The organism is Flagellimonas sp. 2504JD4-2, assembly GCF_053642935.1.
On sequence record NZ_JBSIOV010000002.1, the window covers coordinates 634,385 to 749,727 of the forward strand.

The window sequence follows — 115,343 nt, forward strand, 5'->3', positions numbered from 1 at the left end:
AAAACAAAAGACGCACAAAGTCAGTCGACCATTGATCCCCATAACAAATCCCAAGTAGTCATTGAAAAAGATGGTGTGCTGTTCAGGGACTTAAACAAAAATGAAAAAATGGATGTTTACGAAGATGTCCAACAACCCATTGATGCTCGAATTGAAGATCTTCTTGATCAAATGACCTTGGAGGAAAAAGCTGGGATGATGTTCATTAATGGTGTACCTGTCAGTACTGATGCATTACCAGATGGGAAACAAGGCCTAAAGGGTTTTGTAGCCACACAACCCCCCATAACTGAAAACATGAGTGCCAAGAAAATGACCCATTTTAACACATGGGATATTCCCGAAGACCTCAGCATTTTGGCCAAGTGGTACAACAATGTCCAGCAGCTTGCCGAGAATAGTCGATTGGGTATTCCAATAACCATGGCTTCAGATCCAAGACATCATTTTGACAAACAAAATAGTGGGCCCGGTTTCACCCAGTTTTGTGAAATGCCCGGTTTTGCAGCCATTGGTGATGAAAATTTGGTAAAACAGTTTGCGAATATCGTTCGAAAGGAATTTATGGCGGTTGGATTCCGGGAGTCCTTAAGTCCACAAATTGATTTGGCCACCGAACCGCGTTGGGCACGTATCAATGGCGGGTTTAGTGAAGATGCTTCATTAACGTCCCGTTTAGCAAAGCCCTATATTGAGGGATTGCAAGGTGAAAAGTTAACTGATGGTGTGGCATGCATGACCAAGCACTTTCCTGGAGGTGGTCCCCAAAATGAGGGCCTAGATCCAGATTTTATATTCCATAAGGGGCAAATTTATCCGGGTGACAATTTTGATTATCACTTAATTCCCTTCGAAGCAGCTTTTAAGAGCAATACAGCGGGCGTTATGCCTTATTACGGAGTTCCCGTAGACCAGACCGAAGAAAATGTGGCCATGGGCTATAACAAAACAATTGTTACAACATTGTTGCGAGAAAAATATAATTATGAAGGGGTTGTTTGCACAAATTGGGGATTGATCACTGATATTCCCATGGGACCCGACGTAACTTGGGAAGCTCGGGCTTGGGGCGTAGAACATTTAAACGCAGCGGAACGGGTTCAGAGAGTCATTGACGTAGGGTGTGACCAATTTGGGGGAGAAAGTAGACCAGAATTGGTGGTACAATTGGTGTCCGAAGGGAAATTAACAGAAGAAAGAATAGACCAATCCGTGCGACGCTTATTGAAGCAAAAATTCGAGTTAGGTCTATTTGACAACCCCTTTGTGGATGAAACAAAGGTTACCGAAATCGTCGGCTCCGAAACTTCAAAAGCATTGGGAGAAAAGACACAACAGATGTCTATGACCCTATTAAAAAACACAAACGCAACCTTACCCCTAGCCCAGGAAAAACATAAAGTCTTCATTAAAAACATAGATAGTGCTACGGTGGCCAAATATGCAGAAATTGTTGCCTCTCCAGTGGAAGCTGATTTCGCAATCATAAGGTTAAACACTCCTTGGTACCCTGTTGAAACCAAAAATTTTATCGCTGCCTCCTTTCACCATGGGGATTTAGACTTTAAAGGAAAGGAGAAAAAGGAAATCCTGAACTTACTGAGAAGCGTTCCGACCATAGTGAATATCTATTTGGACAGACCTGCCGTCATTCCAGAGATTACACAATCTGCGGCCGCTGTTATTGCGGATTTCGGCGCTAGCGATGAATCTGTTTGCAAAGTTCTTTTTGGAAAATCGGAACCGCAGGGGAAATTACCTTTTGAACTCCCATCTTCAATGGACGCCGTAAGAGGTCAAAAAACCGATGTTCCATATGACAGTAAAAATCCTTTGTTCGAATTTGGATTTGGACTCAAATACCAATAAATCACAGCGCAACCGAGATTTTGGTGAAACAAAAACCCTTTAACCAAGTAATGCCACTTCTGATAAGGCGACTTAAGCCTTAATGAGCCGGTTAAAGTATTCATCCCTGATTTATTGTATTGTTACGGTGATTATACATGGTTGTAAGATTGCCGATCTCCGTACTGCTGAAATAGACTCAACATCTCCCAATCGTGAAGAGAGAGCTGTAGCTCTTTTAGACAATGTAATTTCCAAATACAATCTGGATAAGTTGGTAAAAGCAGAGAACTACTCCCTTACCGCAACTGATAATTGGAGAGGACTGTACGCACTGGTTAACCCATTCCCAAAGGATAATGAGCTCATGGAGTTACGATTTAGGCCAAAATCGTTTGATGGGCAGTTCAATTATCTGGAAACCAACAATGCCAACATTTATGGGGTACAATCCTTCAATTGTTATAATATCAAAAGGGATGGCGAGATAAAATTCAAAAATAAGAAGCGTATCGCGTTCACTTTGCCCGCTATCCAATACTTCTTTGAACTTCCGTTGCGCCTTAGGGATGCACCAATTTTAAAATATGCCGGCAGCCAGGAGTTTGAGAACAAAACCTATGATCTGGTATTTGCCACTTGGGACAGATTGGAACCCCACAAAGAACACGATCAATATCTTCTGTATTTTGACAAGGAAACGGGCGACCTCTGCTTTGCAAGTTATACGGTACGAGGAATCTATCTACCAGCACCCAAAAACACCTTTGGCTCCATTCGGTTTTCTGGATTACGCAAAAATCAGGATGGTATTTTATATCCCAATAAACTCTTTATTCAGTTGAATAAGCTCAAAAAGGAACGCCGAACCTTGCACACCATTACGATAAATGATCTACGGCTAAACAGTTTCGAATTGTTGCGGTTGTACCCCGATAGTACAATAGCATTTAAAGGCGATGCAAAGTTTTGATCTAGCTGTGAATCAAAACCGGCTACATTGCTAAGTTATATCTTTAAGTGCGTCTTGGTGTTGCTATTGTAGCTTTTCAACAATTACCTTTTTTCTATCGAAAAAGTATACGACACCGGCAATCTCATCCAGCAAATAGTCCTTGTAATCATAGCTGATTTTCTTGACCAATTGAGTTTTCCCGGTTGCTATGTTCATACTAAAAATATTTGTCATTCCATCTTTCTTGGCTTCAACAATCAACCTGGTCTCATCGCTGTTTTCAGATGTTTTGGCCCTGCCAAAAACATTCAAAAGACTACCATCAACGTCCAACGCATTCATACTCGTTAAATCATCCACGGTGTTTTTGTATGAACTATAGGTTCCATAAATCGAAGACGCCGATCTGCTTATGATTCCTAGATCTGTAGAGACCAAAACACTCTTAAAGGTCTGATTCACTTGGTTTGGTATAAATCCAACTATGGCCTTAAAGGTTCCAAATCCACTTCGAGCTATACCTGTGGTTGTATGAAACAAGGTTCTTTGGCTATCAAAACTGAAAATGTTCTTATAGATTAATTTTCCTGTTTTGTCAAAAAAATAAAACTTGTTTTCCAAGGACACCAAATAGCCCGTTTCCCTAACATCTATTCTGGGAATTTTGTTCTTGAACTCAAAAGTGTAGACAACAGTAGGTTTTTCCTTTTTGTTTTGATCAATAATATAAAAATCGTCCTCGTTGTAGATTAAGATTTTCGCCGTTGCCTGGTCTTCCCATAGCTGATAATAATGATGTTTAAGTTTTAGATTTCTTCTTATGTAATCCGTTTTATTTAGCTCCAAATCTTTCTCCCACATTTTTCCTCCTCTTTCCTTGTCCACAATATTTGCGTAAGAAGGTGTTATGAACAAAAGTGTCCCTTCGGATGGTTCATATAGATGAATGGGTCGTTCTTCACTCGATTTTGTAATTTTTATTTTCTGATTCCAAAGTTCTTTTCCATTCGCGTCTATAGCCAATAAAAAATTGTCCTGAACCACAAAATAGCCATCGTCATATGGGATTATTTTTTTAATAAGTGGCAAGGATTCAGGTTTTTCCCATTTTAAATCTCCTGTGTCCGTATTGATGATGGAAAAACCTCTGGAACTAATTATAATCAGTTCTTTTTTATCGATATATGTTTCTATGATGTCTCCAAATATCTTTAAGGAGTGGTTCCACAGCTCATCCCCAGTTTCAGTGTTATAAGCTGTGAGTGTGGTGGCATCCTTTATCGAAGGATTTTTTGCTAAGATATAGGCGGTTTTATTCCTTTTATCCAGATGATAAAAATTGATTTTCCCATTGGAATAGACTATCTCCCCAGTATTTCCATTTATCTGTATTAGCGTCTGATTTTTAAGCCACCATATATTCTTTTGAGTATCTAAGCCGATTTTTTCCCGGTCCCGTAAAGCTCCTTTTACATCTGCAAACAACTTTCTTTCAACGGTATCAACTTCCCAAACTATGTTCTTGTCTTTAAAGTTGTATAGTGAAATCACATAATTACCATCTTTTATACCGTCAATTAAAAAAGCCTCTTTTTCTGGAATCAATAAAGTATTGTTGACGGCATTAAAGCCCAATGACTCTGAGTCAAGAATAACACTACCGTCCAAAACGTTCACGAGTATTTTGGAAACACCTTTGGTACCAAGAGCATTTGAAATCAATTTTGAATTTATTTTTGGTTTTTCTTCAAAAACCAATATGGATGTCAAAGGGATTTCATAATAACTGCTGAAGTCAACTTTTTTTAAGTTGGGGTTTTTCCATAGCAAGGTATCTACTTTTGCATCAACTCCATAAAGTCCATTGGAGTCCTTGATAATTAAAGTACCCGTATTATTGGTAATGAATTTGTCCTTTATCTGATTGCTTACCGAATAAAATTTCTGGGAATTTGCATGATGCGCAATTGTAATGCAGGCAATACATAATATGTGTTTGAAATTGGCCATAAAATTGCTTTTACATACGTCAATTCCCCAAAAATTACATAACTATTTTAGATTATCCAACCAATCTGCAAGTCGATCTGTCCATGTTTGCAGATACCCTTGACCAACAGCCAATCCATATCCATGTCCCCCTTCTGGATAAATATGCATTTCGGAATACACCTTGTTTTTCTTTAAAGACTGATAAAACAACAGACTATTTTCAACGGGAACGGCCTCATCATCCGTGGAATGGACCAAAAATGTTGGCGGGGTGTTCTCATCAATGTGCAGTTCATTTGAATATTCTGCAACCAGCTCCTCTTTTGCATTTTTCCCTATCAAATTTTCCCGAGATCCCATGTGAGTGTATTTGCCATCCATAGTGATTACGGGATATACCAATATCATAAAATCCGGTCGTGCACTTAATTGATCAATTTCATCTGGTTTAAATGCATTTTTTGTGTCATAATGGGTGCCAAGCGTCGAAGCCAGGTGCCCTCCGGCAGAGAATCCCATTATTCCAATTTGATTTTCATCAATATTCCATTTTTTCGCATGATGACGTACCAGTCTTATTGCTCGCTGTGCATCTTGCAACGGAGCTTTATTTTTTTCAATCAAAGATTTTGAACCCGGTAAGCGATACTTCAGTGCAAATGCAGCTATTCCAATGGAATTTAACCATTTGGCCACATCTGCTCCCTCCCAGTCATAGGCCAAGCCTTGGTATCCTCCACCCGGACAGATTATCATGGCCTTTCCGGTTGCATTTCTTTTGGCTGGCAGGTAAATCTCCAAGGTGGGTTCTTGGACATTTTCAATCCAAAGTATATCATCTATATTTTGGGTCTCTTTTTCATTGGTCTCCCGTTGGTTCGGAATTCCATTTGGCCACAGGGGCATGATTTCTCCCTGACCATAACTCAATGCAATGCCCATGAGCGTAAAAAAAACTGATATTGAATATTTTCCCATCCTTTCAAAATTTCAAAGATTTGATTATTTAAGTTCCAATTGTTCTATTTCGTCAAATTTTGTACCCCGAATCTCTTCAAAGATGGCAATCATCTCCTTCAATTTTTCAGGATTACTTTCTGCCAAATTATGTTCTTGGCCCAAATCGTCTTTAAGGTTATACAACTGAAATCCATCGCCGTTTCCCAATTCAATGTTGACAAATTTGCTTATCGCAGGTCCTTTATAGGGTGGAATCATGGCCCAATCTCCTTTTCGAAGCGCCGTTCTTGTTGAAGCTTCTAAAATCAGCTCCTCTCTTCCATCATCACTTTTCCCTAACAACACATCCAACAATTCTTTGCTGTCGTGTGTCTGAACGTCACTGTCTACCAATTTGGAAAGTGAGGCCAATAAATCGACCTGACTTACCAAAGCGTTTGAGGTTCCAGGCGTAATCTTTCCTTTCCAATAGGTAACAAAAGGAACCCTTGTTCCCGCTTCGAAAAGACTGTATTTACCTCCACGCAGCGGGCCTGCAGGTTTATGTTCCCCCAATTTTTCAACCGAATCATCATAATATCCGTCGTTGACCACAGGACCATTGTCACTTGAAAATACAATCAAAGTGTTTTCCAACACACCTTCCTTTTCCAAGGTCTTTATGAACTCGCCCACACACCAATCTGCTTCAACGATAACATCTCCTCTCGGCCCCATTCCACTTGACCCAACAAATCTTTGATGCGGTGTCCTTGGAACATGGGGTTGTTGTAAAGCGTAATACAGAAAGAATGGTTTATTCTTATGCTCCTTTACATAGCGCTGAGCCTCCGCCAAAAAAGTATCGGCCATATCCTCATCTATCCATTTGGCCGCCTCTCCGCCTTTCATAAAACCAATACGGGATATTCCATTGATAATACTATTGTAATGCCCATGATGCCATTTCATTTTCAACATTTCAGGATTATCCATTCCCGTTGGCTCGCCCGGAAAATTCTTTTCATAATCTATCTCAATCGGGTCATTCGGGTCCAAATTGACCACGTCACCATTTTCGATGTAAACAGTAGGCACCCTATCTTGGGTAGCGGCCATAATATAGCTATAGTCGAAACCGACTTCATTAGGACCTGGGCCAACCTTTTGATTCCAATTTACATTTCCGGTGCCGAGGCCAAGATGCCATTTACCAACAATTCCGGTCTGGTATCCCTTTTGTTTTAGCATTTTAGGAATAGTCATTTGAGCCGTATCAATTATTAAGGGAGCGGTTCCCGGAAGTATTTTTGCACGTTTATTTCGCCAAGGATATACTCCTGTTAAAAGGGCATATCGACTTGGTGTGCAGGTTGCTGAGGAGGCATATCCATTGGTAAATTTCATCCCTCCATTGGCCAATTTGTCAAAATTGGGTGTTTTGAGCTCGGTAGCTCCGTAGGCCCCTAGCTCGCCATAACCCAAGTCATCTGCATAAATGACCACAATATTTGGTATTGAAACGGTTTCTTCCTCAGACGGGGCTAGCTCTTTTTTTTCAGTTTTACAGGCAAATACCGCCATCAATGCGGCTAATAAAATGTTCTTGTTCATGTTGGTTATTATATATGGTGTTTAATGGTTATTTATTATTTATTTGGTTTGAACAACGATTGATGTCGGAAAAATAACTTTTCATTCGACTTTAATGATTTCTGAAAGCGACACAGGTTTTCCATCTCTGGTGTAGCCTTGGACGACAATCCTAAAATCTCCCACATTATCACTTGTGTAAAAGCCTACTTCTGTTTTCTTCTCTTTTATCTCCAACTGTGGCTGCCAAAATAATTGATATCTGAAATCTGGATATTTTCGTTGGGCATCCGTAATATCATCCCCATAGCCCTGAAAGAAATACTTTTTTTTACCCAAAGATGGCAACAATCTTTCCTCATAAATGCCATCCTCCTCAAAAGACGCAAAGTTTTGATCTCTTGTTGAGATCGATAAGACACCATGAAACACTTGTGCTCCTACATAATACTTGTCCTGCGAAACAGTAATACTTTCAATCTGCTTGATATCATATTCCAGTAAATTATTGATGTCTTTTACAACGAACCCATCCACAAGTACCAAGGGAACTTCGTTTGAATCTACAAAAAAGGATTCCGTTCCCCTTATTTGGATTTTGTAATCATCCTTTTCTTTCTTAATCCACACATTATCCAAAATCTCCACAATGGTTTCTCTTAGGTTGGAAAATCGCTGATAATCATCCAAAAGATATACATCTGATAGATCTTTGAGAAGTTTATGCTCAGTGTTTTCAATTATCGTACTGTCATTCCTTTTGTGGAAATACGCGCTTTCAATCTGATTATGCACATTGCGTTCCAATATAATTTTTACCATGTCAGGTGAGATCTTAAGCTGTTCAAAGGTGAACTTCTCATGGTCTATCTGATTTGGTTTGTCAAGTACAATGCGTGTACCATCCGCATTATCCCCTAAAACCAATAATTGCATTTCACCTTTTCTATCCTCCTCATTTATATTTACAAAAAATCTTCCTTTCTCATCAGTAATAGCGGTTTTTATCACAGGATAGGTCTTGGAAAGCGAAATGGCAACCTTTTGATCGGATAACTGTCCACTTCCCGACACCAACGTTCCCGTTATCAGTTCGCCCCGTAGTTCAGGTAAAAAAATGGAACCTCCAAGCTTTACTTGATTTAAACCACTTTGTATAAGGAGCATCTCATTTATAGGATTTGGCAATGAAGGCCTGGGTAGGGAATCAATTTTTCTCACCGAAATTGAAAAAACACCTTTAACCAAGGGTGCTGTATTGTTGCTAATCTCAATGCCTACAAATTCTCGTTTGCCGAACGCTTTTTTGGGAAGGACTATCTCAAAATCATTGTATTCAGCTTGTACGGTAAAATCCATGGTTGGAAGCTCTATTTTGGCTATAGAATCCCTAGAGTGCCTATCCTGATCAGACCATAAAGAATCTGGAACCCCATTGAGCAAGGTGTTTATCAGTTCTTCTTTACTGTACTTTCCTTTAGGTATGGTGATTTGGTAGAATTCTTCTTCTTTCGGTAAGATAGTATCCGCTGTAGCAGTTTGTATGGGAAGGATTGAGTCCGTAGGTTCTTGCTCCTTTGTAAATCGCATGGAAACATCCAGCTCTTTATATGGGTTTACTATGGTGATATCGGTATTGAAAAAAGCCTCCTGTCCCATGTTAAGCATCCAACGGGTGTATCCAATCAGCTTGTAACTCCCAGAAGGTGTTGATGGGGGGACAAAAAATTCACCTTGACCCTGTCCTCCGTTAAGTTTGATTTTATGTTTGAAGATTACCTCGCCATCGCTTCCTACCAATTCAATATAAGCAATTTTGCTAATAGCACTTGGTGCTCTGGACGAAGCTTCTAAACAATACAATTTATAATAGAGGTATTCGCCCGACAGCAAAAAAGTGTCATTGATGTGCATGTAAACATGTTCTTGGGGAATAGACCGATAACCTTCCAATTCATTGGAGTCTTTTATTTGATGTTGTGCACATACGGAATTTGCGATTCCAATGCATATCAAAAAAAATAAGGCTATCGTTCTTATCATTTTGTTTGATTTATTCTTCCCAAAAATCAGGAACTATATTAGTACCCAAGGCCGTACAGTCACCACAAACCCTGGGTTGTACAATGTATGTCACCCCTCCATTTCCATTATCCTGAAAACCAGCAAGGCTTATTTGCTGCTCATTTATGAGTCTGACCAATTCCCCGTTATCGGGAACAACAGTAGTTCGACACTCATCAATAAAAGTTGGTAACTCGTCATCCGGAAAGAAATCTGTATAATTAAAAAAGGTTCTTCTTTCTGATACTGATGACACCTCAAAAATTCCAACTACCCTTTCATTCGAACCATCTTCAGGAACAATATTGCCATTGATGAATCCTGGTTGGGTTTGGGAAAATATACTCTCCGACCCTGAAAATTCACTTAGTTGCTCATAAAACTCATAGGCTTCCCTGCCCAGTACAAATTGCTTTACCAAAATGCTATACCGATGGGAGATGATATAATTGTCTTTCCCCAAAAAATTGACCGTAAAACCGGTAACCCTATCTTCACTAGCATTTGTCGTATTCGTTAGGATTATGCTGTTCGAGCTTTCTGAAGCGAAACACACTCTTTTCTCTTCAGTATGCGGTAAATCCGTTACGCTCGGAGGATTCTCGCTTAGTATTACCAACTCATTGGGACCCCACTCAGGCGCTATTACTTTATAGGTTTCCTCAAATTCATATTTGTAATACACAGAATTTCCGGTTGGATCAAAACTATCCACATTGATATTTACACCATCCAAACCGCTATCTGTTTGTGTGAGTTCTGCATAGACATTGTCAATTTGGATGGTCTGGGGCAATCGGACCGCTGTTGAGCGATAACTTCTACCTTCAAAAGTTGAGATTTGTAGTTCGTATGTACTATTGGCTTGAGCGGCAAAAGCTATATCTGTTCTGTACCTTCCTGGTCCAATCTCGAAAAAGGGAATTGTCTGTTGATCGTCAATCACAACACTTACGTTGGCAAAACGCTCAGGAACCGGTCCATCAGTATCGGATTGGGAAGACCTGCTCAATAAAATCTCATGATTTTTGAGTTCGTTGGTAATTGTTGCATCGACCACAAGCACACTGTCCGAACCGCTCACATCAATAGAAATAGGTTCCGTGCATCCAAATAAAAGAACCAAAGCAAAAGATAGCATCCATGCGGCAAAATTTCCTCTATGTGGATTGGAACTGGTCATGCGTTAGAACTTAAAATTATAGGTTATGGTCGGGATCGGTATGGAAAATATTGAGCTTTGATACGCTTGCAGCCTTCCATTTTCAGTGACAAAAAACACGGAATATGGATTGTTCCTTCCCAAAACATTATAAACGGATATATTCCAAAAGCTATGGGCAAACTTTTTGATCTTATGATTTCCCTCTATGTTGAAACTTAAGTCCAAACGATAGAAATCCGGAATCCGAAATTTATTTCTGTCGCTGAAAAGTGGAAATTCTGCTCCATCTAAAAAATATGTGCCAATAGGAAAGGTAACCGGCCGACCTGTCTGGTAAACAAAATTGGCGGAAAGGCTGAACCTTTTGGTGAACTTGTAATTGGTCACTAAACTTAGATCATGGGGCTTGTCAAAATTGGAAGGGAAATATTCCCCGTTGTTCACCTGTTCTTCAATAAACGGGCTATCCAACTTTGTAAATGACCTCGAATAGGTGTATCCTAGCCAACCATTAAGTTTTCCTTCATTCTTTTTTATCAAAAATTCAACTCCATATGCTTTTCCATCACCTTGCAATACTTCCCTTTCGATGGACTCATTCAATAGCAATTGTGCGCCCACTTTATAATCTAATAGGTTTTTGGACTTTTTGTAGTACCCCTCAAGACTTAACTCAAAAGTGTTATCATTAAAGTTCTTAAATAGTCCAACTGAAAATTGTTCGGCCCGCTGGGGCTCGACGTTTAAATCAGAAAGTTTCCAGGTATCGGTTGGAGATACGGTAGTATTGTTCGAAAGTGTATGTATATACTGATAGGTGTTATTGTAACCGGCCTTCACCGAGAAATCAGGTGTGAGAAAATATCTTGCCGACAACCTTCCTTCCAAACCTCCATAAGTTTCTATTATTTCATTGGAACCAAATTCCCGGACTTCTATCAACGTACCTTCACTTTTTGGAGCATCGTCGGCATAAATAGGTTGTGAAGATTCCCCCAGCGCGGCAAACAAGGAATATCGCAATCCAATATCCAGGGAGAGGTTCTCATCCACCTTCAGGTTGTCCGAAACAAAAATTGCGGACTCCAATCCCTTTTCTTTTTGAATCTCCAAGGGTTCCACTATCGAGTTAGCGCCGATAGGATCAATATATCCCGGATCTACATTGTAGAGCTTGCTAGAAATACCATAATTGATGTTATGCGAATCATTAAAAAGATGAAGCACTTTTGCCTTTAATTCCGTTTCATTGATTCTATAGCCTAAATCAAAATTTCTATCTGCATCCCCATCAAACTCGATATTGAAGTCATATTGACTGTTGGAAAGGGATATGCCCAAGGTATTTTTTTCATTAAGTTGATGGTTCCACTTGAGGGAAAAAAGCCTGTTTCTATAGCTGAATATGGAGTCAGAGGTAATGCTGAAGGCATCACGACTCAAATAGGCCGTCGCCTCTAGTGTACTGTTTTCGTTTAGCTTGTCGTTGTATTTTGCAATAACGTCAAAAAAAGACGCCTCACTATTTTTTAGTTCTTCATCATCCAACGCACGCAAAATCCAATTGGAATAGGTAGTTCTCCCCCCGAATAAAATTCCCGATTTGTTCTTAACTATAGGGGTTTCTATGGTAAGATTACTAGTCACAGGACCTATAGCCGCTTCTCCAGTGAATTTTTCAATGTTCGCCTCCTTGGTTTCAATATCGAAAACCGATGATAACCTACCACCAAATTCCGCAGGAATATTGCCTTTGTAAATGGTCACATTACCTGTAACAAACGGATTTAGAGCGGAGAAAATGCCAAAAAAGTGACTTGGATTATAAACGACCGCCTTATCCAATAAAAACAGGTTTTGGTCCGTACGCCCGCCCCTAACATTATATCCTGAGGCACCTTCCCCCGCATTTGTGATTCCAGGTAAGGTAATCGCGGTCTTTAGAATGTCCCTTTCACCCAAGACCAACGGTATCGTTTTTATCTCCGCGACATCAAGTTCAACAACCCCTGCAATCACATTTTCCACGTTCTGGATTCTATTGCTCTCAACAACAACCTCATCCAACTGCTCTGCGCTGTCCGTCAAACCGAAATCCAAACGGCCATCATTATAGATTATGACCCTCTTTTGCATGGTTTGGATCCCAATAGCCTGAGCCCTAACAATATTGACTCCAGCTGGAATTTCAATTTCATAATATCCTTGTGCATTGGTAACAGTTCCCAAGGACAACTCCTGAACCACAATTGCCAAGTTGGGAATGGGCTCTCCTGTGTTTGAATTGGTCACCGTCCCACTTAATTTGTATTTGGCCTTTTTTATACCCCGTTGTTGCCGACCTATTCGCACAGTCTCAAGGGCTTCATCCTGCTGTTCTTTCTCTTCCAAAAAAAGGGTTGGTTCGTCAATGGTGATGGGTGAAATTGATAAAGTATCCAGATTTTCTTCAACACCATCTTCCAGAAATTGAAAGCTCTCAGGCAATTCATCTTGAATCACCACATTAGGGGTCAATATGATGGTGTCCGTATTCAATACATAAAAATTGATCAAGGTATTCTTAAGTACTTCCTGCAATATCTCGGTTACCGGTGCATTGTCAAAGTTGCCAGAGATTATGTCAGCTCCCAACCATTCCTCGTCGTAGTAGAAATTGTAGCCCGACAGCTCTTCAATCTGCAAAAGGACTTCTTTTCTGGTCTTATCTTCGAAGGCAATTGAAATGTCTTGTTTGGTTGATTGTGCCCAAGAATATTGGCATACCATTAGGGCAAAAGTAAGTACTCCCCAAAAATACCTGCCTTTACTCATCATCATGCGTTTCACTTAATTTTCCTTGGAGAAAGTCAATCAATACATCTATAGAGGAATCATCAACCAATTTTGCACCTCTTCCCAGTTGCTCGACAACAATTTTTAAATCATAATCCGGGAATATGTTGGACACCTCCTTTATTCTCTTAAGAACAAAGAATTCATTCTTATATTCTAGGATAAATGTGGGGTCCAAATCTTCAAATTCATCATAGGACACGGTGTTTCCCAGACTATTGACAAGTCTTTTTCCATGCTTTTTCAGAATATTGAAAAAAGGAGTTGTTCGATAGATTTCATAAAATCCAGCCGAAATTCCGGTTTCAGAATCCTGTTGAGCAACATTCTTGAATCTATGCTGCTCTATGGCAAAGCTGTCTACATGTTCATTGCGTAAAAGCAACGGAATCCCTCCTAGCTCGTTTTTAACTTGAAGGATAAGGTTATCACCATGAACATCATATTTTAGATTGAGGTTAAAGTACGGTTGGTTGTTAAAATACACCTCTCCCGGACGAAACTCCGGGGAAACAAAAAATTTAGTCTTCGTGCTTTTTAGTCGATGTTTTTCTGTATATACCTGTCCATAATGTATGTCGGAACTTTCAATGCCGGTGATATTATCAAACCAATTGTGAACGAACACATTCTTCTGCAAATCTTGTCCCAAAGCTGATTCAAACACAAAGAAAATAAGACAAAGGAATATCCCTAAAAACCTAGAGTTTTTATTTCGGTGAGCTATAGAAGACGTTTTTGACCAACTCTTCATAATCAAGGTGATAAAAGCACAACTCGCTTTGAAACCAAATAAGAAAGGTAGATATAAATGTAGTTTTTATACCAAACACGAACAAATTTAACACGCTCGCATCACCAAAATCAGGACTTTTAAAAACAAATGAAACAATTAGGCACCCTTTCTGCATGGTTCCTATTGCCCTCGAGGTTTCTCAAATCACAATGTGGTGGTTTCCTTCACGCTTGAATCAACCAGTTTGGAAGTTGAACTTTTAAAGTGAAGCAGGGAACCTTCCAAATTAGGGTACTTTTCCCTTAAAGGTTCATATTCTGGGTTTACACAATGCGCTCCCCAAATACCTAGCATCAATTTCAGACCTTCCTCATTCTCGGCATACTGGCCCTTATCATCAGTATCCAAAATCCATTGGTTAAGAATGGAGGAATATCTTTCCTGTACACCCTTATAGGTTGGGTCATTTGCAAGATTGTTCAACTCGAAGGGGTCATTCCTTAAGTCGTACAATTCTTCAGCAGGTCTTATATCGGACATAAAATGTTCTTGGTCTTCATTTAGTAATTTATCGGCATACAATTGCCGCATCACCTTTACAAACTCAACATTATTCACATCCATGTAGGTCGGTTGGGTATAAGGTCTGTCCGTCATAAAATTTCTGATGTATTTAAATTCCTTTGATCGAACTGATCTAATACGGTCTATGGTAAAATCGCAGCGATCTCTAATCGAGATGACATATTCCCGTTCTTCTTCAGTATTGCTAAAAATATTTTTTCCTTCCATGTATTCCGGAATGGAAATATCAGCTAAGGCCAGGGAACTTGTTCCCAAGTCAAGTCCACTAACTAGCTTGTTACTAATGCTTCCAGTTCCTATTTTTTCTTGTTTTTTGGTGAAGTCGGCAATAATCAGGGGAACATGCAATCCTCCGTCGTACAAGAACTGCTTATTCCGGGTAATGCGCATGCCGTGGTCCGAGAAAAAGAAAACAATCGTATTCTCCAAAACCCCGCTTTCTCTTAGTTTCTTTATGATGTCACCAACTTTGTCATCTGTAACTTGAATGGCATCCAGATGGTTCGCGTATTCCTCAACAATGGTAGGGTGATCCGGAAGGTAAGATGGCAGCTCCACTTTAGATCGGTCTACTGGATTTTTAACGTCATCCTTAAATTTTGAATTGAATATTTCCTTTCCCCCATATAACTGCACTTGTCCAAAGAAAGGTTGTTTGCCACTCAATGTGCTTAAATCCAGTCGCACCCCACTTTTTCCATATAAGGGATGTAACCTGTAATCTTGACTGTACAAATCCCTTCTATCGTACATGAAATTGTAGTCATCCTTGCCATTATTAAAGGTGAAGTAACCGGCTTCCTTAAAAATTTCTGGAATGGTCTTGAAGTTTTCAGGCAAATAAATTGCTGACTCCTTTGTTCTGGAACTATGGTGGTTATGGGCGCCAAATGTGGTTGCCATCACCCCAGTTATTATACTCGACCGACTTGCAGAGCATACTGGTGCCGGCATATAGACATTGCTATACAGCGTTCCAGTAGCAGCCAAACTGTCAATATTTGGGGTTGCCACAATGGAAGTGCCATAACTTCCCATCAACGGTGCTGTGTCTTCAAGATAAATCCACAAAATGTTGGGTCGTTCCTTGGTTGCTTCTGGTTCTTTTTTATCGATACAAGAGGTATTGATAAGACATAAAAATGCAGTTATAAGACCAAACACTTCTTTAGTCTTTATAGTCGGTATATTATAAACTGTTCTTGAAAAAATCATTTTAACTTGTTTTAGTAGGTATTGGTAAATGAAATCAATCCCGAAGGGGGTACGTTTATTAGATGAGGTTCTTTTTTCATTTCCATTACCCCCTTCTCCACTTCAGAACCCATACAATCCTTTACTACGTATTCATAATTTTTTGATGGCCCTTCTGTAATCACTATTATTTGAGCGGAACGTTTGGCGTTCAAAATATCCACTTGGTCAAACTTTTCAGTTTGAATGTTTACAACTTGGTCATTATAAACCGCTGTTATCTTCTTGCCATCTTTACTCCCTTCCAAAACAGGATAGTTTGTCAACGGACCAGTTGGATGGAACTCCCCATCCAATAGGACATCTCGGTTTTTAAGCCAGTAATTGGTATAAAACTTGATCATTTTAAAATGATCTTCAGGAATATCCTCCAACCTCACTGAAATCTGTGGAACGGAATACATCACATTGAGCATCTGAAGCGCAGCTACCTCAACAGGTTCGTCATAATGCCACATTAACATATCAGAATGCACTGCAGTATTGCCACTCAACATTCTTAAATCGGAAGTTCGTATTCTATTCACCGAAGAGAGATTGGGACAATCTGTAGCCCTGAACATATTGCCGTATTTTCGCATGGCTGGACCAATGTAGGGCTGTCGAAACTCGATCATGATATCAGGTTTGATTTCCTGAAGGGCTTTCATCAAATCCGTCATTAAAACATCCGTAGCCTCGTTTACAGAGGCATAATCACGACCATCCTCAGTTGTAAGTTCGGTCTTGTCATCAGATACAAAGCGCCCTATGAAATCTAATTTGAAACCATCTAAATCCCATTCTTGGGTGGCATCGACATAGGTTTTGATAATAAACTCCCTAACTTCTGGATATCTTGGGTCCAAAACATAGGTTCCCTGTCCATTCCAGTACCTCAAAAACTTGCCCTTCATTTTGGTGTATGCTGCTGATTTTTCGCCAGCAAACGGAACGGCGTACCACAAAATGAATTTCATTCCCAAATCATGCACTGCTTGTACAAATTCCTTCATTTCAGGAATTCGCTCCGGTTCCCAATCCCCAGTATAAGCGTAACCTCTGTTACTATCCAAGGTTTGCCATCCATCGTCCACAATAATTGATTCAAATCCCATTTTCTTGGCCAACTTGCACTCTTCCAACAAATCTTTCATCGAAACATTTTGATGATAACTGTACCAACTTGAATAAACAGGCATTCTTGCTACTTCCGGAACCGATGCTGGTTTATATAAATCAAATGAAGCCCACCAATCGGCTACCTCGTTCAATGCTTTGGAATATAATTGTGGTCTGCTATCAAATCGGATTTTAACCTCATAGTTTTTGACAGGGCGGTGTTTTTCAGAGAAAAACCTAATCTCGTTGTATACCATTCCATCTTCCTCTTTGATTCCTGTGCTTAATACAACCGTATTCAGAGCTTCTGACACAGAAAAATTAAGTCGGTTGATATCATCATGACCAAACAGCGCAATTACAGGAGCTTGTTTGGCCAACATAGAATATGTTTTTGAGGGACCCCAACTTGGACCGATGGTTTTATCATTAAAACTACCTGTTCCCCAATGGCCAGCAATGTCGCTCGAAGGTAAGTTCCATTTCAAGGCGAATTGTGGTGGAACACTTCCCTGTTCAGTGGATAGGGAAATAGTTGCTATTCCCAATCCTTCCGAAACTTGCTCCAGCTCTATTTTGGCATCGAATTCCGAAAAGTCCCCATGCAACTCCACCTGCTGACCAGCAAGTTCAAATTCCTTGTATGCATTTTGGGCCACACTCCTCAAACAGAAAAGTGCCAGCAGCAATCCGCAGGTAATATGTTTAAAGTAAAATGATATTTTCATAGATTTTGTCTGTTGTTTATTCTTTGGAGGTTAATTCTTAAAGTTTATTCTTCGGTATCCCATTGTCCATCTTCATAGATTGCAATCAAGTGCGTCCGTACAAAAAAGGAGGTCTCCACACTATCTTGACCCACCTGAGCCGTCATTATTTTTGAAGGAAAACTTGGCATGTGACATGATATGCAGTTGTTTTCCCTACGTGTCATCTTATGGGATTCAACAGTGCATATTGCCGTGTTTGTATTATGGCACTCCATGCACTTTTGGTTAAAAAGGATGGTGTTTCCCCGTTCATTTTTATGTGGGTCATGGCATGTACTGCAATCCATTGTGCTTGCCTGCTTAAAACATTCACTTTTCGTCAGCAAACCATACTGATTCCCATGAACATCAAGGCTGCCATTCGAATTATTGCCCTCTACGTTCTTCGCATACTCATCTAAATGCTCTCCCGTTAAAAAAGAAAAAGGACCGCCTTTCAACGTGACTTCGCGGAGTCCAGAATGGCATTGCGCACAGATATCCAAACGCTGCTGCCTAGTCAAAATGCTCAATTTCAGCATGTGTTTGGGTTCTGTCACCTCTGGATTTTTTCTATGGAAAGCAACGTGTTTTGCCGACGGTCGATGGCATCTTTCGCAATCCACCCCGTAAATCATTTTTTCCTTATCATAGCTGTTTCCGTTATTGGTATTGAGATTTGTGGCAAAGGTCAAATGACATTTTAAGCAGGCATCATTTATGGGTCTTTTAAAGTTGTACGTTGGATAGCCCGGGCTATTGATCCAACTATCGGATGGTGTATGATAGGAAGGTTGCAGCTGAAACAACGCATTGTCTTCCCAAGTCAGATACGTTTGACCGCGAACCCCCGAGCCAATGGCAATCTCAAAATTTGATGGAGGAAATTCAACATCCCTATTTTTAATGTGGGAATATTGAAAAAATGAATCCTTTTCCCGCTTCATGGTAAACTCAACATCCTTTAAATCCAGCTTATTTGAGCTCTCTTCGAAGCTACCCTTGATAGTTTCAGCAGTTACCAGAGCGGAAGTTTTAAAATGAGCTGTTTCCAAATGAGTGAGATAAATATCACCATGGCATTCCATACATGCCTGTGAACCGATAAATTGCTCGCCATTAAAATGGGTTGCAACAACTTCAGGGTCGTGGTAATCCGATTCAATTTTTGGATTTTTGCAATAGTAGAACAGCGCTACAAAGAGCACGATCAACAAAATGGCAATGCTATTTGATAAGCGCTTTTTGCTCATTTCAACCAATTATCTGTAATAACTGCCTTAGACAGCAGTACAATTCCTCTAGAACTAATTCACCTTTATCAATTGCACTGGGGCATTGTTTTTTGCAACAAGTATATGGTCCGTTCCATTTTTGGAAAGTAATTCCATATCACGTACATCCCCGACAATTTTTAAACCAGATTCCATCATGGTTTTGGCCTTGAAATTCCCAGTTCCATCCCCTTGAAGAAAAAGTCCGAAACTGGCATCGTTTCGTGGTGTTTCCACTTCAGAATTGTATAGGTTTCCAGCTAAAACTGCATCCAAATTACCATCCTTATCGAAATCCTTCACCACAAATTTGTTGATACTTGATAGTTGTGCCAATTGAGGCAGAGTCTTGGCTACATACCTGCCATCCTTGTTTTCAAGATAAATACTTGCGAACGAAGTAATTTCATAGCTCAAAGATTCTTCGAGCATTTGCGTTGTATAGATTTGGTTCAAAGAAGCACTGGCAAAGGAATTATAATCCTTGAATTTATGTTTGATTGCGGGCATTTGCTGCGAAGAACATTGACGACCACGCACAGGGAATTCAGTATCCCCTTTTTGATAGCTCAATACAATATCTGCTTGGTCATTACTGTCAAAATCATTAAGGTAAATTTTGAAAGGGTAGTCGACACTTGCTTGATATTTGTAATTTTTCCCCAGGTTCCCCACAATAAGATCTTGATCGCCATCATTGTCGAAATCTCCTTTTTGAATATCAAACCACCAACCAGCGAGCTTATCGTTCAACAATTGGTCGGAAACATCGGTAAAAGTTCCTTCAACATTTTTATAGAATTTAATGGGCATCCATTCCCCTACAATTACGAGGTCTTCCCAACCATCATTATCAAAATCTACCCAACTTGATGCCGTTACAAGCCCTATCTCTTTAAGATCTGGAAGGACTTTATCCGTCGCAGGGACAAATTTTGGTCCGGAACCATCGCTTACATTTTCGAGTATGTAGGAATCTGCTGGATAAGGGTATTTTTTAGGAATCAATCGTCCGCCGACAAATAGGTCCAAATCACCATCGTGGTCAAAGTCTGAGGCACTTACGTCCAGCCCACTATTCTTTGTGTCTGGAATAGCATTTTTGTTTCTCCGGAAGTTATTATTTCCAAGATTTTCATAGAAACGATCTTCGTACCCCAATGAACCAGCGCTAAATTCGTTTCCTCCCGAAGCGATATAAAAGTCATTATCACCATCATTATCAGCATCGAAAATCAATATTCCGAGATCTTCATAATATTTATCTGCTGCCAAATCTGGAATGGAAAGTACTGAGAAATCACCTTTTTCATCCTGAAGCAAAACAGAAGCCGAGGTGCCAATGGAACTTCCGACGATATAATCTTCCCTGCCATCTTTATTCAAATCGCCAGTGGCCAAAGCGGGACCCAGTGTAGAGTTTTTGTGCGGGAGTAAAATCTCAATGTCAAAATCATCAAACGGATTTTCTTTATGCACGGTGGGGTTGGGGAAATCAATCGTATGAAAGTTCTTAGGTTTTTCCATGGATTGTGCCAAATCCTGGGCCTCAAGGTCAGCATCTTTATAAACAACGGTCAGCCTTTGGTTGGCTTTAACATTGTCAATCTTTGTTATACGCCCATTAGGCCAATTAACCAAAACGCTGTCCACTTGCCGTGACTGACCCAGACCAAAATGAAGCAAGGGAGTTACGGAAGACAAATAGCCACGTACCACGTTATGTTCTTGAACCTGTACCCCTTCAGTGGTATGTATGGACACTGAACTTCCATTGGGCAAAACCTTCCCGTTCCCATCCAAACTAACGGTCAACTGGTTAGTTTTGGCACTGTTGTTTCGGTATACGCTCGCAATATCCTCCAAATTGTTAATGACCAAGTCCAAATCTCCATCATTGTCCAAATCTGAATAAGCTACGCCATTGGAAAAGGTTTTTTCTTCAAATCCCCATTCCTCAGATTTTCTGGAAAAGGTAAGGTCCTTGTTGTTATGGAACATATAATTGCTCAATTTCTCCGAGGGTAGTTCGGCCAAAATGTTTAAGAGACCTGCTTCTTCTTCTTTGGTTTCATAATCAGGAGAGTTTTCCAACTCATCAAAGAAGGATCTATATTTTGCATAAAAATCCTTATTGTTCACATCACGTCTAATTCCATTGGTGATAAAGAGGTCTTTCCATCCATCATTATCAAAATCCGCCAATAAACCTCCCCAGCTCCAATCAGTCGAAGAAACACCTGCCAGACGAGACACATTGCTAAATAATGGTAATTCGTTTGTAGTATTGCCATTGTTAAGTTGTAGGGAGTTCTGCATATATTGGTGGTGCAGCCCCATATTTACGGATTGATAGAAGGCATCGGGGTCCATAGAAGACATATTTGCCTTGGACCGGAAATTGTCTTCTGAAGACATATCCAATTGAAAAATATCCATGTAGCCATCATTGTTGAAATCGGCGATATCGGCACCCATTCCGAAAAAGGATGTTTGCTGTAGGCTTGTATCGATTTGGTTGGTGAAGGTTCCATCTTGGTTATTGATGAACAAAAAATCGGGCGCATTAAAATCATTGGAAATAAAAATATCGGAAAACCCATCGTTGTTCACATCCGAGACTACCACACCTAAGCTTAGCCCGAAGTTGCTTAAACCAGCCTCAACGGTTACATCGGTAAAGTGCCCATTATCATTTCGATAAAGACGATCAGAATCTTTTAGTTCATGGTTTTCTAACATATAGGCATAATAAGGAACTGGAGCGATAAAACTGGTCGGAGGGTAATTGATAACATAGAGATCCAAGTCACCATCTTTATCATAATCAAAGAAGACAGATTGCATGCTATGTCCATCGCAATCTATGCCATATTCTGCGGCCTTTTCCGTAAATGTGTTATCCTGATTGTTAATGTACAGTGCATTATTGTGTGGAGCATTTTTTCCATTGACGGAGCAATAGATATCCAAATACCCATCTTGATTGATATCCACAAAAGTAGTTCCCGAATACCAGCGATCATCTCCTTGAATGCCCGCAATTTCAGAGATATCCTCAAATTGCATATCGCCCTTGTTCAAATACAGTTTATTGGGAACCATATTCCCAGTGAAAAATATGTCCTCTAGACCATCATTGTTGATATCTCCTATTGATACACCTCCACCCAAATACATATAGGGATAGGTAAAGTAATTGTACTTATGGGTTTCAGTAAGCTGATTTTTAAAATCGATACCTGTTTCATTCGAGGCCAATTTTGTGAACTGTATAACCGATTGTTTTTGACAAGATGTTATCAAAACCATCAAAAGAATAAGGGATAGTACATTTTTCATTTGAGATCAGATAGTTTAAGGAACATTAAAAATAAGAATAGCTCCGTACATAAGGATACGGAGCCATTCAACTTATTTGAGCATAATAAGAATTAGTTGACTAGTACCCTGGATTCTGAATCAAAGAAGGGTCTTTGTCAATTTCTGTTTGATCAATGGGCAAGAAATAGACTTTGTCCAACCATTGCCTATTTTCAAAGACGATATCGGTGGGCTGATAGGTATAATCCCATTTTGTGGGGTCATATCTGTAATTATCTACCACTTCCCCTGCCTTCTGCGTAGCTTGAATCAAGACCGTTTGCACCTGTTTATCCAGGGAATACGGTCCTTCCAGCCATCGCTTCATATCAAAGAGTCGGGCATCTTCGTTTACCAGCTCTTTGTCACGTTCCCTGCGGTACAATTGTCTTAATGCATCACCAGTTTCGGTAACAGCGGGTAAGCCGTTTCTAAACCTTAACCTGTTCAACCAAGCAATAGCTTCGGCCTCATCACCCAATTCGATATTGGCCTCAACAAAATTCAAAAGAATTTCAGATTGTCTTATGTAGGGCGCATCTATCTTCTGCAAGTTATTTGGCCAAGAGGCTGGTTGGTTTGGATCCGAGAACTTTCTGAAATAGTATCCAGTTCTAGATCCGTTCCAATCCTCTATTGGACCTTGACGTGTATCCACCCCATTTTTAATAGGCGATCCGTTAAAATCCGTGCCATCTGTAAAGGTATAGAACCCGGTTTGGATTTCGTTGAAATTATCATGTACCACAACATCATCCGTCCGTGGCTTCCAAGGAGCTCCATCATATAGGATTGTGGAGTAGAAACGAGGCTCCCGATTAACATACGGATTGGCTGCATGGACAGGGTTGCCCCAATCGAATGCCGTTCCATCGTCCATTGAATATTTGGAAACCAATGCCTCCGTTGGTGTTGTTCCGGCCCATTCATGGTAACCGTTGGGTCCCTGGTTCAAAGCGAACATTCCTGGTCCTTGTGACCATCCATCTCCACCTTCATAGGTTCTTGAGTTAAAACCAAACTCCTCTACCAAACGTCCCCAAATAAAGTCTACGTTATCCGCACCTTGCAGCCACATATCATCATAGTTCTGCTTGGCCTCATCAAAAGAAGCTGGTGCGTTATAATCCAACTTATAGCCCGCATGCTCATCCAGTAAAGCCTTAGAGGCTGCTTCCGCCGCTTGCCATCTTGCTGCTTGGGTACCACTGGTATATTGAACCAGCTCTTTATTGGCATAGCCGGAAATGGTTGATATTGAGGCTGTCTTGGCTGCATCATACAGATCACTGGCTGCATGGGTCAATACTCTTGATTTTAATGCCAATGCGGTGAGTCTATGTGCTCTTGCAGGACTTACCGGGGCATCATCCAAAAGTGATATGGCTTGATCAAGATCAGAAACAATCAAGTTAATCGTTTCCTCGAATGAAGATCTCGGGTTATTGGCCTCACTATCAAGATCAAAGGCATCTGTTGTCAATACCAATCCTCCATACTGTCGCATTAAATTGGTATAAAAATGCGCTCTCATAAAATAAGCCTCACCCAACAACTGATCCACAACGTCTTGATTAAACCCAGCTTCATTAGCCGTTAAATTAGTAATGGCCAAATTAGCTCCGCGGATGAATTTATATAGTTCACTCCAGTTATCCAACCAGTCTCGTGTCATGTAATTTCCTCCAGCTGTCATTTTCCCTTCAGTATAGCCATCCACACCACGGCCAGGGTGGGTAAAGACTGCATTATCGGTAAAAGCATCTGAAGTTTCTTCTTCTGTAAGAGTACCCGCCCATGTACCTTGGTATAAATCAAGTACTGCAGCTTGAGCTAGGTTTAAATCACTCCATACGGCATCTTCCGCAATTTCATTTAGCGGGGTTGTGTCCAAAAAGTCTTCATTGCACCCAACTGCTGCAATAGCAAAGAGGGACAATGCTGTTAATTTTAAAATACTCTTTTTCATTATAAGAATTTTTAAAAAGTTAGTTGAAGTCCAAGATTGAAAGTTCGTAACGATGGATACGCACTACCGTCCGTTTGTCTACCTCCACTTACCCCAATTTGGGTGCCACCTTGGTTAATACCATTGTTGTTAAGCACATCATTTCCAATGTCCAATGTTTCTGGATCAAAAGGGAAGTCGGTAAAAGTCAAGAGGTTGGTACCAGAAGCTGATATCCTAATGCTCTTAGCTCCGATTTTGTTTGCAAGAGCCTCATCCAAACTATAGCCAAATTCCAAAGTCTTCAGACGGATATAGTCTCTTGTAAGCAGGTATCCATCAGTTTGTCCAGAATACCATTGGTCTCCTCTATCAGCCAATCTTGGAAGCGGCGCGTTGATATTGTCCAAGGACCAAGCCCTGTCACGTACATCACGTTGTACGTTAGCTAAGGTACCAGACATAAATGACCATTCATAGTTAATGTAACCACCAGCACCACCGGCCCAATACATGTTGAAATCAAAGTTTTTATAATTCAAGGCTGTGTTGATACCATATTGAGTATCTGCAAAGGCACTACCACCGGTACGTCTCTTATCCGCATCCGTAATTCTGCCATCACCATTAAAATCAACAACTCTAGCGTCTCCAGGTCTTAGGATAGGAGCTACATCACTATAATCCAAAGTCTCCGCATCAATTTCAGCTTGCGTACGGAAAACTCCGTCAAACTTGTACAATAAAGGTCTTCCTATTTCACCTCCCGTTTGCCTTTGCCATGGACGATCATCCAGAGCTGGCTCATCGAAGAAGGTCAGTTCGTTGTTGGAATCACTAAAGTTAACTGTGACACTATAGGTCAATCCAGATTCAGTACCTCCATTATATCCAAGTGTAATGTCAAAACCTTTGTTTTCAAACTCCCCTATATTCAAGTCTGGAGGATTAATCCCAGTGTATTCAGGTAAAGTTGCAAGAGGTTTTGTTAAGATATCTTCCCTTGTATTAATGAAGTAATCAAATCCTACCGTTAATTTATTATCCAGGGTCTTAAGGTCAAACCCTACGTTTGTGGAGGTAGCCGTTTCCCAAGTAATGTTGGGGTTAGCCACTTTATTTTCGGTGGCGGTAGTTACTATGCTCTCCAACGCGGTAAATGACAATTCATAGGATGCATTAAATTGATAAGGGTCTACCCTATCGTTACCCATTTGTCCCCATGAGGCTCTTACCTTGAAGAAATCCAACCACGGTGCCGCTTTTTGAAAGAAAGGCTCTTCGGACATAATCCAACCCGCAGATGCTCCTGGGAAAAATCCAAACCTAGTATCCCTAGGGAAAAGGTCCGATCCATCGTATCTAAAAAGCAATTCCAGTAAATATTTACTTTTATACGTATAATTCATACGACCATAGTAATTTAAACGTGCACGTTCAAAGGCGTTACCTTGACTAAATTGTCCTTCGGTACCACCAAAATCCAACTGGGCAAGGTCACTTGATAAGAAAAAACGCTTGAAAGCTCTTGTAAAACTCTGTTTGTTTTCTTCTTTGGTAACTCCCCCAAGGAATTTCAAATAGTGCTCGCCAAATTCTTTTTCATACGATGCGTTGAATGTAGCTGTGAAATCGGTTCTATCCGTGAAATCTTCAGTTAAACTTGGGTCTCCAGGACCTCGTTGGGCTTCAGTTAAACCGGATGAATCCCTATTTACACCATCCCAAGTATATAATGTCCAAGGTCGATTCCATAATGAACGCTTATAGCTAAATCTATCGTAGGAAACATTACCTCTTAGTTCCAATCCATCAATACCAGGAACTTGTAAGGTAAGTCCAATGTTACTTTGGGTATACGTTCGATTGTTGTCATCATATCCGGGTGCTTCGGTGACCCTTACGGCTGGGTTGTTTCCATTTTCAATATCAGGACCGAGCTCACCCGTTGGCCAAAAAGCAGGGAACCAGGGGTATTGCCTAATAAGATCCCCAATCACATTTTGACGGGTGGCGGTACGGTTATCCTCATTTCTACCATATAGTCCAACATCCAGTTTCAAATGCTTGTTAATGTTTGCGTCCAAATTCAATCGCAAATCATACATTTCAAACCCTTTTGGTGCTCCGACAAAATTGATGGCTTGGGTAAAATGACCTAATGAGGCCAAATAACTTATGTTTTCGGAACCACCAGAAATCTGGATATTTTGACGTGCGATTGGAGCATCTTTACGATGCAGTTCATCAAACCAATCCGTATCGGGATATAACCACGGATCGGTCCCCGCGGCAGTATTCTCAATTCTTTCCGTTGGAAAAGTTGGGTTTACAACCTCGCCGTTATCCGATCGCGTGTAAGGCGCGCCACGTCCTGCGTGTGCAGCTTCCCATTCTGAAACCGGTAATTTGTACACATTAAGTACGTTTACCAAATCCATATATTCTGCTCCTGTCAACATTTCCGGAAGTGTGGTAAAGCTTTGAAATCCATAAGTGGTATTTAGCTTTACAGTGGGAGCTCCCTTCTTACCACGTTTGGTTGTAATCAGGATAACTCCATTTGCCGCCCGTGCTCCATAAATAGCTGCGGAGGCATCTTTTAATACAGAGATACTTTCTATATCGGCCGGATTAATTCTTGCAATACCACCTGCTCTGTTGGGAATCCCATCTATAACGACAAGTGCGGATGAATTTCTGAAAGTATTTGTTCCACGAATTCGTATTGCACCCGTATCTGAGCCAGGTTGGTTACTTCCAGTATCAACAAAAACCCCAGCAACTTTTCCAGAAAGTGCCGAAGTAAGGTTGGGAGAGGAAGATTTTTCAAGTGCTTCTCCAGTGGCCGTGGCAACGGATCCCGTAAGTGTCTCTTTCCTTTGGGTACCATAACCTACTACAACTACTTCGTCCAAGCTTGCAGCATCTTCTTGCATAACCACATTAATAGTCGTGTTGTTCGTTACCGTGATTGCCTGTGTTTTCATGCCCAAATAGGTAAATTCCAAAACTTCACCTGTAGCTGCTTGGATGGCATAGTTTCCATCAAAATCTGTTTGTGTACCGATTGTGGTTCCTCTCACCACAATATTTACGCCCGGAAGAGGCTCTCCACCAGTATCCGTTACGGTTCCAGTAATATCCAATTGGATTTCTTCAACGGAACCATCCGGCTCAATGGAAACCTTAGGTTTTACTATAGATTTTTTAGGTTCTAAGCGCAGTACTATTTGCTTTCCTACAATTTCATAAGTTATCTCAGTATTTCTAAAAAGTATATGAAGTATTTTCTCGATTCGGCTTTTGTTCACCTTTATCGATACTTTGCGCTTTAAATCGATCTCAGAGTTCATATACAATATTTTAAACTCTGTCTTTGACTTTATTTCATTAAAGACTTCCGCCACACTCACATCGGTGAGGTCGAGGGAAACCTTGGTAACCTGCGAATAGCTGCTCGCATTAATCTTAAATAGAGCAACTAAAAGAAAAATAAATGTCAATCTCATCTTTAAGTCCATTCTAGGAAAGAATCTCGTCTTCCCTAAAAAACACAAATAATTATTCATAATTTTGAGTTGATTTAGATATTTTGTTTGATTATTTAAATTGTTTTTCTAATCAGGGAATGTTGCAGCATTTCCTGATTTTTTTTGGTCATTTAAGTTGTTTTTGCATAGGCATTGTTTGAATTATGGGTTAATTGTTATGTAGTTTCCATTTACCTCATAGACAAATGGTTTGTGTTTGCTGAAAGTTCTTAGAATATCATACACGCTCTCAATATCAAAGTAGCCAGTATATCTATTGTCGTTGATAGCGGTGTAGTTATTTGTGATCGAAACATCGTAATGTCTTTCCAATCTTCTTAAGATATTTTCCAATCGCTCGTTCTCGAACACCAAAACACCATCAATCCAGGCAATGTATCCCGATACGTCAACGGATTCCCTATACAATCGACCATCTTTGCTCAGCGAGGCCTTTTCGTTTGGTTTCAGCAAAATTTCCTCCCTGCTGGTACTGTCTTTTTGAACCCCTATGGAACCACTTACCAGAACCACTTCATGAATATCATCTTCCTTGTAACTGTTAATGTTAAATTCGGTCCCATAAACCTTAGTGGTAAGACCATTTGCCCGAACTATGAATTCACGATTTTCATCTTCGGTAACATCAAAGAAAGCCTCACCGTCCAAGAAAACCTCACGTGACATGCCTTCCATAAACTTGACAGGGTATCTTAAGGTAGCGCCAGAATTCAGGTGAATTTTAGTGCCGTCAGATAAAACAAGGTTAAACCGTTTTGAATAGGGAATGTGCAGGGTGTTGTAAGCCAGTTCATCTCCTTGGGAATCTGTATACGATATTCCATCCGCTTCTTGCTGCCCCAATATTTGACCGTCAGAGCCTACAATTTCTTGACTACCGTCGCTTTTAATTATTTTTTTTGTACCATCACTTAACTCCAATACAATTTGGTCCTTTGGTAGTTCCACAACTACTTTGTCATACAAAAGTCCCACAGCCAATCCCATACCTATTACTAGAATAGCGGCATACTTAAAGTTGGTTCTGATATGTTTTTTTCGCTTTAGCTCTCTAAGTCTTTTTTGAACTTTCTCCCAAGCTCCTTCCTTGTCACCATCGACCTCCATGGATAGGCTCCATATTTTTTTGAGTTCGATGAATTCCATTTTGTTCTTGGGTGAAGCGTCCATCCAATCAAAAATCATTTTGACTTCGGCTTCAGAGGCTTTTCCAGAGAGATATTTGTTGATTAGCTTATTCTCCATCTAATATTTTATTCCGATTTGAAATTTCCTTGATCTGTTATATCCACACTGTTGGTTCATAAATCACAATCAGCTAAAAGTCAGAAGGGCGGGGCTCGCCCCCCTGAAACTTTTAACTAACTCAAACTAACTTAAAAAACCTTCAGAGTACGCTAAACCTGATGTTTGCTTATTAGTACACGTATAAACCCAATTACCCTATATTGGGATTGTGCTTTTTTGTCTTCTAATGAAAAATTAGGAGTAGTAAAATGGATATGTAATTGGAAAGACTGTGCTTAAGGCTTCTCATGGCACGTGTCATATTTGCTTCGACAGCTTTGACAGAAATACTGAGTTCCTCTGCGATTTCCTGATTCTTTTTATTGTCCAAACGACGCATGTTGAAAACATGCTTGCACCTTTCGGGTAGTTTTTTGATAGCATTTTGAATCAATATTTCCAATTCGGAAAGGGTAGCAGTATCAAACTCCATGGCACGAAGCACCTCGAGGTTTATTTGTCTTTCCCGTTGTTTTATATATTGATTGTTATACTTGTGAACTACTTTTTTATGACGGAGGAGATTTAGGCAATTGCTTTTTGCAGATGTGTATAAAAAGGATCGGACCCCTTTGGGTTCCTTTACTTTTTCTCTATTAAGCCATAGATTGACGAAGGCGTCCTGTGTCACATTTTTAGATTCATCCAAATCGCCAATGAACTGCATACAAAAACCCACAATCTGATCGTGATAGCGATCAAAAAATGATTTGAAAGCGGTTTCGCTGCCATTTTTAAATTGCTGGAATTGGTATTCTTCGTGTTTGGTTAGCCTGCGTTCCATGGTCAATAAAGTTAGTTCTACATCATCCAAAATTATTTATGTGTACCTACACATTTTTGCAACAATATATTTTTAATAATCGATTTATGCAAAATCCGCATAATTTGCTTCTAGATTATCTATCATAGTATCTGTAATTCGGGATAAATCATATTGGGGCCTCCAACTCCAATCCCGTGTGGCCTCATTATCTTGCACGCTTTTGGGCCACTTCGCCGCAATTTCCTGTCGATGATCTGGAGCATATTCCACTTCAAATTTTGGATATTTTTCCCTAATCGATGCTGTGATCTGTTCGGGAGAAAAGCTGATTCCTGCAATATTGTACGATGTTCTTACTCTTATGTTTTCCAAAGGTGCCTCCATTAGTTCCAGGGTCGCTCTTACCGCATCATCCATATACATCATAGGTAGGGTTGTTTCCTTATCTAAGAAACATGTAAAAGGCTCACCTGCAACTGCTTTATGAAATATCTCAACGGCATAGTCCGTAGTGCCACCTCCCGGTTGGGATTGATATCCTATAATTCCCGGATATCTTAGTGACCTAACATCCAAGCCATACTTATGAAAGTAGTATTTTCCCCAGTTTTCACCAGCAGCCTTACTCAATCCATAAGAAGTCAATGGATCTAACAAGGAATCGTTGGGGGTGTTTACAGAAGGCGCTCCATCACCAAATACCGCGATGGAACTTGGATGAAAGACCTTGGCCACTTTGTTTTTCCTTGAAGCCTCAAGCACGTTCAACAAGGCCTTCATGTTAATTTCCCAGGTTTTAAGTGGATTTTGCTCTCCGTTTGCAGATAGGATCGCAGCTAAATGAAATATCTGCGTTACCTTATATTTTTGGATGGTCTCCTCCAATCGGACCTCATCGGTAACATCTAAAATTTTAAAAATTCCTGAAGTAGATTCGTTTGGCCTTATGTCAGTGGCAACCACATTTTTCAAACCATATTTGAGTTGGAGCGCATCGGTCAATACCGTGCCCAATTGTCCACTGGCTCCAGTTATCAAAATAGAAGGGGTCATATGCTGCTTTAAGCGTTTGTTCCTCCCAAATTTATGTTAAACAGATTAAATAATTGAAAATTTTGTTAAATAAACATTATTTTACTGCTAAATGTGATAATTCCGTAATTTTTACTTAATAAGCGTTCTGTTGACGTTTATAAGCAGGAAAGATTATTGAAGACTTTTATGGACAAACTGGATAGCACGGATATTACCATCCTTAGGATTTTACAAAAAAACTCAAAGAAGACCGCAAAGGAAATTGCAGGGAACTTAAATCTCACCGTATCCCCGGTTTATGAACGTATCAAACGATTGGAAAAGCTCGGGTACATCCGAAAATATGTTGCCATTCTAGACAAAAAGCGGATAGGATTACCCGTTACTGCCTTTTGCCAGGTCGCCATGCGATTCCACGAATCTTCCTTTATCGAAAAGTTTGAGGAACAAATACGAAGCCTCGAGGAAGTACAAGAGTGTTTTCACATGGCCGGAAAAGTAGATTTTATCTTAAAGATAAATACAGAAAGTCTGGAGGCATATCATGATTTTGTCAAATACAAGCTTTCAAAACTTGAGAATATTGGAGAGTTAAATAGCACTTTTGTCTTAAAGGAAATCAAACATTCGTCAGAATTCAACATTTAGGGAATGTCGAAATTACCTATCCAATCTTGACATCCATCAAAACCAGAGACAAATATTTTTAGCAATTCTAAAACACCTCTCCATCCAGCTTTTTTTTCCTAAAGAGTATCAGAATTAGACCACAAATAATACTTTAAATCAATTTGAGGCAAAAAAAGTATCAGAGTATGTTTAACTTTTTGTAGATAGCTATTTCTATCTGAACTAAATTAGTTTCACCTAAATAACTAACCCTTCTTTTTTGAAGTTGGGGGTTAAACCAATAATAACCAAACTACCAATGAAGAAAGTGGATTCAATCTTAAAAAGTTATTTCAATGCTACCACATAGATTGAAATAACTTTGAATCCATTTTGAACCTGGATAGAAGTTGGCGAAATTAGATTCCCATCTAGTGAAGCACCGTTATCGTTTTATTCTTTTTTTTCAAATCTATGGGGATTAATGCACATCCGTAAACAACTTTAATAATTCCAATATCAATGCCCTCAACCGACACCCTATGAAAGCTACTAGTTATTTTTCCATAACACTGACAATCCTGACTTTTCTATTCAATGCAAAAAATGCTTCTGCACAAACCGATTGGTTATTGGATGGTTCGTCATACAAAGCTGAAGTCAAACTGTCGGACAAAGAAATTGAAATGTCCAATGGTCTTGTGAGACGGGTTTTTCGAATAACTCCCAATGCGGCTACGGTACGACTGGATAATCTAATTACCGGTGAATCATTGTTAAGAGGAATTAAACCTGAGGCCATTGTTAAAGTTAATGGGATCAACTATGAGGTCGGTGGTTTAAAAGGGCAGCCCAACTACGCCTTCCTTAAGCACGAATGGTTGGAGGATTTGACCGCTGACCCCGCTTCGATGCAATATATGGGATATGAAATAGGTGAATCAAAGGCTCCTTTTGAATGGAAGCGGGTCAGAAACTACACCAAGGGTTCTGAATGGCCGCCCAAGGGTATACATCTTCGTATGGATTACAAAATGCCCGAATCCCAAAATCTATTGGCTGGAGATGCCTTACTTCCAAGTTCCTATGGCAGGAACGCCCTATATCAAACAGACTTTAATAGTCTCGATGCTATTTGGAATACCACATTTTCCGAAACCCATGAACGTTCATCATTTCAAAACGAAGGTAAAATAGGGGAAATATACACCCTTGCCAATACGTCAGTGTATGCGGAGAAAAAATTGGACAACGACGTAAAAATTGTTGAGGCCACTTTTAATGTAGGTACGGATAAAAGCAAGGTGTATGGCCCTGGTATCACCTTGGTCTGGCCTAACAGAACCGTAAAGTTTTATTTGCGCCCAGGGGGCAATAGTTATGACGACGGAGTAGCCATGTTCGGTTTATGGGATGGTCAAAAGGAAAACAAAGCAGCCGGTGGACGTCAAGCGTTGGACTTGACCAAACCCTGGAAACTCCGCTATCGCATCACGGATAAAGCAGTTTTTTGTGAGGCACGGCCCGAGGGTGGGGACTGGAGGACCATTGAAGCATTGAAACCGTTCGATTCCATGCCGTCACTAGTAAGAATTGGTAAAACCAATGCTAAAGGTGAGGGTATCGACAATAAAGAGCAGTTGGGAGAACTGGTAAGAATGCAGGTCATTGATTATGCAGAATATGGGGGCCTTTCTAAAAATAATGCATCAGGATTCGATCAAGAGGCGATTACCCTATCGGTTCATTATGAACTATACGATGGAATTCCCGTATTTGCTAAATGGCTGACTCTCAAAAACAATAGTAATGCGGACGTTATGGTGGATAAATTCACTAGTGAGATTATCGCCGCAGTAGAATACGGGTCCGCAGTGGAAACCCGGGAATTCAATGTCCCGACACCGAACATCCATGTGGAGACCGATTATGCTTTTTCCAGTTTTAATGTCGAGGATGCCAACCATCATGCGGTGAGGTGGTTGCCAGACCCGGATTATCATACCCAGGTAAATTACCTCCGTGTTACCCCCTGCCTCTTGAACGTTGGACCAGAAGTCGGACCTGCCAAAACCGTTGCGCCTGGTGAAACTTTTAAAACCTTCAGGACCTTTGTAATGCCCAAAGACAGTTATGACAGGGAAAGAAAAGGTTTGGCCCTACGAAGAATGTACCGTACCCTGGCACCATGGACCACCGAGAATCCGCTAATGATGCATGCTCGCTTTGCAGACTGGGAACGAGTGAAAACCGCTATTGACCAAGCTTCTGAAGCTGGATTTGAAATGGTAATTCTGACTTTTGGGAGCGGATTCAATATTGAAGATGACAGTCAAGAATATCTGGCCAAAATGAAAAAATATGCCGATTATGCCAAAAGTAAAGGCGTTGAAATTGGTGGATATTCCCTTCTTGCTTCTCGAAGAATAGGAGGAGGTCATGATGTAATTATGCCTCCTGGCCAACGTCCTACTTTTGGCAATTCACCATGTATTGAAAGCGAATGGGGACGGGAATATTTTAAAAAGCTCTATAATTTCTACGACAAAACCGGATTTGCTCTACTAGAACACGATGGCTCGTATCCCGGAGACGTCTGCACCTCTCAAGATCATCCAGGCCATAAAGGCTTTGAAGATTCGCGCTGGGAACAATATGAAACCATCTCACAATTCTATCAGTGGTGTCGCGCAAATGGAATCTATCTCAACATCCCTGATTATTATTATATGACAGGAGGAAATAAATGCGGAATGGGATATCGAGAAGTCAATTGGAGTCTTCCCCGCAACCAGCAGCTCATCCATACACGTCAAAATATTTATGACGGAGCATGGCAAAAAACACCTTCCATGGGTTGGATGTTTGTTCCTCTAACAGAATATCATGGAGGCGGGGCTGCGGCAACCATTGAACCCCTTAAGGAACACCTCCCCCATTATGAAATGATGATGGTAAGCAATCTTGGAGCAGGTGTACAAGCGTGTTACCGTGGACCAAGGCTATATGATTCCAATGAAACCAAATCCATGGTTTCCAGAGTGGTAAAATGGTATAAAAAGCACAGAGAAGTGCTCGAAGGTGATATTATCCATTTACGTAGGGCTGATGGCAGGGATATCGATTATTGGTTAAGTGTAAATCCACAGGGTGAAGAAAAAGGGATGCTGATGGTCTATAATCCTACCGATAAAGAAATTACGAAAACCATCGAGGTACCATTATACTATACGGGTCTTTCGGACAAAACCCAAGTGCAAACAGAAGATGGAAGAACCCAAAATTATTCCTTGGACAGGGATTATTCCATACCATTGGAAATTACCGTCAATCCCAATAGTTATACCTGGGCAGTAATTAAATAGCATTCATAGAACCGTAAACCCTAAAAAAACAGATCCTTCAAAAAATGTGCGCAATAAAACAAATTGTGTTATCGTACACATTTTTACATTCTTTTTCATATCTTGTTCGGGTTGAATCATGATTTCAAAACAAAACCATATGAAAATCCAAAGAACAATCGCCTATATATTTTTAATTGCAGTCCTAAATGCCTGTGGATTCCAAGCAGAAAAAAAGCCCGGAGATTTCGAGATTCTTCCCTGTCCCCAAGAGTTTGAAATCACGGGAATTAGCGATTTAAAAGTGGACCAATTACAGTTGGCCTTTTCCGAAAAAGATAGTCCATTACCTATTTTGGGTGATGCTTTAGATCATCTTAGTCAAGCGGACAAAAAATCTGACGCACAATTAACTTATTGGATTGATGAGACACTTGATATTCCCGCGGAAGGCTATTTTTTAGAAATTCAGGAAGATCAAATAATATTAACTGGGAAGGACAAAGCGGGGCTTTTCTATGCTTTCAAAACCCTTGAACAAATAGCAACGGATGCCACGGATCAGGATGTTTATCTACCGCTATGCACAATCAAAGACTTTCCCCTGCTCTCCTACCGCTCTGTTCATCTGGATATTAAACATCATTTGGAAAAAACGGACTATTACTACCAGTTGATTGATAAGTTATCCAGTTATAAAGTCAACGCAATCATTGCAGAAGTAGAGGATAAAATCAAGTTTGAGCGTCATCCCAAAATTGGTTCTGCCGATGCGCTAACCAAAAAAGAATGGCAAAAACTATCAGCTTATGCGCAAGAACGAAACATAGAAATCAGCCCGCTTATGCAAGGATTGGGTCATTCTTCATTTGTGCTAAAACATGATGAGTACAAACATCTTCGAGATGACCCATCAAGTGATTGGGCCTACAATCCGTTAGATCCTGAAACCTATAAAGTACAGTTTGATCTCTATGAAGAAGCCATGGAAGCGACCCCAAATGGTAAATACCTACATATTGGTGGCGATGAGGTACATACCACGGGAAGAGGAAGCGGGAAGTCCGCCTTGGAGTTACAATTACAGTGGTTGAGCAAAGTATGCCAATTTGCCAAAGAACACGATCGTATTCCAATTTTTTGGGATGATATGCCGCTAAAGCATGCAGAAGTATACCACCCCATGTTCAATACCGAGATAAGTAAAGAAGAAGTGGATAAGATTTGGGAAGCAAACGAACATAAGTTGGTTGAATTTTTGGATCAGTTTCCCAAAAATTGCATTTACATGCGCTGGAACTACCATTCCCCTGAAACTTATGGCAACAGTAAAGCCATGGACTGGTTCAGCAATAATGGTCTTCAGGTAATGGGTGCCACAGCAGGGCAGACTAGATGGGTTTTGATGCCACAGCGAGAAAGCAATATTGCCAATATCAAGTCCTTCGCGCTTTCTTCCATAGCAAGTGGATTGGACGGACTTTTGCTAACGCTCTGGGATGATGATTCACCACATTTTGAACTTTATATGAGAGGTATTCTTGCCTTTTCCGAATATACTTGGGCAGGTAATAAACGTACCAAAGATGAGTTGAAATTGGCCTATCTTCATAGGGAGTTTTCGGATGCCGCCTCTAATGAGCAATCTGGATTTATTGACCTTTTGGAAAGTCCTGTTGGCAATTGGAAAAATTTGTTGTTGGAAGGAAATAGCCGCAATCATTTAATGAGTACTCCAAATGCCATGGAAAAATTGGTCATTGCTATGCCAGATGCCAATGAACCAGGAAAATGGGCTGAAAAGTATGCGGAACGAATCAAGGAAGCACAAGAGACTGTAGCTGTTTGTGATACCATTGGGGCCAAAATTGAGCACTTGAAATCCGTTGCCAAAAGAAATACCTTCAATCTGGAAATCTATGAGCAAGTAAACAATTTGGTGCGGTACAGCAATCAAGCCTTATTGCAATTGAACAAGTATGATCAAGCCAATGACGACCTGCAGCGTAAGGAGACTCTGGAAGGGTTATCAAAACTAAAACAGCAATTCAGCGAACTTCGCCAAACATTTGAGACCACTTATGGAAAAACCAGGATCCTTACCAAACCGGATGATTACATCCTAGACCAGGATCATCATGTGCACTTGGCCAATCAATCCTTATCTTTTGACTGGCAGTTCAGTGCAGAACTTTTATTTCTTCAGAAGTTGGAAGAAAATATCATTGAAAAAGTTACGCATTCCACTATTAAAGACTAACCTTAGGTGCAGTATGAAAAGAATATTTTTGACCATAATATTATGTACGGGTTTGACCTATTTCAGCTGCAAACCAACCCAAAACCTTGACTCGGGCCCTGACATTTATGTTCAAAAAGAACATCGCTATAACAAAAAGTGGAAGGTGGTATGGGAAGATCACTTTAGTTCCCCCAAACTTGATGATAGTAAATGGACCAAAATCCCTCAAGGCAAATCGGATTGGAATGATCAAATGACCGATAAGGATGCTAGGTGTTTTGATTGGAAAGATGGAAAACTCTATTTGATCGGGATAAAAAACACGGATACCTTAAAGGACCCTAGACCCCATCTTACCGGTGGAATCTATACCAAAGGCAAGTTTGCATTCCAATATGGTAAAATTGAAATTCATGCTAAACTAGAATCTGCGCAAGGAGCCTGGCCTGCCATGTGGATGCTCTCAGAACAGCGGAAATATGGAAAATATCCCAGAAATGGAGAAATAGATATCATGGAACATCTCAATTTTGATGATGTCTTTTATCAAACCACACATTCCTACTATACCTTGGAATTGAAACAAAAGGAAAATCCGCAATACTATAGCACCACCAAATTCAATACCGATGAATTCAACACCTTTGGGTTGGAATGGTATCCCGATAAATTGGTGTATACCCTTAATGGAAAACCGACCTTCACATATCCTAAGGTCGAAGGTGTAGATCCTTCACAATGGCCTTTTGACCAACCATTTTATATTTTAATTGACCAGCAATTGGGCGGTTCATGGGTCGGAGATGTAAATCTTGAACAGCTTCCGGTCAACATGATTATTGATTGGGTAAAAGTTTATCAATAAAATGTCATCCCATATGAGCATAAAATCAAAATACATCGGAAAAGTCACTTCAATCCTGTTCTTAGTATTTCTTGTGTTATCCTGCAATACAAAAAGAAAAGACAATACCACAGAGGGAACAGCCGAAGCAGTTGCCGAATCAAGACCTATGGGGCAATGGACCATGGAACGGGCAAATGCATGGTACAATGAACTCGATTGGCTTGTCGGTTGCAATTTTGCGCCCTCCAATGCCATAAATCAGCTGGAAATGTGGCAAAAGGACACTTTTTCTCCTGCACTAATTGATAAAGAATTGGGCTGGGCCGAGGATTTGGGGTTTAATACACTAAGGGTATTTCTACATTACCTTCCATGGAAAGAGGACAAAGTCGGCTTTTATGAAAGGGTGGATCAATTTTTGGCTATATGCTCAAAACATAACATACGGGTGATGCTTATTTTCTTTGATGATGTATGGCATCCCAATCCAAAACCAGGAATTCAGCCGGAACCAACACAAGGGGTCCATAATTCTGGATGGGTGCAAAGTCCCGGAATAGAAATCTTGAAAAATCTGGCTCCCTATGAAGCTGATTTAAAAGCCTATGTTCAGCAGACCATGGTGCGCTACGCCGAGGACGACAGGGTGTTGATTTGGGATTTGTACAACGAACCTGCCAATCCCAATCAGGCCAGTTACGGTGAAAATGAGTTAGAAAACAAGATGGACTATTCATTGGTCCTTCTTCAAAAAGCTTTTGGATGGGCAAGGGAGATCAACCCTAGTCAACCCATTTGTTCAGATGTTTGGCGCGCGGGACATTTAGACCTGAACAAAATGGATGCTATCGATAAGTTCTGTTACGAGAACTCCGATGTGATCAATTTCCATTCGTATTACGGACCTGAGACCACAGAAAAGATGGTAGAAATGTTATCTGCCTCAGGTCGACCTTTAATCTGCACCGAATATATGGCTCGGACTGCAGGTTCTACCTTCGAAACCATTCTACCTATATTCAAAAAACATAAGGTTGCTGCCTATAACTGGGGGTTGGTCAACGGTAAGAGCAACACCATCTACCCGTGGAGCAGTTGGGAAAGTCCCTTTACCAATGAGCCAGAGGTATGGTTCCATGACATTTTTAGGGAAGATGGGGCTCCTTTTTCCGAAGATGAGGCAGTGTTTATTAAGACCATAATCAGTCAAAACTAGGGATCGGAAGAAGCCGGATTATTTCAAACGCAACAGTTTTGAAACTTTGTTTTTCTAAATCGATTATTGCATTAAGGCATAAAAACTTGTTGCTGATTTTCCATTTTTTTTAAATGATGCATTTTTCAGCAAAAAAAGTATCAATTGATGTCATTTTAGTAATGGCTAAATGCTGCGATAACCAATAGATTTGTTAGATGCCTATTTTCCATTGCATCCAATTCATCGGGATAGGCCAAATAACTAAATCAGACTACTATTATGGAAAGCAACAACGCCACGGTTGTAAAAAAAGAGATACTCTTACCCTTTATTCTTATCACCTCGCTTTTTGCACTATGGGGATTTGCCAATGACATCACTAATCCGATGGTCTCGGCGTTTAAAAAAATACTGGAACTGAACAACACACAGGCATCCTGGGTACAGGCAGCTTTTTATGGCGGATATTTTACCATGGCGCTGCCCGCGGCTTATGTTGTTAAAAGATTTTCATACAAGACAGGCATTTTGGTAGGGTTGGCATTGTATGCTGCCGGGGCGCTGCTTTTCTATCCAGCTGCAGCCAAGGAAAACTACTTTTTCTTTCTAATGGCATTGTACATTTTAACCTTTGGATTAGCATTTTTAGAAACCACTGCCAACCCTTTCATAATGTCAATGGGGTCTGAAGAGACCGCAACAAGAAGATTGAACTTAGCACAGGCCTTTAATCCCATCGGTGCTTTATCCGGCCTCTTTGTTGCACAAACTTTTATTCTTGGCGCATTACAATCTGATGATGTGGATGCCGATGGCAACAGTATATATGAAACACTTTCAGCATCTGCCAAAGCTGTGGTTAAAACCTCTGATCTGGCGGTAATTCGTGATCCATATGTAGGCTTAGGTCTGTTTGTGCTGCTAATGGGGGTTATCATCGCCTTGGTAAAAATGCCAGAAAAGAAAGAATCGAATGCTGCTGTCGACATGTGGGCCTCTATCAAAAGAATTTTCAAAAGGGGTCATTTTACTGGCGGGGTTATTGCACAAACGTTCTACGTAGGGGCACAAATTATGTGCTGGACATATATTTATCAATATGCTGAAAACATCGGTATCAATAACCAAGATGCTGTTAACTATGCTTATACCGCCCTTGGTATTTTCCTGTTGGCCAGGTTCATTTTCACCTATTTATTGAAGTATATCAATTCGGGAAAACTCATGTTGATTTTATCTTCAATGGCCATCATGTTTTGCTTGGGCACCATTTTCTTGCAGGGCATGCCAGGACTATACAGTTTGGTTATGGTTTCCTTTTGTATGTCGCTAATGTTCCCGACCATTTATGGAATTGCCTTAAATGGTCTTGGAGACGATGCCAAAACAGGTTCGGCATTCCTGATAATGGCCATTGTTGGTGGTGCCTTTATGCCCATATTCCAAGGGATGATTTTGGACATTGGTGGATCAGGTTATGATGATGTTCGAATTCTTGGTACGCCAGAGGTGAATTTTTCTTTTGTACTACCAATGCTATGTTTTGTAGTCACCTTGCTTTATGGTTATAGTACTTTAAGAAAATCAAAAAGAATTAAGCTCAACGCATAAATCAACCTGAAGTTAGGCGGAGATATGTGACGTACGCACTGGAAACTTTGATTATTTCCACTGCGTATAGCTTGAAGCCGAAAACTTATGCTCATTCATAAGATTTATATACAATTGAATCAAACAAAAGTATTTTAACCTCGAATTGATCGCATATGAAAGTTACGTACAAAGCCAAATTGTTCTTTGCACTCCCCTTGCTATTGATTTGTGTAACCAACTGTAAGAATAGAACAAGTGAGGCCGAACCAAAGGTTGAGACTTTTGAAAAGGGAACGTTCGGGCATGATGCCATGTTTATTAAAAAACATTTCCCGAACAGTTTTATCCTTTCCAATGGAGAAAACAAGATTTTGATTACCCCTGAGCTCCAAGGACGCATAATGACAAGTTCTTTTGCAGGAGATAAGGGGACTAGTTTTGGATGGATAAACCATGATTACATTAAGTCTGGCAAGACAAACCATCAATTTAACCCCTTTGGTGGTGAGGAGCGGTTTTGGGTCGGACCCGAAGGAGGCCAATTCTCCATTTATTTTAAGCCAGGTTCAAGCTTTGATTTTGAAAACTGGAAAGTTCCAGACGCAATCGATACAGAAAACTTCGAGTTAATCCAAAGGACCGACACCGAAGCTTCATTTCAAAAAGAAACGCAATTCACCAATCACTCCGATCAGAATTTTCAGCTTAAGATTGAGAGAACCATCAGATTATTAAACAGTATACATGTAACAGAAGCGTTGAATATTGCTTTGCCTACAGATGTTGATGTGGTTGGATTTGAAAGCAAGAATTCCATTATCAACACCGGAAATACCGTTTGGAGCAAAGAAACCGGCCTGTTGTCTATTTGGATACTCAGTATGTTTAAACCAGGTGATAAGACGGTGGTCGTTGTACCATTCAAGACAGGAGAAGAAAGTAATCTTGGTAAAATTGTTACTGATGATTACTTCGGGAAAGTACCTTCGGACAGATTGAAGGTTGCCGATAGTGTACTTTTTTTTAAGGCAGATGGCAAAAAAAGAAGCAAAATTGGGCTCTCCCCCAAAAGGTCACTGCCCGTAATGGGAAGCTATGACCCGGACAACAATGTTTTGTCCATTGCCCAGTTCACTTTGGAAGAAAATCAATTTGATTACGTAAATTCCTTATGGAAAATCCAAGAGCATCCCTTTTCAGGTGATGCGATAAACTCGTATAATGATGGACCCTTGGATAATGGTGACCAATTAGGGCCATTCTATGAGCTTGAAAGCTCCTCAAGAGCTGCTGAATTAGGCCCGACCGAAACCCTTACGCACTATCATAGAACTTTTCATTTCACTGGAGATGAAGAAAAGTTGAATGCACTGAGTATTAGCTTGCTCCATACATCATTACATGAAATCAAGAATGCTTTTGACTAGAGGTCTGTTCGACAGTATTTATGATCTACTATAAAGTTTGAAATCAATGAAAGTATACAAAACCACAAAAGGTATCATCATAGAAAAGCAAGGCAGCTTCTACAAATCAAAGACCCAAGATTGGACCGCTTTGATGAACCGAACGCATCTCCATAGCACCTTGTCTTCGGAGATTGAGCATCAAGAACCAAGTACTACCTTGGACACTTCGACCATAGTTGCTCCCATCGAGAACCAGGAAATATGGGCTTCCGGGGTTACCTATATGCGAAGTCGGGAAGCTCGAATGGAGGAATCCAAAAAAGCAGGCGGTGACACTTTTTATGATAAAGTCTACGAAGCCGAAAGACCTGAACTTTTCTTTAAAGCTTTGGCGAATCGAACTGTGGGGACCCATGATTTTGTAAACATCAGAAAAGACTCAAAATGGGATGTCCCCGAACCAGAACTCACGCTTTGGATAAGTTCTGAAGCAACCATTGAAGGCTATACCATTGGTAACGATATGAGTTCCCGAAGCATAGAAGGAGAGAATCCATTGTACCTGCCCCAAGCCAAAGTGTTTGAGCGATGCGCCGGATTGGGTCCTTGTGTATATGTTCCAGAAAAACCGATTGACCCAAACACTATTATCGAATTGGAAATTCAAAGGAACGACCAGCAGGTGTTTTATGGTAAGATCCCTATCAGCAACATGAAACGGAGCCACATCGAATTGGTTGGTTTTCTTTTCAGGGAATGTGATTTCCCTACCGGATGTTTTCTTATGACCGGAACCGGATTAGTACCGCCAGATGATTTTACGCTGCAGCCCAAGGATGAAATAAAAATTACAATAGAACATATAGGCACCTTGATCAACATTGTTGCCCAAAAACAATAGTTATTATGAAATACATGTCCCGCATTCAAAAATTATTAATCATAATTGCCTTGGTAGTTGTTGCTAAACAAGCCAATGCCCAGCAGTACGAAGCCAATTGGGAGTCTTTGGACAAGCGTCCGGTTGCCGATTGGTTCGAAGATGCCAAGTTTGGAATTTTCATTCATTGGGGTCCTTATTCCGTCCCCGCCTGGTCTCCAAAAGGAACCTATTCGGAATGGTACCAATACTGGATGCAGAGCAAAGCGCTTTTCGGTAATGGTAATTTTAAAGGAGATGAGGTATACCAATTCCACAAAAAGACCTATGGTGACCATTTCGATTATTACGAGTTTGCCGATAAGTTCTCCGCAGATCTCTACGATCCCACGGAATGGGCGCAACTTTTTGAAGATTCAGGTGCCAAATATGTTGTGTTGACGTCCAAACACCACGATGGTTTTACCCTTTGGCCCAATGAACAGGCCAATGACAGGGGGTTCGCTTGGAACAGCATGGAAACTGGTGCAAAGCGGGATTTGGCAGGAGAGCTTTCAGATGCTGTAAAAAAGACGAGCGTAAAAATGGGCTTTTACTATTCCCTTTATGAATGGTATCATCCATGGTGGCAGAACGACAAAGAGCGTTTTGTAAAGGACCATTTCCATCCACAATTTAAAGACCTAGTGGAAAAATACCAGCCTGATCTGCTTTGGGGTGACGGGGAATGGGACATGGAGTATGAAAAATGGAAAACTCCAGAACTCATGGCATGGTTGTTCAATGAATCCAGTGTCAAGGACAAAGTGGTTATCAATGACCGTTGGGGCAAGGGCATTCGCCAAAAACATGGAGGATACTATACCACTGAATATGAGGCCGGGAAAACTTTTGACAAGCCTTGGGAAGAATGCAGAGGAATGGGCTTTTCCTTCGGATATAACCAAAATGAAGATGCCTCGGATTATAACAGCACTCGAACCTTATTGTTAATGCTTGTTGATATTGTCAGCAATGGCGGTAACCTGTTATTGGATATTGGACCCGATGGCAGGGGTAGCATCCCTCCTATTATGCAACAAAGGCTGTTGGAAATGGGTGAATGGCTTAAAATCAATGGAGATGCCATTTATGACACACGCAAATGGAAAACACCCATTCAGTGGTCGGCCGGGGATAGAAAATTTAAGAAAAGTACACACTATCTGGGTGGAGATTATATTTTGAAACAGACTGTTGATCCAGATCCCGGTAAGGCAGCCAAAGAATTGTTTTTCACAAGTAAAGGTGATGATGTATTTGCCATATCCCCAAAGTTTCCCAAGGACAAACTCATTATTAAAGGGGTAAAACCTACCAAAAATACCACGGTCCAACTTTTAGGCCATAATGGTAATTTAAACTATGATTATAAAAATGGGGAGCTAACCATAGAGGTGCCCAGTTTGACTTATGATGAATTGCCCTGCCAGCATGCATGGAGCTTTAAAATCAGTAATGTTAAATAATATGGTCATCAACCTCTAAAAATGTATGCTAGTGAAGCCAAGGAAATGGTGAATATTACCGTGTACAATTTTGAACACTATGACACCAATATTGGTGATTTCAGAAAAAAAAAGAAAGCGAATGCTTCAAGCATTGAGCAAAGAATAATTCTAGAACGTATTAGCATTTCATTCATGTCAACCAAAACACTTCAACTATCAAACCTGCATAAATTCATATGCCTCGCAGCGATTATTTTGATGGGAGGGCATCAAATCACGGCCCAAACATCGGATAACCTTAAACTTTGGTACAAACGACCTGCGGCCAATTGGAACGAAGCTTTACCTGTTGGAAATGGTAGCATCGGTGCCATGGTTTTTGGCGGAATACAGGAGGAACGAATCCAGATCAATGAGGAAACCATTTGGACCAAGGGTGATGAATACAAAGACCGAATTGGAGCCCATAAATATATTGATGAAATCAGGGCCCTGCTCTTTGTAGGCAAGTATACCGAAGCTGAAAAACTATATACAGAACAGGTACTGACCCCCAGATTACCCTCAAACACCAATACCTACCAAACGCTGGGAGACATAACACTCACATTTGATGGCATCGAAAATGCATCCGACTATTATAGGGACCTTGATATTACCAATGCGACAAGCAATACACGGTATAGTGCCAATGGCGTCACCTATAGCCGAACAGTATTTTCCAGTGCGGTGGACAAAGCCCTTGTCGTAAAAACCAATGCTAGTGAACCTGGGAAAATCAACTGCACTGTTGGTTTGAGCAGACCTGGGGATGGAGAAAAGCTTGCTGTACGGGATAACATGCTCATAATGACCCAACATCTGAGTGATGGAAAGGGTGTTAAATATGAAGCACGATTGCAGGTCATGGCCAAATCCGGGTCAATCGAGGTCATCGATAATCAATTTGTCGTTAAGAATGCAGATGAATTGGAACTACGATTGGTTGTGGGCACTGATTTTCGAAAAAAAGACCCAGCTCAATTATGCGATGAAACGATTCAGAAACTTAATGGTCGTAGCTATGAAAAAATACTGTCCGACCACATAACGGAGTATCAATCATACTTTAATCGAGTGAAGCTGGAAATCCTTCCATCCGCAGCTGCTGGTTTCGCCACCGACGAGCGCGTTGATGCACAAAAAAGAGGGGTAAACGACCCTTCACTGGCCTCATTGTATTTTCAGTTCGGAAGATATTTGCTCATTAGTAGCTCTCGTCCTGGAAGTCTGCCAGCCAATCTGCAAGGTATCTGGGCAGATGGACTTACACCGCCATGGAATTCCGATTATCATATCAACATTAATATTCAAATGAATTATTGGCCATCGGAGATAACCAATCTCTCCGAACTTCATTTACCATTTTTGGAGTTTATAGCGGGCCTGCGAGAGAAAGGACGTCAAACGGCCAAGAACGTTTACGACATGAAGGGCTTTGTAGCACATCACACTACGGATGTTTGGCAGTTTACCAACCCAAATGGCAAACCAGAATGGGGTGCTTGGCCCATGGGAGCCGCTTGGAGTGCCACACATTATTGGGAACATTACTTGTTTACCGAAGACAAAGCTTTTCTCAAAGATTTGGGATATCCCGTTATGAAGGAAGCAGCAGCGTTTTTGTCTGATTTCTTGGTCGAAAATCCCAAAACCGGAATGTTGGTCACTGGTCCTTCCATGTCGCCAGAAAATAAATTCTTTACGCCAGACGGTGGTAGTGCTTCTTTGGTTATGGGACCAGCTATGGATTTGCAGATTGTCCGCCATCTATTTAACGGAACCATATCCGCATCCAAAGTCCTCGGAATCGATAAAAAATTCAGAAAAAAACTGGAACAACAATTATCCAATCTTACACCGTCCAAAATAGGCAAGGATGGAAGAATTTTGGAATGGTCCGATGAGCGTTTGAAGGAAGTTTGGCCGGGACACCGACATATTTCCCATTTATACGGGCTTCATCCTTCAAACGAGTTTAATTGGAACGATAGTCCCGAATATATGGAAGCGGCCAAAAAAGTGATACAGGCCCGCTTAAAAGAAGGTGGTGGGCACACAGGTTGGAGCAAGGGCTGGATCATGAATTTCTATGCCCGCCTGTTGAATGGAGACAAAGTCTGGGAAAATTTGGTCGATCTATGGGCCCATAAAACCTATCCCAACTTGTTTGACGACCACCCTCCTTTCCAAATAGATGGAAATTTTGGTGCAACCGCGGCCTTGGCAGAAATTTTGGTGCAATCCCATGCCGGAGAGGTGAGCCTATTACCAGCGCTTCCGAAAGTTTTGGCCACAGGTAAAGTTTCCGGATTAATGGCTAGAGGCGGTTTTCAGGTGGATATTGATTGGCAAGATGGAAAGATTAAAACTGCTATCATCCATTCCAAATTGGGTAACAAACTAAAAGTTCGGTATGGTGCTATTGTCAAGGATTTTGATATTGAAAAGGGGAGGTCAATAGAACTCAACGAAAAACTGGAGATTGTGCGAACATTTTAGGTCCGCCAACCCTTAATTGGCGTCAGAGCTTTTCTGTAGGGAGTCAATAATCATTTGGGTGCGCTCCAATTCAGATTTCAGTTTTTCGTTTTCCTGGATGTACTCGGCACGCACTTGTTCCAATTTTCTCTCGAATTCATCGGCTGGAACATATTCCGGTTTGAGCAGGGAATTGTAAATCAAGCTAAAAAGTGTGAAAGCAAAGCTTATTCCGATTGCGGAAATCAAAACAATCAATAATGTCTTTTCTCTTTTGTTTTTCCCTGAATTCTTTTGAGATATTTTCCCTTCATCCCTGGATATTTTAGCACTTGGGGCAAGCTGGTTCAACAAGGTATCCCATTTTTCCTCTTCCTTAACATGCATGTCCTTAAATCCGCCAGCATTCAAAAATTGCTGCGTATTCTTTGTAGAGGCCAGCATAAAGATTTCAACGCCATTGCCGCCCATGATATCCAACAATCCAGCATCGTAATCTTGGATTTCCTTAATCAATTTTTCAACAAAATCATGACTATAATTTGGACGCAGAAATTCGTCGTACAGGGTTCTGACCTCAAAATAGTCCCTACGGTCCAAGGCATATTTTAGAAAACGGTCTTTTAATTCTGCTCTAAAAAATTCGCCCATTTTCTTTTAAAGAATAAATCGTTTGTATTACCGCTACCGGTTGCAAAAGTAGTCTTAAAATGAAAAGGAAGGGTTAATCGAATATTATGTATAAAATCAATTAAACGATCTCAGCGCTGAGGCCGGCTTCCAAAAGTTTGGAACATCTGGGTTTAAGGTAAGAGTATTCCCCTGTTTTTACGGTACATTTTCCATTGTAATGTACTATCAGCGAGCATTGTTCCGCCTGTTCTGGGGTATGGTCACATACTTTGATCAACGTATCAATAACATGATCAAATGTATTGACGTCGTCATTGAAAAGGACTATTTCATTCTGTTTTAAAACCTCTTCCTCTAAAAGTAGCTCCTCCGATACTTTCTCCTTGATACCCATGATTGTGGAATTAATCAATTCTAATTTACATATTTTGCCGAAACCCAATTGTTCTTTTCCAACTTTTTTGCAAATTTTAACCCATATTCCCCACATTTTGAAGAGATTACATCCAAATCCTGGATGTAAAATCCGCTTAGAAAGAGTTCCCCTCCTTCATTCAGGCATTTCGAATAGATGGGAATATCGTCCAACAAAATATTCCGATTGATATTGGCCAGGATAATATCATATTTCTTTTCCGCGAGCAAACTACTTTCCCCTTGATAAACGGCTATTTTGCCACAATGGTTCCGTTCCACATTCTCTTTGGAATTCAAAAAACACCATTCGTCGATATCAATGGCATCCAATCTTTCTGCTCCCCTCATTTCCGCCAAGATTGCCAAAACCCCAGTGCCACATCCCATATCCAACACCGATTTCTTATCAAAATCAGAATTCAAAATATGCTTTAACATCATATAGGTGGTTTCGTGGTGACCTGTTCCAAAGCTCATCTTTGGTTCTATGACAATGTCATATTCCACTTCTTTGGACTCATGGAAAGGAGCCCTAACAACACATCTATCACCGACCGTTATGGGATGAAAGTTCTTTTCCCATTCAGCATTCCAATTTTGTTGTTCAATTTCTTTGCTGGACCAAGTTATTTTGAAGTCAGGGTGTTGTAAAATATACAAACTGTCCAGAGTGGTTTCTTGCCATTCAGTCTTGAGCACATAGGCCAACACCCCGGTATCATTTTCCACAAAACTTTCAAAACCAATTTCTCCTAGTTCTGCAATTAAAATATCGGTTGCAGGTTGTAAAGGATTGACTTTGAAGTTGTATTCGATGTAGGTCACACTAAATCAGATATTAGATGGCCTTGATGATGGCAATAAAGTCATCCGCGTTTAGCGAAGCGCCACCGATAAGACCACCATCTACATCCGGTTTTGAGAAAATGTCGGATGCATTGGCTGGTTTTACACTTCCTCCATATAGAATGGAAACGACGTTAGCAATGGAATCGTTATAAGCCTCAGCAATTGTTTTTCTGATAAAAGCGTGCATTTCTTGGGCTTGTTCAGGACTTGCAGTTTCACCCGTTCCGATCGCCCAAACAGGTTCGTAGGCCAAAACTATATTTTTCCATGCCGCCTGATCCAAATCGAAAAGGGCGTTTTTTAATTGACTTTCGACCACGGAAAAGTGATTTCCAGATTTTCTTTCATCCAGCTCTTCCCCAAAACAGAAAATAACGGTCATTTCCTTATCCAAGGCAGTTTTTACCTTTTTCGCCAAAAGGTCATCGGTTTCTCCAAAAAGCGAACGCCTTTCCGAGTGTCCGAGAATTACTGTATCTACATGAATATTTAAAAGCATATCCGCAGAAATTTCCCCGGTGTAAGCTCCATTATCTGCAAAGTGCATATTTTGCGCTGCAACTTGAATTGTGGACGATTGCAAACTCCGTTGTGCTTGCGCCAAGTTGACAAAAGTTGGAGCTACTATAACTTCAGCGTGCGTATCAGGAAGCTTAGCGGAAAGTTCAGACAACAATGCTTCCGTTTCCTCAAGATTCTTGTTCATTTTCCAGTTACCAGCAACTATTTGGGTTCTCATTGTTCTTGTTATTTAGTTATTCTGTTTGGTGTTATTTATAACTTTCAATTATTTTTTTTGAATTTTATTCCTTTAATTTCAGAATTGCGAAGGTAGTACATAAAAGCTCCAATTTTATTGATTTCTAGATCAGTATCTTGAAATAATTCTTCTACGAATTGACATATTTCTCTGGAAACTTTCCAAACCTCTAACTCCTCAAAACTGTCAACCCTTCCCATATCATATCACTTTAAAACAGAAAAACCACAAACACTAAAACTTTAGCTCGTCTAGATCATTATAATGGACTTTCTGCAAAATTGTGCCCTTTTCCAAGACCAAAACCGCAGGATTGGACCGAACTATGGTCTTCAAAGTGGTTTCATCGGTAAAATAGAAATCGAAGTCCAACCCATATTCCGATTTGATTTGATTGGCTCTGTCATTGCTAGACGCAGACATTCCAATGACGGTATATCCCTTTTCCTTTGCTTTTGAGGTGGCTTTGGCAACATCTGAAAAAGCACCATAATTACTCTTTGCCAGGTCATAAGCAATTACCATGACCAATTTATCTTCCTCCAAAAGGGAAGAAGCCCTATCCTCACCACCCTTTTCGATGGTAAAATCATGAATGGGAGGTTCATATCCTTTTTGAATTTCGGTGGTTTCGACACCCATAAACTCGCCATCTACTTGTGGATACTCTCCGTTAGTGACCACAATTTTGTCTTCTCCATTAACTTTAAATTGCCATGCGTATTCGTATACGGGCTTTGGAGCATTTTCAGGTACGCTCATCCCCTCTTGAATATTTGCTCCGATCTTATAGGGTCTGAAATCTACCGATGGCAAATGATTGAGCACTTGATTTGCAAATAGGATACACGCCACCAGGGAGACCCCAGCGATAATCCAATTGGTCTTTAGATTGAACAAGGGGGTGATATATTTTTGGCCGTAAAACAAAATCAGTATCAGCACCAATAAAATCACATCTTTGGTGAAAGATTCCCATGGGGTCAGTTTCACGGCATCCCCGAAACAACCACAGTCCGTCACTTTGTTGAAATAAGCCGAATAAAAGGTAAGAAACGTAAAAAAGATAATCATTGCTAACAGGCTCCAAATAGTAAATTTTGGTTTAAACCCAATCAACAAAAGCACTCCCAAAATTACCTCAACTATGACAACAAAAATGGAAATTGCCAATGCCAAAGGCATCAAGAATGGCAAATCCAGTACCCCTTGGCTAAAATATTCTTCCAATTTGAAGGAGAACCCAACAGGATCATTCAGTTTGATGAGTCCACTTATGATGAATAAGACTCCAACAAAAATTCTAGAAATCCACACTAAATATTTCATACTTCTTGGGAATTTTCACTCATATGAATAAGTGCAAAAACAGCATAATTAACCATATCTTGATAGTTGGCATCTATACCCTCACTCACTAAAGTGGCTCCTTGATTATCTTCTATCTGCTTTACCCGAAGTAGTTTCTGAAGTATTAGATCGGTCAAGGAACTTACGCGCATATCACGCCAAGCCTCACCATAATCATGGTTCTTGTTCTCCATCAACTCCTTGGTCATCGCTACTTCTTTGTCGTAAAGCTCAACGGCTTCATCTGCAGAAAGGTCTGGTTGCTCTACTACGCCCTTTTTCAGTTGGATCAAAGCCATGATAGAATAATTGATGATTCCGATAAACTCAGATCGCTCACCTTCATCAACCTTACGGACCTCATTTTCCTGTAAACTTCGTATCCGCTGCGCTTTAATAAAAATCTGGTCGGTCAGTGATGGAAGCCTCAGTATCCGCCAAGCGGTACCATAATCTTTGGCTTTCTTTAAAAACAGTTCCCGACAGGTGTTGATCACTTCATCATATTGCTGGGAGGTGTGCTGCATGTATTCTTGCTAATTTGCGTAAATTTCGTCCAAACTACGGTGCCCTGCGGAACACCGTGCCAAAGATAATCAAACCCATCAAAGCACATATTCTTTATGACCATAAACTGTAAAGGAACCCTTGTTGATCTTACGACACCCAAAATTATGGGTATTTTGAATCTTACCCCCGATTCTTTTTATGACGGAGGGAAGTTTAAAGATGAAGCCAACATACTAAGGCAAGTGGAAAAAATGCTCTCTGATGGTGCTACTTTTATAGATATGGGCGCTTACAGTTCAAGACCGGGGGCCGAGCATGTCATCGAAGATCAAGAATTGAAACGATTGTTTCCCATATTGGAGCTTATTCTAAAGAACTTTCCCGAAACATTGATTTCCATAGATACTTTTAGAAGCAAGGTAGCATCCGAAAGTATACAACGAGGTGCTTCTTTGATCAATGATATTTCCGCAGGAAATTTGGATGCCCAAATGTTTGCTACAGTTGCCAAATATCAAGTTCCCTACATTATGATGCACCTAAAGGGCACTCCTCAATCCATGCAGAAAAAGGCGGTTTACAATGATTTGATCAAAGATCTTCGATTGTACTTCTCTGAAAAAATTGTAGAAGCCACGGCACATAAAATCAACGACCTGATCATTGATCCCGGTTTTGGTTTCGCCAAGACTACGGAACAAAACTATACCCTTTTAAACCATCTAGATCTTTTTAAAACATTTGAACTTCCCTTATTGATTGGCCTTAGCCGAAAATCGATGATTTATAAAGTTCTGGATTCATCCCCGAAGGAAGCTCTGAACGGGACCACGGCACTGCACGCAGTAGCATTGTTGAAAGGCGCCAATATTTTAAGGGTACACGACGTTAAAGAAGCACAGGAGTGTGCAAAGCTTATTGAAGCATTGAAAGCCAATGCCCTCTAATTTTTGGTTCTTCTATTTTTGCTAATTTTACAAAAACACCGCGGTTGGATTTTCTAAATTTTCTTGAATTCAAAATCACAGATGTCATAGACATTGTGCTTGTGGCCGCCCTACTCTACTACATCTATAAGCTGGTCAAAGGTACCGTTGCCATCAATATTTTTATTGGCATCGTGATTGTTTGGGCACTTTGGAAATTGACCGAATTGCTGCAAATGAAAATGATAAGCAGCATGGTAGGTGGATTCATGAACATTGGATTGATCGCTTTAATCATAGTCTTTCAACAAGAAATTCGAAAGTTTCTGTTGATGATAGGTTCTACCAATTTTGCCTCCAAACGCAGTTTTATTAGACATTTTAAGTTTTTACGGCAGGAAGCAATGCCCAGTGACACCAATGTGGATGCGGTTGTAGCGGCATGCGAAAAAATGGGTTCTAACAAAACGGGAGCCATCATTGTCATGGAACGAACCAATTCTTTGGATTTTGTAAGGATAACTGGAGATAAAATGAATATTGAAATTACCCAACCCATTTTGGAAAGCATCTTTTTTAAGAATAGTCCATTGCATGATGGCGCCGCGATTATACAGGATAATTACATCACCGCCACTAGGGTCATCTTACCCGTATCCAATGATAGAAATATCCCCTTACGTTTTGGGTTACGTCATCGTGCGGCAGTTGGCATTACAGAAAAGACGGATGCCATTTGTTTGGTGGTCAGCGAGGAAACCGGGTCTATTTCTTATATAAAAAATGGAGAATTTGTTCCGTATAAAGGACTTGAGGAGTTGACCAATCTTTTGAAAAAGGACTTGGAATAATATGGAATGTAAAAACTGTGGAGCAACATTAAGGTCTGATTTTGGATATTGTCCCGCATGTGGAGCCAAGGTAGTGCGCAACCGACTTACTTTAAAAAATGTTTTCCAAGATTTAAGTTTTCAGGTGTTCAATTTGGACAACACCTTTATAAAAACCTTCCGACATCTGTTTTCAAAACCAGCAGATGTCATCGACACCTATATTTCAGGGACACGAAAAAGATATATGAATCCCATCAGCTATTTTGCCATAGCCATTACGTTGTCTGGGATTATGTTTTTTGTGCTGAGAAATCTCTACCGTGTAAACTTAACCAACAGTAGTTTTACAGATAATCAGCCAACCAACATGGAATTTATCTTTGACTACCAAGGTCTTTTGTCATATTTAATTATGCCAATATATGCTTTAATGACTTGGTTACTTTTTATGGACAAGAAAAAACTTAATTACACGGAACACCTTGTCACCAATGCCTACATTACCGGGCAAACCTCCTTTGTGCAGGTTATTGTATGCTTGCTTCTATTTGGAATTTTTGATATTCGGTACGATATCTTCAATTGGTCCTTCCTATTAGTGATTGTGATATACCAGTTTTATGTTTTGGGAAAAATTCACGAGACCAAATTTTTAAGCACTTTTTTACGGGGTTTAGCGTATTTGATTCTATTAGTTATCGTAATGCTATTAATAGGAATATTGGTTGTGCTAATTGCCCTTGTCTCAGGTCATATGACCATTGAGGATTTTAGACCAAAATAATCAGGCAACTTCCTCGGCAAGAAATTGGGCTTCGTACAAATCATTGTAGTATCCGCCTTTCTTAAGCAATGCTTGATGGGTGCCCATTTCAACAATCTGACCTGCATCCATCACAATAATCTTATCGGCTTTTTTAATGGTCGCCAAACGGTGGGCTATAATGATTGATGTCCTTCCCGCGGTTATCTTATCTGTTGCCTGTTGAATCAATTGTTCTGAATACGTATCTACCGAAGACGTGGCTTCATCCAGGATCAAAATGCTTGGATTGCTTACATAGGCCCTTAGGAAAGCTATAAGTTGACGTTGACCACTGGAGAGCATGCTTCCACGTTCTTTCACATTGTATTGATAAGCTCCTGGTAAACTTGAAATAAACTCGTGCACTCCAATCTGCTTGGCGGCAGCTTCAATATCCGAGAGGGTAACGGATTCATCCCGAAGCGATATGTTGTTGGCAATGGAATCGGCAAACAGGAATACATCCTGCAAAACAATCGCAATATGGGAACGCAGTGAGCTCAAGGTATACTCCTTAATATTGTGCCCATCGATTAAAATATCGCCTGAATTGATCTCGTAAAAACGATTCAATAAATTAATGATTGTTGATTTCCCAGCGCCCGTTGCTCCAACAATGGCGACCGTTTCTCCAGCATTTACTTTGAAGGAAATACCATGGAGTACTTCCTCATTCTCGATATATCCAAATCGAACATCCGTAAATTGAATGTTTCCTTTTACATCATCTTTTTGCAAGGTACCATTATCAGTAATCTGACTATCGGTATCCAGAATTTTGAATACCCTATTTGCCGCAACCATTCCCATCTGTAGGGTGTTGAATTTGTCCGCAATCTGACGAAGAGGGCGGAATAACAAATCCATCAAAAAGAAAAAGGCAAAAATGGAACCTGTGTCATTTAGGCCTACATTTTCAATGTTTTGGATAACCCCAAAGTACACGACCAGACCAATACCGATGGAATAGGAAATCTCTGCAATGGGAAAAAAGATGGAATTGTACCAAACCGTCTTTAACCATGCATTTTGATGCTTCTCATTGATTTTACGGAATTTTTCCTTTTCAATTTCCTCACGGTTGAACAATTGCACGATTTTCATTCCGGCAATGCGTTCCTGCACAAACGAATTTAAATTGGCAACCTGGGCACGAACCTCAATAAAAGCCACCTTCATTGCTTGTTGGAACAATCGTGTTGCAATTAAAATTATCGGAAGTATGGCAAATACGATCAAGGCTAATTTCCAGTTGATGTAGAGCATTACTGCTGCACCTGAGAGCATTTTGAGCATATCGGCCACGATCACAAAAAAGCCTTGACTGAATATTTCCCCAATCCGCTGCATATCAGCAACCGCCCTGGTCACCAAAACACCAATCGATGAATTATCAAAATAGGTCATTTTAAAACCCATCATCTTTTGGAACAAGCGTACCCGGATATCCTTGATGACCGATTCCCCTAACAGGTTTGCATAATAGTTGAAGGAAAGTTGACAAATTACCTGGCCGAACAGCACTCCCAGCATGACCAGCACTGTAATCAACAAAAGCTCACTGTCTTTATTGGAAAGTGCATCATTTATGATATTCCTCACCAGAATAGGGGTCAATACCGCAAAGGCAGCAGATAAAATAGCAACCACAGCAACCACCCAAAAGGTCACCCTATAGGGTTTGGTGTGCGCAAACACACGTTTGAACAAACTAAAATCAAACGCTTTACCTATCTCGTCATTGTTGCTCATTAAATATCTTTTTTGGGTAAGAGACCTTTGTCAAATATAATCCTTTTGCGGGTACAGAAACACCTGCTTTTTGCCGGTCCTTGCTTTCTAAAATAGCGTTGATTTCCTCAGGTTTCATTTTACCAAGCCCTACATCCAGCAAGGTGCCCACAACCGCTCGAACCATATTCCTCAAAAAACGATCAGCGGAAATCGTAAATACCAGTTTATCCTCTTTTACCTCCCAAATGGCCTTTCTAACGTCACAGATGAAGGTCTTTACATCTGTATTTGACTTGGAAAAGCATTCAAAATCTTCATGATCCAATAAATATTGGGCGGATTGGTTCATGGCATCAATATCCAAAGGATGTTTTACCAAATGCGCCGAATCCACATAAAATGGATTCTTCTCCTGTATTACCCAATATTCGTAGGTACGTTCCACAGCATCAAAACGGGCATGGCTCTCTGGAAGAACAGTATTTATTTTTCGTACAGCAATATCCTCTGGAAGAAAGGCATTCAATCTATAAACAAGATCTTCCGCATTCTCCAACGGACCGGAATCAAAATGGGCAAACATCTCCTTGGCATGTACTCCTGCATCAGTTCTACCGGCACCTACTACTTCGACATTTTCACGTAGCAAGGTTGAAAGTGCTTTCTCCAGTACCTCTTGGACAGTAATGGCGTTGGGTTGGTTTTGCCAGCCGTGATAGGCTTTTCCGAAATAAGAAAATTGGATAAAATATCTCAATTGGATCCCTTACTTTTAAGTTGTTAAAGATACTTTAATCCCACCCAATAGAAATCTTACTATAATTTTTTAGCATATTTTTAGCGTTATGACCAAAGTTTTACTGCTTTCAGACACCCATGGACATATGGATGATTCCATTCTAAAATATGCTGCCCAAGCCGATGAAATATGGCATGCTGGGGATATCGGCAAGCTTGAAATCACCGACAAATTGAGTGCATTGAAACCGGTCCGTGCCGTTTTTGGAAATATTGATGACCATATAATCCAAAGGGAGTTCCCGGAGCATAACCGTTTCTTCTGCGAAGGAGTTGATGTCTGGATCACGCATATTGGAGGTTATCCTGACAAATACAATGTCCGGGTACGAGATGAGATAAAAAGGAATCCCCCAAAACTGTTCATCTCAGGACATTCCCATATACTAAAGGTCATGAACGACAAAAAGCTGAAATTGCTCCATATGAATCCTGGTGCCTGTGGAAAACATGGCTTGCATCGTGTGCGAACAATGCTACGTTTTGTAATCGATGGAGAAAATATATCGGATTTAGAAGTCATTGAATTAGGGAAAAATTAAATGCGACACTCCTTTTTAATCATCCTCCTACTTTTGTCTGCCTGCAATAACCAAAACAAGCAGGGAGAAATGTCCGTAGATACCCAGGAGGTCCCAAGTACGGTTGCCCTTTACGTTTTGGGAACGGTACAGGATGCAGGAAGTCCCCATATTGATTGTCAAAGGGAATGCTGTTCTGCTCTGTTCGAAAATCCGGATCCAAATCGCAAAGTGGTTTCGCTGGGTGTTGTTGACCATGAAAATGGGAAATCGTTTCTTTTCGATGCCACTCCGGATATAACTTCGCAATTAAGGTTGCTAAAAAATTTTTCCGGAAAACCCAATGACCTTCCCGATGGTATCTTTTTGACCCACGCACATATTGGTCATTATACGGGATTGATGTATTTGGGGCGCGAAGCAAAAGGCGCGAACCAAGTTCCGGTGTATGCAATGCCCCAGATGAAATCTTTTTTGGAAACCAGCGGGCCTTGGGACCAACTGGTTATGTTAAACAACATCTCTCTTGAGGAGATTCAAAATGAAACACCGCTACAACTGACCTCCAACATTTCGGTTGTTCCCTTTTTAGTCCCGCATAGGGATGAATATTCAGAAACCGTGGGTTACCGAATTGTGGGCCCTAACAAATCCATGCTCTTTATTCCAGATATTGATAAATGGCATAAATGGGAAAAGAACATTCTGGAGGAAATCAAGAAGGTGGATTTTGCATTTTTGGATGCTTCCTTTTTTGATGAAAAGGAAATCAATAACCGGGATATCTCCGAAATACCACATCCTTTTGTGATTGAAAGCATGAAGCTTTTTGATGAACTCTCCAAAGAAGAAAAAGCGAAAGTCCATTTTATTCATCTCAATCATACCAACCCTTTGCTTAAACCAAAAAGCACGGAATCTAGGCTGGTTCAAATACAAGGTTTTAATGTCGCAAAGTTTCAGCAAGTATTTGAACTATAGCACAATGACCTCTACGTAAGAATTCTTGCAGTATCACGTCTAAGCAAGCAAACAATCTGAAACAAATGAAAACACTACGTTTAACACTATTTGTATTTGCAAGTATGCTATTGTTGGCATCGTGCGGACAAAAAAACAAGAAAGCAAAAACGGTCAACGAAACTGTTGCTGAAAAAGTTGTTGAGGAGCCAGTCTACGATACGGATCGTCCTGAAACTGTGCTAGCAGCTATTGAACATGCCCATGGAGGATGGAACGATCTTTGGAAAAAGGGTGATGTGGAATATACGTATACCTATCATTCCATTGCCAATGACAAAAAAGATGTTTCTACGGAACGTTACATCTTCAATTCGGAAGCTTCCTACGGAAAATATGATAAACACGAGATTAATGTTATGCCCGATGTTGAAGGTGAGGTTATCCAATACTTTAATGGAAAGGAAACTGTTGTTCTAGTTAATGGGGAAAAGACCGAAGATCCCCAAGGTAATGCGGTAGGTGACTTTTTGAGGAGGGCCAATCATTTTTGGTTTGTGATGCCCTATAAATTAAATGATAGTGGAACCATTACCACCTATCAGGGCCAGGAGGAGTACAATGGCACCACTTACGACAAACTTCACGTTACTTACGACCCAGAAGTTACCGGTAAGGAGCAAAACGACATTTATATTCTCTATGTCAACCCTGAGACCAAATTGATTGACCGGTTTTATTTCTCCCTGCCCTTTTTAGGTGTGAATGAGCCTGTTATCATAGCGCAATACGAGTATGAGGATATAGATGGGCAATTGGTTTCGTCCAAGCGATCCTATTTTATGCCCAGTGAGCAAGGGTATGCCGAAGACCCAAGCATAGTTCAGACCTTGACCAATGTAAAATTTGGAAATGGTTTTACTGCAGAAACATTGATGCAGTAAAATTTCAACTCCTAAAAAAATAAAAACCCCGGATTTACCGGGGTTTTTCGCACTAATACTACTAAGATGTTAGGTTTAACGTAAGCGATCAACAGATTTTACAAGATCTTCATCCTTTTTGATGGCTCTGTTGGCCAGAACCAGAAAAACGATAGAAAATACAGGAATCAGCATCCCAATACCCTTCTCAGAAATGGTGTTTTCTCCGGATAAGCTTAGCGATCGGTAAACGAAAAATCCTAGTAAAAAAAGGTTCAATATCATATTCAATCTGTTCACAACAAATTGATTCTGTCTGTTTTTGTACAAGAAAATCGAAATCAGTGCCAACGCCGCCGAACTATAAAAAGCAATGCTTATCCATAACTCGGTCTTGGCAAAAACCTCAATTCCTTCACCGTCAATCCATAAACTCAGAACTAATGGCAATGCTCCTGATACAAGGGCCACAACCAATAAGAAAAACGTCTGAATTCGCTGAATCATTGTATAAATTGACTTAGGAAGGCAAAAATAGGCGTCTTTTTGGTAATTGCCTCCTATTTGTTGAAAAATAATTCGTATAATTGTGTCGTTATTAGCGAAGCACTCGCCCAAGGAAATCTTTCCTATCGTAGTACCCCCAATAACTTTTACTTCAAATTACGTTAGATAAGTTTAATTTATTCATCACTTAATGTTTGAGATTTCAGATCTAAAAGCTAAAAAGCTTCCTGAATTGCAGGAAATTGCAAAGAACCTAAGCGTTCCCAAATTTAAGACCTTAAAAAAGCTTGATTTGGTCTATCAAATCTTGGATGTACAGGCATCCAATCCAAAAGTTGTTCAGGAAAGTTCAGCACCCCCACAAGAAAACGGTGTTCAGAAACAAAAAAGACCTAGAACACCACGTCCCAAAAAAGAACAGAGAGATAGCGCTGCTACTCCAGAAAATACTGAGAAAACTTCCGAGGACAAAAAGGAACAGGCTCAGGAACAAGCTCCCAAAAAAGAGCACCACAAACAAAACGGCCACCAAAAAAACCAACACAAGAAAGGTAATCAGCACCATAGAGGTGGCGGACACGACAAGAAAAGCAGCAATTTTGATAAAGATTTAAAGAACAGGTATAAAGAACCTGAATTTGAGTTCGATAGCATCATCGAAAGTGAAGGTGTTTTGGACATCATGCAGGATGGTTATGGCTTTTTGAGGTCCTCTGACTATAATTACCTGTCTTCACCTGACGATATTTATGTATCCCAATCCCAGATTAGGTTGTTTGGACTTAAGACAGGGGATACCGTACTAGGAAATGTAAGGCCGCCGAAAGAAGGAGAGAAATATTTTCCTTTGATCAAGGTTACCAAAATAAATGGATTAGATCCACAGGTAGTGCGTGATAGGGTTTCTTTTGAACACCTAACACCATTGTTTCCAAAGGAAAAATTCAATCTAGCTGAAAGACAAAGCACATTGTCAACACGTATCATGGATTTGTTCTCTCCAATTGGAAAAGGACAGAGAGGAATGATCGTGTCCCAGCCAAAAACTGGTAAGACAATGTTATTGAAGGACATTGCCAATGCCATTGCGGCCAACCATCCAGAAGTATATCAAATTATCCTCTTGATAGACGAACGTCCGGAAGAGGTTACCGATATGCAACGTAATGTTCGAGGCGAAGTAGTTGCTTCTACCTTTGATAAAGAGGCCACGGAGCATGTACGCGTAGCGAACATTGTTATAGAAAAAGCCAAAAGATTAGTGGAGTGCGGTCATGATGTTGTAATTCTTTTGGATTCTATTACACGTTTGGCCCGTGCGTACAACACCGTGCAACCGGCTTCTGGTAAAGTATTGAGTGGTGGTGTTGATGCCAACGCCCTGCACAAACCAAAACGATTCTTTGGTGCGGCAAGAAACATTGAAAATGGAGGCTCACTCTCAATTATTGCCACAGCACTTACGGAAACTGGTTCCAAAATGGATGAGGTTATTTTTGAAGAGTTCAAAGGAACCGGTAACATGGAACTTCAATTGGATAGAAGAATTTCAAACCGTAGAATTTTCCCAGCCATTGATTTGATTTCTTCTTCAACACGAAGAGATGATCTTCTTTTGGATGAAACTACCATCCAACGTATGTGGATCATGAGAAAGTATCTGGCAGACATGAATCCTGTTGAAGCCATGGAATTTATGGAACAACGCATCAAACAAACCAAAAACAACGAAGAGTTTCTGCTTACAATGAATGAGTAAGCCGCTTCTTTGATGTTTGTTATATCACAATTTTAAAACCCTTTGAGCAACCTCAAAGGGTTTTTTCTTAATGGGTTTTACAGAAAAGACATATCTTTAATACGGTTTCCCCAACTAATACTAAAACACTTTAATATGAAAAACACCAGAAACGCATTTGCTATGCTGCTTGGTTCCCTTATGCTGATCTTGGGAGCTTGTAAACAACCACAAAAAAAAGATGACCCTGCCGAAGAACCTAAGGAAAGGGTAAAACCACCAGAACAAATAATTTCCCTTGAAGAATCTAAATCCCTGTTTGATAATTATAGTAGAAATCGCGTTGCGATGATTCAGGAGTTTGAGATGGAGCAAAACCCTGATGAAAAGTTCCGTCCTGCCAGGTTTAGCTCATATGACTATAGCACCATCAAACAATACATGGCCTTCATCGAGCAGGAAGCCAAAGATGCAAATGTGGATATTACCTCACTTCGTTTTTATTTTGGAAATTACCCGAACAAAGAAAAGTTCCCTGACGGCAAAAAAGTGGTTCACCCAAGGCAAAATGCGGTGTTTATCGTGCCAACCATAAACGTGGATGGACAGAACTATGGTTTTTACATTGGAGAAGATGGTAAAGCAAAACTTATAAAAAATGCAGTTGGCGAAAAAGGTATGGGCAGCAATGAAACAGGAGAGCAAAAAGCATATGCTAGTTTTGTTCCAAGTTTTTCTGCGCCTACAGCACCTTTCGCTGGTCAAAGTTTAACCCTAAATCGTGGTACATCCGGACCACCACCGGACGCCGATTATTAATAACATATGACCCAAGAGCTTCTAAAATTTGTAGAGGATCACTATTATATCCCCTTATACCTACTGGCATGGATTATAGCCGTTGCTAGATATAGGCGGTATTATGATACGGTGTTGAAGTATTTCCCCGTATTTATCATCTATACATTTTTAACGGAGCTCTTGGGTTATTTTATTAAGCATACGGACGAATTCCAATTTTTCTCGGATTACCGATATTCCTGGCACAATGTGATTATCTTCAATCTGTACTCGGTTGTCACATTCTGCTTTTTTTATTATATCTATTTAAATGTTCTAAAAGTTGTCAAGCATAAGACCCGTTTAAAATATGGCGCTATTGTAGCCATCCTAGGCTATTTGGTCAGTCTTCTTTTTCAAAATCCTTTTCACATTGGCCTTTATTATGCCGATTTGTTGGCTTCCATGATCCTGCTATACGGTATTGGCTTGTATTTTATTGAAAAAAGAAAAGAGAACAGTTATTACTCGATGAAGGATAATTTGTTGTTTTGGATAAGTCTGGGGCTTTTTGTTTTTCATATTTTCTTCCCATTTATCTTTGTCGCTGCCTACGATCTACCCATTTTCTATTACGAATACCATTTGCACGATTTTCTGAAAATACTCATTGTAATTATGTACACCTGCTTTATTATGGGATTCCTTTTGGGCAAAAGACGAGCCTTTAGGTAGTAAAACCCATCTTCACCACATTTTTCCCCTCTTTTACAACTTCACAAGGTCATTTATCGATAAAATATATGTTTTTGTAGGTTTTTTCGTTCATTTAATACAAAAAAAAGCTATGGAATTCTTCGTCGATGAATTATTACCATTCACCGACATATAACGGAAATCCATCTTAAGCGAGGTAGTTAGCTATTTCGTTACGAATAATTTTAAATGATCATTGGAAATCCGTCCAATAAACTTAAAAACAATGAAAACGTCCCAAATTCTTATGTCAGTCATGTGCCTTGTCCTGGTACTATTTCAAACATCATGTGCCAAGGATGGCTTTGACGGTTCTGTTCCAGATCCAGAAACTGAAGGAGAAAATCCTGAGCCCGAAGTTCCTATCGATGAGCTGGAAATCGTCGAATTACAAATTCCCACAGGTTTTGAGTTTAAAACAGAAAAAGAAGTCCAACTTGTCATTAATGATAATACTCTGGGCGTTAAGTACGATGTATATGCCTATAACGATCAAGTACTTACAGGCGAGGAAATAACTTATCTGAATGAAGAAAATGAAGAGGAGACCGATGTTGAAATTTCGGTGGACAACTTGAATCACTTGATTTTTAGTGGAATGCCCGCCGGAGGAAAAATCGAGCACACATTTGTGGTTCCCGATTATTACGAAAAGTTATATATAAGAAGGAAAGAGGGTTTTGCCTATTCTTCAGCCATAGTAAACATAACAGGTACCTTGGTAAATTACACCTATACTTCCCAAAGTGGAAAAGGAGCGTCATCAGCCAAAGCAATGGTAGAGGATTTCTTGTATTGCGTTAACGGATCCGGTGAACTCTTCCAAATAGATCCACTCACAGGAAACTATACATTTATTAGCGATATGCCCATGGGTAGTTGGACAGCGGCTATCGATCAACAAAACAATTTTTTGTACTCTATAGGACGATCCAAGCCCAATCCATTGATGAGGTATGACATGGTCAATGACAGCTGGACCACGATTGGAAACTTAAATGTTGGTGGTCCAAGATTGGATTATAACGAAAATGATGGTCTTTTATATTTCTCAACCGGAGATAAACTCTATAGCATTGACCCGCAGAATGCCAGTATTTTGTCAAACTGGAAAATCAATGGGCTCCATAAAACCAATGGTGGAGACCTTGCGTTTGCCGAGGATGGAACCATATTTTTATGTTCCTTCTCAGGCTTGTATCGTCTTAATCTGAATGGAAATGGAGATTATGATTCCACCCGAATCAGTGCGGAAGACCTCCCCTTTAGCCCAACATCAATGACATTCGATTCCAACCAAGAGCTATGGTTGGCCAACAACGGAAGCAATAGTAATTTGATCGTTATGGATACGCAAACCGGGGGCTGGGAATACCGATACGGTCCTAGTTCCTCTTCTGGAGTATTGTTCGGTCGGACCATAAATGACCTCACTACCTTTAGAGTTTTTGACGAAGTGACCGTTGATCCCGACACCGATGGGGATGGAATCACCGATAGCAATGACGCCTTTCCAGAAGAAGCCGACAAAGCTTTTGAACAATTCACTCCTAGTAAGTACGGATGGGGAACAGTAGCATTCGAAGATCTTTGGCCATTTATGGGAGACTATGATTTTAATGATACCGCAGTTAACTATCGGTTTGTTGCCATATTGAATTCGGATAATATGGTGGTTGAATTGGATATTCATTTTGAAGTAACATCAGATGGAGCTGGACTGATCAATGCATTCGGTATTGAATTTGAGAGCATCCCTCCTAGTTTGGTTGAATCTGTAACCGGAACCGTATTGACCGAAGGATACATCAACGTTGCATCAAATGGTCTTGAGCAAGGTCAAAATAGAGCAGTGGTCATCCTATTCGACAACAATGAGACCATGCTTAATGTGCCCACAACGGTTTCAATGCGATTTACTGAACCCATTACAACCGCACAGTTGGGTATTGCCCCTTTTAATCCTTTTTTAATTGTTAATAAGGAAAGAAGCAGGGAAATTCATTTACCGAACAGGTTTAGAACTACATTGGGGGCCAACAACACTGAGGTTGAAGGTGTGAACCAAGATGTAGATGGAAATTTTCAGACGGATTCTGGGCTTCCCTGGGCCATAAACATAATTCATAATTTTAGGCCTCCTAAAGAAAGGGTGGCCATAAATCAAGCCTATAATTTCTTTAACCAATGGGCCACTTCTGGAGGAAACGTATATCCAGATTGGTACAAAGATTCCACGGGTTATCGTAATGAATCCAATCTTAAAGATTAGCCATAAACACTAAAAATTAAGCTAAAAATGCCCCGATCGGGGCATTTTTGTTACTCCGTTCAATGTTAAGGTTTTAGGCAGTCCAAGGGATAAACACATACGCTCACAACATTTTTAACAGCTTTTACAACTTTAGATAGACGTTCATCGATAAAATACAGCTATTTGTAGTCTTTTTCGTTCATTTATTGAAAATATGACCTATGAAATCGAACAGGGTTTTAATGTTGATTTTTGTTTCAATGGGAATCTTATTGGGCCAAGGTTGTGTAAAGGCAAAATATAACAACTACCTTGAATCATTAAGAAAGGATTCTACCAATATTGATGACATAGTTTTAACCGACTTAAAATTTCCCGCTAATTTTGATTTTAGAACAGAAACAACGGTATCTGTAAACATTACGGATAACACCCCCAACGTGCTTTACGAAGCATACGCATATAGCGATGAGCTCATTAACAGTTTAGATAGTATCACTGGTCCATTGCCCAATAAACTATTTGAACGACTACCATCCAACGGTTCCATTCAAGAAAGTGTTACAGTGTCCACTTTTATCGATAATCTTTTTATCGTAAGAAAATCAAATGAACAAGTCGATGATATTGTAGTTCCGATATTACAAAATTCCGCATCCTATGCCTATAACGGTCCTACCGGAAAGCAGGCCCTTGCCAAGACAGTTGCTTCAAAAAATCAGCTCAATACAGATTGCGCCAACGTTTATGGCCAACGCTATTATGCAAACCTTAATAATGTTGTAGTCACGGATAATGGCGACATAAATACCATTTCCAATATCCAATTGCCCAAACAAGATGTAACCGCCATCATCACCGCCACATCGGTGGATGGTGTTGAATTAAAGAATCGTTTTTCCATTGCCGGTGGAGGTTTTTCGACTCCAATTTTCACCTTCAACGGGTTTAACTTTTGGATCAGCTCAAAAATTGACACAAACAACGATTCCGATGGTTACGTAGAATTTGAAATGTCATTTGACACCCCGGTGCAAAACCTGTTGATGCATTTTAGAAGTGTGGATGCTTCCATGTATCAATTTGTAGGAGATCAACATACCGAAGTACTGTTATCTGGAGGTCAGGAGTTTTTTTATGATGACACTGAAAGAATCTTAAGGGACACCGATTCGAGATCAAAAGCCAGGTATTATCGAGATGGTTATGGTTCCGTATTAATTTCAGCCACCTCAGGTACTTTCGATAGAATTGTTTGGCGAAGAATTGATGACCCTACCAGCAATACCCAAAATGACTCAAACTGGTTCACATTCTCCGAGGTTGAGGTCTGCAACGACCAGGATGGGGATGGCGTAGTGGATTCAGCCGATGAATATCCCAATGATGCCACAAGAGCCTACTCAATCGTTTACCCCTCAAGTTCCACAAAAGCCTCTTTGGTTTTTGAGGATCTCTGGCCTTTTATGGGAGACTGGGATTTTAACGACACTTCCATCGACTACTCCATCACCAAAATTTTTAATGCCTCGAATGATGTGGTGGCCCTTGATTTTGATTATGTAGTGACCTCGGATGGTGCAGGTTTTGTCAATGCCATGGCTTTCGAAATTGAAGGTTTAGCTCCAAATAATGTAGCTTCAACAGAAGGTCAACTCCTCGATAGAAATGTTTTTGATCTCAGCTCCAATGGAACAGAATTAGGGCAAACTACAGCTGTAATTCCGCTATTTGACGATCATTCCATCCTGGTCAATCAAGAAAACCGAGTAAGCGTGCTCTTCGCGAATCCCGTTTCCGATAGCTCGTTGGATTTTGCCCCTTTTAATCCTTTTTTGGTTGCCAATGGAGAAAGGGAAAAGGAAATTCATCTAGCCAATCACCAACCGACACAATTGGGTAATTCCCAACCTGTAGTTACTGGAAACAATGCTGATGTTGATGGTGATTATTCGACAGAAAACGGCCTCCCATGGGCCATTAATGTGATTGAATCTTTTCCTCTCTTACAGGAAAAAACACCCATAAACCAGGGATATCTCTATTTTGAGGAATGGGGACTCTCAGGAGGAGAAAACAGAAAAGACTGGCATAAAGACCTTCCTGGTTATCGAAATAAAAACAAGCTTAAATCGAACTAAGACCGCTGAATCCAATTTTAGCATAAAAAAAGCGGCCCTAGAAAGGCCGCTTTTATCTTGTGTACGTTACTTCAATTACATTGCAGCAACCTTGCTCATCAACTTACTTTTTAAGTTGGCAGCTTTATTATTATGGATAATATTTCGCTTAGCAAGTTTATCAATCATTCCAACAACGGTAGGTAGTAATGCTTGAGCAGCCTTCTTATCCTCCTCGTTACGCAATTTTTTGATTGCATTACGAACAGTCTTGTGCTGATATCTGTTACGTAAACGTACCGCTTCGTTTCTTCTGATTCTCTTTAATGCTGACTTATGGTTTGCCATTATTTTAATTTAAAATGGATAATGAAAAACTGAAAATTGGTATATCCGTTTTTCACTTTTCACTTATAATTTACAATATTATCTAGTAGCCCGTAGGGGAATCGAACCCCTGTTACCAGGATGAAAACCTGGCGTCCTAACCCCTAGACGAACGGGCCAAATCAATTGAAAAATGGAGGTTTTCACCCACTCTCTTTTCAATCTTTCATTGAACTTAGTAGCCCGTAGGGGAATCGAACCCCTGTTACCAGGATGAAAACCTGGCGTCCTAACCCCTAGACGAACGGGCCATAAGGTTGCATAATTGCGGATGCAAAAATACAACTATTTTTAAGTCTTGCAACAGTTAATTTTATTTTTTAACCGCTTTAATAGGCCTTGGCAAACAGTACCCTTTGTGTCGAAGGTTTACCAGTGACCATACAGCTCCCATCCGCTTTCTCTCCATAAAAAGGAATACATCTTATGGTAGCTTTGGTTTCATCTTTTATCTTGTCTTCGGTTTCAGCAGTTCCATCCCAATGGGCGGAAACAAATCCACCTTTTTCAGCGATTACTTTTTTGAACTCATCATACGAATCCACTTCCGTAATATGGGCTTCGCGATAGTCCAGCGCCTTCTTATAGATGTTTTCCTGAATTTCTTCTAACAAAGAGGTAATTTTGGCCACAATATCCTCAGCTTGAACCGATTCTTTTTCCAAGGTATCCCTTCGGGCAACTTCATAGGTTCCATTCTCCAAGTCACGTTGGCCCACAGCTATGCGCACAGGAACACCTTTCAATTCATATTCATTGAACTTGAACCCTGGCTTATGGGTATCTCGATTGTCATACTTTACAGAAATCCCTTTGGAACGAAGTTCCTTCACCAAAGGCTCAACTTTTGTGGAAATGGCATCCAGTTGCTCCAATCCTTTGTAAATGGGAACGATCACCACTTGAATTGGTGCCAATTTTGGAGGCAATACCAATCCATTATCATCACTATGGGTCATTACCAGTGCGCCCATCAATCTTGTGGAAACTCCCCATGAGGTAGCCCATACATGCTCTTGCTTTCCTTCCCTATTGGCGAACTTTACATCAAAAGCTTTGGCAAAATTTTGGCCCAAGAAGTGGGAGGTCCCAGCTTGTAGCGCCTTCCCATCTTGCATTAACGCTTCAATACAATAGGTTTCCTCTGCTCCAGCAAAACGCTCGCTTTCTGTTTTGGTTCCTTTAATTACAGGAACGCCCATGTAGTTTTCCGCAAAATCCGCATAAACATGCATCATCTGTTCAGCTTCTTCCAAAGCCTCCTCTTTCGTTGCATGGGCCGTATGTCCTTCTTGCCATAAAAACTCCGCAGTACGCAAAAACAAACGCGTACGCATCTCCCAACGTACCACATTGGCCCATTGGTTCACTAAAATGGGTAGATCACGATACGACTGTATCCATTTTCGATATGTATCCCAAATAATGGTTTCCGAAGTAGGTCGTACTATGAGCTCCTCCTCCAATTTGGCATCTTCGTCAACAATAATTCCACTCCCATCATCTGCATTTTTCAATCGATAGTGCGTTACCACCGCACATTCTTTGGCGAATCCTTCAACATGACTGGCCTCCTTGCTGAGATAGGATTTCGGTATGAAAAGCGGGAAATATGCGTTCTCATGTCCCGTTTCCTTGAACATTTTATCCAATTGGGCCTGCATCTTTTCCCAAATTGCAAATCCGTATGGTTTTATCACCATACAGCCCCTAACACCAGAGTTCTCAGCCAAATCGGCCTTTACAACCAGTTCATTATACCATTTGGAATAATCCTCGCCTCGACTTGTTAAATTTTTACCCATCTACAGTAGTTTGGCACAAAACTTGTGACTTTATCAACAAAAATAGTTCGGCAAAACTAACTATTTTTAGTATGTTCAACAATTAAAAATTGCATGATGACAAAGTCTTTACCCCGCCCAAAAACTCAAATCATTGCCACATTTGTTATGGCCACTCTCCTATTGGCCTCTTGTGGTTCTTACCAACAAGCTTCGTATTACGATGATGACGGGATTTATTCCAACGGGAATCGTGTTGTACGCGTTGAAAAGCAAACGGCTGACGGTGTTCGCGCCCAACAACAGGAAAGCAACCTATATGGCGACTATTTCGGCCAAAAAGCTGATGAGTACAACGACATATTGGAGGACGAAATCTTTACCGATATTGATAGCTATAGCAGCGGAATCGAGAATGACAGTATTCCTTTAGGGGAACAGACCAGTTACTTTGCAGACAACAATACTTACAATGGAAATCCTGGATGGGGAGATAATCCGTCGAGTGTTTCCATAAACGTTTATGACAACAGCTGGGCTTGGGGAGGCCTTGGTTGGGGTGGTCTAGGATGGGGATATCCATACTGGGGCTACGGTTACGGTTGGGGAGGTTTTTACAATCCATGGAGATGGAACCGCTGGGGCTGGGGCGGCTACGGATGGGGATGGGATCCCTATTGGGGCTATGCCGGAGCTGGTTTCGGATGGGGTGGTTACTACGGATTTGGTTGGAACCGTCCATTTTATAATAGAGGATACTATGGAAGAGGATATTATAACAGGGGGTATTCCTTCAACCGTGGTAGAAGAGGATATGCAAATTCTGCTCGAGGCACTGCGTTAAGGGGAAGGTCAAACTTGGCATCACGATCAAGTAGGTATTCATCACGTTATCGGGCAAATAATGGCCGCTCCAATGTGAGTCGAAATGCAGCTTCAAGAAGTGCTCGATCATATAGAAGCGGTACAACCGCAAGAAGATCTGTAAGTGCAGATGCTTTGGCAAGAAGTAGAAATTACCGATCTAGCAGAAGCACAAGGACTTCACCAAATTATAATAGAAATTCAAGAACGTATCGTTCGTATGGAACCTCACCTTCCACGAGAAGCAGCGGAACTTATAGAAGAGGAACAACTTCGAGTAGAAGCTCTGCAGGCTATCGTACCCAAGGAAGAAGCACTAGAAGTTATCAATCTTCCGGAAGAACCGTTCCAAGAACCAGTAATTATAGAAGATCTTCCAGTCCAAGAAGCTCGGGTACCTATAGAAGTACACCTAGTAGAAATTACAGAAGTTCAGGCAGCAGCTCCAGAAGTTATAGAAGCTCTGGAAGTAGTTCAAGAAGCTATAGAAGTTCAGGTAGCAGTAGTCGAAGCTACAGTAGAAGTTCAGGAGGTAGCCGTAGCTCTGGAGCACGGTCATCCTCAAGAAGTAGTGGCAGAAGACGATAAATTCACACTGTTTTATTTAAAAAACTAAATCACTCAAAATGAAAAGGATTTCAACTTTCATCGTGGTATTGGTATGCACTTTTGCAAGTGCCCAGAACATCAATGATGTATTGCGATATAGTCAAGAGAACATTATAGGAACCGCGAGGTTTCAAGCAATGGGAGGTGCTTTTGGGGCCCTCGGGGGCGATTTATCGTCATTAAACGTAAACCCAGCAGGTTCTGCGGTTTTCAACTATAGTCAGTTTACCATTTCCGGGTCTAACTATAACCGTGACAACGATGCGTTGTTTGGCAATACCCTTCGAAATGTCGAGACAAATAACATTGAATTAAATCAGGTCGGAGGGGTTTTTGTGTTCAAATCAACAAATAGCCCATGGAAAAAACTGGCACTTTCGTTCAATTATGACCTCGCTCGAAATTTCGACAATGAATTTGCCGCGGCAGGAAATACGACCCAAGGTATCGATAACTACTTTTTGAATTTTGCGCAAGGAGAGGCTTTGGGCAATTTAAGGGTTCAACAAGGCGAGAACATAGAAGATGCCTATTTAAATATTGGTGCTGACCTTGGTTTTGGGGCACAGCAAGCTTTTCTTGGATTCCAGGCGGGAATCATTGAACCAACGGTTGATGATGACACCAATACCTCATATTTTTCCAATGCGGAGTACACTAATGTCAACCAAAGATATATTCAAAGTACAACCGGATACAACAGCAAGTTTACCGTAAACGCAGCAGGTCAATATCAGGACAACCTGTACCTTGGTGCTTCCCTTAACTTTCATTCGGTTTTGTATGATAGGCTAACCTTGTTGGATGAAGATGGCTATGATGCAGCTTCGCCTGTTCAATCGACAACATTTGACAACTTTTTACATACCGAGGGATATGGTTTTTCCTTCAGCTTAGGTGCAATAGCAAAATTGAACGACAATATTAGAATTGGTGGTAGTTATCAATCTCCCACTTGGTATGAATTGACCGATGACGTCTCCCAACGTATTAATTCGACCTTGGCGGTATCAGACATCAATTTTATCGACTTTCGCATTGTAAATCTATTTGAAGAATACAGAATAAAGATTCCGGCAAAACTCACCGGTAGTGTAGCAGTTGTTTTTGGCAAAGATGGTTTGCTAAGCTTCGACTACGGTCATCAAGATATGTCAGAAGCAGAATTGCGTCCTACAACAGATCCTAATTTCACTACTGAAAATGATTTTATCGCCAGTGAATTGGGCGTGGTAAATACCTATAGAGTTGGTGGTGAACTTCGAATCGAAGAGGTAAGCCTAAGAGGTGGTTACAGATACGAACAAAGTCCATATGAAAATGGAAACATTATCGGCGACCTTACCGGGTATTCCGGGGGTATCGGATACAACTTTGGTGGAAGTAGATTGGATTTGGCCTTTAGCAGAACAGAACAAGATGTGAACACACTATTATTTGACGCTGGCATAAACAGTACAGCTATGGTCAACCACATCAATACGAATATCACCTTGGGGTATACCCTAAAATTTTAAGCTTAGTTTGATTTTAGTATTACAAGGGTCGGAGTATTTCCGACCTTTTTTTTATTAGCGCACCAAAGAAAAGTGTCGTCTAACCGAACGCGCTACCACAACTCCATTATCATCCCGTTCATAATCCAATCGGAACCAATAATCGGATGATGGCAATTCCCTTCCGTTAAAGGTACCATCCCATCCAAGTGTGGAGCCATCCAACTGCTTCAGCAACTTACCATAGCGGTCAAAAATAAAGACAGCAGGATTGGAAAGTGTCTCTATCCCCAATACATTCCAATTATCATGAATCCCATCCCCGTTTGGCGTAAAAAACTTAGGATATCCCACGACCAAAAACTCTATGGGTTCAGTGGTACCGCATCCGTTCTTATCATTTATGATAACCGTATTGATTCCGGGCGGCACATCAAAAAATTGGGGATCATCCTGGAATTCACCTCCATTTATGGCGTATTCATAGTCTCCGGTTCCCTGAACCACTATCTCAATATTATAGGGGTCTGTCTGGTCGCTGTTGACCAAATCGTCAATCACCCGAACCTCATCCAACTGGGGAATACCGTAAAAGGTGATTAAAATTCCACCATTGTCAATTACTGTTGGAGGTGTTCCAGAGGCGGTAGTGATTTCAACAAAATAACGACCTGAATTAGGACTTGTCACCACCAGTTCGGCACCAAAAGGACCTGTTCCAGGTAAAGTGGCATCTATAACTCCATCATCTTCATAATCTACGGTCCATGTCACACTGGCAATATCGTTTCCTGCAGGGGAGTTCAGTGCACTCAACGTAATATCCGGGTCACCTTCACAGGCTATAATGTCCAATCCCAAAAACTCATCCCTTAACGTACAATCCAGAGCGGTATTCTGATCGGCATCCACAGAGGTACCCGTAAATGTCAAAGTAAAGGGCTCTGGGTCTCCATTAAAGTTGGTATTGTAGTTATTTATAAATAAATAGTAAATCTCACCGGCTACCACATCCAACCACTCATCGTAGGTATTCTGGCTTCCCACTACAAATGGAGCCCCCACTCTACCATCAACCGGATTAACCCCGATACCCGTAAAGTTGGTATCATTGACCTCATAATTACATCGAATGGGCTGCGCTGAGCCATTTCCCACAAGGGTGCAAAAGTTTTGTCCGGCGGTCTGGTCAAAGGGACCATAAAGCGCGAAATCCAACTCAGAAGTGACGATTCCACCTGTTATTACAGGTTGCGCTTCAATATCAAAGCCAATTTGCCCATCGGTACCTGCCCTAAAAACATACCAAGAAGTGTTGTTTTCAATATTTGCGGAAGCTACACTTCCTTTTTCCAAGCAGCCGGATTGGGTGATGACCATAGGGTCGAAATCGTCGATATCACCACTTCCATCAGTGGCTGAGATAATTGGTGCATCTGCACAAACAGGAATTGCCGTCCTACAATCCGGGGAATTTTGGGCGCTTGTTGCAAGAGGTATCAGAAATAAACAACATATAGCGCAAAATAGAGCTCTCATAGAATTTGGGGCTAAAGGTTATTCTGTGATAACTTTTATAACTCCCAAATGCCCTCTTTTAGTATTTTTCAACCGAAAAATTATACAGTTAATCGATAAAATGCACATTGACTATCGTCTCAATGAAAAATGGCTCTGGATATACTTGGCGTAAACGCGGTTGCCATCATTGTCCAAATACGATAGTTTAAACCAATAATCGGTGGATGGAAGCGGTCTTCCCTGAAAGTTACCATCCCATCCTGGACTGAATTCGGTCAACTGGGCAATTAACTTTCCGTAGCGATCATAAATAGTAACAATTGGAGAACTCAATGCCGAAAGTCCATCTATTTGCCAAGATTCGTTCAGCACATCGCCATTAGGAGAAAAAATCGGGGAAAAACCGACTACAACGATGTTTTCAACAACCTCCCCGCATCCGAACATATCACGCATTGAAACGGTATGCATTCCGCCAGCAACATCTTCAAAGATATTGCTTGATTGATACACCCCATCATCCAAACGGTATTCAAAGTCACCCTCCAAATCCGTTAAAATGACAACCCTGCTATTGGCTTGAAAATCTTCGACCTCAACATCACTGATCACCGGTAATTGGGACAAGTTCACTTGAACGGTCCGATTAGTTTCACAATTTAACCCTCCCACTGAGTTGGTAACCGTTAAGGTGTACTCTCCAGCTTGGGTAACATTGAGGGTAGGGGTTAGCTCTCCAGTGCTCCAAGCATAGGAATATGTTGGATTGGGCATGGTTTCACCTATAGTAATTCCAGTAGAGTTTTCACAAACGGTTACTTCATCAGGAAAAGTAAGTTCAGGAGAAGCAACAGCATTTATGCTAAAACTCTGTGACGCATCGAAACAATCAGGATTTGTCAGGGAATAGGTCCTAACATAAATATCTTCCTGTCCTGGATTTTTTGAAAACTGCTTGGGTATTGGATTGGCACCGGAAATTGCCTCGGCCAGGGTGTGGTGATAACTTACCATAAATTCTGCCGGATCTTGTGCCCCCAAAGCTTCGCTGTCCTTGGTTTCCAAGTCAAAAATCGCCGACGACGAATAACAGTACTGCTCATCCGAGACAACACTGGTAGTGGGAATGGGATTAAAAACCGCTTGGACATCACTGATAATATTTCCTGTTGGGGTAACTACGACCACCCGATATTGCGCTGAATTCGTCACATTCAGTGTTGGATTTGTTTCACCTGAAATCAGTTGAAAACCACTTCCCGTATCACTGTACCACTCATAGGAGGTAGCTCCCGTCGTAGTGGCATCCAAGTTTATGATATCTCCCGCACAAGCAGCAATAGGCGCTCCCAAAAGGTTATTTATGATGGAACAGTCCAGCGCATCCGTGGGATTGGTAATAAATATATTGCCAGTAAATTGAATGGAAAAGCCAGAATTTACATTACTGAAATTGTTGATGAACAAATAATAGTCCTCTCCAGCATTTACTTGAAGCCAATCTTCATAATGGACAGAAGTCATATCCCCAGTTGGGTCCTCCCCCACCCCGATGAACGATTTATTATCGCTATTATCAAAGAAGTTGCAGCGGACCGGGTCTCCCAAATTATTGCAATCGCTGGCCTGGTATAATGCAAAATCCCAATCTTCACTGCTATCGTGCCCAATGTTGAAGCCTAATTCTCCAGCGGCATTGGTCCTGAAGCGATACCAAACGGAATTGGATTCAATAAAGCCTGAGGTCGTCCGTTCCAAACATCCGCTTGAAGATGCCCCGTTGAAGTCATCCACACCATAACCATTTGAACCACCATTGATTGGTGTATTGGTACAAATAGGCACAGCGCTTGCGCAGTCAGGTGTCACTTGTGCAAAGGACATATGACCGAACAACATTATAATTACGGTTCTAACAACCAATCTAACCATAAACTATTGTAGGTTTGGGCATTATAAAAGTAAATCAGCCCTTTCCTTAACAATAATTTATGTTGTCAAAGTCCTGATACCAGATGTTAAATAGTACATTAATGTATATCTTTGCATCCTTGAAGAAACAGCAATGAAACTAGAGCAGGCTTTGGAAGAACAGTATGAGGAAAGAGGTGACGATCACGTTGGCTCTTCAACAGAAACACCTATTAGGGATGACGCTTTTGTATTGAGCGATGAGGAAAAGATAGAAAGAATACAAAATAGCGTTCGTGAAATAATGTTGACACTAGGCTTGGACTTGGATGACGACAGTTTGAACGGTACTCCAAAAAGGGTTGCAAAAATGTACGTCCAGGAGATTTTTGGTGGCCTACACCCAAAACGCAAACCAAAACCCTCAACCTTCCAGAATAAATACAAGTACGGCGAAATGTTGGTCGAAAAAAACATAACGCTTTATTCGACCTGTGAACATCACCTATTGCCGATAGTTGGAAAGGCACATATTGCCTATATCTCAAGTGGTAGTGTCATTGGGTTATCCAAAATGAACCGTATCGTGGATTACTATGCAAAACGTCCGCAGGTTCAGGAGCGATTGAACATCCAAATTGTGAAGGAGCTTCAAAAAGCTTTGGGTACCGAAGACGTGGCCTGCGTTATTGATGCAAAACATCTATGCGTAAATTCAAGAGGAATCCGTGATGTGGACAGCAGCACGATTACCGCAGAATACGGTGGTAAATTTAAAGAAGAAGCCGTTAGAAGGGAATTTTTGGACTACATCAATTTAGAAACTGAGTTTTAAACCCTGAGTTTTTCAATGCAACTTTATAAAACCCACACCTTAAGAGTACACAATTCACTTACAGGAAAAAAAGAGGTTTTCGAGCCCATAAATGAAGGCCATATCGGCATGTATGTCTGCGGACCTACGGTGTATAGCAATGTACACCTTGGAAATTGTCGCACATTCATGTCTTTTGATATGATTTTTCGCTACTTCAAACATCTTGGGTATAAAGTGCGCTATGTCCGTAACATCACAGATGCGGGACATTTGGAAAACGATGCCGATGAAGGTGAGGATAAGATTGCCAAAAAAGCAAAACTGGAGCAGATTGAGCCGATGGAGGTGGTTCAACGCTATACCGTGGATTTTCATGAAACCTTGCAAAAGTTCAATTTTTTGCCTCCAAGCATTGAGCCAACAGCCACAGGGCATATCATTGAACAAATTGAGATCATAAAGGAAATCATCGAGAATGGCTTTGCGTACGAAGTAAATGGTTCTGTTTACTTTGATGTTCCCAAGTTCAATGAAAGCCATGAATACGGGAAACTAAGTGGAAGAAAGCTTGAGGATATGATGGCCAATACCCGAGAGTTGACCGCTCAAGATGAGAAAAAAAGTCCACAGGATTTTGCCCTATGGAAAAAGGCCGAGGAACAACATATTATGCGTTGGCCATCCCCATGGGGAGATGGTTTTCCTGGATGGCATTTGGAGTGTACCGCAATGAGCACTAAATATTTGGGCGAGACCTTTGACATCCATGGTGGTGGAATGGACCTGAAGTTTCCACACCATGAGTGTGAAATTGCCCAGTCCGAAGCAAGTACTGGAAAGTCGCCGGTAAAATATTGGATGCACGCCAATATGTTGACTTTGAATGGCAAAAAAATGTCCAAATCCACGGGAAACAACATCTATCCTTCGGAGATGTTCACTGGTGAGAACGACATTATGAGCAAGGCCTATTCCCCAGCGGTAGTCCGATTTTTCATGATGCAGGCGCATTATACCAGCATATTGGATCTAAGTGATGATGCGCTTCAAGCTTCAGAAAAAGGATATCATCGGTTGATGGACGCTATGGAGTGTGTCGAATCCCTGAAAACTGGTGCGTCCTCCGATTTTGATTATCAAGCATGGCAGCAGAAGTGTTATGATGCCATGAATGATGATTTCAACACCCCTATTCTGATTTCCCATCTTTTTGATGCCGTAAAACGCATCAATCTTATAAAGGAAGGGAAAGAAAGCATTACCCAAGAAGACAAAGCCCTGTTGCAGTCTACGCTGAACAGTTTTGTTTATGACATTTTGGGCGTGGAAAATCAGAAAGCTACCAACGACGACACCAGTGCGCTTACTGGGGTAATGGAATTGGTGATAGAGCTTCGCAATGAAGCCAGAGCTAATAAGGATTTTGCCACTTCGGATAAAATCAGGGACCAACTTACTGCCTTGGGCATCCAACTTAAAGATGGTAAGGAGGGAACGACCTTTAGCGTAAATTCGTAACATATAATCCATTCAGAACAAGGAGAATGACACTTAAGAAAATCCTTATTGCTCCTTTTGTTCTGTTGGTAAGACTTTACCAGCTTTTAATTTCACCTTTAACACCAGCAACATGTCGGTATTCGCCGACCTGTTCGGCCTATACCTTGGAAGCATTAAAAAAACATGGCCTTTTCAAAGGCGGATGGTTGTCGTTAAAACGAATTTTCAGTTGTCATCCTTGGGGCGGTAAAGGGTATGATCCTGTTCCTTGAACAAGTTCAATCCTAAAAATTTAAGTTCAAACACGAAGTTTGGAAATCAAGATCTAAAATTCCAGTAATCCAGCCATCTAACCGATCAAAGTAGTTATATTAGACCAAAATTTTACCCTATGTACTTCTTAGGCTTTAATTGGAACCCCGATGGCACATTGTTCAAGTTGGGATTTCTTCAAATTAAGTATTATAACCTACTATGGATAGCCGCCTTTATTGTAGGGTGGTACATCATCAAAAAAATCTTTTTGAATGAAAAAAAGACCATGCAGCAGGTAGATTCGCTGTTTCTGCATGGTCTAATATCAATCATGTTGGGAGCTCGTTTGGGGCATGTTATTTTTTACGATTGGGATTATTATAAAAACCATTTGGCCGAAATTCTTTTGCCCATTCGTGAAAGCGCCGACAGTTCCTTATTTGGTTTTATTAATGGTTATGAGTTCACCGGGTTTACTGGTTTGGCCAGTCATGGAGCTACTATTGCCGCAATAATAGGCGTCTGGTTGTATTGCAGAAAATGGAAGGATATCAATATGCTTTGGTTGTTGGATAGAATGGTGATTCCATCCGCTATCGGAGCCAGTTTTGTACGTTTTGGTAATTTTTTCAATTCCGAGATCAACGGTAAGATTGTAGACAAGTCTTTTGCCTTTGCGGTTCGATTTATTAGGGATTCGGACGATATGCCAGCGTATCGCGCCATGCGGGAAACCAAAGAAAAAACCGTAAGTGCTGCCTACAAGGCTTTAGAGAACAAACCAGAATTTGCAAGTTTATTGGAGTCCATTCCCTATCGTCACCCAGCGCAGTTATACGAAGCAATATGTTATCTCTTTGTATTTGTGCTCTTGTATAGGTTATACTGGAAAACAGACAAAAAGAACAAGACAGGGTACCTATTTGGCCTATTTATGGTATGCCTATGGACGGTACGTTTCTTTGTGGAATATTTTAAAAAGAGCCAAGGTGGTTTCGAAGAATCGTTGGGGTTACTTTCCACAGGTCAGTGGTTGAGTATTCCGATGATATTGGTCGGGCTCTATTTTATGTTCAGGCCATCAAAACAATAAACAACTGTAACAATGTTCAATTTGCAATCAATGGTATTCAAGCATATTAGATTTTCCTTGATATTGGTGTTTAGTCTTTTCGTGGCCGTAGGCTGCAAAAATGAACAAAAACAGGAGATAAAGACCGAAACCATTTCGTTCACTAAAGAAGGTGAACTTACAATAACTGGTGCAACGGATGAAGCAACTCCCATCCAATTTGATATTGAGATTGCTGAAACTGAATATGAAACCCAGACGGGGCTTATGTACCGGGATTCCATGGAAGAAAATCAAGGGATGTTGTTTGTTTTTGACAACGTTGCCATGCATTCATTTTATATGAAGAATACCGAGTTTCCGTTGGATATCATCTATATCGATGAAAATTTAAAAATTGCCAGTTTCCAAAAGAATGCGAGGCCCTTTGATGAAACAGGTTTATCCTCTGGGGTCCCTATAAAATATGTACTGGAAATCAACGCAGGACTTTCAGACAAATTGGGTTTAATGGTTGGTGATAGCATTTCCTACAATAAATTATAATGCCCGATTACTTACTCGAAAATCAAACTACCGAACGACTGCTTTTCCGAAAAGTACTTCCTTCGGACTTTGATGCTTGGCTTCCGTTTTATGATAATCCAAAATCCACGGAATTTTGGGATGGATTGCCCGCTGATCCAATAGAAGCATGTAAAATCCAGTTTGATCGCATTTTTGAACGGTATGAGGAAGGTTCCGGCGGAATGAACGCCTTAATACTGAAAGCAACCGGTGCATTGGTCGGAATCTGTGGTCTTTTGGTACAAACGGTGGATGAAATTGAAGAACTGGAAATTGGCTACTCGGTACTACCCAAATTTTGGCAGCAAGGTTTCGCCATTGAGGCCGCCCAAAAATGCAAAACCTTTGCCTTTGAAAACAATTATGCCGCTTCCTTGATTTCCATAATCCATGTGGATAACATTCCGTCCCAAAAAGTAGCTTCAAAAAACGGGATGCACCTGGACAAAACAACCACTTACAAAGACAATCCTGTACATATCTTTAGGGTAAGTCAAGGATAATCTTAATTTTGAAATCCATTGGATTTATACTAAATGAACCCAACCAAAAACTATGCGATACTGATCGATAACAAATCCCAAACCCAAGATTTGGTTTCTGACTTGTTGAAAGGTGTCCCAATTCATGGATTTAAGAATCTTGAAAACAAAAAGGGATTGTTGTTTTCCAGATCCGAAATACATAGGTTCATGGATGAGGAAGAGCGGCATGACACCAAAATAATCACAAGCGCTTCTTCCCAATCCTTAAAATCGATGAGTAGTGGAGAACAAAAAAAAGCATTGCTTCATTACTTATTGGAGCAAAACCCGCATTTTTTGATCTTGGTAAATCCCTACGACAATTTGGACGTTGCCACCCAAGCTTATCTTCAAGATAAATTGCTATCGATCTCAAAGTCCATTCCCTTGGTTCAGATTGTAAGCCGATTGGATGACATACTTTCCATCACTACAGATTTTTTCAAACTAAAGCAAAGTCAACTTTTAGCTTATTCCGATGCCGATGCATTTTGGAAAGAAAACACCAGACAATCCAACCAATTCACAGAGACCATACCGCCTCCACTAGAACCTATTACCGTGAAAGGTTCGGAACTTGTCGATTTCAAAAACGTTTCGGTGAGTTTTGATGGACGCCAGGTATTGGACAAAATCAACTGGACCATTAAAAAAGGGGAATTTTGGCAGCTTATCGGTCCCAACGGTAGCGGTAAGACCACCATGCTTTCAATGATTACAGGTGATAGCCACAAGGGCTATGGACAAGATCTTACCTTATTTGGGCAAAGAAAAGGTAGTGGTGAAAGTGTTTGGGACCTGAAGGAAAAAATCGGGTACTTCACCCCTGCAATGACGGATAAATTCAACGGGTACCACACTCTCGAAAATATGGTGATCTCAGGAATCTATGATTCCATCGGGCTTTACAAGAAAGCTTCGGACCAAGCAAAGCGTTTAGCTGCTTTATGGGTCAAGCTGTTACAACTGGAAGATAAAAGGAACAAACAATTTCTAAATCTTACCCCAGGCGAAAAACGCTTGGTAATGACCGCTAGAGCCATGATCAAACATCCGCCTTTGCTCATTTTGGATGAACCCACGGCAGGTCTCGACGATGAGAATGCAGCATTGTTTGTTTCCTTGGTCAATAAAATTGCGCAAGAAAGTGACACGGCCATTGTTTTTGTCTCGCACAGGAAAGAAGTTGGATTGGAGCCTCAATTTGATTACATTTTGGAAATGAACCAATCCGGGTCCACAGGAAAGGCACAACCACATGCAGATAGCTAAAGCAACATCATCTGATGCAACCATAATTGCCCTTTTGGCAAGAATAACTTTTTCCGAAACATTTAGCCACTATTTCAGTGATAAGACGGATTTGGAAAATTATCTTGACCATACCTTTAATGTGGAAAAACTTAAAAACAGCCTTACCAAACCCAACAATGTTTATTGGTTGGCATACATCGATGGTTTGCCTGTGGGATATGCAAAATTGAAATTGAATTCACCTTCTCCATTTATCGAAGCGCAAGACGTGTGTCAACTCCAAAAGATTTATGTGCTCAAGGATTTTTTATCCAAAAAAGTCGGTTTGGCGCTTCAAAATGAACTTCTCGAAGAAGCGGCAAGCAAATCTGAAAAAATCTGGCTTTCTGTGCTAAAAGAAAATACACGGGCGATTAGATTTTATGAAAAGAATGGTTTCGACAAAATCGGGGACCATGATTTCCAAATAGGAAAAGAGCATTTCAAGTTCCAAGCAATGTCCAAATCGTTGCAGTAGCATAAAATTCCAAATACACTTATCTTTATGTTTCCTTCAAAATAAAGGGAGGTTAACTATTCTGCTATGACCGATAATACTCTGGATTTCACACAAAACGATTACAAAGCGCTTTTAGATAAGAGCAGCGAACTTGTCTTGAGGCAGTTTGAAAACATCCATCAGCAAAAAGGGTATCACGACTACCCGCAATCCCAAGTAGAACAATGGTTTGATGAGGAATTACCCGCACAAGGCATGGATAACTCGAAACTGTTGGATGAAGTTGAAAAAAAGGTGTTGAACACTGCAACAGGTAACCTTGGACCGCATATGTATGCTTACGTAATGTCCGGAGGCAATCAGATTTCAATTATTGCCGAAAAGTTGGCCACCACGATTAATCAAAATCAGACCAAATGGCATTTGGGGCCCGCCATGAACGAAATCGAAAAACGGGTCATTAAATGGACGGCTCAAATGCTGGGATTTACATCCGATGCCGGTGGGGTTTTGGTCAGTGGAGGATCTGCCGCCAACCTAACAGGCCTTACCGTGGGGAGAAATACTTTCTTTGAAAAAGAAGGCATCCGTCAAAAAGGCCTTTTTGGGCAGGCACCCTTTGTCGTTTATGCTTCGGAAGAGGTCCACAACTGTGTCGATAAGAGTGTTGAACTGTTGGGTATTGGTAGTGATTACCTTAGAAAGATAAGCACCAATGATGTATTTCAGATAGATTTGGAATCCTTGGAGAAAACCATAAAACAAGATATCGCTGATGGACTCCAACCTTTCTGTCTTATCGGAAATGCAGGAACTGTTAACACAGGAGCCATAGACGATTTGGAAGCATTGGCCAATCTAGCGGAAAAGTATGGATTATGGTATCATGTTGATGGTGCTTACGGTGCACTAGCTGCTGTTTTGGATCATCTAAAACCTGAGTACAAGGGAATGGAGCGCGCAGATTCCATCGCTCTTGACTTCCACAAATGGCTCTACCAACCTTTTGAAGCAGGCTGTACCCTGGTTCGAAATTGGGATAACCTTCGCAGAACGTATTATAAGAAAGCCGCTTACTTGGATACGGAACTGGCCAATGATGGTCATCGCCTGGAATTCAACGAGCATTACTTTCAGTTATCCCGAAACGCCAAAGCATTCAAAGTTTGGATGAGCATTAAGGCGTACGGAATGCAGAAGTTCAAAGCAATGATCCAAAAGGATATTGATCTCACCCAATATCTTAATAAGCAAGTCCTAGCTTCAAAGGATTTTGAATTAGTGGCCGATTCGAAGTTGGCGGTTTCCTGTTTCAGATATCTAGGAAATATGACCGATAAAGAGGACATTGTGGAGTTCAATCACAGGCTGATGCCCGAACTCGAAAAGGATGGACGGGTTTTTATCATGGGTACCAAACTTAAAGGTGACTACGCCATCCGGGCTTGTTTGATCAATCATAGGAAGACAGAGGAAACCATTGATTATTTGTTGGACGTCATCCGTGATGTCGCGAAAAAAGTAGAAAGCAAATCATTTAAACTCGAACACTGATGGATAGGTATACGGTTATCAAAATATATGATGAAGTAGTTGCCAATAACCCCAACTTTGAGCGTAAGGGAAAGACCATGCCTTACACCTCATCGAATGGGTATATGTTCTCATTGGTTAATAAAGATAATCAATTGGGTATTCGGCTTTCAAAAGAAGACACGGTCGAATTTGATAAAGCTTTCGGCGCTAAATCTTTTAAATCTTATGGAGCCACTATGCGAGAGTATGTGTTGATTCCGGAATCCCTGCTTGGAGATACGGAAACACTTGGAAACTATCTTCAAAAAGGGTTTGAATATGTAATGTCACTTCCCCCAAAATAATCTGATTCCAAATGGGGTTCTATGATTTAGAGAAAGAGGAAAGGGACCAGCTGGTTCAAAAAATTCAATCAGACCTATTGACCGACCTTCAAAAGGGACAACAGGGAAATATCCTCAAATACTTTTCCGATGAGGATACGTATATCAGAAAGTCGGGATACTTGGCCGTTGGGAAACTTTACAAGGCCGAAAAAGTTCCCATCCGCACCATCGTTCTCCAACTTGATAAATTAATGCGATCCGAACACGAAAAGGTGAGGCAAACTTCCATCAATGCTGCTGGGGAATTGGGAAAAACTGATTTTGATGCCGTTGTACATTTTTTTGATACCGGATTGTTCGATGAACACCATTCCGTTCGAAATGCAGTTATCGGATCCGTTAAAAAGATGGGAGAGAAAAATCCGAAACCGGTATTAGCTTGGGCAAGGAAATATTTACATCATCCAGACAAGGAAGTACGACGTGAAGTTTGCCATGGAATAGAGCTAAGGGGCCGTAAATATCCAGGAGATATTCTTCCACTGCTTAAGGAACTGGAACATGACAAAACTGCTCGCGTGAAGAACACCTTAATCCACGTCCTAGGTCAGATTGCTTACAAAAAGGGATGCTTGGCTACCGTTGTCGAAGCCTTAAACGGATGGGAAAACAAAGAACTGGTCGAAAAAGCCTTGGACGAAATTGTTGATGTGCATGAGCGCTATAAAAATTTTTCTGCCCTATCCCAGGCTCAGGCCATCGCTTACATTGACCGTAACTACATTAAGTAAAAATCTGCCCAAAATTCCTAAGGCATAAAATGTCAGTCTGAGCTTGTCGAAGACATTTGATAAGCATAGAGTTTAAAAACTTCGACAGGCTCAGTTTGACAATAAAAAAAGCCACTCTAAAGAGTGGCCTTTCATATATCTAAATCTTTTCGATACTATTCCTTGGAAGAAGTTATCCTCTTTTTCAAAGCATCGAACATGATTGGAGTTGCAATAAATACCGAAGAATATGTACCCACCATCACACCAACGATCATAGCGAACATAAATCCTCTCAAACTTTCCCCACCAAAAACAAAGATGGCCAAAAGCACGATCAAGGTCGTTAAGGAGGTGTTCAACGTACGGCTCAAGGTACTGTTCAACGCCTGGTTGATGTTCTCCCCGTTCTTCCAACCTTTAAGGTTGACGATTTCACGAATTCGGTCAAAAACAACCACTGTATCGTTCAAGGAGTAACCAATTACCGTTAGAATTGCAGCGATAAATGCTTGGTCAATCTCCATGTTGAAAGGCATAATCTTTCCTGTAAGCGAGAAGATTCCCAATACGAACATTACATCGTGGAATACCGCTACCACAGCACCCAAAGAGAACTGCCATCTTCTAAATCGCAGTAAAATATATAGGAATACAACCGCCAAAGAACCAATGATCGCCAAGAAAGCGTTCTTTTTAATATCATCAGCAATGGTAGGCCCTACCTTAACGGATTGCAGTATTCCGATTGATTTTTCGGAAGCACCAACCGTAAAATCTTCAAAAGAAGTACCATCTGGTAAGTATTTTTGAAGCGAGGTGTAAAGTTTGTCCTGAATTTCATTATCCACTTCAATCCCTTCAACATCTACTTTATACGGAGTGGTTACTTTAATCTGATTCGCTTCACCAAAGGTTTTTACATTGGTTCCACTACCGAATACTGTATTCAATTCAGAAGCGATCTCGGATGGGTTTACCGCTTTTTCAAAACGAATTTGATATGAACGCCCTCCTACAAAATCTACACCTTGTTGCAAGCCGGTTGTCACCAAAGAGAAAATACCGATTCCAACCAAAATAAAGGAAGCAACATAAGCTATCTTGCGTTTCCCCAAGAAGTTGATGTTCATATTGGTGAACAAATTCTTGGTAATTCCTGTTGAGAAATCCAGATTTCTTCCTTTTTTGGAAATGTACCAATCTACCAACAAACGGGTAATAAAGATTGCTGTGAACAAGGAAGTAACAATACCTATCAAAAGCGTTGTTGCAAATCCTTTGATCGGACCTGAGCCAAAGATGAAAAGGATAATCGCTGTCAGACCCGTAGTAATGTTGGCATCTAAAATGGATGACAATGCATTGCTGAAACCATCTGCTACTGCTTGTGCCTTTCCTTTACCTCGAGCTATTTCTTCCTTAATTCGTTCAAATATCAGCACGTTGGCATCGACCGACATACCAATGGTCAATACGATACCCGCAATTCCAGGTAACGTCAATACTGCACCAAGGCTGGTCAACACCCCAAAAATCAAAAGGATATTCAATACCAATGCGATATCGGCAAAGATTCCAGCTTTTCCATAGTAAAATACCATCCATACCAAAACAAAGGCCATGGCAATCAAAAAGGACATAAAACCGCTATCAATGGCTTCTTGTCCTAATGATGGACCAACCACCTCTGATTGGATAATCTCGGCTGATGCTGGAAGTTTACCGGCTCTTAATACGTTGGCAATGTCCTTGGTCTCGTTAACCGTAAAGTTCCCTGTAATTTCGGAACGTCCACCGGAAATAGGTCCCGAAGAAACTCCAGGTGCCGTGTATACCTTATTATCCAATACGATGGCAATACCAGTTTGGTTATTGAAGGCGTCGCCTGTCAACTTTTCCCATTCCTTGGCACCTCTGGTATTCATGGTCATGCTTACCGCGGGCTTGTTATACTGGTCGAAGGTATCTTGTGCATCCGAAACTACATCTCCACTAATTCTAGGAGTGTTATCCCTGTTTGATTTTAACGCGAAGAGTTCCACCACCTCAGAATCTTTTGCTGGTCTTTCCCACAAGAACTTGGTAAACTGAACATCGTTTGGCAACAATCTTCTAATCTCTCTCATTCTTAAATAGCCGCCAATCTCAGCAGTATCGGATACCAAAGCTCTCGCGATGGCATGACTTCCAGGATTAGCAGGAATCAATTTGCTCAACAATGGATTTACCTGAAGGGTCAAATCCAACGAATCCTGAGCCACATCAGACAACAATGAATCTATCTCTGATTCTGGTTTTGAAACCTCTTCCTCCAGCTCTTCGGCAGGTTCCAAAATGTCTTTTAATCTTTCGTTGGCATTTACAAAGAAGGCACCCAAACCTTGGTTGTTTTGGGAATAGGTTTCCCAAAATTCCAACTGGGCAGTACTTGATAATAGTTCTTGTGCCCTAGCGATATCCCTTGCTCCCGGTAATTCAACCAAAATACGTCCTGAATTCCCTTCTCTTTGGATATTGGGTTGTGTTACTCCAAAACCATCAATACGCTCACGAAGTACTTCAAAAGCGGAAACAATAGACTCATCGATTTTTGTTCGGATAATGGGTTTAACCTCATCATCGGTCATCTGAAAATTGACCGCATCACTCAACCCCTTGTTCGCGAAAATATCTGGTGAAGCCAATTTGGTATCTCCCTTGATATCGTCGAAAGCCTCAAAGAAGAGTTCCAAATAGGTGTTGTCACTATTCTTGGAAGCATCATCTGCATCTGCCAAGGCTTTATTGAAGACTGGATTTTTGGTATTGTTGGCCAAACCTTTCAAGATATCCTTTACAGAAATCTGAAGGGTAACGTTGATACCACCTTTAAGGTCCAATCCCTTGTTCAATTCTTTTTTCTTCGCATCATCATAACTGGTATATCCCAAAACTGGATTGGCTCCAATGGAATCCAAATACGATGCTTCTAAAGCCTCACGCTTTGCCACATAATCCTCCTCAGCTTCTGAAACTTGGCTAATGGCGTAGGTTTCAGCATCTTTTTCCAATTTGCCCGTGATGAACGTATAAGAAAGTTGGTAAATGCTCACCAGACCAAAAAGAAGCGCAAAAAGCTTTATAAGTCCCTTATTTTGCATTGATTATTAAATTTTTAGAAGTTTTTATAAACAGCGTGCAAATATATCATTTCCGACAAGATTTGCCAATAGAAATTGATGGAATTGCAAATGGGCAGTCGCCTGCCCATTGATTTTAAAATTCTTATGTAACCTAAAGGTTATAGTTGAAGTAGGCCGTTGGTTTTTTTAACTCCTTCAGCGCTTTCCTGCATTTTGGCCTTTTCAGCATCGCTCAAGTCGATTTCGACAATCTTTTCGATACCGTTTCTGCCCAATAGCACAGGAACTCCTATACAAATATCATCTAGACCGTATTCCCCTTCCAATAAAGTAGAGCATGGGAACATTTTCTGTTGATCACATGCAATGGCCTGAACCAGTCCTGAAACCGCAGCACCAGGGGCATACCAAGCACTGGTACCCAATAATTTGGTCAATGTGGCACCTCCAACTTTGGTTTCCTGTACCACCCATTCCATTTTATCCTCGGAAAGAAATTCTGATACCTTAACGCTGTTTCTTGTAGCGTGGCCAATTAAAGGCACCATACCTTTATCACTATGACCTCCGATGACCATTCCATCAACATCGGAAATTGGAGCTTCAAGGGCCTCTGCCAATCGATATTTGAAACGAGCGCTATCCAGAGCACCACCCATACCAATGATTCTATGTTTTGGAAGACCAGTGGTCTTGTGTACCAAATAGGTCATAGTATCCATAGGATTACTCACAACAATTAAAATGGCATTGGGCGAGTGTTCCAAAAGACTTGATGAAACCGTTTTTACAATCCCAGCGTTGATTCCGATAAGTTCTTCACGGGTCATACCGGGCTTTCGTGGAATCCCCGATGTGATCACAGCAATATCGCTGCCCGCAGTTTTTGAGTAATCACTAGTACTTCCGGTGATTTTCGTGTCAAAGCCATTTAAGGAAGCCGTTTGCATCAAATCCATTGCCTTTCCTTCGGCATAACCTTCTTTTATATCCAATAAAACAACTTCGGATGCAAAATTTTTCATTGCAATATACTCAGCACAGCTAGCTCCTACAGCTCCTGCTCCAACTACGGTAACTTTCATTTTTATCTATTTTTATTTTAATCGGTCAAAAATAAGGCATTTAGCTCAGAAAAAAACTGACTTTCACCCATTTTAGCTTATAGGTTTTTTCTGATACATCTATAGTAGAAATCGTTAATATGTTAACAAAGTGTGCAGTTCAACGAAGAATTCCATGAGTTGCGTACCGTACATCGAATTTGTGACAATACTTCGGAACAAATCTTCGTTCTCATTATCCCAAATATGTTAACCTACTTAAACTATGAAAAAGCTCTTTTCATTGTTGTCGATTATCTGCATAATTGCAATAAGCAACTGTAGCAGTATTCCCGAAAACAACGACCCCATTCTAGGTACTTGGGTCAAAAATTCCTCTATCCAGAACGAGGACAGCAATAAAAACTCTTCCACTAGGGAAGAATGGATATTCAATGATGTGTATTTAGGAAGATACCAAAGTTATACCGATACCAACCTTACGTATTACACGGATTTTAGATGGTCCGAAGAAAATGGCAGATACACCATTACCTTCGGAGACGAGAATGTAACCGATGTAATCGTAAGCTTAGAAGAAAGCAATGACCCTGAGATCCTAGCCCTGGAAAACGGTTCTGTCTTCGCCACCAGGGAATAATAGTGGAAGACGCACATATATGAAAATAGTAGGCCCCAACTTTCGTTGGGGCCTACTTTATTTTGGTCGGGTATTTCTTTTTTATCTAAATCCGAAGTTAACACCAAAAGTAAAGGTGCTGAATTCAGCTATGTTGTAATCTACATTAATTCTGAAAAAACCTAGCTTTAGCTTGGTTCCGATATTTGCAGAAGCTCCACTTATCTTATTATTGATCAAAAACGGGTCGTTATATACAATGGGAGCACCTAAAGTCTGGACTTCATATCTACCCAAAATATTGGTATCTGCCTTTCCTGTGATATAATTTAATCCACCATAGAAGTTGATTACCGGTAAACGCGTGGAAACCACTGCTGCAAAATTCCAAGAGCTGAACTTGGCATCAATGCGTTGGTTTTCTCCTGAAATAACCCCGGTACTGGTAAAATCGTACTCTCCGCTAAGATTGGTATATCCTATTACTGCTGAGATGGCCACGGGAAGCAATTTATCCGCTGGTAGGTGTTTGGTGAAATCATGCTGTACCCCAAAACCAAAAAGTCCAATGGAAACATCATCAGTATTGATTTTAGGTAAGAATCTTGCCTTGACTTCGGTTCCTTTGATTAAACCTACGCTAGCTTGAATGTATCCAGATGGAACAAAATTCAAATCTTCTGATGACAGACCTGAAGGAAGCTCAAATGCGGTACTTACCTGCTGCCCTTCAATGGTAGCGTTAATGGCCACATTTACACCTTCAATATCTCCCAGTGCCGTAGCAACCTCTCTAGAGCTGCTCCCATCCACAAACGTAAGGTTTTCGTAGTCTGCTGTGTTCAAGGTAAAGGACTTCTTGTCTGATTTATTTTTAAATCCTGTGATATTACCCACAATGGAGATTTCGAATCCACCTAGTGGTTTGGCATCGGCTGAGTTGTACCATCCATTTGAGATACTATAAACTCCTGCCTCTGTTACAGGGGCCAACCAAGCCGTTGTAAATCGTTCCGCATCATTTAGACCCGCAGCCAAAATGTCGTTCAGGTTGGATTGTGCCATTCCGACTGAAAAACTGCATATCGCTAGTAAAAGGCTTATTCGCTTCATTTTGTAAAATTTTTCCTAAAACTAAAAAACTCACCCCGCGGAGACGAGTTTTTGTTGTGAAACGCTGTTATCTATACATTTAGCCGCTCTTCCTTGTTGCCAATTGCCGATTAATCCGCTGTCCTTAAGTAATATTCATGCGTTTTATTTCCATATCTCTGTTATCCGTCGAGCCATGGCTATGGGTAAGCTATTCTTTTTGCCCTTGGACCGGCTAATAATTATTTTCACTTTAAATCATCAATTCATGCAGAAATCACAACTTCATCGATCACTTATTTTGTTAATTGCCGTTTTTGGTTTTTTTAATACCTCAGCCCAGAAACGCCAAGGAAACATTGTTGAATATTTTGGGAAAGAAAAGGTAAACACGGTACGGGAGGGAAAAGTAATCCACGTGTTTAAGGAAGCGCTATATCTCACTTCAAAAAGGAGTGCTTTGAATTCCATTTCCTTTCCGACGGACAAGGTTTTCAGGGACTTTTTAATGAGCGACAAAACAGTTTCGGAAGGAGAAGTCGGTGCAATTGATGACAATGGAAAATCCCATAATTGGACAAAAATGGAAGTGGGTGACGCAAACACCTTCAATAACCCAAGTCTAAGAGGAGCGTACGTATACCTAAGTTACCGCTCATCCAGTGCCAAAACAGTACTTTTTGAAGCTTCCGGCCACACCCAGGCTATCATCAATGGTTACCCCCACGAAGGTGACTATTATGATTTTGGCTACAGTTTAATTCCCGTTACGCTCAAAAAGGGCATCAATGTTTTTGTTCTCAAAGCAGGAAGGTTTCCGAGGGTTCGTGCTCGTTTAATTCAACCAAAATCCCCGGTAATCTTTACAACACGGGATATGACATTGCCAGATTTGCTTGTTGAAGAAAATATGGATTATAAAGGAGCGATTCGTGTCATTAACGCATCGGATAATTGGGTGAAAAATCATAAAATCCATCTAGTTCACAAAGGAAAGGAGTCAACAACCACAATTCCTTCCATACCGCCAATGAGCGTGCGAAAAGTAGCTTTTAAAATCTCATCAGTACCCGAAAACACCGAAGCTTCAGAATCTGCATTGGATTTGACCTTGCAAAACAGTTCAAATATTACTCTGGATAATCAGAAAGTGGATATTCAGATCAAATCCAAATACGACAAACACAAACGCACATTTGTAAGTCAAATTGATAATAGTGTGCAATATTTTAGTGTGGCACCTTCTTCGACCAAAGATTTGGAAAATGGAGCCTTGTTCTTATCCGTCCATGGAGCGTCTGTGGAAGCAGTCAACCAGGCCAATGCCTATAAACAAAAGGATTGGGGCCATGTTGTTGCTCCCACCAATCGCAGACCCTTTGGTTTTGCATGGGAGGACTGGGGGCGATTGGATGCACTGGAAGTATTGGCCGAGGGAAAAAGGATATATCAACCCAATGCTCAAAAAGTATATCTCACAGGACACTCCATGGGAGGCCATGGTACTTGGTATTTGGGAGCTACCTATCCTGATAAATTTGCCGCCATTGCACCTTGTGCCGGTTATCCGGACCTTTTGGGATACCGCGACAGTTTTATAAAGCGTGCCCTAACTGCCAGTGAAGCTGAACGCAAGCGATGGGGCATCACTCCGGAGCGATTAAAGGAAATGCAAAAGAAGCCTTTATTGACCGATATGGACCACATGATTCTTCGCGCAGGGAATCCTAGTCGTACCTTAAAGCTGAAGCGCAATTACCTCCAACATGGGGTTTATGTGCTCCACGGCGAAATCGACAATGTGGTTCCTACTTTTATTGCTCGTGACATGCGGGAGGTACTGGGCAAGTTCCACCCCGATTTTACCTATTATGAATACCCTGGAGGCACGCATTGGTATGGTAATCACAGTATGGATTGGCCACCCATTTTTGAATTGTTTAAAAACAGGACCATAAAAGCCGATTCATTGATCAACAAAATGGAATTCTATACGGCTTCGCCCGGGGTTTCAGCTAAATCGCATTTTATCACCATCCATCAGCAACAAAAACCTTTTGAAATCAGTTCCGTAAACTTTTCAAAGGAAAACGGAGCATCTATAAGTACGGAGAATGCATCGGTTGTAGGATTGGATTTAGGAGCGATGAACCTAGCCTCTGATACATTAAGCATTGATGGGACCATAATTAAGATTCCTTCCAAAACACTTACCTATTATAAGAAGGTTGATGGTACTTGGCAACCTACTGCAAAACCGTCCTTGAAGGAAAAAGGACCACACCGAAATGGTGGATTTAAGGATGCTTTTAACAACCAGATGGTCTTTGTATATGCCACTAAAGGAAACGATACCGAAAATGATTGGTATTATAACAAAGCACGTTTGGATGCGGAGACTTTCTATTATCGGGCCAATGGTTCGGTTGAGCTTGTATCCGATGTTGACTTTGACCTAAAAAAGTATACAGACAGAAATATTGTAGTTTATGGCAACAAAAGCAACAATACAGTCTGGAACAAGTTGTTGAAGAATTTTCCGGTGCTGGTAGAAAACAATCGTGCTGTTTTGGACGGCAAAGAAGTCCGAGGTGGTCAATGGGGGCTATATTTTGTAGCGCCTAGACCGGATAGTGATACTGCAAGTGTTGGTGTAGTTACGGCCACCGGTGTTCAGGGCATGAAAGCAATTTATAGCAACCATTACCTCTTAAATGGCACTTCTTATCCTGATTTATTGCTATTTAGCAATGGTATTATGGAATATGGAACGGATGCCGTTAAATGTGCCGGATTCTTTGGAAACGATTGGTCCTTTTCCAACGGAGATTTTCAATGGAAGTAACTTTGGTACAAAAGCTTAAAAACAAAAAAATCCCGGGATTAACCGGGATTTTTTAGTTATGCTAGTGCTTATTACGCATCGATATTCGCATAAACGGCATTCTTCTCGATAAATTCCCTTCTCGGAGGTACTTCATCACCCATCAACATGGAGAAAATGCGGTCCGTTTCTGTGGCATTTTCAATGGTAACTTGTCTTAACGTCCTGAATTCTGGATTCATGGTTGTATCCCACAATTGTTCTGCGTTCATTTCACCAAGACCTTTGTAACGTTGAATTCCTGCACCACCTTTCATGGATTCCACAATTTCATCCCTTTCCTGATCATTCCAAGCATATCTTCGTTTGGAGCCTTTTTTCACCAAATAAAGTGGTGGGGTAGCGATGTAAACATGTCCTCCTTCAATTAATTCCCTCATATACCTAAAGAAGAAAGTAAGAATCAAGGTTTCAATGTGGCTACCATCGACATCCGCATCACACATGATGACCACTTTATGATATCTCAGTTTCTCAAGGTTCAATGCCTTGCTATCTTCTTCCGTTCCGATGGTTACCCCAAGCGCGGTATAGATATTCTTGATTTCCTCGTTTTCAAAAACCTTATGTTGCATGGCTTTTTCCACATTAAGGATTTTACCCCGAAGCGGCAATATGGCCTGAAAATTTCTATCTCTTCCTTGTTTGGCCGTTCCCCCTGCAGAATCCCCCTCAACCAAGAATACTTCGCATTTGGTAGGGTCTTGTTCTGAACAATCCGATAGTTTTCCAGGTAATCCCCCAACACTCATTGGGTTTTTACGCTGAACCATTTCACGGGCTTTAGCTGCCGCATGTCTTGCCTGAGCCGCCAGTTTTACCTTTTCAACGATTTGTTTCGCATCGTCCGGATTCTCTTCCAGGTAATTGGTCAGCATTTCGGAAACTGCCTGACTCACTGCACTGGTCACCTCACGGTTACCCAATTTTGTTTTCGTCTGCCCCTCAAATTGAGGTTCTGCTACTTTTACGGAAACAATTGCGGTCAATCCTTCTCGGAAATCGTCTCCGGCAATTTCAAACTTTAACTTATCTAATAGTCCAGAACTATCCGCATATTTTTTTAAAGTGGATGTCAATCCTCTTCGAAATCCAGATAGATGTGTTCCTCCCTCATGTGTATTGATGTTGTTCACATAAGAATGCAGGTTTTCAGAAAATCCAGTGTTGTAGATCATGGCCACTTCAACCGGAATTCCATTTTTCTCACCTTCCATAGCGATGACATGCTGAATCAGCGGTTCACGGGTTTCATCCAAGAACTTGATAAATTCTTTCAACCCTTCTTCAGAAAAGAAAGTTTCGGAAACAAATTCCCCCTTTTCATCCTTATTTCTCTTATCGGTCAATGTAATGGTTACCCCCTTGTTCAAATAAGCGAGTTCGCGCATTCTATTGGCCAAGGTATCGTAACTGTATTCGACAGTCTGCGTAAAGATGGTATTGTCGGGCACAAATGTGACTATGGTCCCCGTTTCGGAGCTATTTCCGACACTTTTTACAGGATATAGTGTTTTACCACGTTCGTATTCCTGTTCCCAAATCTTACCTTCTCTGTGGACCGTTGCCTTTAAATGGCTGGATAGTGCATTCACACAAGACACCCCAACACCATGAAGACCTCCGGATACCTTATAGGAATCTTTATCAAACTTACCACCTGCCCCAATCTTGGTCATTACCACTTCCAAGGCTGAGACTCCTTCTTTTTTATGTAAACCAACGGGAATTCCCCTACCATTATCCTTGGTCGTTATGGAATTATCCTCGTTGATAATCACCTCGATAGTATCGCAGTGACCTCCCATTGCCTCATCAATGGAATTATCCACTACCTCATACACCAAATGATGGAGTCCGCGGGTACCAACATCCCCAATATACATGGAGGGTCGCATACGCACGTGTTCCATACCCTCAAGGGCCTGGATACTATCTGCTGAATATTGATTTTTTTTAGCCTCTTCGCTCATATATTCTGTTTATTTGACTCGAAATTTTCAAATCTTACAAATATAAGCAATACCCAGTGAAATTAGGTGCTTGGGGCTATTTGAACACCTTAAGTTATCAACAAATAAATGTGGAAAAATCTAATGTCCTTTTTGGGAGTATTTCGTACCTTATTTCCATTGAAAAAGCCCCTTTGGTAAGAGGCTTTTCCGACTAACTCAAATAAAACAAAACTGCATATTCCTACTGCATAAATTATAAAGATTGGTTATTTCACATACGCATCTTCATGGACATTGGCCACAGCCCTTCCAGAAGGATCATTCATGTTTTTGAAGGCCTCATCCCATTCCAACGCAATTTTGGTGCTGCAGGCCACTGAAGGTTCCTGAGGAACGCTTAAAGCTGCTGCATCTGAAGGGAAATGTCCCTCAAAGATGGAACGGTAATAATACTCTTCTTTTGTGTTTGGCGTCTGAATTGGAAACTTGAAGTGGGCATTTTTTAATTGCTCATCGCTCACTTCGCTCTCAACTAAGGCTTTCAAGGTATCTATCCAACTATAGCCAACACCATCGGAGAACTGCTCTTTTTGCCTCCAGGCCACGCTCTCCGGCAAATACGATTCGAATGCTTTACGCACTACCCATTTTTCCATACGCTCTCCATTGATCATCTTATCTTTTGGGTTGATGCGCATGGCAACGTCCATAAATTCTTTATCCAAGAATGGAACCCTACCTTCTATGCCCCATGCCGCCAACGATTTGTTGGCTCGAAGACAATCATACATGTGCAATTTGTCCAGTTTTCTCACGGTCTCCTCATGAAAGTCCTTTGGACTAGGTGCTTTATGGAAGTATAGATATCCTCCGAACAACTCATCAGCTCCCTCACCGGACAATACCATTTTTATTCCCATTGATTTGATGACCCTCGCCATCAAATACATAGGCGTGGAAGCGCGAATCGTTGTAATATCATAGGTTTCCAGGTTATAGATGACATCCTTTATGGCATCCAAACCTTCCTGGATCGTAAATTTTATCTCATGGTGGATGGTTCCGATATGATCAGCAACCTTTTGTGCCGCTGCCAAATCAGGGGATCCTTCCAAGCCCACTGAAAAGGAATGCAATTGTGGCCACCAAGCTTCTTTGGTATCGCCAGATTCAATACGCATTTGAGAGTATTTCTTCGCTATTGCAGAGGTGACTGACGAATCCAGTCCGCCCGACAACAGTACCCCATAAGGAACGTCGGACATCAACTGACGATGGACCGCTGCCTCCAAAGCATCTTTTATTTCTTGAATACTGGTTTCGTTTTCTTTTACCGCCTCGTATTCCATCCAATCTCTTTTATACCATCTTTTAAACTCACCATCCGAGCTAAGCAGATAATGTCCTGGAGGAAATAGCTCTATTTTTGAACATGTTCCTTCCAAGGCCTTAAGTTCAGATGCCACATAAAAGGTTCCGTTCTTATCCCAACCAATATATAAAGGGATAATTCCCATATGGTCCCTAGCGATAAAATATTGGTCCTTCTCACTATCATAAATAGCAAAACCGAAAATTCCGTTTAGATCGTCCACAAAGTCGACTCCTTTGTCTTGGTACAAAGCCAATATCACTTCGCAGTCCGACTGGGTTTTGAAGGTATATTTCCCTTCAAATTGCTTTCTCAATTCTCTATGGTTGTAGATTTCACCATTGGCTGCCAAAACCAATTTACCATCTTCGCTCAACAAAGGTTGCTTTCCAGATGCTGGATCAACAATTGCCAAACGTTCATGGGCCAAAATAGCTTTGTCATCAGAATATATTCCGCTCCAATCTGGACCTCTATGCCTTACCTTTTTGGACATTTCCAAAAGTTGTGGCCTTAGTTTCTCAGCACTTTCCTTTATATCAAATGCACATACAATTCCGCACATATCTTTATCTTTATAACAATTTATATGCAAATATTGGTTTATAATTTCAATTACTAAACATATATCTATTATTTGATTACATATTTTTAATTATTTATCGCATTTCAGCACGAATTGAAACAATTTTTCCATTATCATCACTTTAATCATACATATTGAAAGGTCTGTTAAATTTTAACGTCTCTTTATACATAGATCATTTAAATACGTCCTAGTTTTGGGATCAACTAAAATCATCATCATGAAAAAAATATTCTTACTTGCTTTTTTAACCTTAGGCTTGGTATTTTCAACAAAAATGACTGCGCAAAAATTCAGTGGTTTGGACAAGAGTCCTGCTGACATGGCCACATACCCTGCGAGTTATAGGGTTGCGGACAAATCTGCGCGAATTATCTACAGCAGACCTCAATTAAAAGGTCGTAGTCTTTCAGAACTTGCCCCAGCGGGAAAAGTTTGGAGAACTGGTGCAAATGAAGCCACGGAAATTACATTTTACAAGGATGCCACAGTAGGTGGAAAATCGGTCAAAGCTGGTACATATTCTTTGTTCACCATTCCTGGAGACGGCGAATGGACCATTATTTTGAACAACAACTTGAATCAGTGGGGAGCTTATTCCTACGACAGCTCTGCTGATGTTGCAAGAGTTGCAGCCAAAGCCAGCACTAACGGTGAATCGTTGGAAGCATTTTCCATGGCCTTTACCGATGACGGCGATTTGGTAATGGGGTGGGGAACTACTCGTGTTTCGCTTCCAATTACTTTTTAATCACTTAAAAAGACATTAAAAAAAGGGCCTTTGAGGCCCTTTTTTATTTTACCTGTGTACCATTGACAAAAACCTGTTCCGCCTCTAGGTTAGGTATATCGTGAACCGGTATGGTCATGATATCGCCACTTAAGATGGCAAAGTCCGCCAATTTCCCTATTTCAATGCTTCCTTTTTCATTTTCCTCAAAATTGGAATATGCGGCCCAAATGGTCATTCCTTTTAATGTCTCCTCTCGGGAAAGTGCGTCTTGCATTTGAAACCCGCCTTCCGGGAATTTTTCAAGGTCTTGCCTGGCCACCGCCGCGTAGAAGGTTAAAAAGGGACTAACGTGCTCCACCGGAAAATCAGTTCCCAAAGCAAGCACACCTGCCTTATCCAGCAATTTTTTATAGGCATATGCTCCTTTTACACGCTCTGGACCCAATCGGTCTCCTGCCCAATACATGTCGCTTGTCGCATGGGTCGGTTGTATGGAAGGGATTATCCCATTTTTAAAATAGTCAAAATCGTGCTCAGCCACCACTTGGGCGTGTTCTACTTTCCAACGTCTATCATTTTTGTCTTCAAGTGCCTTTTGATAAGCTTTAAGCACCACGACATTGGCAGAATCTCCTATGGCATGCGTATTCATTTGGTAGTCTGAAGCTGCAATTCGTTCCGCCAGTGCCCCAATCTTATCCACTGGGGTAACCATGGCCCCAAAATGATCATCTTTATCTGAATACGGCTCTTTTAAAGCTGCTCCCCTAGACCCCAAGGCTCCATCTCCATACACTTTTACCGATCGAACATTGAGTTTGTTGGTCTTAATAATACCCTTATCCAAATAATAATCGAGGTTTTCCTTGGTATTACTGACCATAGCGTATATCCGGATTGATAAATCACCTGTCTGCTGGAGGCTATCGATCAATTCTATGGTGGATTTATGCAGTCCCGCATCATTTACGGTGGTCAATCCATATTGAAAGCATAGCTTTTCAGCATCTTTAAGTGCTCTTATTTGGGTAGTTCTGTTCGGTTTGGGAATTACGGCATCCACCATACCCATTGGGTTATCCACCAATATTCCAGTGGGAGTACCATCTATTTTCACTATCTCCCCTCCTGTTACCTCAGTGGCAGCGCTTATTCCAGCTAAATCCAAGGCCTTTTGATTCACCAAATAGGCATGTCCGTCCACCCGCTCCAGTGCCACAGGGGTATCCGGAAAAAGTGCGTCCAATTTTTCCTTTGTGGGAAATGCTTTGACCTCCCAATCGTTTTGGTCCCATCCCCTGCCCTGAATAAAATTGGAAGGTTGTTTTTTGTGGAAATCCTCTACCCTTTGCAACACCTCTTTAAAACTTGTTGTGCCCACCAAATCCACCACTTGTTGATTCAATCCCAAACCGTAAAAATGGCAATGGGCATCGATCAATCCCGGAACAATGGTCTTTCTCCCTGCATCAATTTGGTTTTCCGATGTAAAATCCCGGGTTATGTCCTCCTTTTCACCAACTGCGATAAATTTTCCATCTTTAACGGCAAAGGTATTGGTCATGGAAAAATCCTTGTCAACTGTGTAAATATTGGCGTTATGGACAATTAAATCGACCTTTTCTTTGGATTGACAGGCCAAGAACAAGCCTGCAAAAGCAAGGTAAAAAAGAAGCTTTTTCATTTTCTGAGTTTCCTCAAAAATAGAAAAAGCCTGGAAGAAATTTAGGTTTATCTATTGATCGTTTCCTGTCATTACAAACTCGATGCGACCATCCTCAAAATCATTTGCTTTAAGCTTTCCATTGCGTAGGGGTTTGGTATCCCCAACACCTTCCCAAACAATACGGTCATCGGCTATACCAAGTTTTTTCAAATGTAGCGCAACCGCACGGGCCCTCAACGAGGATATGAATTTATGGTATTCCGGTTTCCCCATGTTATCGGCATGCCCGGTAATCTTCATCTGCACCTCTGCATTTTCCTTAAGGAACTTGAATATTTTAATGACACTGGCCATTGCCTTTGCATCCAACTCATAGCCTTTTGGCTCAAATGGATTTTGCTCAAGTACATATATTTTATCCTTTTCGTAGTTGACTCTTGGCAGCTCTTCAAGCATAAAATTGTCAACATAATAATAGGAGAAATCACTTGACAATGCGGGTTGGTCATTCTTTAACAGTACGGTATTGTCGTTAGACCTGAAATTTCCCAATATGATATGGCTTTCAAAGCCTTTGGCATCAAATTCAGCGGTCAACGTAACCCAACCCTCAGTTTCAGCTAAGGAATTGTCCGCTTTCAATTGAACCTCATAAAATTCGATATTCTCTTGTAAGTCCAACCTAGAACTGGTCAACACAGAACTATTGGGGACTTTTATCTTACTGTTAGTCAATAAAATTGACATATTTTTCAAGGCCAGAGTCGACGTCTCGGCCAAACTTACCTGAAGTGAGATTTTATACGGATGCTTTTCGCGCAGTGTTCTGGCAGTATTCAATTGAATATACTCCCGGTAGTTGTTCAGCGCATAAAAGTAAAGACCTGCATAACCATTACCTTCGGTAGCATCTTGAACTCCCTTAAAATTTGAGGGAACACCAAAATCTTCCGATCCACATTGGTTATAATAATCTCCAGAACTGGATGTTGGTAAGGAAACATCTTCGAGCAGAACATCCAATCCAACGATATTGGAAGGGCAAGAAGTGTAGTTTTCGAACCCTGCATTCAAAATTAAGTTTTGTGCAGGCAGTGCTGTACACACCAATAAACTGAGGCTAAAAAATAAAATACGGAAAACCATTTTAAACTATGTTTAGAGGTTCCCGTACTTGCTATTGAACGCGTATATTTAACATATATTGCACATTTCCCCTTTTTTGCAATTGGTTTTATTTCATACTAAATATGAATAAAAAGCGTTACTATAGTCCAAATCTTGCTATAATGCGCATAGTAACCATTATGCTCATATTATCCTTTGTCCCCTATTTTGGTTTTAGCCAAAATGCCATCTCGGGGAAGATTGTCGATGAACTCGGACTCCCAGTTTACATGGCAACTGTTGAAATACATGATACAGAGGATATCACCTATACAGATTTTGATGGTTCGTTCTCACTTAGGAGCGAAAAGGATTTCCACTGGAAACTAGATATTAAATCCAAAGGATATAAAACGGAATCTTTCTTCGTTTTAAGTGGTGGAAGTACTGGAGATATCGTACTGGAATACGATGCGGAGATGAAAAAATTGTTAGAGGGACAATAAGTTAATCATCCACAAATTCAGTCATAACAAACTCTACTCGACGATTTTTCCTTCTTGCTTTTTCTGTTAAGGTACTGTCCAAAGGAATCTTGTTTCCATAACCATCGGAGGTAATCCTATCCCTTTTAAGGCCCAATCGCATGAGATAGTTTGCCACAGTCTTCGCTCGTTGCTTTGACAGTACATTATTGTAGTCCTCTGAACCCAAATCATCAGTATGTCCACTAATGGTTACTTTTAAGTTCGGATGTTTTTTCAGGTGCTCATACACATCTTTAAGGCTTTGTCTTGCCTTGGGCTGCAATTCAAAACGGTCGAAATCAAAGTTCACATGATTAAGGACATAACGTTGATTAGGCCTGTATTCTGGCCCTAAATAAACTAGTGAAATATCGTCTATATAATAATAAGAATATCCTTCGTTTTTTGGCTTGCCATTTCCAAATCCCAAATAATGGGTGCCGCCGTTGCTTTTGAAATTTCCGAGAATTAGGTTTTTTTCAAATCCTCGCGCTACAAAATCCAAACTCAACTGCATCCAATGCTGCTTATCATTATAAAAACCAGATGCCGCAAACTGTTTCGGATGGGAAACTTTTATGGTCTGTGATGCCAAAATTGCATTGGAAAGTTGCCTTTTGGTGTGTACGGACAGATGTTTTTCAGAAAAAACAGCTCCAAAATCCATTACCGCCCCATCTGACTTTTCCGAAAGACTAAGTACCAAACTCAACCGATATCGATGCCCTTTTTGTAAAGTCGCGGACAATTGTGCTTGAATGTACTCTCGATAATCTTTTGGTGCAATTAGGTACAAACCGGCGTAGGCCTGTCCTTCATAAGCTTCTTGTTTTCCCTTAAAATTTAGGGGAATTCCCAATTTGGTCTTGCTACAACGGTTAAAATAGTCCGTGGTACCAAGGGTGGGCGCGTTCCAGAATTCAACATCATCATTCAAATTGCTCATTTTAACTGGGCAATCCAGATAGTCTTCGAAGCCACCATTTTGTACAAGGTTTTGTGCTTTCGCGAGGTTAAATGCGAGTGCCAAAAAAAGTGAGGTTGCTATGTAGGTGAATCGTAATCGCATGATTTCCAATCCATTTGGGACAGCCATTCCTGCTCTGAAAACTGGAACAACGTGCCTTACATAACGATTTTTTCAACACTTTATTGCGTATTTACCTACAAATCAGAAGTCAAACTTATAGGCCACGCCGGCAAGAGCCTGAAAACCTTGGACCCTGAAATTGGCCCATCTTTGGTAATCATTGTTGGCAATATTGGATGCTTTTACGAAAATTGAAAGTTGATCATTGAAGCGATAGCCAACATGCGCATTCGCATCAAAGAAGCTGTCCAAAGTGATAATCGCAGCCGGAAATTCAGATGGCAGGGCATTTTCAATGGCTTGGGCCACCAAATCTTCCCGCTCCCCTACATAAAATAGGTTGGCGCCAAAATACCATTGTTTGTTGATTTGATAATCCATAAACAAAGACCCTTTGATTGATGGTAAATTCCATGCAGGATTGTCGGTTTCGGTATCATAGTCGTAGAATTCGGCATTAATGCCGAGGGTAAAGTTTCGATTTACATCAATATTCAGTTCCCCAAAAATGCCCAAGGTCTTTACATCATCATAAAAAACCTGGAACGAATTACCATAATTATATCCCTTATCATCTGTCCTGAAAAGGTTCTGTGGATTTAGGAAAAACAAAGGTTTCCTATTTTCCGCAGTGTACGAACCTTTTATATTGTAGCCCACATTGGAAAATAATTGACCTTTTAACCCCAAATAGCCTTCATATTGCTGATCTGTGGGTTGAATATCCAAGGTCGGGGAAACATATGGGTTGTCATCGACAAAATCGTGATAAGAATTCTGTTTGAGGTCACCTTCAATTCCGCCGTAAGCGATGACATCTTCATCGAGAAGGCGGTAGGATGCGGTCACAGCGGGATAGATATAAAAGTTACTATCGCTTCGTTCCATATCCAAACCATAAACAAAGTTGGCACCTAAATTCAGGGTTAAATCGTCCCGAAGCACAAGAAGACTCGGATTGATCCCCACCTGAAATTGACTATAATTGATTTCACCCGTGTTTGTGGTATTGTTGAGCGACGCATTGGCAAAGTTGCCGCTTACGTAATCCAATTTAGTATTAATGGTTACCAATTCCTCCGTAATCGGGAGTTCAATGGTCGGTGTCAGCACAACGCGGTTTTCACCAGAATCTGTGGCATCCCAAAACCTTCTTAGGAGAATTTCTCCCTTTTTAAAGAAGGAATCTTCCATATTCAAGTGTGCCTTGGCCTCTGCATTAAAATAATTCTGCTGTCCGTCAATAGAAGCAATGGTTGCATCATCAAATGCCCCAATTTCTATCCCGTACCAGTTGTACAGCTGATGTCGGAGTCCAACACTGGCTCCCCAATCCATATATCTGTCCTTTTTGGCATACGAAGCGTCCAATTTGGTGCTATAAAAATCAGCATCCAAAGGCGTAGTTTCTATGGCGCCCCGTGAAGAATGATGGCTCAAGCCGAAATCCAACAAACTTTCACCCCTCCTAAACTCCCTGCTGGTATACAAATCGACCAGAGCATTATTGTAATTTCCCAAACCGATTGACGCATAGGAATTGTACAAGGTAGGCGGTGGTGTTTTTTTGACCCGTGAAGCCTTTCCCTTGGCCGGAGTAAAGGTGGAAGCTACAGGTACCGAAAAAATACTGTAATCGACCTTCTTTTTTTGAAGTACGATGGAATCGTTCAGTGTTGGGGTGGATTTTATCTTAAAGGCATCTGAAACGGTGGGGGAATACGGTTTCACGACGGTAACCGTTTCAGTGCCTATATCGTCGGTTTCCTGAGCTAAACCAACTCCCCAAAGGCTCAAAAAAAGTATTGAAAATATATAATTGATCTTGTACATGCTGTGTCTCGTTTTTTTAGTTGCCGTTGGGATCTACGGATGAATTGCTTTGTGCTTCCCTAGATTTGATGATCGAAAGTTCTCCTCTCGCCTCAGCAACTATTTCATCGAACTCTGAAAAATTGGAAATCACACTTTCCAAAATATAGGTAGCCTGAAAGGCATCTCCCAAAGCATAAAAATTCTTGGCCATTACGATCAATCCCTTGCCTCCCCATTCCTTATAACCGGAATAATCCTTGGCCAATTTCTGAACGGAAGTGTTCGAAGCTTCAAAATCTTGATCTTGATTTTTAAAATAAGCGTCGTAATACCAGGCTTCGGCCGCCAATTCCCCTGTCGCTATTTTCTTCACCTCCCTATAAGCAGTTTTGGCCAGGGCTTCGTCATCTGTGGCAATGGCAGAACGCGCAATCATGATTTGCGCATCACTCTTGATTCTATTGTCAATTTTTGGAGCCTTCAGCACTTTTTCGGCATAGGCAATCGTCTGTCTGTAGTTATCTTGGCCGTAGTAGCCTTTCATCAAATTGGATTGTGCAAAGGTTCTATTCTGGACAATTTCGGCGGTATCTTCGAGCCTTTCCAAATAGGGAATGGCACTTTGATAGTCTTGTCTACCCACATAGATCTCACAGACCCGGGTCAAAGCCTGTTCACCATATTCTCCTCCACTATCAGCTACAACCTTGTATTTATCAAGTGCCTTATCTTTTTGCTTTTGGGCAAAATACATTTGAGCCAAATTGAAGTTGACCTTAAGCGCGTGCACCCCATTTGGAAATTCTTTCAGATAATCTTCATATCCACGGATCGCAGCATCGGTCTTTCCTTCAATATATTTTCTATCTGCGGCCTCAAAACTGGCGTTTTCCAATTCGGAATCGGTGACTTCCACAAAATCGAGATTGCGCACCCAGGCTGCATATTCACTTACCCTACCTTCATCCACATAAACCAATTTGGCTGTGGCCACAGCTTGTTTGGCCTCTTGGGTGTTTGGATATTTGTTGACCACCTCTTTCAACCTAGCCAAAGCCTGTCCATTTCGATTGGCATTGTAATGCACCAATCCTTGTCTTAACATTGCCCTAGGCGCAAACTTGCTTCTGCGGAAGGTTTCAATAAGTTTATCATAAGTCTGTAGGCCCAAACTTTCATTATCGGCTTTGATATAGGAATTTCCCAATTCAAAAAGTGCGTCATCACGCAGTGAAGATTTCGGATACCTCGTAAGAAACTGGTTTAACCCATCGATTTTCGCAGATCGTTTACCCAAGAATCCATCGCAAAGTGTTTTTTGAAAAGCTGCATAATCCCGCTCAGGACCATTCATTTTCGATGATTCATGATAGGCCTTTTTGGCCAAGTTATATTTACTTGTCACAAAATAGCCGTCCCCAAGGCGTACGTAACTATCATTCAGTTGTTCTTGGTCATCGGTGCCAGAATCAATAACCCTTTTGAAATGGGTTGTCGCATTGGGATAGTCTTTCAACTTAAAATAGCAATACCCCAAATTATAATCCAGGTTCTGGTACAGCGGAAGATTTTTGGCTGCGGGATTGCGTTGAAATTTGCCAAAATCTTCCAAAGCTTCTTCAAAACGATTTAAACGATATGCCGATTCAGCCTTCCAGTATTGTGCTCTGGCCTCAAAAGTTGGATTTTCAGCACTCTTCAAAGATTTGGAAAAACGTTCCAGTGCGGGTTCATACTCTCCTTCAATAAAAAGCTCAACACCCCTATAAAAAGCCACCTTTTGGTAGGTTTCCTTACTGGCATAGCCCTTGTTTTTCTCCAAAAGCTCCATGGCTCCCTCAAAATTCCTCGAAGTGATATAGGAATCTACCAGTAATTCTTGTATTTCCTGTTGATGCTCATCTTTTGGATATTTTTCCAAATATGCGGTCATTACCTCAGGAACCGGTTCATAGGCGTTTCCAATCTCGTAACTCAAGCGGGCATAGTTCAACAGGGCATCTTTTTGGATTTCAGCACTGAAGTCCATTTGCGATGCATTACGAAATGCATTCAATGCTTCTGGTTTTTTATCCAGCTTCAAATAGCATTCCGCCAAATGGTAGTATGCATTTTGGGATACACTGTTGGTACCTCCAATAATTTTGTTGAATTGTTGGATAGCTCCTTCAAAATCTCCCTGCTTATAATGGCTATATCCGGTCAGGTAATAGTCGGTATTGCTTAATTTCCCTCTTTTTCCCCTGTATTTTTTTAGATATGGGATAGCCTCATTGTATTGCTCTAGGTTGAAATAGCTCTCGCCAATAATCTTGTTCAGTTCCGATATTTCCCTTCGGTCCGATTTTGGTAATTGTTTTTGGGCCATAGCGATGGCTTCTTCGAAATTGCCCAATTTAAAGTTCAGGTCTGCCTGATAGTAAGATAATTTTTCATTCAACAATTCAGGATCGGTAATCTGGTCGAACCGAGCACTTGCTTCATCATAGTCATCTTGTTCATATGCGATATATCCCAAATAGTACTTGGCCTGCGAACCATATTTTTGGGAAGTGCTCACCTTGCTCAAGTAACGTTCTGCCTGCTTTGGTCTTTTGGAGGCATACAGGGCATATCCATTATTGAAATTGAAACGCTCCTTATCATTATAGGACATTGCGGATTGATCTACCTTTTTATACCATTTTAGGGAATAGGGGTACTTTCCGGTCTCAAAATAATAATCGGCTACATCTAAAAAAGCGGAATTCCGTTTGGTAGAAGTTGGGTAGCTTTCCACAAATTCTTCCATCATTTTATCTGCTCCCCGTTGGTTTAGGCGAATAGCTGCATTGGCCGCATAGTAAGCGCTATTGGCTTCAGTTTCATAATCTTTTGTGGACGCCTTTACCTTTTCAAAAATGGTTTGGGCCGCTTGGTACTGTTGATTGTTGTACAATGCCAAAGCATCCTGAAAATCTTTGTTTTCGTGGGAATAAATCTTGCTTTCCTGGGCTGTACAGATGTAAAATGCTCCCAATACGAATGGGAAAAAAAGGAGGTTCTTTCGACTCATAGTGTTCTACGCTGTTCTCGATTGACTGTTACCATAACGTCAAAATTCAAGCCAAAGTATATTTTATGGATTTTCAAAAGGTATCGTAGCTTATATTTTAGATCTTAGTACCTTTATTTTTTCAATACAAAAATATGTCTGAAACGATATTAAAATTACAAGATGTTGCCGTTTTTCAAAAAGAGAACCTCATTTTAAAGGATATTTCTTTGGAAGTCAAAAAGGGGGAATTTGTCTATGTCATTGGCAAGACCGGCAGCGGAAAAAGTAGTTTTATGAAAACCCTTTATGCGGATATCCCTCTACGTCAAGGGACTGGAAGTATCGTGGATTTTGATCTGAAGAATCTGCAGGAAAAAGATATTCCTTTTCTCCGTCGTAAATTGGGCATCGTTTTCCAAGATTTCAAGCTGCTCCCCGATCGAAATGTGAACAATAACCTCCGTTTTGTCCTGAAGGCCACAGGCTGGACCGACATCGGCAAAATGGACACAAAAATTGAGGAGGTATTGGACAAAGTAGGCATGAAAACCAAAGGCTTTAAGTTTCCGCATGAACTTTCTGGAGGAGAACAACAGCGTATAGCCATAGCCCGTTCCCTGTTGAACGATCCCGAATTGATTCTAGCCGATGAGCCAACGGGAAATTTGGACCCCCAAACCAGTGTGGAGGTGATGAAGGTGCTGCAGGACATCAACCAAAGTGGCAGGACAATCATCATGGCTACCCATGATTATGCGCTGATCCTAAAATATCCCCACAAAACCTTAAAATGCGATGGCAGCAAAGTTTTTGAAGTGATTCAAAAGGCGGTTTAGTTTTATTTTTTTGAATGGCAACAGGTACATGTTTTCCCTTTACCGCCTTCGTTAACAAGTATTGGAAAACTGTAAAAAAGCTAATGCCTTGACGGCCAAAAGTTTTTTGTTTCTTTGCCAAAATTAAATTTTCCCGTTTTATGGAAGTTCTCGGTATAGATATCGGTGGATCCGGCATTAAAGGTGCTTTGGTAAATGCCGAAACCGGAGAGATGTTGACGGAACGACATCGCATACCTACCCCTAGTTCAAGAAAGCCAGGAGAAATGGCTGAAGTTGTAAAGCAAATTGTAGATCATTTCAACTATGATGGCCCTGTGGGTTGTGGATTTCCCACAATCGTAAAAAACGGAGTTTGTCATTCAGCTGGGAACCTTCACTCCAGTTGGGTAGGTGTCAACATCGACGAGTTTTTTACCGAGGTAACCGGACGGGAGTTCACCGTTTTGAACGATGCCGATGCAGCGGGATATGCTTCCATGAACTATGGCGTAGGAAAAGGGAAGCAAGGATTGGTCATTATGATCACCATCGGAACCGGTCTTGGTAGTGGTGCTTTCTATAACGGCATTCTCTTACCAAATTTTGAATTGGGACAGATACCGTACAAAAAATACAGCAAAATAGAGCAATGGGCCGCGGCTTCCGCTAAAGAAAGGGAGGACCTATCTTATGAGAAATGGGGGAAGCGCTTCAATAAATTCTTGAAATATGTAGAATTGATCATTTCTCCCGATTTGATCATTGTAGGTGGTGGTACCTCCAAAAAATGGAAGGAATTCAGCCATTTGATAACGGTTGACACCAACGTTGTAAAAGCAGAGCTCATGAACAACGCAGGAATAATAGGTCCTGCAGTGGCCTGTTTACGCGAAAAGCATCACGGGCACTTGGTCAAGAAAAGCTAGTCTATTTTATTTCGCTTTCTATCCACTTCCTTAAGGAAGATTTTACGAAGCCTTAGGTGATTTGGCGTTACCTCAACGAATTCATCCTTTTGGATGTATTCCAATGCCTCTTCCAAAGAAAATTTGATAGCAGGTACAATCTTGGCCTTATCGTCGGCTCCTGCCGAACGTACATTGGATAGTTTTTTGGTCTTGGTCACGTTGATCGTCATATCATCACCACGTGAATTTTCTCCAATTACCTGTCCTTCATAAATCTCTTCTCCCGGATCAATAAAGAACTTACCTCGCTCTTGCAGTTTGTCTATAGAATAGGGAATGGCCGTACCATTTTCCATGGAAACCAGGGAGCCGTTTATACGTTGGGCAATATCACCCTTTAAGGGTTGATACTCCAAAAATCGATGTGCCATAATAGCCTCCCCCGCTGTGGCGGTCAGCAATTGGTTTCGCAAACCGATTATTCCCCTTGATGGAATCATAAACTCACAAAGCATGCGAGAACCTTTGGCCTCCATGCTGGTCATCTCTCCCTTTCGGATAGAGACCATTTCAACAGCTTTTCCAGAAACTTCTTCCGGTAAATCGATGGTCAAATGCTCTACGGGTTCACACTTTACCCCATCAATCTCCTTGATAATTACTTGCGGTTGACCAATCTGAAGTTCATAACCTTCCCTGCGCATGGTCTCAATCAGCACGGAAAGGTGCAATACACCACGCCCAAATACCATAAATTTATCGGCACTATCCGTTTCTTCGACCCTGAGGGCCAAGTTTTTTTCCAACTCCTTTTCAAGACGTTCCTTAATATGTCGTGAGGTTACAAACTTCCCATCTTTTCCGAAAAACGGACTATCGTTGATGGTAAAGAGCATACTCATAGTAGGTTCATCTATAGCAATGGTCTTGAGCTTTTCGGGATTTTCAAAATCAGCCACGGTATCCCCTATCTCAAAACCTTCCACTCCAACAATGGCGCATATATCTCCAGCAACAACTTGCTGTACCTTCTTTCTGCCCAAGCCCTCAAAGGTGAAAAGCTCTTTTACTCTGGTTTTTATAATGGCCCCGTCCCTCTTGACCAATGAAATCTGTTGTCCCTCTTTGAGTGTTCCTCGCTGTAATCTTCCAATGGCTATACGTCCAGTGAAAGAAGAGAAATCCAAGGAAGTGATCAACATTTGGGTAGATCCCTGCTCCGGTTTAAATTCGGGCACATGATCAATGACCATATCCAATAAAGGTTCGATGTTCTCTGTAGGTTTTTGCCAATCTTCACTCATCCAATTCTGTTTGGCTGAACCATAAACCGTTGGGAAATCGAGCTGCCACTCCTCTGCACCCAATTCAAACATCAAATCAAACACCTTTTCATGCACTTCTTCTGGAGTACAATTTTCCTTGTCAACTTTGTTGATGACCACACAAGGTTTCAATCCCAAATCAATCGCCTTTTGCAATACAAAGCGCGTTTGCGGCATTGGACCTTCAAAAGCATCCACCAATAGCAATACTCCATCGGCCATGTTCAGCACTCGCTCCACTTCTCCTCCAAAATCGGCGTGACCGGGAGTATCTATAATATTGATCTTGGTATCCTTATAAACGACAGAAACGTTTTTGGAAACAATGGTTATTCCGCGTTCCCGTTCCAGGTCATTATTGTCCAAAATAAGGTCTCCCTTGTTCTCATTATCACGGAACAGGCGGCAGTGGTACATAATCTTATCCACCAAGGTAGTCTTCCCGTGGTCAACGTGGGCGATAATGGCAATATTCTTGATTTTGGACATAATCTGATTTTTAAGCCCGCAAAGATACTGCGATTTCTTTACTTGAGCATGCGCAAAAGTTATTTTTATCTTATTGATTTTGAGAAGGTTTGGGTTTACCTACCTACACACCAACGTTTTTCACTGATTATCCACCCAATACTCAGATTTACGACTGGATGTACACCTCCCCGAAAAGGCCCAATGTAGTACCCTGCTCCTGCATCTACAGAAAAGCTTAATCCGGAATTATAGCTTCGCTGGACGCCATAAACCAATCCTCCATAACCGTGTACGCCATCAACAACCGTATTTTCAACTGTGCGCTCCTCTGGAGAGAAAACCGCAACCGTTGGTGCAATATAATTTCCAGAATTGCCATAGATTGACCTTCCTCTTCTATCACGTCCATTAAAGTTGTGATAATAGCGATTTTGAACTGTAATGGCCGGAAAGAAATCGTAATTCTCTATCGGCTGTTCGCTTGCAGGTTCCAATGCCAACTGCCACGCTACTCTAAAATCGAGGGTGCTATTGACGCCCAATCCCATCTCATATTCCAATCCGGGATTGAACAGATTGATCTTAATCTGCCTAACCTCACAATTGCTACCAAATTGTGCAGTAACAACAGTACTCCATAAGGCAAATGCAAAAAGAAAAATTCTATGCATTGTAGGTTAATTTGGTTCTATTAGAACATATACTTTTTAAAAAAAGTATTTTTGCCCAAAATATCTGTTAGATGCAATTAGACGCAATTCCTAGGTTAAAACATACAAATAGTGCTAATTTTTTCTTGTTGGCAGGGCCATGCGCAATTGAAGGCGAGGAAATGGCACTGAAAATTGCTGAGAAGGTAGTTTCCATTACGGATAAATTACAGATTCCATATGTCTTCAAAGGAAGTTTCAAAAAAGCGAACCGCAGCAGAATTGATTCTTTTACAGGAATTGGGGATGAAAAAGCATTGAAAATTCTCAGAAAGGTCTCTGAAACCTTCGATGTACCAACGGTTACCGACATCCACGAGGTTTCTGATGCCGAAAAGGCCGCAAACTATGTTGATGTACTTCAAATACCGGCTTTTTTGGTCCGCCAGACCGATTTGGTGGTTGCCGCGGCCAAAACCGGAAAAGTTGTGAATTTGAAAAAAGGACAATTTATGAGTCCTGAAAGCATGCAACATGCGGTTAAAAAAGTAACAGATTCTGGTAATGAACAGGCTTGGATTACGGATCGTGGGACCATGTTCGGTTATCAAGACATGGTTGTGGATTTTAGAGGAGTCCCCACCATGAAACAATACGCTCCGGTTGTACTGGACGTGACCCATTCCCTGCAACAGCCCAATCAATCCTCGGGAGTTACCGGTGGCAGACCAGCATTGATTGGAACCATGGCACGCGCAGGTATTGCCGCGGGAGTGGATGGCCTATTTATGGAAACTCATTTTGATCCGAAAAATGCCAAAAGTGATGGTGCCAATATGCTTGACCTAAGTTTATTGGAAAAATTGTTGACAGATTTGGTTGCCATTCGCAAAGTAATCACCCAATTATAAAACGGTATTATCACATTCCTTTGTTTATGAAAAAGATATTCTGTCTTGTTTCAATCATCATTTTTACATCTTTAGGTTTTTCCCAACAGCATGAAAGTGAATTCGGCAGGGTTATCCAATCAGATATCGATTTTAGTACTTATGAAAAGGATACCACTGCGAATGCCATTGTACTTCATGAAATCGGAGACTTTAAGTTCGAACTAATTGGAAATCATATTTACTTAATCAAGGAGTATCTTTTTAAAATCAAGATTTTATCGGACAAAGGATTTGAGCATGCCAATATTGATATTCCATATTATCACACTGATGACAGAACCGAAAAAGTGTATGACATCCGAGGCATAACTCATAATGGTGCACAAAAAACGGGATTGACACAAGATAATATTTTCACCGTTGACAATGGAGAGAATTGGTCTTTAAAGCGTTTCACTCTGCCGAATATCAAAAAAGGTTCCATTATACAATATACGTACAAGGTAAAATCTCCTTTCTTTTTTAATCTCGATGGATGGGATTTTCAATCCTCAATTCCAAAGCTATACAGTGAATTTAATGCCAAAATTCCTGGTAATTATTTCTATAATCGAACTTTGATAGGTGGAATAAAATTGGATGTAGAGGAAACCAGTATAAAAAAAGAGTGTTTTTATGTGGGTGGTGGTTATGGTTCGGCAGATTGTGAGGTAATAAAATATGCCATGAAAGATATTCCAGCCTTTAGTGATGAAGAGGAATATATGCTCGCTACTTCCAATTATATGGCTCGTCTTGATTTTGAGTTGGCGGTATTTCACAGCTTTAATGGCACTAAAAAAGAATACACGAAAAGCTGGAAAGATGTTGATACTGAATTCAAAAAGGACAAGGACATTGGAAGACAGTTGGCCAAGAATCACTTTTCCGAAAAAAACATCCCGCAACATCTCCTAATTGAAGGAGATCAACTTACCCGAGCTAAAAACATTTACCAATTCGTAAAGGACCACTTCACTTGGAATGGAAAGTATGGGATTTATAAAGACACCAGGGTAAAAGAAGCCTTCAATACCAAGAAAGGTGATGTCGGTGAAATAAATATTTCGTTGATCAATTTTCTAAAAGCGGCTGGCATTAAGGTCAACCTAATGATGTTGGCAACCAGGAACCGGAAACTTCCGAAAAGGGTCCAGCCAGTTATCAACGATTTCAATTATGTTATTGCCAGAGCTGAAATTGACGGAAAAATCTACCTTTTAGATGCCACTAACAAATCAAACCCATTTGGTATGCTTCCGTTTAGATGTCTCAACCATTATGGTCGGGTAATGGATTTTAAAGAAGCCAGCTATTGGCATGAAATTCAACCAGAAAAACGAAATAGGATATCCTTTTGGGGGACTGCCAATGTTGACCCTTCATCTGGAGAAATCAAAGGGAAAATTAGGGAAATTAACCAAGGTTATAGTGCAGTTTCCAAGTATGAAACTTTAGCTTCCACTTCCGAGGAGGAATATCTGGACAGCTTTGAAAGTTCCTTATCCGGGTTTTATATTAATGAATATGCTTTTGAAAAAAAGCTGAGTGATGATAAAAAAACCACGCAGACCTATGATTTTTCCATTGAAACTGATTATTCAACAGGAGACATATATTTGAATCCTGTTTTGATCCATTTTTTTAAAACCAATCCTTTCTTGAGCGAAACACGAAACTTCCCTGTGGATTTTGGTTATCCAAGGCAATATGAGTACAACATGGGCTTTTTTATCCCAGAGACTCATGAAATAACCGAGCGCCCAAAAGATCAAACCATCGCACTTCCAGAAAATTCTGGAATAATACGGTTTGCAACTTCAGTATCCGGACAAAAATTGGTGATACGATATGTTCTGCAGTTAAATGAAACACACTTTAGGCCTGAATTCTATCTAAATCTGAAGAAATTCTTTGAAATTGCCGTCGATATTGAACGAAATTCCATCATCAAAATAGTAAAAAACTAGGGTTCAACAACTAGGAAAACTCGTTCCCCGATTAATGGAAATTTTTGAAGTTTATAATTGTTTTGTGTTACCTTGAAATATTGAAATAACGTCTTTCTCCTTTTCGTCGGTTATTCCAATGGGTTCATCACCCACCCCAAATTTCATTTGTAGATTTCCCTGTGTTTTACACCAAGCTAAACAATCATCTATGGTTTTTTCCAAGGGAGTATAGCTAAATCCATTTGCCAGCGCTTTGGCATTGCTTAATTGCATAAAATAGTCGTCAGAGGTAGGTGCCCATAATGGAAGGCTTGCCCAGGGATAGACCTGATTAGCTTCCAAAAACTCCCTGTCTGACCAAAATAAGTTCGATTTAGAGTTTAAATGCGATTTTGCGGTTTCAAGGAAATTTTTCCAATCTAGCGTTTCTTTAGTGGGTCCTACACAATTGTAAACCCCAAAAAGTTGATTATCTATTGCCGTGGCCGTAAATCTCCCCACATCTTTGACATCGATAAACTGAAGGGGGTCATTTCCCGGGCCAGGAGCCAAAATATCCTGATTTCGCTGCAAT

At 40.8% G+C, this 115,343-nt stretch carries 86 protein-coding genes and 2 tRNA genes (2 of these 88 running past the window's edge); 44 read left to right on the forward strand and 44 right to left on the reverse strand.

The genetic code is table 11. From position 1 onward, the window contains the following. Together ACULLH_RS09590 and ACULLH_RS09595 are read left to right on the forward strand one after the other, a co-directional pair. Positions 1–1,869, forward strand: partial view of a glycoside hydrolase family 3 protein gene (locus tag ACULLH_RS09590; protein WP_454088523.1) — the 3' portion only. It extends 60 nt beyond the left edge of the window; only the last 1,869 of its 1,929 coding nucleotides appear in the window; the start codon falls outside the window, past its left edge; it ends in the stop codon at positions 1,867–1,869. A gap of 82 nt (positions 1,870–1,951) precedes the next feature. Beyond that, positions 1,952–2,821, forward strand: coding sequence for a hypothetical protein (locus ACULLH_RS09595; RefSeq protein ID WP_454088524.1), 870 nt, complete (start codon positions 1,952–1,954; stop codon positions 2,819–2,821). A 63-nt stretch (positions 2,822–2,884) separates the two neighbouring features. Here the strand turns inward: ACULLH_RS09595 and ACULLH_RS09600 are convergent, their stop codons facing one another. The 16 genes from ACULLH_RS09600 to ACULLH_RS09675 form a co-directional block, all read right to left on the reverse strand. Beyond that, a complete protein-coding gene (locus tag ACULLH_RS09600; protein WP_454088525.1) occupies positions 2,885–4,813 on the reverse strand; it encodes an outer membrane protein assembly factor BamB family protein in 1,929 nt (642 codons plus the stop codon). A 42-nt stretch (positions 4,814–4,855) separates the two neighbouring features. Beyond that, a complete protein-coding gene (locus ACULLH_RS09605; RefSeq protein ID WP_454088526.1) occupies positions 4,856–5,773 on the reverse strand; it encodes an alpha/beta hydrolase in 918 nt (305 codons plus the stop codon). Positions 5,774–5,797: 24 nt separating this feature from the next. Continuing rightward, positions 5,798–7,348 (reverse strand): sulfatase family protein, encoded by a 1,551-nt coding sequence (locus ACULLH_RS09610; protein WP_454088527.1) that lies wholly within the window; start codon positions 7,346–7,348, stop codon positions 5,798–5,800. An 81-nt stretch (positions 7,349–7,429) separates the two neighbouring features. After that, the gene (locus tag ACULLH_RS09615; RefSeq protein ID WP_454088528.1) at positions 7,430–9,370 is read right to left on the reverse strand and encodes a hypothetical protein; all 1,941 of its coding nucleotides are present in this window, start codon (positions 9,368–9,370) and stop codon (positions 7,430–7,432) included. A 10-nt stretch (positions 9,371–9,380) separates the two neighbouring features. After that, positions 9,381–10,574 (reverse strand): DUF4249 domain-containing protein, encoded by a 1,194-nt coding sequence (locus ACULLH_RS09620; protein WP_454088529.1) that lies wholly within the window; start codon positions 10,572–10,574, stop codon positions 9,381–9,383. Between the two features lie 3 nt (positions 10,575–10,577). Beyond that, on the reverse strand, positions 10,578–13,376 hold the full coding sequence (locus ACULLH_RS09625; RefSeq protein WP_454088530.1) for a TonB-dependent receptor: 2,799 nt from the start codon (positions 13,374–13,376) through the stop codon (positions 10,578–10,580). After that, positions 13,363–14,058, reverse strand: coding sequence for a hypothetical protein (locus tag ACULLH_RS09630; protein WP_454088531.1), 696 nt, complete (start codon positions 14,056–14,058; stop codon positions 13,363–13,365). Before ACULLH_RS09630 ends, ACULLH_RS09625 begins: the two co-directional genes overlap by 14 nt. 273 nt (positions 14,059–14,331) lie before the next feature. Next, the gene (locus ACULLH_RS09635) at positions 14,332–15,927 is read right to left on the reverse strand and encodes a sulfatase family protein (RefSeq protein WP_454088532.1); all 1,596 of its coding nucleotides are present in this window, start codon (positions 15,925–15,927) and stop codon (positions 14,332–14,334) included. A gap of 11 nt (positions 15,928–15,938) precedes the next feature. After that, entirely contained in the window at positions 15,939–17,795 is a 1,857-nt protein-coding gene (locus tag ACULLH_RS09640) for a glycoside hydrolase family 36 protein (RefSeq protein ID WP_454088533.1), read from the reverse strand. A 44-nt stretch (positions 17,796–17,839) separates the two neighbouring features. Next, entirely contained in the window at positions 17,840–19,069 is a 1,230-nt protein-coding gene (locus tag ACULLH_RS09645) for a multiheme c-type cytochrome (RefSeq protein ID WP_454088534.1), read from the reverse strand. 54 nt (positions 19,070–19,123) lie between these two features. Beyond that, positions 19,124–22,432: a VCBS repeat-containing protein gene (locus ACULLH_RS09650; protein ID WP_454088535.1), complete on the reverse strand. Its 3,309-nt coding sequence runs from the start codon at positions 22,430–22,432 to the stop codon at positions 19,124–19,126. A gap of 100 nt (positions 22,433–22,532) precedes the next feature. Then, complete coding sequence (locus ACULLH_RS09655) at positions 22,533–24,422, reverse strand: RagB/SusD family nutrient uptake outer membrane protein (protein ID WP_454088536.1); 1,890 nt, start codon at positions 24,420–24,422, stop codon at positions 22,533–22,535. Between the two features lie 11 nt (positions 24,423–24,433). Further along, positions 24,434–27,913 (reverse strand): TonB-dependent receptor, encoded by a 3,480-nt coding sequence (locus tag ACULLH_RS09660; RefSeq protein ID WP_454088537.1) that lies wholly within the window; start codon positions 27,911–27,913, stop codon positions 24,434–24,436. A gap of 183 nt (positions 27,914–28,096) precedes the next feature. After that, positions 28,097–29,200: a FecR family protein gene (locus ACULLH_RS09665; protein ID WP_454088538.1), complete on the reverse strand. Its 1,104-nt coding sequence runs from the start codon at positions 29,198–29,200 to the stop codon at positions 28,097–28,099. Between the two features lie 226 nt (positions 29,201–29,426). Then, positions 29,427–30,026, reverse strand: coding sequence for an RNA polymerase sigma-70 factor (locus ACULLH_RS09670; RefSeq protein WP_454088539.1), 600 nt, complete (start codon positions 30,024–30,026; stop codon positions 29,427–29,429). 84 nt (positions 30,027–30,110) lie between these two features. Then, the gene (locus ACULLH_RS09675; protein WP_454088540.1) at positions 30,111–31,061 is read right to left on the reverse strand and encodes an NAD-dependent epimerase/dehydratase family protein; all 951 of its coding nucleotides are present in this window, start codon (positions 31,059–31,061) and stop codon (positions 30,111–30,113) included. Positions 31,062–31,229: 168 nt separating this feature from the next. Between ACULLH_RS09675 and ACULLH_RS09680 the strand changes: the two genes are divergently transcribed. The 10 genes from ACULLH_RS09680 to ACULLH_RS09725 all read left to right on the forward strand — a co-directional run bounded on the left by ACULLH_RS09680 (position 31,230) and on the right by ACULLH_RS09725 (position 47,196). After that, positions 31,230–31,691 carry an Lrp/AsnC family transcriptional regulator gene (locus ACULLH_RS09680; RefSeq protein ID WP_454088541.1) on the forward strand — a complete coding sequence of 154 codons (462 nt, stop codon included), beginning with the start codon at positions 31,230–31,232 and terminating at the stop codon, positions 31,689–31,691. A 503-nt stretch (positions 31,692–32,194) separates the two neighbouring features. After that, complete coding sequence (locus tag ACULLH_RS09685; protein WP_454088542.1) at positions 32,195–35,017, forward strand: hypothetical protein; 2,823 nt, start codon at positions 32,195–32,197, stop codon at positions 35,015–35,017. A gap of 139 nt (positions 35,018–35,156) precedes the next feature. Then, positions 35,157–37,256: a family 20 glycosylhydrolase gene (locus ACULLH_RS09690; protein ID WP_454088543.1), complete on the forward strand. Its 2,100-nt coding sequence runs from the start codon at positions 35,157–35,159 to the stop codon at positions 37,254–37,256. Positions 37,257–37,269: 13 nt separating this feature from the next. Continuing rightward, on the forward strand, positions 37,270–38,103 hold the full coding sequence (locus ACULLH_RS09695; protein WP_454088544.1) for a glycoside hydrolase family 16 protein: 834 nt from the start codon (positions 37,270–37,272) through the stop codon (positions 38,101–38,103). A 13-nt stretch (positions 38,104–38,116) separates the two neighbouring features. Beyond that, positions 38,117–39,301, forward strand: a complete 1,185-nt coding sequence (locus ACULLH_RS09700) for a cellulase family glycosylhydrolase (protein ID WP_454088545.1) — start codon at positions 38,117–38,119, stop codon at positions 39,299–39,301. Positions 39,302–39,562: 261 nt separating this feature from the next. After that, positions 39,563–40,894 carry an L-fucose:H+ symporter permease gene (gene fucP / locus ACULLH_RS09705; RefSeq protein WP_454088546.1) on the forward strand — a complete coding sequence of 444 codons (1,332 nt, stop codon included), beginning with the start codon at positions 39,563–39,565 and terminating at the stop codon, positions 40,892–40,894. A gap of 155 nt (positions 40,895–41,049) precedes the next feature. Then, positions 41,050–42,303 carry a DUF6786 family protein gene (locus ACULLH_RS09710; RefSeq protein ID WP_454088547.1) on the forward strand — a complete coding sequence of 418 codons (1,254 nt, stop codon included), beginning with the start codon at positions 41,050–41,052 and terminating at the stop codon, positions 42,301–42,303. A 46-nt stretch (positions 42,304–42,349) separates the two neighbouring features. Then, positions 42,350–43,186 carry a fumarylacetoacetate hydrolase family protein gene (locus ACULLH_RS09715; protein ID WP_454088548.1) on the forward strand — a complete coding sequence of 279 codons (837 nt, stop codon included), beginning with the start codon at positions 42,350–42,352 and terminating at the stop codon, positions 43,184–43,186. A 5-nt stretch (positions 43,187–43,191) separates the two neighbouring features. Then, complete coding sequence (locus tag ACULLH_RS09720) at positions 43,192–44,673, forward strand: alpha-L-fucosidase (protein WP_454088549.1); 1,482 nt, start codon at positions 43,192–43,194, stop codon at positions 44,671–44,673. 21 nt (positions 44,674–44,694) lie between these two features. Next, the gene (locus tag ACULLH_RS09725; RefSeq protein ID WP_454088550.1) at positions 44,695–47,196 is read left to right on the forward strand and encodes a glycoside hydrolase family 95 protein; all 2,502 of its coding nucleotides are present in this window, start codon (positions 44,695–44,697) and stop codon (positions 47,194–47,196) included. Positions 47,197–47,208: 12 nt separating this feature from the next. On the opposite strand, the gene ACULLH_RS09730 is transcribed toward ACULLH_RS09725, so the two are convergent. From ACULLH_RS09730 to ACULLH_RS09755, 6 genes are all read right to left on the reverse strand, one after another. Further along, positions 47,209–47,826 carry a hypothetical protein gene (locus ACULLH_RS09730; protein ID WP_454088551.1) on the reverse strand — a complete coding sequence of 206 codons (618 nt, stop codon included), beginning with the start codon at positions 47,824–47,826 and terminating at the stop codon, positions 47,209–47,211. Positions 47,827–47,926: 100 nt separating this feature from the next. Further along, a complete protein-coding gene (locus ACULLH_RS09735; protein ID WP_454088552.1) occupies positions 47,927–48,202 on the reverse strand; it encodes an ATP-dependent Clp protease adaptor ClpS in 276 nt (91 codons plus the stop codon). Between the two features lie 20 nt (positions 48,203–48,222). Further along, positions 48,223–49,050, reverse strand: a complete 828-nt coding sequence (gene prmA / locus ACULLH_RS09740; RefSeq protein ID WP_454088553.1) for a 50S ribosomal protein L11 methyltransferase — start codon at positions 49,048–49,050, stop codon at positions 48,223–48,225. A gap of 13 nt (positions 49,051–49,063) precedes the next feature. Continuing rightward, a complete protein-coding gene (gene tpiA / locus ACULLH_RS09745) occupies positions 49,064–49,813 on the reverse strand; it encodes a triose-phosphate isomerase (RefSeq protein ID WP_454088554.1) in 750 nt (249 codons plus the stop codon). A gap of 255 nt (positions 49,814–50,068) precedes the next feature. Then, positions 50,069–51,163 (reverse strand): BT_3928 family protein, encoded by a 1,095-nt coding sequence (locus tag ACULLH_RS09750; protein ID WP_454088555.1) that lies wholly within the window; start codon positions 51,161–51,163, stop codon positions 50,069–50,071. After that, a complete protein-coding gene (locus ACULLH_RS09755; RefSeq protein ID WP_454088556.1) occupies positions 51,160–51,711 on the reverse strand; it encodes a DUF1599 domain-containing protein in 552 nt (183 codons plus the stop codon). Before ACULLH_RS09755 ends, ACULLH_RS09750 begins: the two co-directional genes overlap by 4 nt. Positions 51,712–51,807: 96 nt before the next feature. Here ACULLH_RS09755 and folP point away from each other — a divergent pair, with 96 nt between their 5' ends. Genes folP through ACULLH_RS09770 form a run of 3 tightly spaced genes read left to right on the forward strand, consistent with a single transcriptional unit; the run spans position 51,808 to position 54,237 of the window. Further along, positions 51,808–52,641: a dihydropteroate synthase gene (folP, locus tag ACULLH_RS09760; RefSeq protein ID WP_454088557.1), complete on the forward strand. Its 834-nt coding sequence runs from the start codon at positions 51,808–51,810 to the stop codon at positions 52,639–52,641. Between the two features lie 44 nt (positions 52,642–52,685). Continuing rightward, positions 52,686–53,471: a diadenylate cyclase CdaA gene (cdaA, locus tag ACULLH_RS09765; RefSeq protein WP_454088558.1), complete on the forward strand. Its 786-nt coding sequence runs from the start codon at positions 52,686–52,688 to the stop codon at positions 53,469–53,471. Position 53,472: 1 nt separating this feature from the next. Next, complete coding sequence (locus ACULLH_RS09770; RefSeq protein WP_454088559.1) at positions 53,473–54,237, forward strand: DUF3667 domain-containing protein; 765 nt, start codon at positions 53,473–53,475, stop codon at positions 54,235–54,237. On the opposite strand, the gene ACULLH_RS09775 is transcribed toward ACULLH_RS09770, so the two are convergent. Continuing rightward, entirely contained in the window at positions 54,238–56,010 is a 1,773-nt protein-coding gene (locus ACULLH_RS09775) for an ABC transporter ATP-binding protein (protein WP_454088560.1), read from the reverse strand. It abuts the gene before it with no gap. After that, the gene (gene truA / locus ACULLH_RS09780; RefSeq protein ID WP_454088561.1) at positions 55,997–56,749 is read right to left on the reverse strand and encodes a tRNA pseudouridine(38-40) synthase TruA; all 753 of its coding nucleotides are present in this window, start codon (positions 56,747–56,749) and stop codon (positions 55,997–55,999) included. The genes ACULLH_RS09775 and truA overlap by 14 nt, the downstream gene beginning before the upstream one ends. An 88-nt stretch (positions 56,750–56,837) precedes the next feature. Here truA and ACULLH_RS09785 point away from each other — a divergent pair, with 88 nt between their 5' ends. The 3 genes from ACULLH_RS09785 (at position 56,838) to ACULLH_RS09795 (ending at position 59,215) form a co-directional block, all read left to right on the forward strand. Continuing rightward, positions 56,838–57,332: a metallophosphoesterase family protein gene (locus ACULLH_RS09785; RefSeq protein ID WP_454088562.1), complete on the forward strand. Its 495-nt coding sequence runs from the start codon at positions 56,838–56,840 to the stop codon at positions 57,330–57,332. Between the two features lie 69 nt (positions 57,333–57,401). After that, positions 57,402–58,292 (forward strand): MBL fold metallo-hydrolase, encoded by an 891-nt coding sequence (locus ACULLH_RS09790; RefSeq protein ID WP_454088563.1) that lies wholly within the window; start codon positions 57,402–57,404, stop codon positions 58,290–58,292. Between the two features lie 65 nt (positions 58,293–58,357). Further along, a complete protein-coding gene (locus ACULLH_RS09795; RefSeq protein ID WP_454088564.1) occupies positions 58,358–59,215 on the forward strand; it encodes a DUF6503 family protein in 858 nt (285 codons plus the stop codon). A gap of 75 nt (positions 59,216–59,290) precedes the next feature. Here ACULLH_RS09795 and ACULLH_RS09800 read toward each other — a convergent pair whose 3' ends face one another. Next, the gene (locus tag ACULLH_RS09800) at positions 59,291–59,701 is read right to left on the reverse strand and encodes a DUF4293 domain-containing protein (RefSeq protein ID WP_454088565.1); all 411 of its coding nucleotides are present in this window, start codon (positions 59,699–59,701) and stop codon (positions 59,291–59,293) included. A gap of 190 nt (positions 59,702–59,891) precedes the next feature. Between ACULLH_RS09800 and rho the strand changes: the two genes are divergently transcribed. The 5 genes from rho to ACULLH_RS09825 all read left to right on the forward strand — a co-directional run bounded on the left by rho (position 59,892) and on the right by ACULLH_RS09825 (position 67,370). Then, complete coding sequence (gene rho / locus ACULLH_RS09805; RefSeq protein WP_454088566.1) at positions 59,892–61,460, forward strand: transcription termination factor Rho; 1,569 nt, start codon at positions 59,892–59,894, stop codon at positions 61,458–61,460. A 135-nt stretch (positions 61,461–61,595) separates the two neighbouring features. Continuing rightward, positions 61,596–62,258 (forward strand): hypothetical protein, encoded by a 663-nt coding sequence (locus ACULLH_RS09810; protein ID WP_454088567.1) that lies wholly within the window; start codon positions 61,596–61,598, stop codon positions 62,256–62,258. Between the two features lie 6 nt (positions 62,259–62,264). Continuing rightward, the gene (locus tag ACULLH_RS09815) at positions 62,265–62,954 is read left to right on the forward strand and encodes a hypothetical protein (protein WP_454088568.1); all 690 of its coding nucleotides are present in this window, start codon (positions 62,265–62,267) and stop codon (positions 62,952–62,954) included. A gap of 247 nt (positions 62,955–63,201) precedes the next feature. Continuing rightward, positions 63,202–65,247 (forward strand): LruC domain-containing protein, encoded by a 2,046-nt coding sequence (locus ACULLH_RS09820; RefSeq protein ID WP_454088569.1) that lies wholly within the window; start codon positions 63,202–63,204, stop codon positions 65,245–65,247. 203 nt (positions 65,248–65,450) lie between these two features. Beyond that, the gene (locus ACULLH_RS09825) at positions 65,451–67,370 is read left to right on the forward strand and encodes an LruC domain-containing protein (RefSeq protein WP_454088570.1); all 1,920 of its coding nucleotides are present in this window, start codon (positions 65,451–65,453) and stop codon (positions 67,368–67,370) included. A 75-nt stretch (positions 67,371–67,445) separates the two neighbouring features. Here ACULLH_RS09825 and rpsT read toward each other — a convergent pair whose 3' ends face one another. The 4 genes from rpsT to proS all read right to left on the reverse strand — a co-directional run bounded on the left by rpsT (position 67,446) and on the right by proS (position 69,541). Continuing rightward, positions 67,446–67,697: a 30S ribosomal protein S20 gene (gene rpsT, locus ACULLH_RS09830; protein ID WP_454088571.1), complete on the reverse strand. Its 252-nt coding sequence runs from the start codon at positions 67,695–67,697 to the stop codon at positions 67,446–67,448. Between the two features lie 86 nt (positions 67,698–67,783). Beyond that, positions 67,784–67,855: transfer RNA gene (locus tag ACULLH_RS09835), tRNA-Glu, on the reverse strand. A gap of 60 nt (positions 67,856–67,915) precedes the next feature. Next, positions 67,916–67,987 (reverse strand) — tRNA-Glu (locus ACULLH_RS09840). Positions 67,988–68,065: 78 nt separating this feature from the next. After that, positions 68,066–69,541: a proline--tRNA ligase gene (proS, locus tag ACULLH_RS09845; protein WP_454088572.1), complete on the reverse strand. Its 1,476-nt coding sequence runs from the start codon at positions 69,539–69,541 to the stop codon at positions 68,066–68,068. Positions 69,542–69,634: 93 nt separating this feature from the next. Between proS and ACULLH_RS09850 the strand changes: the two genes are divergently transcribed. Together ACULLH_RS09850 and ACULLH_RS09855 are read left to right on the forward strand one after the other, a co-directional pair. Further along, positions 69,635–70,972 carry a hypothetical protein gene (locus ACULLH_RS09850; protein ID WP_454088573.1) on the forward strand — a complete coding sequence of 446 codons (1,338 nt, stop codon included), beginning with the start codon at positions 69,635–69,637 and terminating at the stop codon, positions 70,970–70,972. A gap of 38 nt (positions 70,973–71,010) precedes the next feature. Beyond that, positions 71,011–72,510, forward strand: coding sequence for an OmpP1/FadL family transporter (locus ACULLH_RS09855; protein WP_454088574.1), 1,500 nt, complete (start codon positions 71,011–71,013; stop codon positions 72,508–72,510). 54 nt (positions 72,511–72,564) lie between these two features. Here ACULLH_RS09855 and ACULLH_RS09860 read toward each other — a convergent pair whose 3' ends face one another. Both ACULLH_RS09860 and ACULLH_RS09865 read right to left on the reverse strand, forming a co-directional pair. Then, positions 72,565–74,028 (reverse strand): T9SS type B sorting domain-containing protein, encoded by a 1,464-nt coding sequence (locus tag ACULLH_RS09860; protein ID WP_454088575.1) that lies wholly within the window; start codon positions 74,026–74,028, stop codon positions 72,565–72,567. Positions 74,029–74,139: 111 nt separating this feature from the next. After that, entirely contained in the window at positions 74,140–75,942 is a 1,803-nt protein-coding gene (locus ACULLH_RS09865; protein WP_454088576.1) for a T9SS type B sorting domain-containing protein, read from the reverse strand. 133 nt (positions 75,943–76,075) lie between these two features. On the opposite strand from ACULLH_RS09865, the gene folE reads away from it, so the two are divergent. From folE to ACULLH_RS09920, 11 genes are all read left to right on the forward strand, one after another. After that, on the forward strand, positions 76,076–76,756 hold the full coding sequence (gene folE / locus ACULLH_RS09870) for a GTP cyclohydrolase I FolE (protein WP_454088577.1): 681 nt from the start codon (positions 76,076–76,078) through the stop codon (positions 76,754–76,756). 15 nt (positions 76,757–76,771) lie between these two features. Beyond that, positions 76,772–78,256, forward strand: a complete 1,485-nt coding sequence (cysS, locus tag ACULLH_RS09875; protein WP_454088578.1) for a cysteine--tRNA ligase — start codon at positions 76,772–76,774, stop codon at positions 78,254–78,256. Positions 78,257–78,282: 26 nt separating this feature from the next. After that, positions 78,283–78,510 (forward strand): membrane protein insertion efficiency factor YidD, encoded by a 228-nt coding sequence (gene yidD, locus ACULLH_RS09880; RefSeq protein WP_454088579.1) that lies wholly within the window; start codon positions 78,283–78,285, stop codon positions 78,508–78,510. A 119-nt stretch (positions 78,511–78,629) separates the two neighbouring features. Then, the gene (gene lgt, locus ACULLH_RS09885) at positions 78,630–79,586 is read left to right on the forward strand and encodes a prolipoprotein diacylglyceryl transferase (protein ID WP_454088580.1); all 957 of its coding nucleotides are present in this window, start codon (positions 78,630–78,632) and stop codon (positions 79,584–79,586) included. Between the two features lie 30 nt (positions 79,587–79,616). Beyond that, positions 79,617–80,111 carry a DUF192 domain-containing protein gene (locus tag ACULLH_RS09890; RefSeq protein WP_454088581.1) on the forward strand — a complete coding sequence of 165 codons (495 nt, stop codon included), beginning with the start codon at positions 79,617–79,619 and terminating at the stop codon, positions 80,109–80,111. Next, the gene (locus ACULLH_RS09895; RefSeq protein WP_454088582.1) at positions 80,111–80,635 is read left to right on the forward strand and encodes a GNAT family N-acetyltransferase; all 525 of its coding nucleotides are present in this window, start codon (positions 80,111–80,113) and stop codon (positions 80,633–80,635) included. The genes ACULLH_RS09890 and ACULLH_RS09895 overlap by 1 nt, the downstream gene beginning before the upstream one ends. A gap of 33 nt (positions 80,636–80,668) precedes the next feature. Next, positions 80,669–81,928, forward strand: coding sequence for an ABC transporter ATP-binding protein (locus ACULLH_RS09900; RefSeq protein ID WP_454088583.1), 1,260 nt, complete (start codon positions 80,669–80,671; stop codon positions 81,926–81,928). Next, on the forward strand, positions 81,915–82,427 hold the full coding sequence (locus tag ACULLH_RS09905) for an N-acetyltransferase family protein (RefSeq protein ID WP_454088584.1): 513 nt from the start codon (positions 81,915–81,917) through the stop codon (positions 82,425–82,427). The genes ACULLH_RS09900 and ACULLH_RS09905 overlap by 14 nt, the downstream gene beginning before the upstream one ends. Positions 82,428–82,493: 66 nt before the next feature. After that, positions 82,494–83,963 (forward strand): pyridoxal phosphate-dependent decarboxylase family protein, encoded by a 1,470-nt coding sequence (locus tag ACULLH_RS09910; protein WP_454088585.1) that lies wholly within the window; start codon positions 82,494–82,496, stop codon positions 83,961–83,963. Continuing rightward, positions 83,963–84,289 carry a hypothetical protein gene (locus ACULLH_RS09915; RefSeq protein WP_454088586.1) on the forward strand — a complete coding sequence of 109 codons (327 nt, stop codon included), beginning with the start codon at positions 83,963–83,965 and terminating at the stop codon, positions 84,287–84,289. Before ACULLH_RS09910 ends, ACULLH_RS09915 begins: the two co-directional genes overlap by 1 nt. Positions 84,290–84,300: 11 nt before the next feature. Further along, on the forward strand, positions 84,301–85,062 hold the full coding sequence (locus tag ACULLH_RS09920) for a HEAT repeat domain-containing protein (RefSeq protein WP_454088587.1): 762 nt from the start codon (positions 84,301–84,303) through the stop codon (positions 85,060–85,062). 155 nt (positions 85,063–85,217) lie between these two features. Here ACULLH_RS09920 and secDF read toward each other — a convergent pair whose 3' ends face one another. Beyond that, complete coding sequence (secDF, locus tag ACULLH_RS09925; protein WP_454088588.1) at positions 85,218–88,184, reverse strand: protein translocase subunit SecDF; 2,967 nt, start codon at positions 88,182–88,184, stop codon at positions 85,218–85,220. A gap of 140 nt (positions 88,185–88,324) precedes the next feature. Beyond that, entirely contained in the window at positions 88,325–89,251 is a 927-nt protein-coding gene (gene mdh, locus ACULLH_RS09930; protein ID WP_454088589.1) for a malate dehydrogenase, read from the reverse strand. Positions 89,252–89,495: 244 nt separating this feature from the next. Here mdh and ACULLH_RS09935 point away from each other — a divergent pair, with 244 nt between their 5' ends. Beyond that, a complete protein-coding gene (locus ACULLH_RS09935; protein ID WP_454088590.1) occupies positions 89,496–89,870 on the forward strand; it encodes a hypothetical protein in 375 nt (124 codons plus the stop codon). Between the two features lie 81 nt (positions 89,871–89,951). Here ACULLH_RS09935 and ACULLH_RS09940 read toward each other — a convergent pair whose 3' ends face one another. Then, positions 89,952–90,962 carry a DUF6588 family protein gene (locus ACULLH_RS09940; RefSeq protein ID WP_454088591.1) on the reverse strand — a complete coding sequence of 337 codons (1,011 nt, stop codon included), beginning with the start codon at positions 90,960–90,962 and terminating at the stop codon, positions 89,952–89,954. Between the two features lie 247 nt (positions 90,963–91,209). On the opposite strand from ACULLH_RS09940, the gene ACULLH_RS09945 reads away from it, so the two are divergent. Then, the gene (locus ACULLH_RS09945; RefSeq protein WP_454088592.1) at positions 91,210–93,786 is read left to right on the forward strand and encodes an alpha/beta fold hydrolase; all 2,577 of its coding nucleotides are present in this window, start codon (positions 91,210–91,212) and stop codon (positions 93,784–93,786) included. 71 nt (positions 93,787–93,857) lie between these two features. Here the strand turns inward: ACULLH_RS09945 and gyrB are convergent, their stop codons facing one another. Continuing rightward, positions 93,858–95,798 (reverse strand): DNA topoisomerase (ATP-hydrolyzing) subunit B, encoded by a 1,941-nt coding sequence (gene gyrB / locus ACULLH_RS09950; protein ID WP_454088593.1) that lies wholly within the window; start codon positions 95,796–95,798, stop codon positions 93,858–93,860. Between the two features lie 248 nt (positions 95,799–96,046). Then, a complete protein-coding gene (asnB, locus tag ACULLH_RS09955; protein WP_454088594.1) occupies positions 96,047–97,717 on the reverse strand; it encodes an asparagine synthase B in 1,671 nt (556 codons plus the stop codon). 241 nt (positions 97,718–97,958) lie between these two features. Here asnB and ACULLH_RS09960 point away from each other — a divergent pair, with 241 nt between their 5' ends. Next, positions 97,959–98,489 (forward strand): DUF2911 domain-containing protein, encoded by a 531-nt coding sequence (locus ACULLH_RS09960; RefSeq protein WP_454088595.1) that lies wholly within the window; start codon positions 97,959–97,961, stop codon positions 98,487–98,489. A 43-nt stretch (positions 98,490–98,532) separates the two neighbouring features. On the opposite strand, the gene ACULLH_RS09965 is transcribed toward ACULLH_RS09960, so the two are convergent. Together ACULLH_RS09965 and ACULLH_RS09970 are read right to left on the reverse strand one after the other, a co-directional pair. Next, positions 98,533–100,155: an amidohydrolase gene (locus ACULLH_RS09965; protein ID WP_454088596.1), complete on the reverse strand. Its 1,623-nt coding sequence runs from the start codon at positions 100,153–100,155 to the stop codon at positions 98,533–98,535. A 51-nt stretch (positions 100,156–100,206) separates the two neighbouring features. Then, a complete protein-coding gene (locus ACULLH_RS09970; RefSeq protein ID WP_454088597.1) occupies positions 100,207–101,211 on the reverse strand; it encodes an OmpA family protein in 1,005 nt (334 codons plus the stop codon). Positions 101,212–101,426: 215 nt separating this feature from the next. Here ACULLH_RS09970 and ACULLH_RS09975 point away from each other — a divergent pair, with 215 nt between their 5' ends. Beyond that, entirely contained in the window at positions 101,427–101,750 is a 324-nt protein-coding gene (locus tag ACULLH_RS09975; RefSeq protein ID WP_454088598.1) for a carboxypeptidase-like regulatory domain-containing protein, read from the forward strand. 1 nt (position 101,751) lies between these two features. Here the strand turns inward: ACULLH_RS09975 and ACULLH_RS09980 are convergent, their stop codons facing one another. The 3 genes from ACULLH_RS09980 to ACULLH_RS09990 all read right to left on the reverse strand — a co-directional run bounded on the left by ACULLH_RS09980 (position 101,752) and on the right by ACULLH_RS09990 (position 107,731). Continuing rightward, complete coding sequence (locus ACULLH_RS09980) at positions 101,752–102,840, reverse strand: OmpA family protein (protein ID WP_454088599.1); 1,089 nt, start codon at positions 102,838–102,840, stop codon at positions 101,752–101,754. A 102-nt stretch (positions 102,841–102,942) separates the two neighbouring features. Next, entirely contained in the window at positions 102,943–104,694 is a 1,752-nt protein-coding gene (locus tag ACULLH_RS09985; RefSeq protein WP_454088600.1) for a TonB-dependent receptor, read from the reverse strand. A 16-nt stretch (positions 104,695–104,710) separates the two neighbouring features. Next, the gene (locus tag ACULLH_RS09990; protein WP_454088601.1) at positions 104,711–107,731 is read right to left on the reverse strand and encodes a tetratricopeptide repeat protein; all 3,021 of its coding nucleotides are present in this window, start codon (positions 107,729–107,731) and stop codon (positions 104,711–104,713) included. Between the two features lie 134 nt (positions 107,732–107,865). On the opposite strand from ACULLH_RS09990, the gene ACULLH_RS09995 reads away from it, so the two are divergent. After that, positions 107,866–108,549 (forward strand): cell division ATP-binding protein FtsE, encoded by a 684-nt coding sequence (locus ACULLH_RS09995; protein ID WP_454088602.1) that lies wholly within the window; start codon positions 107,866–107,868, stop codon positions 108,547–108,549. A 140-nt stretch (positions 108,550–108,689) separates the two neighbouring features. Further along, positions 108,690–109,457: a polyphosphate--glucose phosphotransferase gene (gene ppgK / locus ACULLH_RS10000; RefSeq protein WP_454088603.1), complete on the forward strand. Its 768-nt coding sequence runs from the start codon at positions 108,690–108,692 to the stop codon at positions 109,455–109,457. On the opposite strand, the gene typA is transcribed toward ppgK, so the two are convergent. Continuing rightward, the gene (gene typA, locus ACULLH_RS10005) at positions 109,454–111,253 is read right to left on the reverse strand and encodes a translational GTPase TypA (protein WP_454088604.1); all 1,800 of its coding nucleotides are present in this window, start codon (positions 111,251–111,253) and stop codon (positions 109,454–109,456) included. The two genes, ppgK and typA, sit on opposite strands and share 4 nt — an antisense overlap. A 95-nt stretch (positions 111,254–111,348) precedes the next feature. Next, a complete protein-coding gene (locus ACULLH_RS10010) occupies positions 111,349–111,906 on the reverse strand; it encodes a hypothetical protein (RefSeq protein ID WP_454088605.1) in 558 nt (185 codons plus the stop codon). A 71-nt stretch (positions 111,907–111,977) separates the two neighbouring features. Between ACULLH_RS10010 and kdsA the strand changes: the two genes are divergently transcribed. Together kdsA and ACULLH_RS10020 are read left to right on the forward strand one after the other, a co-directional pair. Then, positions 111,978–112,796 carry a 3-deoxy-8-phosphooctulonate synthase gene (gene kdsA / locus ACULLH_RS10015; protein WP_454088606.1) on the forward strand — a complete coding sequence of 273 codons (819 nt, stop codon included), beginning with the start codon at positions 111,978–111,980 and terminating at the stop codon, positions 112,794–112,796. A 26-nt stretch (positions 112,797–112,822) separates the two neighbouring features. Continuing rightward, a complete protein-coding gene (locus tag ACULLH_RS10020) occupies positions 112,823–114,787 on the forward strand; it encodes a transglutaminase domain-containing protein (protein WP_454088607.1) in 1,965 nt (654 codons plus the stop codon). Positions 114,788–114,838: 51 nt separating this feature from the next. Here the strand turns inward: ACULLH_RS10020 and ACULLH_RS10025 are convergent, their stop codons facing one another. After that, positions 114,839–115,343, reverse strand: the end of a protein-coding gene (locus ACULLH_RS10025) for an NAD-dependent epimerase/dehydratase family protein (protein ID WP_454088608.1). The gene runs 608 nt beyond the window's last position; the window shows 505 of its 1,113 coding nt (coding positions 609–1,113); its start codon lies off the right edge, out of view — the gene reads right to left on this strand; its stop codon occupies positions 114,839–114,841.

Excerpts from the sequence above, each read along its gene's own strand:
- ACULLH_RS09905 (WP_454088584.1), top strand. The coding sequence starts at position 81,915 with ATGCAGATAGCTAAAGCAACATCATCTGATGCAACCATAATTGCCCTT.
- ACULLH_RS09910 (WP_454088585.1), top strand. The coding sequence starts at position 82,494 with ATGACCGATAATACTCTGGATTTCACACAAAACGATTACAAAGCGCTT.
- ACULLH_RS09800 (WP_454088565.1), bottom strand. The coding sequence starts at position 59,701 with ATGATTCAGCGAATTCAGACGTTTTTCTTATTGGTTGTGGCCCTTGTA.
- mdh (WP_454088589.1), bottom strand. The coding sequence starts at position 89,251 with ATGAAAGTTACCGTAGTTGGAGCAGGAGCTGTAGGAGCTAGCTGTGCT.
- ACULLH_RS09975 (WP_454088598.1), top strand. The coding sequence starts at position 101,427 with ATGCGCATAGTAACCATTATGCTCATATTATCCTTTGTCCCCTATTTT.
- ACULLH_RS09595 (WP_454088524.1), top strand. The coding sequence starts at position 1,952 with ATGAGCCGGTTAAAGTATTCATCCCTGATTTATTGTATTGTTACGGTG.
- ACULLH_RS09775 (WP_454088560.1), bottom strand. The coding sequence starts at position 56,010 with ATGAGCAACAATGACGAGATAGGTAAAGCGTTTGATTTTAGTTTGTTC.
- ppgK (WP_454088603.1), top strand. The coding sequence starts at position 108,690 with ATGGAAGTTCTCGGTATAGATATCGGTGGATCCGGCATTAAAGGTGCT.
- ACULLH_RS09660 (WP_454088537.1), bottom strand. The coding sequence starts at position 27,913 with ATGAGATTGACATTTATTTTTCTTTTAGTTGCTCTATTTAAGATTAAT.
- lgt (WP_454088580.1), top strand. The coding sequence starts at position 78,630 with ATGTACTTCTTAGGCTTTAATTGGAACCCCGATGGCACATTGTTCAAG.
- ACULLH_RS09825 (WP_454088570.1), top strand. The coding sequence starts at position 65,451 with ATGAAATCGAACAGGGTTTTAATGTTGATTTTTGTTTCAATGGGAATC.
- ACULLH_RS09680 (WP_454088541.1), top strand. The coding sequence starts at position 31,230 with ATGGACAAACTGGATAGCACGGATATTACCATCCTTAGGATTTTACAA.
- ACULLH_RS09795 (WP_454088564.1), top strand. The coding sequence starts at position 58,358 with ATGAAAACACTACGTTTAACACTATTTGTATTTGCAAGTATGCTATTG.
- yidD (WP_454088579.1), top strand. The coding sequence starts at position 78,283 with ATGACACTTAAGAAAATCCTTATTGCTCCTTTTGTTCTGTTGGTAAGA.
- ACULLH_RS09865 (WP_454088576.1), bottom strand. The coding sequence starts at position 75,942 with ATGGTTAGATTGGTTGTTAGAACCGTAATTATAATGTTGTTCGGTCAT.
- ACULLH_RS09920 (WP_454088587.1), top strand. The coding sequence starts at position 84,301 with ATGGGGTTCTATGATTTAGAGAAAGAGGAAAGGGACCAGCTGGTTCAA.
- ACULLH_RS09855 (WP_454088574.1), top strand. The coding sequence starts at position 71,011 with ATGAAAAGGATTTCAACTTTCATCGTGGTATTGGTATGCACTTTTGCA.
- ACULLH_RS09670 (WP_454088539.1), bottom strand. The coding sequence starts at position 30,026 with ATGGAACGCAGGCTAACCAAACACGAAGAATACCAATTCCAGCAATTT.
- ACULLH_RS09725 (WP_454088550.1), top strand. The coding sequence starts at position 44,695 with ATGTATGCTAGTGAAGCCAAGGAAATGGTGAATATTACCGTGTACAAT.
- ACULLH_RS09790 (WP_454088563.1), top strand. The coding sequence starts at position 57,402 with ATGTCCGTAGATACCCAGGAGGTCCCAAGTACGGTTGCCCTTTACGTT.
- ACULLH_RS10010 (WP_454088605.1), bottom strand. The coding sequence starts at position 111,906 with ATGCATAGAATTTTTCTTTTTGCATTTGCCTTATGGAGTACTGTTGTT.
- ACULLH_RS09600 (WP_454088525.1), bottom strand. The coding sequence starts at position 4,813 with ATGGCCAATTTCAAACACATATTATGTATTGCCTGCATTACAATTGCG.
- ACULLH_RS09915 (WP_454088586.1), top strand. The coding sequence starts at position 83,963 with ATGGATAGGTATACGGTTATCAAAATATATGATGAAGTAGTTGCCAAT.
- folP (WP_454088557.1), top strand. The coding sequence starts at position 51,808 with ATGACCATAAACTGTAAAGGAACCCTTGTTGATCTTACGACACCCAAA.
- ACULLH_RS09935 (WP_454088590.1), top strand. The coding sequence starts at position 89,496 with ATGAAAAAGCTCTTTTCATTGTTGTCGATTATCTGCATAATTGCAATA.
- ACULLH_RS09785 (WP_454088562.1), top strand. The coding sequence starts at position 56,838 with ATGACCAAAGTTTTACTGCTTTCAGACACCCATGGACATATGGATGAT.
- ACULLH_RS09735 (WP_454088552.1), bottom strand. The coding sequence starts at position 48,202 with ATGGGTATCAAGGAGAAAGTATCGGAGGAGCTACTTTTAGAGGAAGAG.
- ACULLH_RS09895 (WP_454088582.1), top strand. The coding sequence starts at position 80,111 with ATGCCCGATTACTTACTCGAAAATCAAACTACCGAACGACTGCTTTTC.
- ACULLH_RS09675 (WP_454088540.1), bottom strand. The coding sequence starts at position 31,061 with ATGACCCCTTCTATTTTGATAACTGGAGCCAGTGGACAATTGGGCACG.
- cysS (WP_454088578.1), top strand. The coding sequence starts at position 76,772 with ATGCAACTTTATAAAACCCACACCTTAAGAGTACACAATTCACTTACA.
- ACULLH_RS09720 (WP_454088549.1), top strand. The coding sequence starts at position 43,192 with ATGAAATACATGTCCCGCATTCAAAAATTATTAATCATAATTGCCTTG.
- kdsA (WP_454088606.1), top strand. The coding sequence starts at position 111,978 with ATGCAATTAGACGCAATTCCTAGGTTAAAACATACAAATAGTGCTAAT.
- ACULLH_RS09850 (WP_454088573.1), top strand. The coding sequence starts at position 69,635 with ATGATGACAAAGTCTTTACCCCGCCCAAAAACTCAAATCATTGCCACA.
- ACULLH_RS09655 (WP_454088536.1), bottom strand. The coding sequence starts at position 24,422 with ATGAAAAAGAGTATTTTAAAATTAACAGCATTGTCCCTCTTTGCTATT.
- ACULLH_RS09685 (WP_454088542.1), top strand. The coding sequence starts at position 32,195 with ATGAAAGCTACTAGTTATTTTTCCATAACACTGACAATCCTGACTTTT.
- ACULLH_RS09940 (WP_454088591.1), bottom strand. The coding sequence starts at position 90,962 with ATGAAGCGAATAAGCCTTTTACTAGCGATATGCAGTTTTTCAGTCGGA.
- ACULLH_RS09620 (WP_454088529.1), bottom strand. The coding sequence starts at position 10,574 with ATGACCAGTTCCAATCCACATAGAGGAAATTTTGCCGCATGGATGCTA.
- ACULLH_RS09960 (WP_454088595.1), top strand. The coding sequence starts at position 97,959 with ATGAAAAAAATATTCTTACTTGCTTTTTTAACCTTAGGCTTGGTATTT.
- ACULLH_RS09985 (WP_454088600.1), bottom strand. The coding sequence starts at position 104,694 with ATGTACAAGATCAATTATATATTTTCAATACTTTTTTTGAGCCTTTGG.
- ACULLH_RS09900 (WP_454088583.1), top strand. The coding sequence starts at position 80,669 with ATGAACCCAACCAAAAACTATGCGATACTGATCGATAACAAATCCCAA.
- ACULLH_RS09770 (WP_454088559.1), top strand. The coding sequence starts at position 53,473 with ATGGAATGTAAAAACTGTGGAGCAACATTAAGGTCTGATTTTGGATAT.
- ACULLH_RS09665 (WP_454088538.1), bottom strand. The coding sequence starts at position 29,200 with ATGGAGAATAAGCTAATCAACAAATATCTCTCTGGAAAAGCCTCTGAA.
- rpsT (WP_454088571.1), bottom strand. The coding sequence starts at position 67,697 with ATGGCAAACCATAAGTCAGCATTAAAGAGAATCAGAAGAAACGAAGCG.
- ACULLH_RS09815 (WP_454088568.1), top strand. The coding sequence starts at position 62,265 with ATGACCCAAGAGCTTCTAAAATTTGTAGAGGATCACTATTATATCCCC.
- ACULLH_RS09965 (WP_454088596.1), bottom strand. The coding sequence starts at position 100,155 with ATGAAAAAGCTTCTTTTTTACCTTGCTTTTGCAGGCTTGTTCTTGGCC.
- fucP (WP_454088546.1), top strand. The coding sequence starts at position 39,563 with ATGGAAAGCAACAACGCCACGGTTGTAAAAAAAGAGATACTCTTACCC.
- ACULLH_RS09625 (WP_454088530.1), bottom strand. The coding sequence starts at position 13,376 with ATGATGATGAGTAAAGGCAGGTATTTTTGGGGAGTACTTACTTTTGCC.
- ACULLH_RS09750 (WP_454088555.1), bottom strand. The coding sequence starts at position 51,163 with ATGAAATATTTAGTGTGGATTTCTAGAATTTTTGTTGGAGTCTTATTC.
- ACULLH_RS09715 (WP_454088548.1), top strand. The coding sequence starts at position 42,350 with ATGAAAGTATACAAAACCACAAAAGGTATCATCATAGAAAAGCAAGGC.
- ACULLH_RS09995 (WP_454088602.1), top strand. The coding sequence starts at position 107,866 with ATGTCTGAAACGATATTAAAATTACAAGATGTTGCCGTTTTTCAAAAA.
- ACULLH_RS09610 (WP_454088527.1), bottom strand. The coding sequence starts at position 7,348 with ATGAACAAGAACATTTTATTAGCCGCATTGATGGCGGTATTTGCCTGT.
- ACULLH_RS09650 (WP_454088535.1), bottom strand. The coding sequence starts at position 22,432 with ATGAAAAATGTACTATCCCTTATTCTTTTGATGGTTTTGATAACATCT.
- rho (WP_454088566.1), top strand. The coding sequence starts at position 59,892 with ATGTTTGAGATTTCAGATCTAAAAGCTAAAAAGCTTCCTGAATTGCAG.
- ACULLH_RS09730 (WP_454088551.1), bottom strand. The coding sequence starts at position 47,826 with ATGGGCGAATTTTTTAGAGCAGAATTAAAAGACCGTTTTCTAAAATAT.
- ACULLH_RS09860 (WP_454088575.1), bottom strand. The coding sequence starts at position 74,028 with ATGAGAGCTCTATTTTGCGCTATATGTTGTTTATTTCTGATACCTCTT.
- ACULLH_RS09635 (WP_454088532.1), bottom strand. The coding sequence starts at position 15,927 with ATGATTTTTTCAAGAACAGTTTATAATATACCGACTATAAAGACTAAA.
- ACULLH_RS09945 (WP_454088592.1), top strand. The coding sequence starts at position 91,210 with ATGCAGAAATCACAACTTCATCGATCACTTATTTTGTTAATTGCCGTT.
- ACULLH_RS09710 (WP_454088547.1), top strand. The coding sequence starts at position 41,050 with ATGAAAGTTACGTACAAAGCCAAATTGTTCTTTGCACTCCCCTTGCTA.
- ACULLH_RS09990 (WP_454088601.1), bottom strand. The coding sequence starts at position 107,731 with ATGAGTCGAAAGAACCTCCTTTTTTTCCCATTCGTATTGGGAGCATTT.
- ACULLH_RS09980 (WP_454088599.1), bottom strand. The coding sequence starts at position 102,840 with ATGCGATTACGATTCACCTACATAGCAACCTCACTTTTTTTGGCACTC.
- tpiA (WP_454088554.1), bottom strand. The coding sequence starts at position 49,813 with ATGAGAACCCAAATAGTTGCTGGTAACTGGAAAATGAACAAGAATCTT.
- folE (WP_454088577.1), top strand. The coding sequence starts at position 76,076 with ATGAAACTAGAGCAGGCTTTGGAAGAACAGTATGAGGAAAGAGGTGAC.
- ACULLH_RS09645 (WP_454088534.1), bottom strand. The coding sequence starts at position 19,069 with ATGAGCAAAAAGCGCTTATCAAATAGCATTGCCATTTTGTTGATCGTG.
- ACULLH_RS10020 (WP_454088607.1), top strand. The coding sequence starts at position 112,823 with ATGAAAAAGATATTCTGTCTTGTTTCAATCATCATTTTTACATCTTTA.
- typA (WP_454088604.1), bottom strand. The coding sequence starts at position 111,253 with ATGTCCAAAATCAAGAATATTGCCATTATCGCCCACGTTGACCACGGG.
- ACULLH_RS09755 (WP_454088556.1), bottom strand. The coding sequence starts at position 51,711 with ATGCAGCACACCTCCCAGCAATATGATGAAGTGATCAACACCTGTCGG.
- secDF (WP_454088588.1), bottom strand. The coding sequence starts at position 88,184 with ATGCAAAATAAGGGACTTATAAAGCTTTTTGCGCTTCTTTTTGGTCTG.
- proS (WP_454088572.1), bottom strand. The coding sequence starts at position 69,541 with ATGGGTAAAAATTTAACAAGTCGAGGCGAGGATTATTCCAAATGGTAT.
- ACULLH_RS09890 (WP_454088581.1), top strand. The coding sequence starts at position 79,617 with ATGGTATTCAAGCATATTAGATTTTCCTTGATATTGGTGTTTAGTCTT.
- ACULLH_RS09700 (WP_454088545.1), top strand. The coding sequence starts at position 38,117 with ATGAGCATAAAATCAAAATACATCGGAAAAGTCACTTCAATCCTGTTC.
- gyrB (WP_454088593.1), bottom strand. The coding sequence starts at position 95,798 with ATGAGCGAAGAGGCTAAAAAAAATCAATATTCAGCAGATAGTATCCAG.
- ACULLH_RS09820 (WP_454088569.1), top strand. The coding sequence starts at position 63,202 with ATGAAAACGTCCCAAATTCTTATGTCAGTCATGTGCCTTGTCCTGGTA.
- ACULLH_RS09690 (WP_454088543.1), top strand. The coding sequence starts at position 35,157 with ATGAAAATCCAAAGAACAATCGCCTATATATTTTTAATTGCAGTCCTA.
- ACULLH_RS09605 (WP_454088526.1), bottom strand. The coding sequence starts at position 5,773 with ATGGGAAAATATTCAATATCAGTTTTTTTTACGCTCATGGGCATTGCA.
- asnB (WP_454088594.1), bottom strand. The coding sequence starts at position 97,717 with ATGTGCGGAATTGTATGTGCATTTGATATAAAGGAAAGTGCTGAGAAA.
- ACULLH_RS09640 (WP_454088533.1), bottom strand. The coding sequence starts at position 17,795 with ATGAAAATATCATTTTACTTTAAACATATTACCTGCGGATTGCTGCTG.
- ACULLH_RS09695 (WP_454088544.1), top strand. The coding sequence starts at position 37,270 with ATGAAAAGAATATTTTTGACCATAATATTATGTACGGGTTTGACCTAT.
- ACULLH_RS09810 (WP_454088567.1), top strand. The coding sequence starts at position 61,596 with ATGAAAAACACCAGAAACGCATTTGCTATGCTGCTTGGTTCCCTTATG.
- ACULLH_RS09615 (WP_454088528.1), bottom strand. The coding sequence starts at position 9,370 with ATGATAAGAACGATAGCCTTATTTTTTTTGATATGCATTGGAATCGCA.